Annotated in this window: 106 protein-coding genes, 1 tRNA gene, 1 rRNA gene and 5 pseudogenes (1 of these 113 running past the window's edge); 68 read left to right on the top strand and 45 right to left on the bottom strand. The window is 41.7% G+C overall.

Annotated elements, in window-relative coordinates:
* The 4 genes from rsmH to HQ49_RS11445 all read right to left on the bottom strand — a co-directional run.
* On the bottom strand, positions 1–281 hold the 5' portion of the coding sequence (rsmH, locus tag HQ49_RS08010) for a 16S rRNA (cytosine(1402)-N(4))-methyltransferase RsmH (RefSeq protein WP_039419403.1). Its footprint begins 655 nt before the window's first position; only the first 281 of its 936 coding nucleotides appear in the window; it begins with the start codon at positions 279–281; its stop codon lies off the left edge, out of view.
* Between the two features lie 377 nt (positions 282–658).
* Positions 659–1,048 (bottom strand): HIT family protein, encoded by a 390-nt coding sequence (locus HQ49_RS08005; RefSeq protein WP_018964986.1) that lies wholly within the window; start codon positions 1,046–1,048, stop codon positions 659–661.
* A gap of 18 nt (positions 1,049–1,066) precedes the next feature.
* Positions 1,067–1,537, bottom strand: a complete 471-nt coding sequence (gene greA / locus HQ49_RS08000; RefSeq protein WP_018964985.1) for a transcription elongation factor GreA — start codon at positions 1,535–1,537, stop codon at positions 1,067–1,069.
* A 323-nt stretch (positions 1,538–1,860) separates the two neighbouring features.
* Entirely contained in the window at positions 1,861–2,010 is a 150-nt protein-coding gene (locus HQ49_RS11445; protein WP_369684610.1) for a hypothetical protein, read from the bottom strand.
* Between HQ49_RS11445 and HQ49_RS12750 the strand changes: the two genes are divergently transcribed.
* The 16 genes and pseudogenes from HQ49_RS12750 (at position 1,940) to HQ49_RS07925 (ending at position 19,278) form a co-directional block, all read left to right on the top strand.
* On the top strand, positions 1,940–2,107 hold the full coding sequence (locus HQ49_RS12750; protein WP_235315070.1) for a DUF1661 domain-containing protein: 168 nt from the start codon (positions 1,940–1,942) through the stop codon (positions 2,105–2,107). The genes HQ49_RS11445 and HQ49_RS12750 overlap by 71 nt on opposite strands.
* Positions 2,108–2,333: 226 nt before the next feature.
* Positions 2,334–2,687 carry an FtsB family cell division protein gene (locus HQ49_RS07990; protein WP_039419400.1) on the top strand — a complete coding sequence of 118 codons (354 nt, stop codon included), beginning with the start codon at positions 2,334–2,336 and terminating at the stop codon, positions 2,685–2,687.
* Positions 2,688–2,705: 18 nt separating this feature from the next.
* Entirely contained in the window at positions 2,706–3,068 is a 363-nt protein-coding gene (locus tag HQ49_RS07985; RefSeq protein WP_018964982.1) for a hypothetical protein, read from the top strand.
* A gap of 19 nt (positions 3,069–3,087) precedes the next feature.
* A complete protein-coding gene (locus tag HQ49_RS07980) occupies positions 3,088–4,062 on the top strand; it encodes a pseudouridine synthase (protein ID WP_039419398.1) in 975 nt (324 codons plus the stop codon).
* Between the two features lie 35 nt (positions 4,063–4,097).
* A complete protein-coding gene (locus HQ49_RS07975) occupies positions 4,098–6,164 on the top strand; it encodes a protein-disulfide reductase DsbD family protein (RefSeq protein WP_052073466.1) in 2,067 nt (688 codons plus the stop codon).
* A gap of 17 nt (positions 6,165–6,181) precedes the next feature.
* Complete coding sequence (gene mazG / locus HQ49_RS07970) at positions 6,182–6,967, top strand: nucleoside triphosphate pyrophosphohydrolase (protein WP_039419397.1); 786 nt, start codon at positions 6,182–6,184, stop codon at positions 6,965–6,967.
* Between the two features lie 57 nt (positions 6,968–7,024).
* Complete coding sequence (gyrB, locus tag HQ49_RS07965) at positions 7,025–8,989, top strand: DNA topoisomerase (ATP-hydrolyzing) subunit B (protein ID WP_039419395.1); 1,965 nt, start codon at positions 7,025–7,027, stop codon at positions 8,987–8,989.
* Positions 8,982–10,790: a gamma-glutamyl-gamma-aminobutyrate hydrolase family protein gene (locus HQ49_RS07960; RefSeq protein WP_039419394.1), complete on the top strand. Its 1,809-nt coding sequence runs from the start codon at positions 8,982–8,984 to the stop codon at positions 10,788–10,790. The genes gyrB and HQ49_RS07960 overlap by 8 nt, the downstream gene beginning before the upstream one ends.
* 266 nt (positions 10,791–11,056) lie before the next feature.
* Positions 11,057–11,272: pseudogene (locus HQ49_RS10860) on the top strand (IS982 family transposase); the annotation flags it as partial.
* Positions 11,273–12,102: 830 nt separating this feature from the next.
* Positions 12,103–12,633, top strand: coding sequence for a dihydrofolate reductase family protein (locus HQ49_RS07955; RefSeq protein WP_039419393.1), 531 nt, complete (start codon positions 12,103–12,105; stop codon positions 12,631–12,633).
* A 192-nt stretch (positions 12,634–12,825) separates the two neighbouring features.
* The gene (abc-f, locus tag HQ49_RS07950) at positions 12,826–14,415 is read left to right on the top strand and encodes a ribosomal protection-like ABC-F family protein (protein WP_039419390.1); all 1,590 of its coding nucleotides are present in this window, start codon (positions 12,826–12,828) and stop codon (positions 14,413–14,415) included.
* Between the two features lie 199 nt (positions 14,416–14,614).
* Positions 14,615–15,460, top strand: coding sequence for an RteC domain-containing protein (locus HQ49_RS07945; protein WP_039419389.1), 846 nt, complete (start codon positions 14,615–14,617; stop codon positions 15,458–15,460).
* A gap of 73 nt (positions 15,461–15,533) precedes the next feature.
* The gene (locus HQ49_RS07940) at positions 15,534–16,343 is read left to right on the top strand and encodes a hypothetical protein (protein WP_045089082.1); all 810 of its coding nucleotides are present in this window, start codon (positions 15,534–15,536) and stop codon (positions 16,341–16,343) included.
* Between the two features lie 291 nt (positions 16,344–16,634).
* A complete protein-coding gene (locus HQ49_RS07935; RefSeq protein WP_039419388.1) occupies positions 16,635–16,994 on the top strand; it encodes a helix-turn-helix domain-containing protein in 360 nt (119 codons plus the stop codon).
* Complete coding sequence (locus tag HQ49_RS07930) at positions 16,957–18,987, top strand: bifunctional DNA primase/helicase (protein WP_039419385.1); 2,031 nt, start codon at positions 16,957–16,959, stop codon at positions 18,985–18,987. Before HQ49_RS07935 ends, HQ49_RS07930 begins: the two co-directional genes overlap by 38 nt.
* A 12-nt stretch (positions 18,988–18,999) precedes the next feature.
* Entirely contained in the window at positions 19,000–19,278 is a 279-nt protein-coding gene (locus HQ49_RS07925; protein ID WP_039417024.1) for a helix-turn-helix domain-containing protein, read from the top strand.
* Here the strand turns inward: HQ49_RS07925 and HQ49_RS07920 are convergent.
* The 3 genes from HQ49_RS07920 to HQ49_RS07910 all read right to left on the bottom strand — a co-directional run bounded on the left by HQ49_RS07920 (position 19,262) and on the right by HQ49_RS07910 (position 24,705).
* Positions 19,262–20,902: a DUF4209 domain-containing protein gene (locus HQ49_RS07920; RefSeq protein ID WP_039419383.1), complete on the bottom strand. Its 1,641-nt coding sequence runs from the start codon at positions 20,900–20,902 to the stop codon at positions 19,262–19,264. The two genes, HQ49_RS07925 and HQ49_RS07920, sit on opposite strands and share 17 nt — an antisense overlap.
* Positions 20,903–21,043: 141 nt before the next feature.
* Complete coding sequence (locus HQ49_RS07915) at positions 21,044–23,125, bottom strand: type IA DNA topoisomerase (protein ID WP_039419382.1); 2,082 nt, start codon at positions 23,123–23,125, stop codon at positions 21,044–21,046.
* 95 nt (positions 23,126–23,220) lie between these two features.
* Entirely contained in the window at positions 23,221–24,705 is a 1,485-nt protein-coding gene (locus HQ49_RS07910; protein ID WP_039419381.1) for a DUF3945 domain-containing protein, read from the bottom strand.
* A 246-nt stretch (positions 24,706–24,951) separates the two neighbouring features.
* Here HQ49_RS07910 and HQ49_RS07905 point away from each other — a divergent pair, with 246 nt between their 5' ends.
* The 4 genes from HQ49_RS07905 to HQ49_RS07890 are packed head-to-tail and all read left to right on the top strand — an operon-like array spanning position 24,952 to position 29,790.
* Positions 24,952–26,892, top strand: a complete 1,941-nt coding sequence (locus tag HQ49_RS07905; RefSeq protein WP_039419380.1) for an AAA family ATPase — start codon at positions 24,952–24,954, stop codon at positions 26,890–26,892.
* A complete protein-coding gene (locus HQ49_RS07900; protein WP_039419378.1) occupies positions 26,879–27,484 on the top strand; it encodes a hypothetical protein in 606 nt (201 codons plus the stop codon). The genes HQ49_RS07905 and HQ49_RS07900 overlap by 14 nt, the downstream gene beginning before the upstream one ends.
* Positions 27,477–28,541, top strand: a complete 1,065-nt coding sequence (locus HQ49_RS10395; protein WP_052073465.1) for a hypothetical protein — start codon at positions 27,477–27,479, stop codon at positions 28,539–28,541. Before HQ49_RS07900 ends, HQ49_RS10395 begins: the two co-directional genes overlap by 8 nt.
* Positions 28,531–29,790 (top strand): TRM11 family methyltransferase, encoded by a 1,260-nt coding sequence (locus HQ49_RS07890; protein WP_039419377.1) that lies wholly within the window; start codon positions 28,531–28,533, stop codon positions 29,788–29,790. Before HQ49_RS10395 ends, HQ49_RS07890 begins: the two co-directional genes overlap by 11 nt.
* Before the next feature lie 47 nt (positions 29,791–29,837).
* On the opposite strand, the gene mobC (HQ49_RS07885) is transcribed toward HQ49_RS07890, so the two are convergent.
* From mobC (HQ49_RS07885) to rrf, 4 genes are all read right to left on the bottom strand, one after another.
* Positions 29,838–31,844 (bottom strand): conjugal transfer protein MobC, encoded by a 2,007-nt coding sequence (gene mobC, locus HQ49_RS07885; RefSeq protein WP_039419376.1) that lies wholly within the window; start codon positions 31,842–31,844, stop codon positions 29,838–29,840.
* A gap of 24 nt (positions 31,845–31,868) precedes the next feature.
* Positions 31,869–33,131: a conjugal transfer protein MobB gene (mobB, locus tag HQ49_RS07880; protein WP_039419375.1), complete on the bottom strand. Its 1,263-nt coding sequence runs from the start codon at positions 33,129–33,131 to the stop codon at positions 31,869–31,871.
* A complete protein-coding gene (mobA, locus tag HQ49_RS07875; RefSeq protein WP_039419373.1) occupies positions 33,116–33,553 on the bottom strand; it encodes a conjugal transfer protein MobA in 438 nt (145 codons plus the stop codon). Before mobA ends, mobB (HQ49_RS07880) begins: the two co-directional genes overlap by 16 nt.
* 644 nt (positions 33,554–34,197) lie before the next feature.
* Positions 34,198–34,308 (bottom strand): 5S ribosomal RNA (gene rrf, locus HQ49_RS07870).
* 288 nt (positions 34,309–34,596) lie between these two features.
* Between rrf and HQ49_RS07865 the strand changes: the two genes are divergently transcribed.
* From HQ49_RS07865 to HQ49_RS07795, 15 genes are all read left to right on the top strand, one after another.
* Positions 34,597–35,361 carry a ParA family protein gene (locus HQ49_RS07865; RefSeq protein WP_039419371.1) on the top strand — a complete coding sequence of 255 codons (765 nt, stop codon included), beginning with the start codon at positions 34,597–34,599 and terminating at the stop codon, positions 35,359–35,361.
* A gap of 1 nt (position 35,362) precedes the next feature.
* Positions 35,363–35,815, top strand: coding sequence for a DUF3408 domain-containing protein (locus HQ49_RS07860; protein ID WP_039419370.1), 453 nt, complete (start codon positions 35,363–35,365; stop codon positions 35,813–35,815).
* Positions 35,812–36,429 (top strand): hypothetical protein, encoded by a 618-nt coding sequence (locus tag HQ49_RS07855; protein WP_235290096.1) that lies wholly within the window; start codon positions 35,812–35,814, stop codon positions 36,427–36,429. The genes HQ49_RS07860 and HQ49_RS07855 overlap by 4 nt, the downstream gene beginning before the upstream one ends.
* A 162-nt stretch (positions 36,430–36,591) precedes the next feature.
* Positions 36,592–36,888: a DUF4134 domain-containing protein gene (locus HQ49_RS07850; protein ID WP_025003727.1), complete on the top strand. Its 297-nt coding sequence runs from the start codon at positions 36,592–36,594 to the stop codon at positions 36,886–36,888.
* A gap of 11 nt (positions 36,889–36,899) precedes the next feature.
* A complete protein-coding gene (locus HQ49_RS07845) occupies positions 36,900–37,229 on the top strand; it encodes a DUF4133 domain-containing protein (protein WP_034542533.1) in 330 nt (109 codons plus the stop codon).
* The gene (locus HQ49_RS07840) at positions 37,226–39,727 is read left to right on the top strand and encodes a TraG family conjugative transposon ATPase (RefSeq protein WP_039419368.1); all 2,502 of its coding nucleotides are present in this window, start codon (positions 37,226–37,228) and stop codon (positions 39,725–39,727) included. Before HQ49_RS07845 ends, HQ49_RS07840 begins: the two co-directional genes overlap by 4 nt.
* Before the next feature lie 12 nt (positions 39,728–39,739).
* Positions 39,740–40,096 carry a DUF3876 domain-containing protein gene (locus tag HQ49_RS07835; protein ID WP_039419366.1) on the top strand — a complete coding sequence of 119 codons (357 nt, stop codon included), beginning with the start codon at positions 39,740–39,742 and terminating at the stop codon, positions 40,094–40,096.
* A gap of 4 nt (positions 40,097–40,100) precedes the next feature.
* Positions 40,101–40,730, top strand: coding sequence for a DUF4141 domain-containing protein (locus HQ49_RS07830; RefSeq protein WP_080745578.1), 630 nt, complete (start codon positions 40,101–40,103; stop codon positions 40,728–40,730).
* Positions 40,731–40,732: 2 nt separating this feature from the next.
* Complete coding sequence (gene traJ / locus HQ49_RS07825; RefSeq protein WP_039419362.1) at positions 40,733–41,743, top strand: conjugative transposon protein TraJ; 1,011 nt, start codon at positions 40,733–40,735, stop codon at positions 41,741–41,743.
* Between the two features lie 10 nt (positions 41,744–41,753).
* Positions 41,754–42,377: a conjugative transposon protein TraK gene (traK, locus tag HQ49_RS07820; RefSeq protein WP_039419361.1), complete on the top strand. Its 624-nt coding sequence runs from the start codon at positions 41,754–41,756 to the stop codon at positions 42,375–42,377.
* A gap of 4 nt (positions 42,378–42,381) precedes the next feature.
* Complete coding sequence (locus tag HQ49_RS07815; protein WP_039419359.1) at positions 42,382–42,684, top strand: TraL conjugative transposon family protein; 303 nt, start codon at positions 42,382–42,384, stop codon at positions 42,682–42,684.
* Positions 42,647–43,981, top strand: a complete 1,335-nt coding sequence (gene traM, locus HQ49_RS07810; protein ID WP_039419357.1) for a conjugative transposon protein TraM — start codon at positions 42,647–42,649, stop codon at positions 43,979–43,981. The genes HQ49_RS07815 and traM (HQ49_RS07810) overlap by 38 nt, the downstream gene beginning before the upstream one ends.
* 77 nt (positions 43,982–44,058) lie before the next feature.
* Positions 44,059–44,967, top strand: coding sequence for a conjugative transposon protein TraN (gene traN / locus HQ49_RS07805; RefSeq protein ID WP_039419356.1), 909 nt, complete (start codon positions 44,059–44,061; stop codon positions 44,965–44,967).
* Between the two features lies 1 nt (position 44,968).
* Positions 44,969–45,550 (top strand): conjugal transfer protein TraO, encoded by a 582-nt coding sequence (locus HQ49_RS07800; protein ID WP_039419355.1) that lies wholly within the window; start codon positions 44,969–44,971, stop codon positions 45,548–45,550.
* 6 nt (positions 45,551–45,556) lie between these two features.
* Positions 45,557–46,000, top strand: a complete 444-nt coding sequence (locus HQ49_RS07795; protein WP_039419353.1) for a DUF3872 domain-containing protein — start codon at positions 45,557–45,559, stop codon at positions 45,998–46,000.
* A gap of 45 nt (positions 46,001–46,045) precedes the next feature.
* On the opposite strand, the gene HQ49_RS07790 is transcribed toward HQ49_RS07795, so the two are convergent.
* Positions 46,046–46,696, bottom strand: a complete 651-nt coding sequence (locus tag HQ49_RS07790; RefSeq protein ID WP_039419351.1) for a hypothetical protein — start codon at positions 46,694–46,696, stop codon at positions 46,046–46,048.
* A 487-nt stretch (positions 46,697–47,183) separates the two neighbouring features.
* Between HQ49_RS07790 and HQ49_RS07785 the strand changes: the two genes are divergently transcribed.
* Entirely contained in the window at positions 47,184–48,002 is an 819-nt protein-coding gene (locus HQ49_RS07785; RefSeq protein WP_152569160.1) for a hypothetical protein, read from the top strand.
* Positions 48,003–48,156: 154 nt separating this feature from the next.
* On the opposite strand, the gene HQ49_RS07780 is transcribed toward HQ49_RS07785, so the two are convergent.
* From HQ49_RS07780 to HQ49_RS07770, 3 genes and pseudogenes are all read right to left on the bottom strand, one after another.
* Complete coding sequence (locus tag HQ49_RS07780; protein WP_039419349.1) at positions 48,157–48,336, bottom strand: DUF7336 domain-containing protein; 180 nt, start codon at positions 48,334–48,336, stop codon at positions 48,157–48,159.
* 187 nt (positions 48,337–48,523) lie between these two features.
* Positions 48,524–48,736, bottom strand: a pseudogene (locus HQ49_RS12220) (DUF3873 domain-containing protein); the annotation flags it as partial.
* A 256-nt stretch (positions 48,737–48,992) separates the two neighbouring features.
* Complete coding sequence (locus HQ49_RS07770; protein WP_039419347.1) at positions 48,993–49,526, bottom strand: antirestriction protein ArdA; 534 nt, start codon at positions 49,524–49,526, stop codon at positions 48,993–48,995.
* Between the two features lie 423 nt (positions 49,527–49,949).
* Between HQ49_RS07770 and HQ49_RS07765 the strand changes: the two genes are divergently transcribed.
* Entirely contained in the window at positions 49,950–50,618 is a 669-nt protein-coding gene (locus tag HQ49_RS07765) for a hypothetical protein (protein WP_052073464.1), read from the top strand.
* A gap of 56 nt (positions 50,619–50,674) precedes the next feature.
* On the opposite strand, the gene HQ49_RS07760 is transcribed toward HQ49_RS07765, so the two are convergent.
* Positions 50,675–51,187: an ORF6N domain-containing protein gene (locus HQ49_RS07760; protein WP_039419346.1), complete on the bottom strand. Its 513-nt coding sequence runs from the start codon at positions 51,185–51,187 to the stop codon at positions 50,675–50,677.
* A gap of 68 nt (positions 51,188–51,255) precedes the next feature.
* Complete coding sequence (locus HQ49_RS07755) at positions 51,256–52,485, bottom strand: site-specific integrase (RefSeq protein ID WP_039419345.1); 1,230 nt, start codon at positions 52,483–52,485, stop codon at positions 51,256–51,258.
* Between the two features lie 865 nt (positions 52,486–53,350).
* Between HQ49_RS07755 and HQ49_RS07750 the strand changes: the two genes are divergently transcribed.
* The 6 genes and pseudogenes from HQ49_RS07750 to HQ49_RS07730 all read left to right on the top strand — a co-directional run bounded on the left by HQ49_RS07750 (position 53,351) and on the right by HQ49_RS07730 (position 57,515).
* The gene (locus HQ49_RS07750; protein WP_036847064.1) at positions 53,351–53,683 is read left to right on the top strand and encodes a helix-turn-helix transcriptional regulator; all 333 of its coding nucleotides are present in this window, start codon (positions 53,351–53,353) and stop codon (positions 53,681–53,683) included.
* A gap of 4 nt (positions 53,684–53,687) precedes the next feature.
* Positions 53,688–54,065: a MerR family transcriptional regulator gene (locus HQ49_RS07745; protein ID WP_036793013.1), complete on the top strand. Its 378-nt coding sequence runs from the start codon at positions 53,688–53,690 to the stop codon at positions 54,063–54,065.
* A pseudogene (locus tag HQ49_RS12745) lies at positions 54,058–54,367 on the top strand (bifunctional DNA primase/helicase); the annotation flags it as partial. The gene HQ49_RS07745 and the pseudogene HQ49_RS12745, both read left to right, overlap by 8 nt.
* A gap of 86 nt (positions 54,368–54,453) precedes the next feature.
* Positions 54,454–56,112, top strand: a pseudogene (locus HQ49_RS07740) (AAA family ATPase); the annotation flags it as partial.
* Positions 56,100–56,396, top strand: a complete 297-nt coding sequence (locus HQ49_RS07735; RefSeq protein WP_036846840.1) for a helix-turn-helix domain-containing protein — start codon at positions 56,100–56,102, stop codon at positions 56,394–56,396. The pseudogene HQ49_RS07740 and the gene HQ49_RS07735, both read left to right, overlap by 13 nt.
* Before the next feature lie 216 nt (positions 56,397–56,612).
* The gene (locus HQ49_RS07730; RefSeq protein ID WP_036846845.1) at positions 56,613–57,515 is read left to right on the top strand and encodes an Abi family protein; all 903 of its coding nucleotides are present in this window, start codon (positions 56,613–56,615) and stop codon (positions 57,513–57,515) included.
* A gap of 128 nt (positions 57,516–57,643) precedes the next feature.
* On the opposite strand, the gene HQ49_RS07725 is transcribed toward HQ49_RS07730, so the two are convergent.
* From HQ49_RS07725 to HQ49_RS07710, 4 genes are all read right to left on the bottom strand, one after another.
* Positions 57,644–63,814, bottom strand: coding sequence for a helicase-related protein (locus tag HQ49_RS07725; protein WP_039419343.1), 6,171 nt, complete (start codon positions 63,812–63,814; stop codon positions 57,644–57,646).
* 92 nt (positions 63,815–63,906) lie between these two features.
* Entirely contained in the window at positions 63,907–65,982 is a 2,076-nt protein-coding gene (topB, locus tag HQ49_RS07720) for a type IA DNA topoisomerase (RefSeq protein ID WP_036846849.1), read from the bottom strand.
* Positions 65,983–66,007: 25 nt separating this feature from the next.
* Positions 66,008–67,402: a DUF4099 domain-containing protein gene (locus tag HQ49_RS07715; protein WP_039419341.1), complete on the bottom strand. Its 1,395-nt coding sequence runs from the start codon at positions 67,400–67,402 to the stop codon at positions 66,008–66,010.
* A 569-nt stretch (positions 67,403–67,971) separates the two neighbouring features.
* Positions 67,972–69,291, bottom strand: coding sequence for a radical SAM/SPASM domain-containing protein (locus HQ49_RS07710; RefSeq protein ID WP_160224193.1), 1,320 nt, complete (start codon positions 69,289–69,291; stop codon positions 67,972–67,974).
* A 390-nt stretch (positions 69,292–69,681) separates the two neighbouring features.
* Between HQ49_RS07710 and HQ49_RS07705 the strand changes: the two genes are divergently transcribed.
* From HQ49_RS07705 to HQ49_RS07665, 10 genes are all read left to right on the top strand, one after another.
* The gene (locus tag HQ49_RS07705; protein ID WP_036846864.1) at positions 69,682–70,290 is read left to right on the top strand and encodes a TetR/AcrR family transcriptional regulator; all 609 of its coding nucleotides are present in this window, start codon (positions 69,682–69,684) and stop codon (positions 70,288–70,290) included.
* A gap of 12 nt (positions 70,291–70,302) precedes the next feature.
* On the top strand, positions 70,303–71,454 hold the full coding sequence (locus tag HQ49_RS07700; RefSeq protein WP_036846869.1) for a beta-ketoacyl-ACP synthase III: 1,152 nt from the start codon (positions 70,303–70,305) through the stop codon (positions 71,452–71,454).
* 218 nt (positions 71,455–71,672) lie between these two features.
* The gene (locus tag HQ49_RS11430) at positions 71,673–71,858 is read left to right on the top strand and encodes a hypothetical protein (RefSeq protein ID WP_036846872.1); all 186 of its coding nucleotides are present in this window, start codon (positions 71,673–71,675) and stop codon (positions 71,856–71,858) included.
* A 131-nt stretch (positions 71,859–71,989) separates the two neighbouring features.
* Entirely contained in the window at positions 71,990–74,281 is a 2,292-nt protein-coding gene (locus HQ49_RS07695) for a TonB-dependent receptor (RefSeq protein ID WP_160224191.1), read from the top strand.
* The gene (locus HQ49_RS07690) at positions 74,278–75,129 is read left to right on the top strand and encodes a glycosyltransferase (protein WP_036846876.1); all 852 of its coding nucleotides are present in this window, start codon (positions 74,278–74,280) and stop codon (positions 75,127–75,129) included. Before HQ49_RS07695 ends, HQ49_RS07690 begins: the two co-directional genes overlap by 4 nt.
* Before the next feature lie 21 nt (positions 75,130–75,150).
* Positions 75,151–76,995, top strand: coding sequence for a YcaO-like family protein (locus HQ49_RS07685; RefSeq protein WP_036846884.1), 1,845 nt, complete (start codon positions 75,151–75,153; stop codon positions 76,993–76,995).
* 538 nt (positions 76,996–77,533) lie between these two features.
* Positions 77,534–78,340, top strand: a complete 807-nt coding sequence (locus tag HQ49_RS07680; RefSeq protein ID WP_152569159.1) for a hypothetical protein — start codon at positions 77,534–77,536, stop codon at positions 78,338–78,340.
* Complete coding sequence (locus HQ49_RS07675; protein ID WP_152569158.1) at positions 78,295–79,629, top strand: porin family protein; 1,335 nt, start codon at positions 78,295–78,297, stop codon at positions 79,627–79,629. The genes HQ49_RS07680 and HQ49_RS07675 overlap by 46 nt, the downstream gene beginning before the upstream one ends.
* Before the next feature lie 3 nt (positions 79,630–79,632).
* Complete coding sequence (locus tag HQ49_RS07670; protein WP_036846888.1) at positions 79,633–81,849, top strand: peptidase domain-containing ABC transporter; 2,217 nt, start codon at positions 79,633–79,635, stop codon at positions 81,847–81,849.
* A 1-nt stretch (position 81,850) separates the two neighbouring features.
* Entirely contained in the window at positions 81,851–82,336 is a 486-nt protein-coding gene (locus HQ49_RS07665; protein ID WP_036846890.1) for a hypothetical protein, read from the top strand.
* Between the two features lie 9 nt (positions 82,337–82,345).
* On the opposite strand, the gene mobC (HQ49_RS07660) is transcribed toward HQ49_RS07665, so the two are convergent.
* Genes mobC (HQ49_RS07660) through HQ49_RS07650 form a run of 3 tightly spaced genes read right to left on the bottom strand, consistent with a single transcriptional unit; the run spans position 82,346 to position 86,058 of the window.
* On the bottom strand, positions 82,346–84,346 hold the full coding sequence (gene mobC, locus HQ49_RS07660) for a conjugal transfer protein MobC (RefSeq protein ID WP_036846893.1): 2,001 nt from the start codon (positions 84,344–84,346) through the stop codon (positions 82,346–82,348).
* A 51-nt stretch (positions 84,347–84,397) separates the two neighbouring features.
* Positions 84,398–85,681, bottom strand: coding sequence for a conjugal transfer protein MobB (gene mobB / locus HQ49_RS07655; protein WP_036846896.1), 1,284 nt, complete (start codon positions 85,679–85,681; stop codon positions 84,398–84,400).
* Complete coding sequence (locus HQ49_RS07650) at positions 85,678–86,058, bottom strand: plasmid mobilization protein (protein WP_036846899.1); 381 nt, start codon at positions 86,056–86,058, stop codon at positions 85,678–85,680. Before HQ49_RS07650 ends, mobB (HQ49_RS07655) begins: the two co-directional genes overlap by 4 nt.
* Between HQ49_RS07650 and HQ49_RS07645 the strand changes: the two genes are divergently transcribed.
* The 4 genes from HQ49_RS07645 (at position 86,057) to HQ49_RS07630 (ending at position 88,583) form a co-directional block, all read left to right on the top strand.
* Complete coding sequence (locus HQ49_RS07645; protein WP_018964952.1) at positions 86,057–86,260, top strand: hypothetical protein; 204 nt, start codon at positions 86,057–86,059, stop codon at positions 86,258–86,260. The two genes, HQ49_RS07650 and HQ49_RS07645, sit on opposite strands and share 2 nt — an antisense overlap.
* Before the next feature lie 347 nt (positions 86,261–86,607).
* On the top strand, positions 86,608–87,393 hold the full coding sequence (locus HQ49_RS07640; protein ID WP_039419334.1) for a ParA family protein: 786 nt from the start codon (positions 86,608–86,610) through the stop codon (positions 87,391–87,393).
* A gap of 3 nt (positions 87,394–87,396) precedes the next feature.
* A complete protein-coding gene (locus HQ49_RS07635; RefSeq protein ID WP_036846904.1) occupies positions 87,397–87,858 on the top strand; it encodes a DUF3408 domain-containing protein in 462 nt (153 codons plus the stop codon).
* On the top strand, positions 87,858–88,583 hold the full coding sequence (locus HQ49_RS07630) for a hypothetical protein (protein WP_052073462.1): 726 nt from the start codon (positions 87,858–87,860) through the stop codon (positions 88,581–88,583). The genes HQ49_RS07635 and HQ49_RS07630 overlap by 1 nt, the downstream gene beginning before the upstream one ends.
* Here HQ49_RS07630 and HQ49_RS11700 read toward each other — a convergent pair.
* A complete protein-coding gene (locus HQ49_RS11700) occupies positions 88,566–88,706 on the bottom strand; it encodes a hypothetical protein (RefSeq protein ID WP_160224189.1) in 141 nt (46 codons plus the stop codon). The two genes, HQ49_RS07630 and HQ49_RS11700, sit on opposite strands and share 18 nt — an antisense overlap.
* A 25-nt stretch (positions 88,707–88,731) precedes the next feature.
* Here HQ49_RS11700 and HQ49_RS07625 point away from each other — a divergent pair, with 25 nt between their 5' ends.
* From HQ49_RS07625 to HQ49_RS07575, 11 genes are read left to right on the top strand one after another with little or no spacing between them, the layout of a single operon-like run.
* Entirely contained in the window at positions 88,732–89,034 is a 303-nt protein-coding gene (locus tag HQ49_RS07625; RefSeq protein ID WP_018964948.1) for a DUF4134 domain-containing protein, read from the top strand.
* Complete coding sequence (locus HQ49_RS07620; RefSeq protein WP_036846907.1) at positions 89,034–89,366, top strand: DUF4133 domain-containing protein; 333 nt, start codon at positions 89,034–89,036, stop codon at positions 89,364–89,366. Before HQ49_RS07625 ends, HQ49_RS07620 begins: the two co-directional genes overlap by 1 nt.
* Entirely contained in the window at positions 89,363–91,867 is a 2,505-nt protein-coding gene (locus tag HQ49_RS07615) for a TraG family conjugative transposon ATPase (protein ID WP_036846913.1), read from the top strand. The genes HQ49_RS07620 and HQ49_RS07615 overlap by 4 nt, the downstream gene beginning before the upstream one ends.
* Before the next feature lie 22 nt (positions 91,868–91,889).
* Positions 91,890–92,519: a DUF4141 domain-containing protein gene (locus HQ49_RS07610; protein WP_036844577.1), complete on the top strand. Its 630-nt coding sequence runs from the start codon at positions 91,890–91,892 to the stop codon at positions 92,517–92,519.
* A 3-nt stretch (positions 92,520–92,522) separates the two neighbouring features.
* Complete coding sequence (gene traJ / locus HQ49_RS07605; protein ID WP_036846915.1) at positions 92,523–93,566, top strand: conjugative transposon protein TraJ; 1,044 nt, start codon at positions 92,523–92,525, stop codon at positions 93,564–93,566.
* A gap of 24 nt (positions 93,567–93,590) precedes the next feature.
* Complete coding sequence (gene traK / locus HQ49_RS07600; protein WP_039419329.1) at positions 93,591–94,214, top strand: conjugative transposon protein TraK; 624 nt, start codon at positions 93,591–93,593, stop codon at positions 94,212–94,214.
* 4 nt (positions 94,215–94,218) lie between these two features.
* Positions 94,219–94,512 (top strand): hypothetical protein, encoded by a 294-nt coding sequence (locus HQ49_RS07595; RefSeq protein ID WP_036889389.1) that lies wholly within the window; start codon positions 94,219–94,221, stop codon positions 94,510–94,512.
* Positions 94,505–95,743 (top strand): conjugative transposon protein TraM, encoded by a 1,239-nt coding sequence (gene traM, locus HQ49_RS11870; protein WP_039419328.1) that lies wholly within the window; start codon positions 94,505–94,507, stop codon positions 95,741–95,743. Before HQ49_RS07595 ends, traM (HQ49_RS11870) begins: the two co-directional genes overlap by 8 nt.
* A 30-nt stretch (positions 95,744–95,773) precedes the next feature.
* Entirely contained in the window at positions 95,774–96,712 is a 939-nt protein-coding gene (traN, locus tag HQ49_RS11865; protein WP_036846923.1) for a conjugative transposon protein TraN, read from the top strand.
* Between the two features lie 5 nt (positions 96,713–96,717).
* Entirely contained in the window at positions 96,718–97,299 is a 582-nt protein-coding gene (locus HQ49_RS07580; RefSeq protein ID WP_036846925.1) for a conjugal transfer protein TraO, read from the top strand.
* Between the two features lie 16 nt (positions 97,300–97,315).
* Positions 97,316–97,759 (top strand): TraQ conjugal transfer family protein, encoded by a 444-nt coding sequence (locus HQ49_RS07575; RefSeq protein ID WP_036846929.1) that lies wholly within the window; start codon positions 97,316–97,318, stop codon positions 97,757–97,759.
* A 367-nt stretch (positions 97,760–98,126) separates the two neighbouring features.
* On the opposite strand, the gene HQ49_RS07570 is transcribed toward HQ49_RS07575, so the two are convergent.
* From HQ49_RS07570 to HQ49_RS07475, 20 genes and pseudogenes are all read right to left on the bottom strand, one after another.
* Positions 98,127–98,504, bottom strand: coding sequence for a BACON domain-containing protein (locus HQ49_RS07570; protein WP_039419326.1), 378 nt, complete (start codon positions 98,502–98,504; stop codon positions 98,127–98,129).
* Positions 98,505–98,518: 14 nt separating this feature from the next.
* Entirely contained in the window at positions 98,519–99,796 is a 1,278-nt protein-coding gene (locus tag HQ49_RS07565; protein ID WP_080745574.1) for a C10 family peptidase, read from the bottom strand.
* Between the two features lie 11 nt (positions 99,797–99,807).
* Positions 99,808–100,281: a hypothetical protein gene (locus tag HQ49_RS07560; RefSeq protein ID WP_125238623.1), complete on the bottom strand. Its 474-nt coding sequence runs from the start codon at positions 100,279–100,281 to the stop codon at positions 99,808–99,810.
* 97 nt (positions 100,282–100,378) lie between these two features.
* Positions 100,379–101,320: a DUF4249 domain-containing protein gene (locus HQ49_RS07555; protein ID WP_036846937.1), complete on the bottom strand. Its 942-nt coding sequence runs from the start codon at positions 101,318–101,320 to the stop codon at positions 100,379–100,381.
* Between the two features lies 1 nt (position 101,321).
* Positions 101,322–103,706 carry a TonB-dependent receptor gene (locus HQ49_RS07550; protein WP_036846938.1) on the bottom strand — a complete coding sequence of 795 codons (2,385 nt, stop codon included), beginning with the start codon at positions 103,704–103,706 and terminating at the stop codon, positions 101,322–101,324.
* Between the two features lie 63 nt (positions 103,707–103,769).
* Complete coding sequence (locus tag HQ49_RS07545) at positions 103,770–104,369, bottom strand: TetR/AcrR family transcriptional regulator (protein ID WP_235290095.1); 600 nt, start codon at positions 104,367–104,369, stop codon at positions 103,770–103,772.
* 385 nt (positions 104,370–104,754) lie between these two features.
* Entirely contained in the window at positions 104,755–106,617 is a 1,863-nt protein-coding gene (locus HQ49_RS07540; protein ID WP_052073461.1) for a S8 family peptidase, read from the bottom strand.
* Between the two features lies 1 nt (position 106,618).
* On the bottom strand, positions 106,619–107,419 hold the full coding sequence (locus HQ49_RS07535; protein ID WP_036846941.1) for a class I SAM-dependent methyltransferase: 801 nt from the start codon (positions 107,417–107,419) through the stop codon (positions 106,619–106,621).
* Positions 107,420–108,046: a tail fiber domain-containing protein gene (locus tag HQ49_RS07530; protein WP_036846942.1), complete on the bottom strand. Its 627-nt coding sequence runs from the start codon at positions 108,044–108,046 to the stop codon at positions 107,420–107,422.
* 479 nt (positions 108,047–108,525) lie between these two features.
* On the bottom strand, positions 108,526–108,972 hold the full coding sequence (locus tag HQ49_RS07525) for a PH domain-containing protein (RefSeq protein WP_036846947.1): 447 nt from the start codon (positions 108,970–108,972) through the stop codon (positions 108,526–108,528).
* 231 nt (positions 108,973–109,203) lie between these two features.
* Positions 109,204–110,469: a PcfJ domain-containing protein gene (locus HQ49_RS07520; protein ID WP_036847075.1), complete on the bottom strand. Its 1,266-nt coding sequence runs from the start codon at positions 110,467–110,469 to the stop codon at positions 109,204–109,206.
* Positions 110,470–110,473: 4 nt separating this feature from the next.
* The gene (locus tag HQ49_RS07515; RefSeq protein ID WP_039419323.1) at positions 110,474–110,896 is read right to left on the bottom strand and encodes a PcfK-like family protein; all 423 of its coding nucleotides are present in this window, start codon (positions 110,894–110,896) and stop codon (positions 110,474–110,476) included.
* 21 nt (positions 110,897–110,917) lie between these two features.
* On the bottom strand, positions 110,918–111,217 hold the full coding sequence (locus tag HQ49_RS07510) for a hypothetical protein (protein ID WP_036846954.1): 300 nt from the start codon (positions 111,215–111,217) through the stop codon (positions 110,918–110,920).
* Positions 111,218–111,224: 7 nt separating this feature from the next.
* Positions 111,225–111,515 (bottom strand): hypothetical protein, encoded by a 291-nt coding sequence (locus HQ49_RS07505; protein ID WP_036846957.1) that lies wholly within the window; start codon positions 111,513–111,515, stop codon positions 111,225–111,227.
* 8 nt (positions 111,516–111,523) lie between these two features.
* On the bottom strand, positions 111,524–111,955 hold the full coding sequence (locus HQ49_RS07500; RefSeq protein ID WP_036846960.1) for a hypothetical protein: 432 nt from the start codon (positions 111,953–111,955) through the stop codon (positions 111,524–111,526).
* 429 nt (positions 111,956–112,384) lie between these two features.
* Entirely contained in the window at positions 112,385–112,720 is a 336-nt protein-coding gene (locus HQ49_RS07495; protein ID WP_036846962.1) for a hypothetical protein, read from the bottom strand.
* A 134-nt stretch (positions 112,721–112,854) separates the two neighbouring features.
* Positions 112,855–113,325: a DUF1896 domain-containing protein gene (locus HQ49_RS07490; protein WP_039419321.1), complete on the bottom strand. Its 471-nt coding sequence runs from the start codon at positions 113,323–113,325 to the stop codon at positions 112,855–112,857.
* Between the two features lie 35 nt (positions 113,326–113,360).
* The gene (locus HQ49_RS07485; RefSeq protein ID WP_036846971.1) at positions 113,361–114,584 is read right to left on the bottom strand and encodes a site-specific integrase; all 1,224 of its coding nucleotides are present in this window, start codon (positions 114,582–114,584) and stop codon (positions 113,361–113,363) included.
* A gap of 308 nt (positions 114,585–114,892) precedes the next feature.
* A tRNA-Ser gene (locus HQ49_RS07480) sits at positions 114,893–114,980 on the bottom strand.
* 139 nt (positions 114,981–115,119) lie between these two features.
* A pseudogene (locus HQ49_RS07475) lies at positions 115,120–115,343 on the bottom strand (ISAs1 family transposase); the annotation flags it as partial.

Here is a 115,343-nt window from a genome sequence, read left to right as displayed (position 1 = left end):
TCCTCTCCGTAATAATCCATAAAGTTGGCGAGGTAGCGAAAGTTCGAAGGGACGAAGACGAAGCGCTCGTCTTGTAGGATATTCCGGCACGCATCGGCATCCTGATCGAATCCGTACAGCCGCCCTTTGGAACTCAATCGCTCCACGATGGCACGGGAATGTCCCCCTCCTCCGAATGTGACATCGACATAGCATCCGTCGGGATCGATTCGCAATCCTTCCAAACACTCATCAAGCATCACCGGAACATGATAAACAGTCTCTTTCTCAGGATTATGCATACTGGTTTGTCTCTCCTAAATCTTCGCTTGCGATCGTTTGCTATACCACGCTCCAAAGTTAGCCAATAACGTATAAACAAGAGGAAAAATCATGCAGATGAGACCAAAAACTTATCAACACCGAAGGGTATATATCGAGGAGGAAATGTTGAAAAACTTTGACGGAAAAATGTGTGCAAATACTGCCGTTTCTGCACCTCGACGGCTTTCTGCAGTTGTGCTCGTGCAGATTCAATCCCCAAATATCCATGACGGCTGCTATCGCACTTACAGAAATTTTTGATGGCTGACATGCAAATAAAGAGAATGCCCTGCGAGAGTACTGCTACTCTTACAGGGCATAGCCTTTGTTTTGCGCTGAGTGGTGTGTCGGTCGATCAGAATGCAGCACGGATCTTCTCTGCGGCTGCAGCCAGCTCTTCCTGCGAGGGCGTTAGCTTTTGGCGCCCGAAGTGCATATCTACCTCCGACTGCATCGGTACCAGGTGGATATGTGCATGAGGCACTTCGAGGCCTATCACCGTCATCCCCACTTTCCGGCAGGGGAAAGCGCGCTTGATGGCGGCAGCCACCCGTTTGGCGAAGATGGTCATCTCACTCAGATCAGCATCGTTCATGTCGAAGATGTAGTCCACCTCTTGTTTGGGTACGACCAAAGTATGCCCGTGGGCAAGGGGATTGATGTCGAGAAAAGCGAAGAACTTATCGCTCTCGGCAATCTTGTGGCAAGGAATTTCACCTGCGATGATACGGCTGAAAATAGTCATGGAACAAACTTTTTGTGTTTATAAACTAATGTCTATAATCTCGAATTCCACCAGTCCGCTCGGTACCTTGATCGAAACCGCATCGCCGATTTTCTTACCCATCAGACCTTGCGCGATAGGCGTATTCACGGAGATTTTGTTTTCTCTCAGGTTGGCTTCCGAGTCCGAGACGAGGGTATAGGCCATCACGGCACCCGTCTTCACGTTCTTGATCGTCACCTTGTTCAGTATCTGAACGCTTTCGGTACTTACTTGCGATTCGTCGATGATACGGGCGTTGGCGATCAGCCCTTTTAGCTGTGCAATCTTCGTCTCGAGGATCCCTTGAGCTTCCTTTGCTGCATCGTACTCGGCGTTTTCGGATAGATCGCCCTTGTCGCGTGCTTCTGCTATCTGCCGAGAGATCTCGGGACGCTGTACGCTTTCGAGTTCGGCCAGTTCGGCCAAAATCTTATCGTATCCTTCCTGTGTAATATAATTGTATGCCATACTTTCTTGTGCGTGGTGTTAGTTTAGAAAAACAATCCTTCATGCTGCTCTCGGCAGCCATTCTCACCCAAAGCTAAAAAAGAAGCCCGGAAGATACCCATATATATGGAATGTCTCCGGAACTCTCACTGTCCTTTGCTTTGGCTATTTGCGCAATTTCGCGTCCGCTGCAAAGATAGTAATCTTTCTTATATGAGCGACTTTAGCCCTCCGGTTGACCCCTGATCCGACTTCCTGCAAGTCTGCTTGGAGCCTCTGCTTCCTCCTCTCTTAATCGGGCAGTGGAGACGCTTCTACCGATTCGCGCAGACCCTTCTGATCGATCAAAGATCGAACTTCTTCTCCTTGTAGTTGTCTTTCGATAAAGGATGGGAAATGGGACGGTTAGCCCGAAAGATGAAAATGATTTTTTCGAGCCAAAAACGGTCGACTTGCGGCACGTGTTTTCGCGAAAACTCGCGCGAGAAAAAAATCGTTTTGGCGCGAGAATTTTTTACTTCCCGAACCAAAACAAAAATTTTTACGCGCCACGTTTTTTCGGCGCACGAATCGAAAAAATCTCGCTCGTAAATGTCCAAAGGGGTACGGAGGCTCGGGGAACTTCGGATTCCTGTCGAAGTGTGGGGATTTTTGTCTTTTGTCGGGCGTAAGTCTCCGTACTCTCGATCTTTTCTACGTCCGAACGAACTGTGCCTTGCGCTAGTGCTCGAAATTTTAAGCTGCCGAGCTCCTTGCCTGAAATGGAATTTGGGAAAAGTGGTATATTTGCAAGTCTCATCCAAAAGTATGCGGCATCATGGGTATTCGTGACAAAAGAGCAAGTCTCAACAATAAGAAGCAGCGCATCTTAGCCTGGTGGAGTCGTCATTGGTACGTCAAGTACCTGGTGGTAATCGGCTTCTTCTTTTTGGTGACGTTTGTTTTCGGCGATGCCAATATCAGTAAGCAGATTCGCTACAAAAGCCGTATCAACAACCTAAGGAAAGAACTACGAGAGGTAAAGGAACGCTATCATCAGGACAGTGTGCGTCTGGAAGAAATCCGAGCCAACAAACAAGGAATCGAGCATACGGCCCGAGAGTTGTATCTGATGAAGCGTCCCGAGGAAATCATTTTCCTGATCAGGGACAGCGTCCGCAATCAATATTAATGAAATAGGCAGATAGGGATGAATCCGCAGCAAATTCGCGAAATAAGCTACCGCGTCGGCAGCCTCTTTTTGATATTCGGGGCAGCATGCAGGCTGGTGCGCTTTGCGCCCGGAGATTATCTCTATGCTTTGGGCGCAGTGCTCTACTTGCTGTCCTATGCTCTGTCCCCTGTCGCGGATTTGGATACTCGCACGCGAAGACTCTATAGGATGAATGTCCTTTCCGGAGCATTCTTTGTTGTTTCTGCCGTATTGGTATTTATAAGAGAGGATTCGCTTTGGCTCCTGTTTTTTTCCATCGGCGTCGTCTATATGATTTATGCCTCCTTGCTTTTGCTTTTTAAGAAAGGACAAGGGGAGCAAGATAAAAAGAAGAAATAAGACTCTTCACTAACGAAATATGCAACCCTCCAAAAGTCGGTCGCCGCGCCTGAGGCGTCAGTCGGACAAGGTCTTCGAGGTCAGAGAAGAAGACACCCTTTTGCCATTTCTCATTGGCATACTGAAGGATAATAGTCGCACAGCCGTCAAGCAGATCTTGACGGGGCGGCGTGTTTCCGTCAATGGCATACCTACCACACGACACGATGCGGAACTGAAAGTCGGCGACAAGGTTGTCGTACATCGGACACAGGTACCGGAAGAGCTTCGCCACCCTTTGGTGCGCATCATCTGGCAGGACGATTATTTCGTTCTGATCGAGAAGAAAGCCGGTGTGTCCACCGTAGCCAGTGGTGTCAATAAGGATAGGACTGCTCTGCGTATTGTTAGCGATCATCTCAAGCAATACGACCCCGAGCTGAAGATCTTTATGCTGAACAGGCTGGACAAAGACTCTGCCGGAATGGTGCTTTTTGCCAAGAGCAAAAAAGTGCAGGCCTTCGTGGTGGACAAGTGGCAGAAGGTGGTATTGGAGCAGCGTTTCGTGATAGCCATCGAAGGGGATATGCCCGATGCCGAAGGTACACTGGATGCTCCTCGACATCAAATGCCGACCAAGGGCAAGCAGTCTCGCATCGTGCCCGAAGCACCCTCCGGCGATTCGGCCGGAACGGCTCGTTACAAAGTCATTCGTCGGGGACCGGTATGCTCGCTCGTGGAGGTAACACTACTGAGTGGTCGGAACAATCAGCTCCGTCGGCAGATGGGGCAGCTGGGGATCCCGATCGCAGGCGATTGGCGGCAGGGTAGTTCTTTCCGCCATCTGGATTGCCTGGCTCTGCAGGGGACGCGCTTCGTATTCCGCCATCCGGAAACCGGTGAGACGCAGGAATACAAGCTGCCTTTGTCCAAGCTCTTTCGCAGGCTGATGCATATCGAAGAGGGTTCTGCAGCAATCGAAACAATATCGAAGAAGAAAACGCGTTCCAAATAGGTACCTGACTAATTTTAATAATCCAACATATAATAATGACAAACATGAACCTCAGAAACAGCAAATGGACGGTAGCTTTAACCCTCCTGTTTCTCTCTATGTTGCCCATTGGGGCATCTGCCCAGATTATCAAGGACGTAGTCGTTTGGAAGACCTCTTTGCAGGACAGCGATACGCCCGAGAAAACATTGGTGTTTACGGCGACGATCAAATCCGGATGGCACCTTTATGACCAGAACCTTCCCGAGGATGGCCCTACATCTACGGAGTTTCTGTTCGATAAGATGACAGGAGCCAAACTGGTCGGTAAGGCTACTCCCGACAAAACTCCCATCGACCAATACGACAAGCAGTTCGAAATGAATCTGAGGTGGTATGAGAAGACTGTCTCTTTCCGCCAGAAAATTCAGGTGACGGATCCTGCCAAGTTCTCTATCAAGGGTGGTGTCCGCTTCATGGCTTGTAATGATGAAAACTGTCTGCCTCCCGAAACGAGCGACTTCTCTTTCGATGCTTCGATGATCAAGAGCAAGGCGGCAGCTCCTATTACCGAAGCAGAGGCCGCAGAAGCTGATATGGCTGCCGAAGCGGTTGCTGCTGAGGTTGCAGCGGATACCGCATCGCAGGCCGATGCTGCCGATGCTCTTTCGTCCAAAGCAGACCTGTGGACGCCGGTTGTGAGCGAACTGCGTGCATACGGCGATGATACGCTCAAACAGGCGGAGAGTGCTCCCTGGAAGATTTTCCTCTACGGTTTCCTCTATGGTTTTGTCGCTTTGCTTACTCCTTGCGTGTGGCCGATGATCCCGATGACGGTGAGCTTCTTCCTCAAGCGTAACAAGGACAAGAAGAAAGCCGTGAGAGATGCCTTCACCTATGGAGCTTCCATCATCGTTATCTATGTAGTGCTCGGCTTGCTCATTACGGGTATTTTCGGTGTCAATTCTCTGAACAGTTTGGCCACGAATGCGGTCTTCAACATCATATTCTTCCTACTGCTGGTAGTCTTCGCCATCTCTTTCTTTGGAGCATTCGAGCTGGTGTTGCCGTCATCTTGGACTAACAAACTGGACAGCAAGGCAGACTCTACAACCGGTTTGCTCAGTATTTTCTTCATGGCCTTTACGCTGGCTTTGGTGTCTTTCTCATGTACCGGTCCTATTATCGGTACACTTTTGGTACAGGCCGCTACGGCCGGCTCCAAACTGGCTCCGGCCATGGGTATGCTTGGCTTTGCCACTTCATTGGCTTTGCCCTTTACCCTTTTTGCCGTCTTCCCCAGCTGGTTGCAGGGCATGCCTAAGAGCGGAGGATGGTTGAATATGGTGAAGGTGGTACTCGGCTTCCTCGAATTGGCGCTTGCTCTCAAGTTCCTTTCCGTGGCGGACTTGGCCTACGGCTGGCATATTCTCGACCGTGAGACCTTCCTCGCTCTCTGGATTGTCATTTTCGCTCTGCTCGGTTGCTATCTCTTGGGATGGATTCGTTTCAGTCATGATAGCGAATGGCCGTATCTCTCTGTGCCGCGTTTTATGATGGCTACCGTTTCTTTGGCCTTTGCCGTGTATATGATCCCCGGCTTGTGGGGTGCTCCGCTCAAGGCCGTGAGTGCCTTTGCACCACCGCTCCACACGCAGGACTTCAATCTTTATAGTGGCGAAGTTCATGCTCACTTTACGGATTATGAGGCCGGTATGGCTTTTGCTCGTCAGGAGAACAAGCCTGTGCTCCTCGACTTCTCCGGCCATGGCTGCGTGAACTGTAGAAAGATGGAGAACGCCGTATGGATCGATCCTACGGTAAAGAGCATGTTGGAAAAGGACTATGTGCTCATTACCCTGATGGTGGATGAGAAGAAGCCTCTGGCCGAACCCCTGACCATCGTTTTCGATGGTAAAGAGAAGACTCTCCGCACCGTAGGCGACAAGTGGAGTTACCTCCAGAGCCACAAGTTCGGAGCCAATGCTCAGCCTTTCTATGTGGCTATTGATCATGAGGGCAAGCCTCTGAGCGCATCCTACTCATATAATGAAGATGTACCTCTGTACGTAGACTTCCTGAAAGGTGGTTTGCAAGAATTCAAAAAGCGCAAAAACAAGTAATCGTTTTTCATCAGGCGATGCATACACGCGCTGAGAAGTTGGAGGCTTTCGGCCGTCTGCTGGATGTCTTGGATACGTTGCGAGAGCAGTGTCCGTGGGATCGGAAACAGACGAACGAAAGCCTTCGAACAAATACAATAGAAGAAGTCTATGAGCTGAGCGAAGCTCTCTTGGGCGAGTGTCCGGACGAGATTCGCAAGGAGCTTGGCGACGTCCTGCTGCACGTAGCTTTCTATGCCAAAATCGGAGAGGAGAAAGGCCAGTTCGATATTGCTTCGGTCTGCCATGCCCTCTGCGACAAGCTGATCTATCGGCATCCGCATATTTACGGCGATGTGCAGGTGGAAAATGCTGCCGAAGTGGTACGCAACTGGGAGCAACTCAAACTCCGAGAAAAGGATGGGAACAAGTCCGTTCTCGCCGGTGTGCCGAAGTCTCTTCCCGCTTTGGTGAAGAGCTATCGCATGCAGGAGAAAGCTGCCGGCGTAGGCTTCGACTGGGAGCAGCGAGAGCACGTATGGCCGAAGGTGGACGAGGAGCTGAACGAAGTCCGAGGAGCTATTGCCTCTGAAGATACCGATGCCATGGAGGCAGAATTCGGGGACTTGCTCTTTGCCGTGGTGAATGCTGCCCGTCTTTATGGTATCAATCCGGATAATGCTCTCGAACGTACCAATAGAAAATTCGACAGCCGTTTCTCCTATGTGGAGATGCGAGCCGGACAGCAGGGCAAAGCCCTCAAAGACATGACTCTTTCTGAGATGGATGCGCTGTGGAATGAGGCAAAGCAGAAAGGATTCTAACCTCGTTCCAAGGGGAAAAAGCTATCTTTGTAAGCACGATTTAGCATTATTACTATAATGAACGAAGACATTAAAAAGAATACCTCGGCATCGGAATATTCGGCCAGCAATATCCAAGTATTGGAAGGCTTGGAAGCTGTCCGCAAGCGACCGGCCATGTATATAGGTGACATCAGCGAAAAGGGATTGCACCATTTGGTCTATGAGGTGGTAGACAACTCGATAGACGAAGCTTTGGCCGGATACTGCGACAATGTAGAGGTAATCATAGAAGAAGATAACTCCATTACGGTTCGTGACAATGGTCGCGGTATTCCGGTGGACTATCACGAGAAAGAAGGTAAGAGTGCTCTCGAAGTGGTTTTGACCGTACTGCATGCCGGAGGTAAGTTTGACAAGGGTTCATACAAGGTCTCCGGAGGTTTGCACGGAGTGGGTGTTTCCTGTGTGAATGCGCTTTCCACGTATTTGCGTGCTGAGGTGCATCGTGACGGGAAGATCCATATGCAGGAATTCAGCTGCGGCAAACCGTTGCACGATGTGGAGGTGATAGGCTCCACGGATCGTACGGGGACAACTATTCAGTTCAAGCCGGACAGCTCTATTTTCTCTGTTACGGAATACCAATATTCGATACTGGCCAAACGCCTTCGTGAGCTTTCCTATCTGAATGCGGGGATCACTCTTTCGCTGACGGATAAGCGAATACTCAAGGAAGACGGTAGCGGTTATAAGCAAGATGTATTCTATTCGGAAGAAGGATTGAAGGAGTTTGTCCGTCACCTCGACCGCATGAAGGAACCACTGGTGGACAACGTTATCCACATCGTTACCGAGAAGCAAGGGATCCCCGTGGAGGTAGCCATGACGTACAATACTTCCTATCTGGAGAATGTATATAGCTACGTCAATGACATCAATACGATCGAAGGCGGTACGCACTTGGCCGGATTCCGTCGTGGACTTACTCGAACTTTGAAGAAGTATGCCACGGACTCCAAGCTTTTGGATAAGGTGAAGGTGGAGATCACCGGCGACGACTTCCGCGAGGGGCTGACTGCCGTGATCAGTATCAAGGTAGCCGAACCGCAGTTCGAAGGTCAGACCAAGACCAAGCTCGGCAATAATGAAGTGACCGGTGCAGTCGATATGGCTGTAAGCGAAGCTCTCGAATACTATCTGGAGGAGCATCCGAAAGAAGCTAAGTTGATCGTGGATAAAGTCGTATTGGCAGCAACCGCTCGTCAAGCAGCCCGTAAGGCTCGCGAAATGGTGCAGCGCAAATCGCCCTTGTCCGGTGGAGGACTGCCGGGTAAGCTGGCCGACTGCTCTTCCAAAGATCCGGAGCAGTGCGAACTCTTCCTCGTCGAGGGTGATTCGGCCGGTGGAACCGCCAAGCAAGGACGCGACCGTGAGTTTCAGGCTATCTTGCCGCTGAGAGGAAAGATCCTCAATGTGGAGAAAGCCATGCAGCACAAGGTATTCGAAAGCGAAGAAATCCGCAACATATATACTGCTTTGGGGGTGACGATCGGAACGGAAGAGGACAGTAAAGCCCTCAATCTCTCCAAACTTCGCTATCATAAGGTGGTGATCATGACCGATGCTGATGTGGACGGTAGTCATATCGCTACGCTCATCCTTACGTTCTTCTTCAGGAATATGCGTACGCTTATAGAAAACGGCTATGTCTTCATCGCTACTCCTCCTCTCTACCTTTGCAAGAAGGGGAAAGAACAGGAGTATTGCTGGACGGAGCAGCAGCGGCAAGCGTTTATCGACCGTTATGCCGATGGTAATGAAAGCCGTGTGCATGTACAGCGTTACAAGGGTCTTGGTGAGATGAACGAGGAACAGCTTTGGGAGACGACGATGGATCCGGAGAAGAGGACGCTTCGTAAGGTGACGATCGAGAATGCTGCTGAAGCAGACGCCATATTCTCCATGCTGATGGGAGATGAGGTGGGTCCGCGCAGGGAGTTTATAGAAGAAAATGCTACTTATGCAAGAATAGATGCTTAGTCCTAAGAACTATCAGTACTATCCTGCGGCGCTCCGACAGCTCTATGAAGAGCTTGACGGTGCGCCGCAAGCTTTTGAGGGAGGAGAGTCTCCTTCTCGGCCTGTTATCGGCTTGACGGCCAATTACAATGCCTCCGGCTCGTGTATCGCCAGAGCCTATACCGAGTCCGTGATCCGTGCCGGCGGTTTGCCTCTACTTATTCCTCTGACTGCGGATATGAGGACTATACGCCATTATGCTACGCTCATCGATGGACTGATTCTTTCCGGTGGAGACGATTTGCTCCCTTCCTATCTGGGAGAAGACCCGATCCCCACACTGGGCGAAGTCAATCCTGAGCGAGATCGGAGCGAACTGCTATTGGTGGCCGAAGCCTCACGCCGCAATGTGCCGATCCTCGGTATCTGTCGGGGGCATCAGCTCCTTGCGACAGCTTTCGGTGGAGGGATGTATCAGGACATATATGCCCGGTTGGAAAATCCGCTGGGGCATAATCCGAAAATCCCCATATCGTTTGCGGCACACCAAGTCCGCTTGCAAGGCGATTCCGTATTGGCTCGGGTACTTGGCCTAAGCGATGGCAAATCAATACAAGTCAACAGCCTGCATCATCAGGCAGTCAGCAGAGCACCGAAACCTTTCCGCGTGACAGCCCTTTCGTCCGATGGCATTATCGAAGCCATGGAGGCCTATCCGGAGAAGCCTATCCTCTCGGTACAGTGGCATCCGGAGCAAATGGCCTATGCCGGTGATACCCGTCAGCAGAAGCTGTTCGATCATTTGGTCGCCGAGGCATCTCTCTTTGCCAGAGCCAAAGCGGTGCACCGCTCTGTAATTGTGCTGGATTCGCATGTGGATACGCCCATGCATTTTACTCCGGATTTCGATTTTATGAAGAGAGGAAATACGCTGGTCGATGGCCCCAAGATGTGCGAAGGACTTGTCGATGCCTGTGTCATGGTTGCCTATCTTCCGCAGGGCGAGCGCGATGATGCCTCACTGAAACAGGCTACGGACTACGCTACGGAGAAACTGGAGGCTATTCGTTCCCAAGTGCTCTTGCATCCCGAAAGTCTGATGCTGGCGACCAATCCCGAAGAGGTGCGAGAGGCTAAACGTAGAGGTTTGCGTGCCATTATCCCCGGCATAGAAAACGGCTATGCCATAGGCAAAGAGTTGGCTAATATCGAGCGGTTTCGTGACATGGGCGTCTGCTATATCACGCTCTGCCATAATGGCGACAACGATATATGCGACTCTGCGCGTAAGAGCAAGCATGAGCATAACGGCCTGAGTGACTTTGGTCGGGAGGTCGTTCGGGAAATGAATCGGTTGGGGATTATGGTGGATGTATCCCATACGGCTCCTACCACCGTTCGTGATGTCCTTCAAATCAGTACTGCCCCGATCGTGGCCAGTCACTCTTCGGCTCGCGCCCTATGTGATCATGCACGCAATCTGACAGACGAAGAAGCCCTCGCCATAGCCCGCAATGGAGGAGTGGTACAGGTTTGCCTCTATGCCGGATTCATCTTCGAGCAGGAGGAAGAGGCTTCTGTGCGGCATGCTGCAGACCATATCGACTACCTCGTCAGGTTGTTGGGCATCGAGCACGTAGGTATCGGTTCTGATTTCGATGGAGATGGGGAGTTAGTCGGCTGTAGGGGAGCCAATGACCTGATCAATCTGACTGTCGAACTTCTACGTCGCGGCTATACTTCGGATCAACTCAAGCTACTTTGGGGCGAAAATTTTCTTCGAGTAATGCACGATGTGCAAGAAAGATCAAAGTGTCACTAGATGTAGTCTTTCGGCGCGTTTTAGCTGCCAAAGATTCGATTTTGGTGTACAATTATTTGCAAATGTGAAAATAACCTCTATCTTTGCATCGTGGTTTTTTCATAATAGTATTAGATTTTAAGGTTAACAAGAAGATCGAAGGCTGTCGGGAGACATTCTTTAGATTGCGAGATCCCGACCTGTGCTTATTGCGCAGGGCGGGTTTTTGTTTTTAAGGCGATCTTTTTTTGTTACTCGTTACCCTTGTCCGAAAGGATCTCAAAAAGAGCAAAAAGCGGAGGAACAGAAAGTTTAAGATGTCGGACAGTGAGGTCATGACTGTCCTGGTCCCGTTTCATCTGTCAAAATACCGAGATTTGAAAGCTTTTTATCTTCATACCACCCACTCTTGTCGATCCGAGTTTCCACTTCTTCTCTCTTATAATCGCTTTGTAGAGCTGCAAAGCAGGGTGGGCTTCAAGTTGATAGCATTTCTCAATATGTAGTCGTCCCTTAAAGAACATTTTTAAGGGACGACTATATAATAGGGCTGTATTGTTAGTTCTGAGGAAGATTGATTAGCCCTAAACAAACATCTCCACCCCAGTTGCGGTCTTGGGTGGAGTTTTTTTACTCGTAAGTTTTTGGGTGTAGAAAAGGGCGTAAATCTCATAACTTGCTGATTTACACCCTTGTTTGCGGAGAGAGAGGTCGGTGAACCTTTCCTCTTATATGCTTAAAAGTCAATGCTTTTATTTTTCCAAACTTGTTATCGGTAACGATTTAGGCACAAAATTTAACACCTAATTGTCCACCTTTGACCTATGCTTGTCTGCATATATCTTGGGTTCAAAGATACAACATATTTCTTAATAAACAATCATTCTGAATAAGAATAACTTAGCTCAGGTGCAAGGTGCAAGTCTATCTATATATAGATACTTGCACCTTGCACTTGTTTCTGACTTGTTTTGAAAAAATGCAGTATTTTATGTCATTAATGTAATCTCTTGCTATTAATAAGTTTAAAACTCATACTCCTTGCTTACTCGTATTCTGAACGAAATCACTATCTTTGCATCAGGTAAATAGATTTTTTACGGATTCGTCCGTTTTATATAACATAACGTTCGCTGAACGTCTCACCACGAAAACTGGCACTTTTCATACAGACGAGACAACAGTCGCAATGTTCATACTATACGAAAGTATGGCGTGGGCTTGCCTGTTTCGTCTGTGGGTATGCCAGTACCTCGTGGTGGAATAGTGTGAGTTCCACGCTTTTTCTTTTGAGGTACAGCGAGCAACAGTATAAACACTAAAATCAAGAAACATGGGAAAGATTAAAGTTTACATTGCCGCTTCACTCGATGGATACATCGCTCGACCTGACGGAGATTTAGATTGGCTAACCGAATTTCCAAACCCCACAAAAGAAGACTATGGGTATAATGAAATGCTAACTTCTGTAGATACTGTTATCATGGGAGGAAGAACTTATCATGAATTATCATGCATGGATATTTTATGGCCATACAAGGATAAGAAAACTTTTGTGGTATCTCATAAAGCGATAGATACAAAAGAAAACATAGAGTTTATAACAGATAATATTATCGAACGAATATCTGATCTCAAAAATAGAAGCAGTCAGGATATTTGGCTAGCTGGTGGTGGAGAATTAATCACCATGTGCATAAATGCAGGCTTGGTTGATGAGATGCAAATCTGCTACATCCCCGTAATTTTAGGTTCAGGCATTCCATTGTTTCCCAGCAACCCCAAAGAATCTAATTGGGAATTGAGAGAAAATATTGCCTACGCTTCCGGCATTATAAAATTGAGTTATAGACTATTGAGATAATCACGTATGTAGCATTTTGAAGAAATGGTTAGGTTTATTCGACTATTATTCATACATTTGCAATCGAATTTAAAAATACTCTGATGAAAATAAACAATTAATAGTTGGTTTTAATTAAACCGACACCATAGAGTTCTACATACCTTCGGTTTAATCCGATTCCTCTTTGGAATCACTATTAATTGTTGCAAAATGAGTATTATCGTCAGTGATGTTTCTTATCACTATTTCAATCAACATACACTATTCGAGTCTGTAAGTTTTTCTGTTTCACGTGGCGGGAAAGTATCTCTTATTGGCAATAACGGAGTAGGAAAATCAACCCTACTAAAGTTGTTGGCAGGAGAACTTATGCCTTCTTTCGGTAATATCCGAACAGAATCCAAGCCTTACTATGTTCCCCAGCAGATAAACATCAAAGAGCAGACTATTGCCGAAGCTCTCGGAGTATCAGAAAAACTAAATGCTCTCAACGCAATTTTTGGAGGAGCTTCTGAACAGGTTTACTATGACACTCTAAACGATGATTGGGAGGTAGAAAACAGATGTCGTCAAGCTTTAAAATACTGGGGATTAGAAGGCATCGAACTTGATTCATCTATCTCATTATTAAGCGGAGGAGAAAAAACGAAAGTTCTATTGGCGGGATTGGCTCTGCATAAGCCGGAGATTGTTTTACTCGATGAACCAACCAACCATCTTGACCTGTCTGCTCGGAAAATATTATATGAATACATCCAGAACACAAAAACTACAGTTGTAGTTGTCAGTCATGATGTTAGCCTGTTAAATCTTTTAGATACAACATACGAGTTGTCTCCAAAAGGAATTAGGCTATATGGAGGGAATTATGATTTTTACAGAGAACAAAAAGAGATAGAAGATCGGTCTTTAGAACAGCAAATTGATGCAGAACAAACTGCCCTTCGGGTAGCTCGAAAAAAAGCACAGGAAGTTCGAGAACGACAAGAAAAACGTACCTCGCAAGGTGAACGAAGCAAACAAAAAGGTGGTATTGCTCGAATCGTTATGAATGCTCGTGGTAATTTAGCAGAAAACAGTTCTGCCAAATTGAGAGAAAAGCATTCAAATATTATTGACAATACCAGACAACGCCTATCTGCATTACGGGATCGCCAGCTACAAAACACAGAATTGAAAATAGATTTTGAGGACACGAAACTACATAACGGGAAAATTCTAATCTCTGCCCACGAACTCAATTTCGGATATGTGAAAGATAAATTTCTTTGGCAATCTCCTATCGATATTGAAATAAGGAGTGGTGATCGAATTCACATTCGAGGGAATAACGGCTGTGGTAAAACAACTTTTCTGAAATTATTGCTTGGAGAATTATCTCCAATACAAGGCAAAGTTATCAGATCTGATTTTTCGTATGTCTATCTCGATCAAGAATATGAGCAGGTAAACCAACCTCTCACTGTATTGGAATTAGCAGAGCAGTATAATAAAGACAATTTGGCAGACTATGAAATTAAAATCCGATTAAACCGAGCTTTATTTCCACTGGAATCGTGGAATAAAAATTGTCAAACGTTAAGCGGAGGCGAACGTATGCGGCTTTATCTCTGTTGTTTAATGATATCAAATCACATTCCTGACATTTTTGTTTTAGATGAGCCTACAAATAATCTTGATTTATCAAGCTTGTCGATTTTGATGGAAACAATCAAGAATTATCGGGGAACAGTCTTGATTATTTCACACGATGAATATTTCATCAACGAAATAGGAGTAACAAATAGTATTCAACTATAATTAAATTGAAAGGATCATGGGTATAAACGTAGATTTAGATTCGATTATCTATCACTAATTACTTTTAAGATAGAGATTTACAGGGTGTGTTTGACAAGGGTTTATCATTCTTGTTCTAAATACTCTATGCCTTTTTTAAGTTATTAGTCTGTAAAATCAACAATTTACAGAGATAGTCTTATCATTAAAAACTACTGAAATGATTAGAAAAATAGAAAATATATCAAAACAGATAGAAGATCAGATACAAATAAAGGAACTGGAAGTATCCAATATAATACGTGATGTACCTCCTATAATTCTGATATTAGAGAGAGGATTCGTGGAAATGAAGTCTTTAGTTTTAAGTGAAAACTTCAAAACTAATTCTGATGAAATCCATTTTTTCAAAGAAACAAAACCAAAGTTATTCTCCAAATTAATTTACTACAAAAAGATACACAATATCGAATTAAACAAGCCTGTATGTGGTTTTGATACAATCAAAGAATATTTGGAAAAGGAACAAGAGAACATTAACTTCTTTTACCACAAAAACAATGATTTTATTCAATACTACCGACTTGGGAAAACAATTTTGGATGAATATTACTTTGTAAGGAATCGGCGGGAAATGGGTTTAAATTTGGAATCTTTTTATTTTGAAAGAGATCCCAATTTTTCCACTAATTACGATTTCAAAGTCGCTAAACTTCTTGCGAATGATATGTTGGCAGCCTATCTGGAATCAGAGTTGACAAGATTGAAACAAAGAGAAGAACTCTTTGACAAAAATTCGCTTACTAACACCAAACATACTTGGACAGACACAAAATCTGCTCTGGTTGAATTAATTTATGCTGTTCATGCCGAACAGAGTGTCAATTCCGGGAATATTGACTTGAAAGTTTTAGCCTTAGTATTTGAAAAAATATTCAATATTGAATTAGGCGATATTTACCGGATATTTCTGGAGATTAGAGGACGAAAAGGAGAAAGAACGACTTATTTAAACCGTTTGGTAGTTGCTCTTAATAAACGAATGAATGATGCAGATAGCAGGTGATTTCAAGTTGAGTGAATTAAATAAAATAAGAAACACGCAGAATATATAATTTCTGCTTATTAATAATCTGAATATGAAACAATTATATTTAATTAACGAATTTAAGAAAAAATCTATTGAGGACTGTACTATTTCTGCTGTCTTAATGTATGGTTCTTTTATAAAAGGAGAAGGCGATAAGTTTTCGGATATTGAATTTTATATTTTTCTTCGAGATGATTGCCATATAGATAAATACAAGTGGATATCTTCTGTTAATCCAATAGCGTTGATGTTTGTAAATGAATTTGGTACAGATGTAGTTATATTTGATAATCTCATTAGAGGAGAATTTCATTTTTTGCCATTAAAAGAGATTTCAATAATCAAAAGTTGGCAAGGACACACTTCATTTGAGTTTAAAGAGAAGATGAATTTAGTAGATAAGGACGGTTTACTTACAGATGTATTAAATGACATTGAGCCTCCTTATGAACCAATTCGTAATACTCCAGCTCAAATTGAGTGGCTTGCTGATTCATTAATAAACAATTTACTTTTTGCATCCAATCTTTTCCAAAGGGGAGAATATGCACATCTACATAATATCTTTCAATATATTCAAAAACACACATTGTGGTTGATAAGGATATATGAACAATCAGAAAAACATTGGGAGAGTCCAACAAAAAAACTGGAAGTCGATATTTCTTCTTATTGGTACAATAAATATCAGACCATTGTTCCTATAATCACAAGAAAAAGTCTAAACAAAGCTCTCTTAAATGCTTTTGTCCTATCTAAAGATATATTCAAGAAAACAAATGTGTCATCCTCTAAATTAGAACTTATTTACAGAATAGAAAACACGTTTGAAATAAACCACAGAAATGAAGAAACCTAATAATTGACAATTATTGATATTTCATCCTGCTGATAAATAGTAGCAGAGATAAAACAGATAAACCCAAGTTGTACCCAGCTTGGGTTTATCTGTTAAACTACGCTCAGAACATCGTTCCAATTTTCATCAAAATTAGACCTTTTATAGCTTGTAAAACACCCCATAAACACATTTCATTCATAACCAACAACATATAGGCTATTTAAAAAAAACTCACCCAACTTGGGTTTATCTTGTGAAATCAGCATTTTATTCTTTCTGACCTTTGCAACAAATCAATAAGTTACAATTATGGATGTCATAACAGTTGAATCAAAAGCCTTTAAGGAATTGGAGGCTAAGATTAATGCTATTGCAGATTATGTTCTTAATAAGCAAGAAGCGGATAATATAAATGAAGATGAAATCTGGGTGGATAGTTATGAGGTCTGTACATTCTTAAAAATCAGCGACAAAACATTGCAAAGACTTCGGGTATCAGGAACAATTGCTTATTCTAATATTCGAGGACGCTATTTTTATAAAATCGGCGAGATAAAACGAATGCTGGAAGAAAGGCTGATTAAAAGTAATTCGGAATGTCTAAATGACTTGGTAACAAATCACAGGCTATATGTTAAGGAAAGAAGAAATCTTAGAAAGAACAAATAACGGGTTGAATGTTTTCAAGCATTATATCACCTGTCAATGGCGTGTCGGGCGTAATTTCTTTAATCCTTTATATGAAGACAAAAAGGCTTCATGTAATATATATTTCGACCGGAAAAACGGAGTATACAACCTGAAAGATTTCGGAAATGATGAGTACAGCGGGGATTGTTTCTACTTTGTCGGTAAACTGAAAGGATTAAACTGCAACAATACCATTGATTTTGTAGAAATCCTGAAAAGCATAAATCGTGATTTATCGCTGGGGCTATCGGAAGATACAGAAATACCAATCCAATCAATCCCGAAGCCAACTATACCCATCCTTCCCGAAAAGAAAACCAAGCCATACAGTTTCCAGGAACAAAGATTCACCCAAAATGAATTAGAGTATTGGGAAAAATATGGGATAAACTCGGAGCTATTGGAACAATATAAAGTTTGTTCTGTTCGGGAGTTCAAAAGTGAAAATTCCGATAACAAGCCGTACTCCATTGCTTCTTCTTCGGCAGAACCGATATTTGGCTATAAGTCCAAACGCTATATAAAGCTATACCGTCCGTCTTCCAAAATACGATTCCTGTATGGCGGAGATATCGGCGATAATTATTGTTTCGGACTTGAACAACTGCCCGCCAAAGGCGATACGGTCTTTATTACCGGCGGGGAAAAGGATGTCCTTTCCCTGGTAGCTAAGGGTTTCCATGCAATCTGTTTTAACAGTGAAACCGTAAACATTCCGGCAACAATCATTCATAAACTGTCATTCCGGTTCAAACATATCATTCTACTTTATGATGTAGATAAAACCGGGCTTGAGAGTTCTTCCAAACATAAAAAACAGTTGGCAGAATACGGCGTAAAACGCCTTCTATTACCACTTTCAGGAACAAAAGAAGAGAAAGATATATCCGATTATTTCAGGCTTGGGAATAACCGTGAATCGTTTCTGAAACTCTTCCTTGATTTTTTAGATACTCTATACAGCGATACTATGACTATGCTGAAATCGTGCGAAATAGACTTTAATAATCCTCCGGCAAAAGCACAGGAAATCATATCTGCCGGGGATGTACCACTGGGTACACAAGGAAATATCCTTTGTATCACAGGCGGTGAAGGAACTGGGAAAAGCAACTATGTGGCAGCACTGGTGGCTGGGTCGATAAAACCGGAAAATGTTCGTATAGATACGTTGGGAATCCATGTATACGAAAACAGTCAAAATAAAGCTGTTCTGCTGTATGATACAGAACAGTCCGAAGTACAGCTGTTTAAGAATGTTTCCAACCTATTAAAGAGGGCAAAACAAGCAGAAAAGCCGGAAGAGTTGAAAGCCTTCTGTCTTACCGGGATGTCCCGCAAAGAACGTTTACAGGCTATTGTACAAAGCATGGATAAGTTTCATTATCAATATGGCGGTATCCAGTTGGTTGTAATAGATGGTATTGCCGATTTGGTACATTCCGCCAATGATGAAGCCGAAAGTTTGCGGGTTGTCGATGAACTCTACCGATTGGCTGGAATATATCAGACCTGTATTGTTTGTGTATTGCACTATGTTCCGAACGGATTAAAGCTTCGTGGGCACTTGGGGTCGGAACTGCAACGTAAAGCGGCTGCGATTCTTTCCATTGAGTTGGATAATGATCCGACTATATCAGTCGTGAAGGCTCTGAAAGTTCGTGAAGGCAGTCCTTTGGATGTTCCGTTAATGCAGTTCACTTGGAACAAAGAAGTCGGAATGCACCTGTATCTTGGAGAAAAGCCCCGTGAAGAGAAAGAGAAACGGAAAGAAAAGGAACTGGTAAGCGTTACCCGTGAAGTTTTCGACCAACAAACATTTATCACTTATATAGATTTGTGCGAACAGATACAGCAAATTATGGATGTAAAGGAACGCACGGCGAAAAGCTATATCCGTTTTATGCGGGAGAAGGAAATTATCATCAAAGATCCTTCAAATCAGAGTTATTTTATCAAAGGTCATTTTTAATCGGTTATTGTCATGAATATAGATAGAGAAACATTCATCGCCTGGATGGAACGTATAATGGACAGGTTCGAAATGGCGGATAAGAAAATCGAACGATTGACAACCCAACGTAATTGCTTGGATGGTGAACAACTTTTAGATAATCAGGATTTGATGTTTCTCTTGAAAGTCAGCCTTCGCACACTTCAACGCTATCGAGCAAAGGGTATTCTACCTTACATCAAATTAGATGATGGAAGATGTTACTATAAGGCTTCGGATGTGCACAAACTGATTAGGGAACGATTTTAATTATACTCTTTCCTTCAAAATACAGTTTTAAGCATATCCACCACAAATAGATTCCATATTTCTCAATTTCAAAATGAGTTAGAAGTCCATGAGACAAATTATTCCTGAAATTGACATCTATCCCATTTTGTAGAAAGGATTCTATTTCATATAGTATTTCTTCGTCAATCACGCCTTGAAGCATCGGGAAAATTACACCTAAAGAAGGAGCCTCTTGACGTTTTTTCTCTAAAGTAGTTATGTTTCCCTTTGTGATTTCAGCAATATTATGCAAAGCATGCTCTAAATATGGCATTAGGATATGAGATGCACTTATAAAGTCTTTATTTAAGCCTGCGGCAATTCCTTTAGTCCAAAATATCAAGTTTTCTTCTTCTATATATACTGGTTTTTCCTTTTGCAAATAGAAATAGATAAAATCCTCTTCCGATTTTATATTTGACCATTGATGAAGATTGATATATGTCCATATTGCGTACAGCCTTTTTTGTCGAAAATAAATATGAGCTTCTGTTTTTAATGACTTCTCTGACTCTGCTACGCCTACGACATTTCCCTTTTTATCTAACTGATTGTGTCCAAACATAGAAGACACAGGGCTTGCCTTTCTCACTGCTGCTTCATAGGAACTGACTCCTTCCGAAGTCATGAAAGGAATTGAAAGCATCAGGTTAATTGTGTCAATAAAATTACCTATAGTGATTTTTGAAACGGATTTTTCTACACTTTTAATGAAATCATCAGAAAGTTCTATTTGAGTTTTAATACCGCAGAGAGAAAGCATATCCATAAAATCAGACTTTTCTTGTAGCAACTTACCTTTTATCCTTTCAAACTCTTCTGGTGCTTGATTTTTAATTTGAAAAATTTCATTATATGCATTTTGGTAAATATCAACTAAATTCGGATAAAAAGTATTCGGCTCTTTATTATTCACAGTGGCATCTGCTTCATTTTCAAAACATAAAGCCATTTCTTTATGAAACATCTGCTTACTTATTACTTTAAGTGAGCATTGGGCTTTTATATACTCTCTTTTTTCGGAATAATTACCGTCAATCAAGCTGTTTTTTTGACATTCAATATAATTGCATAATTTTTCAAGTTTTTCTACAGGGTATGATTTTTTTATAGAATCAACAACTCTCTGAATCCAAAATGGATGACTAAATTTATCGTTAATTGCAGATAAGATATCTTTCAAAAAATCATCAGTATTAAGAATCTTGATATCACGAACTGTAATTGAGCGGATTAAAAATTCAATCTCACCAAATAACTGATAAGCGACAAGATAATTATTTGATATTATTACTTTTATGAAACGTTTATCTTTCTCAAATCTACAAAGAACATCACTACAGCGTGATTTCACTTCTGCGTTTTCAGAATTGTTCCATTCGTGAAATAAAACAAGCTTCCGTTCTTCCTCTGTTAGGATTAAATCTTTAATTTGATTTGACTTGTGGAAATCCGTCAGATTTGTCATGCAAATTTTATGTAATAATTCAACAGCTTGTTTTTTATCCTCAGTCTCAAATCTATTAGGATGAAGAAAGCATAGCAATTTAGAACCATGCAAGTCTTTCGGAACTATAATTTTGTTTTTTACATCTGTACTCATTGTCTATTATTCTACATAAATAGCTTTTACGAAAAGCACCCGGCGTCCCCACCGGGTGCTAACCACAAAAATCCTCAATTACGGATAGCATAAAATCTATTCATAATGGAATTTTCTGTGGTAAAGATACGGAATTTCAGATTATTTCCTTGATTTCCCTTTCTTTTCAGGGAAAACGAATACAACATTGAACTGGTCGTCAAAAGCCAGTGAAGCATCGAAAGACTTCCTGGCTTTACTCTTGAAGCCTTTTATTAATCCGGTTTTCTTGGCTGTTACCAGTTCCATAACCTGTTTGTCGGATAGCTGCTTATCGCTTTTATTCCTGAAAACGATTAGCCCACAATCGGTATTATCACATTTGGCAACTTTCGGATACAGCATAATTTTACCTGTTTCGCATTTCGGACAGATTAAATCCAGCTGCGTTTTTAAGGTGAGCTGCATTCCTAACAGTTCGCTGGTTATTTGTGAAGCATAAACTTCGGTACTTTTATGGAAAGTATCGGGATTCATTTCCCCGCTTTCTATTTTGGAAAGGGCATTTTCCCACATCCCTGTCATTTCCACGTCTGCGATTTTCTTGTCCCGGACTATATCGTAAACCGCCAGTCCCTTTTCAGTCGGCACAAGGGCTTTCTTCTCCCTGACAATATATTGACGAGTAAAGAGAGTTTCGATAATCGCTGCCCGTGTCGCTGGCGTACCGATACCGGAATCCTTCATGCTGGCTTTCAGTTCGACATCTTCCAGTTCTTTCCCTGCGTTCTCCATAGCCGATAGCAACAAACTTTCCGTATGCAACGGTTTGGGCTTAGTCTGCTTTTCCAGCAACTCAATATCGGAGAGAGCTAAATTATCACCTTCTTTTAATGCTGGCAAAACGGTATTTTTTTCGCCTTCTTCTTGGGTGTTGAAAACAGCCCGCCATCCGGCAGACTTTATTACTGTTCCTTTCACTGCAAAAATACTGTCGCCACTGGTGAGAGAAATTGAAGTAACTTCCTTGACACACTTTTGCGAAAAAGCTTCCAGCATCCTTCCGGCAACCAGTTCGTATATTGCTTGTTCATCCGCCTGTAAACTGCCCGGCTTATTCTCGGTTATAATCAATGCGTGATGGTCTGTAACTTTTTTATCATCCACTGTTCGACGGTTCAGATTACTACCTTTCATTGATCTTGCGTAGCCGGCAAACCGGTCGTAAGTATCCAGCAGGGAAATACGTTCCGGTATTTCATAGAAAACGTCCTGTGATATATAACGGCTTCCGGTTCGGGGGTATGAAATCAGCTTGCCTTCATACAGTTTTTGTGCAATAGACAGCGTTTTATCTGCGGAGAAATTAAGTTTTGTATTTGCCTCCTTTTGCAAGGTGGTAAGGTCATACAAAAGCGGTGGTTCCTGGTTCACTTCCTTACATTCCACCGATTCAACCTGCACCTGACCGCTATGCTTTATCATTTGCAGCTTGCCGATGGCAGGTTGCTGGCTATCGAATTTTTCTTCTGAAAGGGCTGAAAACTTGATGCTGTCTTTCCCGGTTTGTAATTTCAGTTGCCAATACTTCTGTTGAACGAAGTTCTTGTTCTCAAGATAACGGGAACATATCATCGCCAGCGTGGGTGTCTGTACCCGTCCCAAAGAATATGTCCCCCTTCCGGCAGCTATACTTAACGCTTGGGAAGCATTAATACCGATAAGCCAATCTGCTTCGCTTCTTGCCTTTGCCGACCGGAAAAGGTTATCGTACATTGTCCCGTCCTTGAGATTCTGCAATCCTTTCCGGATGGCTTTATCCGTCAGGCTACTTATCCATAAGCGGACGAAAGGTTTCCGGCAATCAAGATATTGGTAAATGTACCTGAATATTAGTTCACCTTCTCTTCCGGCATCAGTCGCAACGATAATCTTATCGCACTGGTCGAATACTTCTTTGATAATCTTGAGTTGCTTAACCGTTCCGCTATCAGGCTTATATCCTTTATCGGTTTTTACCTGACGGGGAATAAGCTGGAACGACTGCGGTAGTATAGGTAGATTTTCCCGCCTGAAGTTTTCGATTCCGTAGGCATCAGGCATGGCAAGTCCTACCAAATGACCGAACGCCCAGGTAACGGTGTATCCGTTACCTGAAATGTTCCCGTCATTCTTTTGTGTTGCACCCAGTACGGTGGCTATATCCCTTGCCACACTGGGTTTTTCTGCTATTACTGCTATCATTATATAATTGGATTTTTAGATAAATCCGGCTACACTCGGCATAGCTCAAACAAGTTTGGCTCTGCGCTCGTTTGCACGGCTTTTGTGGTTAATAATTATTTCATTTTGCGACCTTGCGACTTTTTAGGTTTGTCGTTTTTTTGCTCTTCATTCTTTTCTTCCTGCTTTTTCTTCTGTTCCCCGGTAGGTGTAGCTTGTCCGGGCTTCAAAGGTTCTTTCGTATGCTTGGTCGCTTCGTTGGTTTTGCCTTCGGAATTGACCGCTACCTGTGTTTTATATTCGTTGGCAGGGGCTATTTCTTTGGCTTTTTCTTTCGCTTTATCAGGATTGAATTTGTAGAAATCCAGCTTCCCTTTTTCATGGTTTACCTTTACATAGGCATTATATTCCTGACCTTCTTTATCTTTCAGCCCTTTTACATAGATGGTTTTATCCGCCCGCAAATCAGCCTGCTGTTTGTCGGATAATTCCACTCCTGCAAGGGATTTGGGAATACGCACCCCTTCGGGCTGGTCGTTTCTTTGCTGTTGTCCCTGCTGCTGGGTTTGCTTTTGCTCTTTTTCGGGAAAGATAAATTCAAGGCTGCGTTTTTCCGCATTGACCTGAACGAAGGCAGAAAACGGTTTATTCTTGGCGGAAATCATATTTTCAAGGAATACCGCTTTACCTTCCATCAGGGCAGCTTTTTGTTTTTCATCCAGCTTAACGCCTTTTATTTCATCAGGGAGTTTGAGGGACGAAGCCTTCATGGATACAAGTTCATTGGTCTGTTTGTCGATACTGATAAAAGAAGGTACAAGTTCACCTGTACGGTAGTTTTTTACATCAACAATCCTACCCATGTTTCCGGTTTCCCGGAGATTCTTTTTGTCTTCATCGGTAAACTGGTGTCCAAAGAACGGACGGTCAAGTTCCGGTTCTTTACGGATACCATGAATAGCCAATACCACATTCCCTTCACTGTCTGGACGAAACGAAAGACGGGCATCCGTTTTCATTACCATTGACCCGAAGTTGGCTTCAATCGGAAAGGTTGAAGGCGACTTATATCCCCGCAACATAGGTTCTAAAGCCTTTGATTTTTCAAACTGTTCTTTGGTGATACCCAGATTTTTCAGGTCGTCCCAGTTGATTTTGTTAGGGTCGATGAAATACTTATTCGTATCGGGCTTCTGTTCCTGTATTGTGGATTCTTTCGGATTTTCCACTTTCAGGTCTTTAGGCTCAATACGGATTTTATCAAGCATTTCATCCGCAGCAGGTGTCGAGTTCTTGATATTCTCCTGAATGATTTTTACTGTCCGTTCGGTGTCTTCGGGTGCTACTTTGAAGAAACTGAAACGGGTCGGGTCTTTTAGCTGGTTGAAAAAATTCTTCAAGAAATTTTCAAGTGCGTTACCCTGCTTATCCACTTTCAGGAAATCGTTGTTATGTTCCTGCTTCGGCGGAACGGTTTGCAGTTCCCCGTTTTCATCAATACCTTTTACGGCATTAATCGTTTTCTTTTCCTTGTCAAAGACAAGAAGAATGTCCATCATCTGTTCATCAGAACCGGACTTGTTGTTTGAATCTACATCCATAACTTTAATTTTTAATGGTGAATAAAAAACTTATCGAATTAAAAGTAAGGATGAAATAGTTTACATATAGGAACGTGGCGTTAGGTGTCGCAGGTTGGCTTCATTTGACCTATGTTTCTAGTATACAGATTAGTTGGCATGCAACAATATCGCCAAGAAACGATGCATATCTAAATGCTTTTTGTATCTTTGCTATCTCGTTACTCACGACATTTTTATTGTAATAAAGCATAAAATATTGATACTATGGTACTACCAAAAATACAAGAGATTGTAATTAATGAGTTCTCATTATACAAACTCAAATCTGAAATCGTTCTTGATATGAACGATGGTGTATTTTGCTTAGCAGGAGCTAATGGGCTTGGTAAATCTACATTCATCAATATTCTATCTTATGCTTTGACAGGAATTGTTGTCGATCCCAAAAAGAATTTTTCTTCGGTAAATTCCATTCCAAAATTCTTTAAGAATAATGAGAAATTTGCTTCGTCTTATTTTAATGGAAGGATTGATGAATCTAAAAGGGATTTAGCTGACGTATCAGTCAAGTTTAGTATTTCTAATTTTATCTATCAGATAAAGCGTAATTTTTTTGATGCTTCTGGTTTAATTGAATTTTCAAGAGTAGATATGGAAACGGGAGAAGAAACAATAGACCAGTCTTTAACTTCCTATGGCTTTTTATCTCAATATAAAGATTTTTTTGCTAAAGATATTGGAGTGACCACCTTTGAGCAATATGTTTTTTTACAAAATTTTGTCCTCACTTTTGATGAAAGTAAAAAACTTATTTTTTGGGATGATTCGATAATGAATCGTGTTCTTTATCTATTCTTCGGAATTGATGCTCAAAAAGCGGATGTAGCAGATGACTTGAGAAAAAAAATAGCCAAGCACGAATCTAATATGCGAAATCTACAATGGAGCATAACTCAAAATTCAAGACTTTTAAAAGAATTAATGTCTACAGCCACAGTTAATTCCGAAAATTCAGAAATAATTGAAGCAACAATTACTCAATTAGGAGAGAAAGAAGAAGAGTTAATCCATTTACATGAAGCAATAGAAATAAATCAATCACAGACAAAAAGTTGCGAACTCAATATCAGCAATCTATCGTTAAAAGTATCGAATCTAAAAAAGCAATATGATGAGGCTTTTAACAATATGTATAATGTAGATATTCCTATTGAAAAAGACCAACATATAGTAAATATGCTACGTCATATTTCAAAAAGAATCTTAAACAATGAAGATGTCACACAGGACTTTGAGGAACTTAAATACCGAATAAAATCTGTAAGTGAGAGTCTTCGGTCAAATGTAAAAAACAACAATATTGAGTTATTAAAATCTATTGATTCAGAAATTCAGAAACTACAAAATGAATTAAATGAGTTAATGCTAAAAAAAGACCGTTTAGCAAAAGAATTTATTGAAACAAATACTCAACTAGTGGAATCCACTAATTTTATTGAAAAATTCAAAACAGAAAATGAAAAAATCATTATCCAAGCACTAAAGCTAAAAGATGACGACATAAACAAACGAATCGAAGCTTTAAAAAGTATTATTAGCAAAGACGAATTAAAAAAAGAAGAAGATACTAAAATAAGAGACCAAAGCAAAATTGACCTTAGTGTTATAGAAAAAGAAATTCGAAAAAATTATCATAATGCGGAAGAACGTTTTTTGCCCATTTTTAAAGGATATGCTAACAGTTTTATTGGACTAGATATTGATGTAGAGCTAAAATCTTCCAGCAAGGGGATTGGCTTGGTGTTAAAAGTAAACAATACAGAACGAACCGAACGCTTTCAATTATCTGAAAGTCAGCAATACTTTATCGATATCGCATTACGATTTGCGTTGATTGAGTTTACATCATCACCTAATGCGTTCATGTTGATCGATACTCCGGAGGGGTCTTTGGATATTGCGTATGAAAGTAGGGCGGGGAAAATGTTCGCTGATTTTGTCTTAAAAGGATATGATGTTGTTATGACTGCTAATATAAACTCGTCTCAACTTCTATTGCAAATGGCAAAAAAATGCAAGCGAGAAAAAATGAAAATTGAACGAATGACTAATTGGACTATATTATCGACTGTACAACAAGAGGAACAAGATGTTATAGAAACCGCATTTAATAATATAGAGACTGCATTAGATGGAAACAATTAACCCTTTTGCAATATACGACACCTTATTTGTTGGAAATAAATTGCAACGATATATTGGAGATTTTAATTCTTCAGAAGTACAATTGTTTTGTTACTTCTCCTGCTTATTATCTCTGTATGAGGGTAATCCAACTTCTTTTTGGGGTTACAAATTTATAAAGAATGATTTAGGAGTTCCTCTTTCAACTGAAGTGTATACTGCACTTGATTGCTTACTTGTAAATAATGAATTAGAAAAGGCAGATAATTACTACAAAATCACTAGTGAAGGGAAATCAAAATGTGAAGTATTATCCGAGTTTGGCAGGTTTGAAAATAGGAATAAATATTTGGAAGCTTCATGTGAAAGTTTATTAGCTCTACCTATAGGCTACATTAGAAATTCTATAAATAGTGAACCTATTGTAAGAGCAGCAAATAATTCAACTGTAAGAACTTTAGTTGATGAAGAAAATGGAGCTATTGCGCTATTATATGAACAATTTGAGTTGTTAAAAGAAGCCATCGACACTAACGATTCGGATTTATTTGTACCAGCTGTTACATGGCTAAAATATCTTCAACTACCAAAAGACGTGAATCAGGATGCTTAATAAAGAACGAGACATTAAGGCAATCAGAGAATTCTTGTCATCGGATTATACATCTTGTATACTCGATGATTATGGAAGTGCTGGAATAAATAATTTGAAGGTGATATTAGAAATTATACCAACTATTTTTAAATTTGTCCATCTCCGAAATTTCTCATCAGTTACAATTTTTAAATCTGATAGTTTTAACCTGTCAGAACGATTTTCTAACTGCTCAAATATTCAAAATTTTTCACATTTAGGAAGTTTTAATAGTGACAATTTAGTGATACAAGTTAGGAGTCTTGATGAAGTATTAGTTTCTACTTCTGAAATAACAGTAACGGATATCGTACCTACGGACTTTGTTTATCAATACACACCCTTGAAAGAACAATTTTACACAAAAACAACAACTTGTGAGTTACCTCAGGTTCCAGGAACAGATAGTTGTTTTGCTATTTCCACTTTCAAATCCTTAGAAGAAGCTTTATATCATTATAAGACAACAGTTGTTAAATGTGCTGATTGTCTCCATATAAAAACCGCATTGCATTCTGATGAACGTATATTCTTTAAACCTCATCCGGAATATTTGTTAAGAGATTCTATGGTTTACTTCTTAAAAGCTAGATTAAGAGGAGAAGGATTAGAAGTAAGACCAGAACAAGCAGTAGATACATCGCATCCTGTGGATGTGAAAGTAACATGGGGATTTACAAACCATATTGCTCTTATCGAAATTAAATGGTTAGGTAAATCTTTGAATAGTGATACTCAAACTTTCACATCGAATTATACTGATAGCCGAGCTAGGGATGGTGCAAAACAGTTAGCTGAATATTTAGATGCAAATGCCATACAAGTACCAAATCATAATACAATGGGATATTTAGTGGTGTTTGACTTAAGGCGTAAGTCGACTAAAGAAGATACAACTCAAATAGATATAGCAAATGGTCATTGGTATGAAAACAAAGAAATAACATATAATCCTAAATATCATGATGTTAGAAAAGATTTTGCTCCTCCAACAAGAATGTTCATAACCCCTCAATGTATACCTAATGAAAATTAACGAGGAGTTTTTACTCAGAGACAAAAATGTTTCAACTGCCGGTGACACAATTAATATGTCTAGGCATAGATGGTATTATTATAAAGAAGGTTTTTCTCCATCCTTAGTAGAGAGTGCTATTGAAACCCTAGGACTAACGTCTTCTGATGTTATAATTGACCCCTTTAATGGGAGTGGAACCGTGACACTTACCGCAGCGATGAAAGGGATAAAATCCTTTGGCTTTGAAGTAAACCCTTTTACTGCTTTTATAGCAAAAACAAAAGTTGAAAGTGCTAATATAGGAACATTTGACAATGTATGCCAAGACGTTTTGGCAGGAGTAAATAAACAAAAGAAATCACCTCTTCTTGCATTTTCCACTTTTTCAGAATATTCGAATAAGTCAAAATGGCTGTTTAATGCTGATATTTTGAATTCTTTTGAAGGAGGAATAACAAGGTTGAACAAAGTAGATGATGATAATATAAAAGATATATTGAAATTATCTTTAATAGGTTCAACAATGGACAACTCTAATGCACGAAGAGATGGTAAGTGTTTAAGGTATAAGAATCATTGGGAAGAATTAAATTTCGACAAAACCTCTTTTATCAAATCTTTGGAAAAACGGTTGCTTGCAATTCGTGAAGATTTAATAAATGAAGAAAAGTTGACAGATCCCAAAATAGTTTGTGGAGACTCAAGAACTATTATAGAGCAAGAACTTACAGAAAAATTTTCTCTTTGCATAACCTCTCCTCCATATTTGAATACATTTGATTATACAGATATTTATAGGCCAGAGCTATTTTTAGGACAATTTATAAATTCAATGAGTGAGTTATATGATTTGCGTTTAACAACTGTACGTTCACATGTTCAAGCGAAATGGAATAAACCCAATCAAAGTAATTTTGGAACTCTTTATGATGTTGCTTTAAGAGAAATTGTGCAGAGACGAGAGAATTTGATGCATAAGGATATACCCATTATGATTCAAGCTTATTTTGAGGATATGCAAAACATATTATCTACCCTTAGAAAAAATGCTAAAAATAATGCAGAACTATGGCTTGTCGTTTCTACCTCTGCTTATGCTGGGATTGAAATTCCCGTAGATATGATTATCGGGGAAATCGGGAACAAAGTTGGGTGGTATCTAAAAGATATAGGCGTATTAAGATATTTAAAAAAGAGAAAAAGCAAATACAGTAACGAAATCAATCAATTGCGGGAAAGTGTTGTGATTTTTACTGCTTCAAAATAACTAAAACCCTGTGTTATTATTGCAAAGTAACACAGGGTATTTAATTTTTATTCCTCCTTCACCAAATGCCGTAACTCCGGGTCGCTTTTGATGCGCTCCATTTCATCAATGACAATCTGTTTTACATCCTGCTTTATCCGATCATAATTGAGTTGGATTTGCTCTTTCATCAAGTCGTTGCCATCTGCATCCCGGAAGTCGATAATCTCCGGTATCTTTTCATAGCGGGCAGTTTCACGTTTTACCTTCTCGTTATCCACTACAATTTCAGCGTGGAAAATCTTTTGGTCTATCCGTTCATCGAAATTATCACTGACCGCACCCACAAACATCCCTTGCGTAAGATTGGATATTTTACTAGCAGGTATCAAGCTATCCATCTGTGTACTGATTGATGTTGATTTATCCTGACGGTTGATTGTCATAGACTGGCGTTTCTGTAATATCTTCCCGAAACGGTCTGATAATGTTTTCGCCGTTTCACCGACTACCTGACCGGAAAAGATGTTTCCAACTGTATTTTGAATTACCTTACTTTCCTTATCGCCATAATCCCTTGTTAGCTGGCTGTAATCCTGAAAACCCAAACAGACCGCCACTTTATTGGAACGGGCGGTAGCTATCAGATTATCTAATCCCCGGAAATAAATGGTTGGCAACTCGTCAATGATAACCGAACTTTTAAGCTGTCCCTTCTTGTTAATCAACTTCACAATACGGCTGTTATACAATCCCAGCGCTGCCGAATAGATATTTTGACGGTCGGGATTATTGCCGACACAAAGTATCTTCGGTTCGTCCGGGTTGTTTATATCCAGTGTAAAATCATCACCTGTCATTACCCAGTACAATGCCGGGCTTATCATCCTTGACAATGGAATTTTTGCCGATGCGATTTGCCCCTGTAACTGGTCTTGGGCTTGTGATTCCCACGCATCCATGAAGGGACTTAAATAATTCTCAAGTTCCGGGTAGGAAGTCAGGATAACGAATGTATCTGCATACTTCCGGTTCAAGAACTCTATGGCGTGCGGGAACGTGCAATACTTTCCGTCCTTATATATCTTGAGAAACCAAATAATCGCAGCCAGTAAGATAATCGGGGATTCCACAAAAAAGTCGCCCTGCTTCTGAATCCAGCTTCGGTTCAGGTTCAGCATAATGGTGTATGCCGATTCGTAAGCATCCGATATGTCTGTCATAAATGCCGGATTGATAGGGTTACATCTGTGGCTTCTGCGTGGGTCGTCAAAATTGATAACATAGAAGGTGGGCTTTACCTTATAAGCATCCGAATGGTTCATCAGGTGATTGTATGCGATTTCCGATAAGTCAGGGAACTTATAATCATAACAATAGAGTGCAAAACCCTTCTCTATCTGTTGTTTAATGTAATTATTTACTACTGCGTAGGATTTACCACTACCGGGAGTTCCCAGCACAATAGTAGCCCGGAACGGGTTTACCACGTTTATCCATCCCTTATGTTGTTTCTTCTTATACCAAAAACGTGATGGAAGATTCACTGAATATTCATTCTCCATCAAGCGGGTTTCCTGCATGAAGCTTTCGTTCTCCAAATTGAAAACATCGTCCATCATATTGTTTTTGAGTAGCCGAGACATCCATACCCCAGCGACCAATAAACATAAGTATCCGCCAGCCATTGACAGGATATAAAATGTAGCGTTCGCCGAAAGTGGTAATGGTAGATACAATAACCACCAGTTCAGGAAAAACAGGATAAAACCAATAACAAGGAAAACATAAATCTTTGTCCATGTTACTTTTTCTTCCTTCACTCCTTTTGTCCCCAAACAACTCAAAGCAAGGAATATCACTGCGAATACCTTTGTTATCAGGATATGGCTGAATAATCCTGCGGTTCGCTGGAAGTTTAATAGTATCTTATCGAGTACGCCGATATTGATACCCCAGTTTACTATCGACTGGTAACAAAACCAGTAAATGTTGATTACCACAAATAAAATACTGATTGCCCGCATAAAGTCCATGACTTTGGCAAGTCCTCTTAAATCATCTTCATTCTGCATAATTGATTATTTTTTAGATTATTATTACATCTGCCGTCCGTAACGGCGTTTTTTCTTTTTCTTGGGAGTTGGCGGGGTTTTATCATTTCCTGCCGAAGAATCGCTGCCACCGGGCAGGATACTGAAAAGGCTTCCGATTGTAGATTCCCCGTTTTCAGATTGCTGTTCTGACGGCACGAACGGTTCTGCCGAAGGTGTGAACGGTTCTTTCGGAACAGCTTGTTTTGTGTGTCCCTCGTTTACATGGGATTCTCTAAACAGGTCATTAAATACATTGGCTGAAAATTCCTTTCCTAAACGAGAGCCGTTCAGGACGGCTTTGTTTTCGTGGTCGATAAAGGTTGCACCATATATGCGCCCTTCCGGGTTTTGCCGGAATACGACTTCAATTCCTTTATCTTTCAGGTTCTTTTCAAATTGTTCCTTTGAGCCGGAAGCTTTCAACGCTTCGCTTACCCGACCTTTGACATTGGCTTTCAGTTTACCGTCTTTCCATTTGGTGGCTGCTTGTTCTATCCTGCGTTCCAATGCTTCATAACCGACCGACTTACCCAGCCGGGAAGACTTTATGGGATTACCCAGCTTTTCGCCTTTATCATCGGTTGCAGAATAGACAATACCATTATACGCCTTGCCCCAGACTTCGCCTTTGACTTCTTCCGCCCGTACATTATACAATGATAACAGGGTATTCAGTTCCCCGATGCTTTGGAACTGGTAAGTATTTACCACACCTTTAACCGTATTGGAAAGCTGGTGCTTTACATCACCCGCAGCATAATCGACCTTTCGGAACTGGTAGTGTTCCTGCTGTTGTTTCTTTTCGGCAGGATGCAGACCATATTTTGCTTCCAGTTCCCGTGTAATATCCTTGCTCCGGCGGTGTTCAAACTTATCATTCAATTTTTTGCCGTTCTCGTCCACCCGCAGGGATACGATGTGCAGGTGGTGGCGGTCGATGTCTTCATGCTTGTAAACCATGTAGGGCTGATTGCCATAGCCCAGCTTCTCCATATATTCCTGTGCAATCTCCGATAGCTGTTCATCCGAAAGTTTATCGTCCGGGTGCGGATTCAGGGATATATGGATTATGGGTTTTTCAGTTTTGATGTCTTGGGGCAGGTGCATTTCAAAACTTTCCATGCAACGCTGGATGTTGAAATTACCATCTTCACTTTCAAACATCCGGTTGCTGAAAAGTACCTTGCCTTGTTCTTCATCAACCTTATTCTGATTGTAAGCCAGCGCACCGAAAAGCGAACTACCCACATTTATTTTTGCAACCATTTGTCTTCAAATTCCTGTGTGAGTTCGATAATTTTCCGGTTTAATATCACCAGTTCTTCGGTCGCTTTTTCCAATTTATAGAGAAAAGAAAGAGCTTTCTTTTCGGTAAAATTGGTATTCAGAGCCTTCACAATCTGATTATAGTTTACGCCGATTGCCCGGAATTGAGCGTAAAAAGTTGTCAGGCGTGTGTAATAATCGACTGCTGCCTTATCAATTTTTATCACTTTGAATGAACCGCCAAAGATTCTTTCTGTGATAAAATGTGCTTTCGTCCGCATACCGGACTGTTCAAAGAGAGCCAAAAAACGGGCATGGTCGGTCGCATTGAAGCTGACCGAATACCGGAAAACTGCCGGGTCTATCTTTGGCTTTCGTCCTTTGCCACCGGATTGTGGCACATTCGTTTTTTCTTTTCCCATACCATTATTCTTTAAAGGGTTTACGACTTCGGAGTACAACCCATCCCGGCTTGTCCGGGCAAGGGGTTCTAAGCTGCTGAAAGAATTTCAAGCTGCTGAGGACACACCTTGCTATTTGCACGGCGCAAATAAAATCCGTCATGGGACGGATTAGCAGTTAGCAATAAGATGAATGAACTCCGGGAAGCTATTGAACGGATACCTTTTTATCGGTTCAGATAAGATTCCGGTGCAAAGTAACAGGGATTAATTATGCTGTGCCATAGTACATTATAGGACAAGCAAAGCCATCTAAAGCCATACGAAGCCACTTTCAAAAACGAACGGTTTTTCTCCATTTATTTGCGGTCAGAATCAGCATTAAAATAGATAAGTAAAGCGGTAAATACCGATTGAAATACCGGAATGAATAAAGACTGTTTTACTGATTTCAAGAAAGCAAGAAATACTGAAATCAATATTTCTAACTATCAATAAATCAATACGTCTGCAAGTCAATAAAGACGGATTGAATTACAGATAACAATATGAAAATCAATACTGCCTGAAATAAAGTAGTTAATCAATAATGAAGTAAAACAATAAGTATGAATGAAGTAAAAGAGAAAGCCCTACTTCCTGAAAAAGAAAGAGGGCTTAAAGAAAGATGGCAACGACCTACTCTCCCACAATCATGCAGTACCATCGGCGCAGTAAGGCTTAACTTCTCTGTTCGGAATGGGAAGAGGTGGAACCCTTACGCTATAATCACCTTAATAAATCCAGCCAGGTGGAACACCTGTATAGTGTCCTCAGGAGGGGATTTTTCAACCCCATTCCCCTTAGTATACAAAGTATACCAACCATTTAATGGTCACGAGCGGTTGAGCATTAAGCCAACGCTATTACTAGAATAGTAAGCCACTTAACAATAGTAGCTATGTCTAGAGTTATCGATACATCTATGTTCATCTTGTGTATTTTTTTAATGGGTTTATAAAAAATACACCTGACTGAATCGCGACAAAGATAAGTAAATTATTAATTCTCTTAAAATCAAAGAAATGAAGAAAGAAACATTATTCGTAGCCTTCTCCACCCAAAAAGGCGGGGTCGGCAAAACCACTTTCACGGTATTGGTGGCAAGCTATCTCTATTACCTGAAAGGCTACAATGTAGCGGTTGTCGATTGCGACTACCCGCAGCACAGTATCAGTGCCATGCGTAAACGGGACGGTGAGCAGGTAAACAACGATGCCAATTACAAGGTGCTTGCCTTTAACCAGTTCAAAGCATTGGGAAAGAAAGCCTATCCGGTCTTGTGCAGCACTCCCGAAGCTGCCATCAGTACAGCCGAAGAGTTCCTGAAAACAGAACCGATGGAAATGGATGTGGTCTTTTTCGACCTGCCGGGAACGGTGAACAGCGAAGGTATTATCAGTTCGCTGGCTTCTATGGACTACATTTTTACGCCGATTACCGCCGACCGGGTGGTACTGGAAAGCAGCCTTTCATTCGCTATGACGGTAAACAACCTGCTGGTACAGAATGAAGCTTACCGGATACAAGGCTTGCACCTGTTTTGGAATCAGGTCGATGGCAGGGAGAAAACCGACTTGTATGGAATTTATGAAAATACTATCGGTGAACTGAAATTACCCCTTATGAAAACCTTTATCCCGGATACCAAACGCTACAAAAAGGAACTGTCCGGTGATAAGACTTCTGTCTTCCGTTCCACACTGTTCCCTGCGGATAAACGAATGATAAAAGGCAGTAACCTTGAAGAGTTGGTGGCTGAAATAGGATACATTATAAAACTATACTAATATGGCAAAACTGGAAAAAGTACTGGTGGACGAAGATTTTATGAAAGAAATCATTTCACAGGGTTTACCCATGAAACAGGAAATTTCACCTAAAGCAGTAAGTAAAGAACCGGATACGCCGGAAGTTTACACAGAACCGGAAGTAAGACAAGAAACTGTGGTAGAACCTATCCGGCAACCGGAAGCAAAAACCATCCGGGAAGCTACCCGCCGGAAGAAAAGTAGCCCTGCCGATTACCGGGAAACCTATTTTCAGAAAATGGAACTTCCCGACCGCCAGTCGATATATGTAAGCCGTTCCACCCATGAAAAATTAATGAAAATAGTAATGGTTATCGGTGAACGCAAAGCGACTGTAAGCAGCTATGTGGAAACAATTATCCTGAACCACTTCGACCAGTATCAGGATGAAATCAACGAACTGTATAAGAAAACTTTTGAAAGCCCGATATGATACTAAAATTAATGATAGCTGGGGTTGTCCTTTACTATCTCGTCCTGTTTTGTCGGTTCAGGAAGAAAACGAACAGTTCCCCTTCCGAAAGTCCCGGCAATCATAAGACCGAAAGGGCTGTCGTTGGAAAAACAACCTTCCGGTTAAGACAAGTAACGCCATCCGAAGACACTGAAAGCCAGTTTTCTAAAGAGGTTGATAATGCTTCTATATTTGCCCCGGCTGACATGGAAGATACCCAGCAGCCGATGGATGTTGAATTTGAAATGAAGTATGAAGATGAAGTACCGGAAGATGAACTGGAAACGGAAGAAATCGCATTTATCACAGGCGTTGAAGGTCAGTCGGCACGGGGTATCTCCTTTGAAGAAATGGCACAGGCGGTACAGGTCGTCAGGCAGCAGGAAGCCTCGGAAGAAGAGGAACGGAAAGCTTTGCAAACACTGTCGGTTATGCAACAAACCAGCTTGTATAATACAATGATGGAACAGATAAACGGGGGCATGGTACGGGTGGCGGAAATGCTGGGTAAATACGATGCAGTATTTATCGCCCCGCCAAACGAAACTAGCCCCGAAGATTTACAGGCGTTCGATATGAGCGACTATATGTAGAACCTTTAAAAACAAATCAGGTATGAAAGAAAAAGATTACGGTTAGCTGGACTTAATCATTCCAAAAGGTAGAAAGACCAACCACAAAAATTCTCAATTATTAATCCCGCCGGAATAGCGGACTATCCACCCGCTTTCCGGCATCATAAAATCAAGTTTATAATGAAAAAGAAAATATTTCTTTCCGCAGCCATCGTCTTGGCTGCAACTTCCGCATTTGCACAGGGCAATGGCGTAGGTGGTATCACAGAAGCTACCAACATGGTTACCAGCTATTTCGACCCGGCGACAAAATTGGTGTATGCCATCGGTGCTGTCGTTGGTTTGATTGGGGGTGTAAAGGTGTATAACAAGTTCAGTTCAGGCGACCCGGATACAAGCAAAACCGCAGCAAGCTGGTTCGGGGCTTGTATCTTCCTGATTGTGGCTGCTACCATCCTTCGTTCATTCTTCCTATAATCATAGGTGTTATGATTAGCTATTCAATTAACAGGGGGATTGGAAAACCTGCGGAGTTCAAAGGGCTTCGCAGCCAATACCTGTTCATTTTTGCAGGCGGGCTACTTGCCGTCTTCGTATTGTTCATCATTCTGTATATGATAGGTATAAACCAGTGGGTCTGCATTGGGTTCGGGGTCGTAGCGGCTTCGGCTCTTGTGTACTTCACTTTTATGCTGAATGACAAATACGGCACACACGGTCTTATGAAAGTAACCGCCCGCAGAAGCCATCCCCGGTATATTATCAACCGCCGGGCTATCCCCCGATTATTCACCTATAAAAGACAGAAGAACGCATGAGGAATATATTAAAAGCAGCCACATTGGAAAGCAAATTTCCTCTGCTGGCAGCCGAACACGATTGTATCATCAGTAAGGATGCCGATGTTACGGTAGCGTTCCGGGTTGAACTACCCGAACTGTTCACTGTTACCGGGGTTGAATACGAAGCGATACATTCTGCTTGGCATAAGGCAATCAAGGTATTGCCCGATTACAGCATCGTGCATAAACAGGACTGGTTTATCAAAGAAAACTATACCCCTGAAATCCAAAAGGATGGGTTAAGTTTCCTGTCCCGCAGTTTTGAACGGCATTTCAATGAAAGACCATTCCTAAATCATACCTGTTACCTGTTCCTGACAAAAACCACAAAGGAAAGAAGCCGTACCCAAAGTAATTTCAATACGCTTTGCCGGGGCTTCATCATTCCGAAGGAAATTCAGGATAAGGAAACGGTAACGAAGTTTTTAGAATCGGTCGGGCAATTTGAACGGATTATGAACGATTCGGGATTTATTACCCTTACCCGTTTGACTTCGGACGAGATTACCGGAACGCCGGAAAAGGCTGGGATTATCGAAAAATACTTTTCCCTGTCGCAAAGCGATACGACTACCTTACTGGATATGCAACTGAATCCCGAAGATATGCGTATCGGCGACAATACCTTGTGTTTGCATACACTTTCGGATGTGGAAGACCTGCCGGGTACGGTTACTACTGATTCACGTTACGAAAAGCTGTCCACCGACCGTAGCGACTGCCGTTTGTCGTTCGCTTCGCCTGTGGGCGTATTGCTTTCCTGTAACCATATCTATAACCAGTATATCTTTATAGACGACCATGCGGAGAACCTGAAACGCTTTGAGAAGCAAGCCCGTAATATGCACTCGTTGTCTAAATACAGCCGTTCCAATCAGGTGAACAAAGAGTGGATAGAAGAATACCTGAATGAAGCGCACAGTCAAGGTTTGACCTCTGTTCGCTGCCATTGTAACGTGATGTCATGGGCGGATGATAAGGAAGAATTAAAGCATATCAAGAATGATGTAGGAAGCCAGCTTGCCTTGATGGAATGCAAGCCACGCCACAATACAACGGATACGCCAACCCTTTACTGGGCGGGTATCCCCGGCAATGAAGCCGATTTTCCGGCGGAAGAATCTTTCTTTACCTTCATTGAACAGGCTTTGTGCTTCTTTACGGAAGAAACGAACTACCAATCATCATCCAGTCCTTTTGGGATTAAGATGGTGGACAGGCTTACTGGAAAACCGCTTCACATTGATATATCAGACCTTCCGATGAAGAAAGGGATTATCACGAACCGCAATAAGTTCATCTTAGGGCCTTCGGGTTCGGGAAAATCCTTTTTCACCAATCACATGGTACGCCAATATTACGAACAGGGTACACACGTCCTGTTAGTGGATACCGGAAATTCCTATCAGGGATTATGCGAATTAATCCACCGGAAGACTGGCGGGAAAGATGGCGTGTATTTTACATATACCGAAGATAACCCGATTTCATTTAATCCATTTTATACCGAAGATAATGTCTTCGATATTGAGAAGCGGGAATCCATCAAAACGCTTATCCTGACCTTGTGGAAGCAGGAACACGAAAAGCCCACCGGGGCGGAAAGCGTTGCCTTGTCCAATGCTGTAAGCGACTTTATCAGCCTGATTACACAGGATAAATCCATTGCACCCAGTTTCAATTCCTTTTACGAATTTATCAAAAATGAATACCGGAATAACCTGAACGAACAGAACGTCCGGGAAAAGGATTTCGATATTGATAATTTCCTGTTCGTGTTGCAACCATTCTATAAAGGTGGCGAATACGATTACCTATTGAACTCGGATAAGGAACTGGATTTGCTGAACAAACGCTTCATTGTTTTTGAGGTCGATGCCATCAAAGATAACCCCGTGCTTTTTCCTGTGGTTACAATCATTTTGATGGAAGTTTTCATCAACAAAATGAGGCGGTTAAAGGGTATCCGTAAGATGTTGCTTTTGGAAGAAGCGTGGAAGGCTATCGCCAAAGACAGCATGGCACATTACCTGAAATACCTGTTCAAAACGGTGCGTAAATACTTTGGTGAAGCGGTGGTGGTAACACAGGAAGTGGACGATATTGTTCATTCTCCCATTGTGAAAGAATCCATCATTACGAACTCCGATTGTAAAATCCTGCTCGACCAGCGCAAATACATGAACAAGTTTGACAGCATACAAGCGATGCTGGGTTTGACAGATAAAGAAAAGGCGCAAATACTCTCCATCAACATGGCGAACCATCCGGGACGGAAATACAAGGAAGTATGGATAGGGCTGGGTGGCGTACAATCGGCTGTGTATGCCACAGAAGTAAGTTTGGAAGAGTATTACACATTTACAACGGAAGAAACTGAAAAACTCGAACTGTTTAAGCTTGCCGAAAGATTGGACGGCGACCTTGAACTGGCTATTAAACAACTTGCCGAAAGCAAGCGTAATCCTAATTAAAATCAAATCAATATGAAACAAATAAGATTCATCTTCCCGGTGCTTCTGTGTGCTGTCCTGCTGGCTTTGTCTTCCTGTAAGGAAACGAACGCCGACCGATTGAAAGCCATGTGCGGGCATTGGGAAAGCGTTACGAACCGACCATCATTCACTGTCTTTGAAAGTGCGGATGGCTATAAAGTAACCATGCAACGAAGAACCCGCAGGGGCGAAACCCGTGCGGAAACCTATCAAATCATAGAAAAAGACGGATACCTGTTTATCGAAACTGGATTTTCGATACTGGTAAGCTATGATAGTGAAACCGACCGGATTTTGCTATCCTCCGGCGGTGAGTATGTAAGAAGTAAGAAACAATCAAAAAATTAAAGCGATGAAAACAAAAATAATGATGTTAGTAGTGGCACTGTACCTGTTCACAGGTAATGCCAGCGCACAATGGGCGGTAATCGACCCGACAAATTTGGCTCAAGGTATTGTCAATACTACCAAAGAAATTGCACAGACTTCAAAGACTGTCAGTAATACACTGGATACTTTCAAGGAAACCAAAAAGTTGTACGACCAAGGCAAGCAATATTATGATGCCTTAAAATCAGTAAACAATTTGGTGAAAGATGCCCGGAAAGTACAAAAAACCGTGCTCCTGCTCGGTGAGATTACGGATATATATGTTACCAACTTTCAGCTAATGTTATCGGATAAGAACTTCCGACCGGAAGAACTCAACGCCATTGCCTTCGGGTATTCCAAACTGCTGGAAGAAAGTTCGGATGTATTGACCGAACTTAAAAATGTTGTGAATATCAACGGGCTGTCCATGACCGATGCCGAACGTATGGAACGGATAGATAAAGCATATAGTTCAGTGATGAATTACCGGAATTTGGTTTCCTATTATACCCGCAAAAATATATCCGTGTCTTACCTGCGGGCAAAGAAAATCAGCGATACCGACCGTGTGATTGCCCTGTATGGAACTGCTAACGATAGATACTGGTAATTATGACGTTGTTAGCCGTTGATTGGGGAAACCTGCATGAGATTCTGAAAAATCTCTATGTGGATATGATGCCCCTGTGCAGTATTATGACTGGGGTAGCCAAAGGTGTGGCTGGACTGGGTGCATTATTCTATGTGGCAGCGAAGGTATGGCAAGCCTTATCGAGAGCTGAACCGATAGACGTGTACCCGCTTTTGCGACCGTTCGCCATTGGTCTGTGCATTATGTTCTTTCCGACTATCGTACTGGGAACGATAAACAGTGTATTATCCCCGGTAGTAAAAGGAACGAATCAAATACTGGAAGGACAGACCTTTGATATGAATAAATACCGGGAACTGAAAGATAAAAAGGAGTATGAAGCCATGCTTCGGAATCCTGAAACCGCTTATCTCGTTTCCGATGAAGAGTTCGACAAACAACTGGATGAACTTGGATGGTCGCCTTCGGATTTGATTACGACAATGGGGATGTATATGGAACGGGCTTCTTACAATATAAAGAAAGCCGTCCGGGACTGGTTTCGGGAATTGTTGGAAATACTCTTTCAAGCTGCTGCCCTTGTCATTGATACGATACGGACTTTCTATTTGATTGTATTAGCCATACTTGGCCCGATTGCATTTGCAATATCGGTCTATGATGGCTTCCAATCAACCTTAACGCAATGGATAACACGCTATATCAGCGTGTACCTGTGGCTTCCCGTATCGGATTTATTCAGTTCCATTCTTGCCCGGATTCAGGTCTTGATGCTCGAACGTGATTTGCAATTACTGGACGACCCGAACTTCATTCCCGACAGTTCAAATACGGTTTACATCATATTTATGATTATCGGTATTGTGGGATATTTCACCATCCCGACTGTATCTAACTGGATTATTCAGGCTGGCGGACTGGGCGGTATGAACCGTAATCTTAGCAAAACTGCTGGTGCTGGTGGAAACCTTGCGGGTGCAGCAGCAGGGGCAGCGACCGGAAACATTTCAGGAAAACTAATTAAAAAATAAACAGTAAAACATGGAATTTAAGTCATTAAAGAATATAGAAACCAGCTTCAAACAAATACGCCTGTTCGGGATAGTGTTTGTTTGTATGTGTGCCGGAATTGTGGGCTATGCCCTCTGGAACTCGTACAGCTTTGCAGAAAAACAGCGTGAAAAGATTTACGTCCTTGATGGGGGAAAATCCCTTATACTGGCACTCTCGCAGGACTTATCGCAGAACCGTCCGGTAGAAGCAAGGGAACACGTAAAGCGTTTCCATGAACTCTTCTTCACTCTTTCGCCGGATAAGAACGCCATTGAATCGAACATACAACGTTCGCTTTTCTTGGCGGACAAAAGTGCTTTCAACTACTATAAGGACTTATCCGAAAAAGGATACTATAACCGAATCATTTCCGGGAACATCAACCAGTCGGTACAGGTGGACAGTGTAATATGCAACTTCGACCACTATCCCTATCAGGTGGCGACTTATGCCCGGCAAATGATTATTCGGGAAAGCAGTGTTACCGAAAGAAGCCTTATTACCCGATGCCGGTTGCTGAACTCCGTAAGGAGTGATAACAACCCGCATGGATTCAGCATTGAAGCTTTTGAGATTACAGAAAATAAGGATTTACAAGTATTAAAACGGTAAGGCTATGGTAAAGAAATCATTAACAAACCTGCGGGACTGGGTGGATGATAAGCTGCGTTACGCTTGCGGAGGCCTGTCGAAAGATGCCCGGATAATCATTATCATAACCTTTATTCTCGGCGGTAGTATCCTATCTATTTACTGGACGGTTTCTTCCATATATAATATAGGAAAGAAGAGTGCGGAAAAAGAATTTTTGGAGATAAATCATATTGAACGCTTGGAACTGAAACGGAAAGACAGTATAAACCATTATCAATTACAAAAATATGGAACAGAATCAGAATTTGAATCAGGAAACGAGTAACAAAGAAGGGAAAGAGAAAAAGCAACTTTCCCCGCAGGAATTACAAAAACGGAAGAAACTAATCATCTTCCCTTTGATGTTCCTTGCCTTTGCCGGATGTATGTGGCTGATATTTGCCCCGTCCTCAAAAGACGAAGTAAAGCCGGACGAAATCGGCGGTTTTAATGCCGATATACCATTACCTAAAGAAGACGGGATATATAGCGATAAAAAGACGGCTTACGAACAGGAATCCATGAAAGCGAAACAGGAAGACCGGATGCGTTCTTTGCAAAACTTTGGGTTTACATTGGGAGAAGAAAATAAAGTTACGGATAATTTGAGCCTGACCGCCGACCTGCCGGAAGAAAAACCAGTGAATAATACCCGGAGTTATTACGGCGGTTCTTCATCCCGCAGTGGTTCTTACGTGCAATCATCGGCGTATGCTTATCAGGATATAAACCGCCAGTTGGGAAGTTTCTACGAAACGCCCGGAAAAGACCCCGAAAAAGAAGAGCTGGCAAAGAAAATCGAAGAGTTGGAAGCCCGGCTATATGAAAGGGAGAATACCCAAAATACGGCGGAAGAACAACTGGCACTACTTGAGAAATCCTACGAACTGGCTGCCAAGTATATGAACGGCGGGCAGGAACAAGCGGTAAAACAGGTAACACCCACCGCACCCATACAGGGAAAAGTTCAGGCGTTGCCCGTGAAAGCCATTACGGAAACTACTGTGTCAGGATTACAAACGCCTATGAGTGATGCCGAATTTATTGCAGCGTACAGTCAGCCACGAAACTTCGGATTTAACACGGCAGTGGGAACAGGGGCTTCGATGGGAAAGAATACTATCCTTGCCTGTATCCACGAAGACCAGTCGGTGATGGACGGGCAGAATGTCCGGCTTCGGCTATTAGAGCCGTTACAAGCGGGAAACATTATTGTACCAAAGAACACTTTATTGTCAGGAACGGCACGGGTTCAGGGCGAACGTATGGATATTTCCATTTCATCAATGGAATACAATGGGAATATCATTCCGGTGGAACTAGCTGTCTATGATTCGGACGGACAGAAAGGCTTGTCCGTTCCGTCTTCACTGGAAATGCAAGCCCTGAACGAAGGTATGGCGAACATTGGGGCTGGACTGGGTTCAAGCTTTACGGTCAATCAAAATGCGGGGGCTGCCATCGTGTCGGATTTGACACGAGGCGTACTGCAAGGCGGTTCGCAATACCTGTCGAAAAAGTTCCGAACGGTAAAAGTAAACCTCAAGGCAAACTATCAAGTGATGCTATATACAAAGCAATAACCACAAAATTTCTCAATTATTAATCCGCCGGGAAGCGGACTATCCACCCGCTAACGGCAACAAAAAATCAATTCGTAATGAAAAAGTTAATCATCATTTTCGCACTGGTTATCAATGCGGTAACAGTCAAAGCACAAAGCAACGACTTGTTTCAGGGAATTACCCAAAAGTTTCCCTACGGGCAAATGGTTACGCCTTATGGCGTTCAGGTAACGTTTGCCAAAACGGTACATATTATATTCCCTTCCACTGTAAAATATGTGGATTTAGGTTCTAACCACATTATCGCCGGAAAAGCGGACGGGGCAGAAAATGTTATCCGTGTTAAAGCTGCTACCGAAGGTTTTCCGGGTGAAACCAACTTTTCGGTTATCTGTGAGGACGGCAGTTTCTATTCCTTCAATGCAAAATATTCAAATGAACCGGAAATGCTGAACATCGAAATGAAAGATTTCCTTGAGAACGAAAGCATAACCGATTATTCCCATACCCGGATGAATATTTATTTCCGTGAACTGGGTAATGAATCGCCGTTGCTGGTGAAACTAATAATGCAGTCCATCTACAAAAATAACGATAGAGAAATACGCCACTTGGGATGCAAGCGTTTCGGGATACAATTTTTAATCAAGGGAATTTACGTGCATAACGGAATGTTCTATTTCCATACACAGGTGAAGAACTCTTCCAATGTTCCGTTTGATACGGACTTCATTAAATTTAAGGTTGTCGATAAGAAGGTGGCAAAGCGCACTGCCATTCAGGAATCGGTACTTTATCCCGTCCGCAGTTTTAACGAAGTGATTACCATAGGCGGAAAATCCACTGTCCGCACGGTCTATACCTTACCAAAGTTCACCATCCCGGACGATAAGATACTGGTGGTAGAGCTGGTCGAAAAGAACGGTGGCCGTCACCAAAATATCCGTATCGAAAGTTCGGATATTGTGAACGCCAGAGTGATTAACGAACTTAAAATCAAGTAAGATGAAGAAATTAATCTGTGTTATAGCGGTGTTGTGTTTGTGCCAGACTTTTAACCTGGCACACGCACAACGTTACCTGCCCGGACAAAAAGGAATCCAGCTTACAGGCGGGATGGCGGACGGCTTTAAGAAACCCGGCAAACCGGAATCTGCATATTATTTCGGTGCTGCACTTGCCACTTATACCAAAAACGGAAACCGTTGGGTGGTCGGTGCGGAATACTTCAATAAAGAGTACGAATATAAGGACGTAACCGTACCTGTAAGCCAGTTTACAGGTGAAGGCGGGTATTATATCAAAATCCTTTCCGACCGCCGGAAAACCTTCTTTTTGTCCTTCGGGTTGTCGGCTCTTGCCGGATACGAAACAAGCAACTGGGGAGATAAAGAACTATATGATGGTTCTACACTCACAAACAAAGATGCCTTTGTTTATGGTGGGGCTGCTACGCTGGAACTGGAAACTTACCTGACGGACAGGGTGGTTTTCCTTATTAATGCCCGTGAACGTGCGCTGTTTGGCTCTTCCATCGGAAAGTTCCACACACAGTTCGGAATAGGATTCAAGTTTATAATAAATTAGTGAGATATGAAAAAGATAATCAGAAACATATTAACGGGGGTGTACTTGCTGGGAGCAATGCTGCTGGTGTTTTCTTGTGATGATAAGCTGGATGTTCAGCAGGTTTACCCATTCACAGTAACAACGATGCCTGTTCAAAAACGAATTAAGATGGGTGAAACGGCAGAAATACGTTTTCAACTTCAAAGGGAAGGCTATTACGAAGAAACAAAGTATTTCATCAGGTATTTCCAACCGGATGGTAAAGGTACTCTGCGGATGGCAGACGGAGCAGCTTTTCTTCCAAATGATTTGTACCCGCTTCCGGGCGAAACATTCCGCCTATACTATACTTCCGCTTCCACCGACCAGCAACAAATTGACGTATATATTGAAGACAGTTTCGGGCAGGTGGTACAGCTAACGTTTGCTTTCAATAATGAGAATGAGAAAGAAGAGCAGAAGGAATAGCAGCCCTTAGACAACCTATTGAAAAACACCTGATAAGTAATTTTGTCAGGTGTTTTTTATTTCTTCATTCCAGCAAGTTAAGCATACCCAAGTTTCAGTGGTATCATCATCTTCAAGCAAATATTTTACATTCCCTTTACAATCTGTTTTCTCACAATCTTCTCGTATAACTCCAAAATCTGTTCCACAAACGATGCAACTCATATTTGTTGAATCTGGTTTATTGGGATTTAAAAACGCCCACTTGCTGTCAGGGTATTTTAGCCCATCTTCTGTAATCATTTCAGCCTTTTCTATACAAAAAGGGCATAAATATTCTCTGGCTGTAATATCTGTTGAAAAATGTTTTTTCAATTCCTTTTTCCCAATGAAGAGATTCAGATATTCCATTCTGTTATAATGTATCATATCTTCCCATTCAATATCTGAATCTTCATATCTAAATCCCGGATGGCTATAAAATTTACTTGATACAGCATCCCAAAAGCTGTCTTTTCCTAATAAATATGTAAAAGAATTTAAGATTAAAATTAAGATATATTCCGGTGTAAGTTTCTCTGTTCCTATTCCATGAACTATTTTATTTCGTTTAATCCTTATTTCCTCATAATGACTTAAAAAATCAGTATTTATCTTTTTAGTATTAACACAAGCAAAAAATGTTCTTAATAAATCATCCCCACCAATCGTATTCATTTCAGAAAATGATTCATCTGCACTATCAGGTAAAGTCTTTCAATCACTTCGCTTTCTATCAATCAGCAATAAAGGTGTTTTCTTGCATATTTCAGATTTCATTAAGCCTTCTAATCCTTGATGAATAAGGACTATTGCAGTTCTTAGGACAATTTGGTTGTATTCCCATATTTCTTCACGAGGTGTTTAATTATTTAATGTATTATCAACATTATAGATATTGTTGTATGCTTGAATTAAACACTCGATAGCAGCATCTTTGTATTCATCAGAATTTGGTATATCCTTAATCATTGAATCTTATATTATAATTGACTGTAAAGATAGCAATTAGCTGGCACTTCACTAGCGTTTGGTCATCGTAAAAGTATTTCGGTCGAACGATTCAGACCCATTTAGATGAATACATTAGGAAACACCTAATAAATACTAATCAAGTCTTTTTTTATGAGTATTTTTGCATAATAAACTTCATATTATAAGAGATATGGCGAAAATCACGAAGAAGGTACTTGAAATAAAAAAATATAGAGAAACAAGAAATCCTAAAAATGAAGATGATTTTATGCTGACTATTACATCAAATCTATTGAATAATTTAGGAGATAGAAATAATTTCATCCACAAAGAACTTGATTATTATAAAGAAAACAAGAAGAAACTTGACACGAACTTGAAGATAGCAACGGGGCTATATATATGTTCGTTAATCACTTGTTGGGAAACTTTTTTTAGAGATTTATTTATTTTCTTATGTGATACAGACCCAATCATTAAATCAGAATTGAATAATGAACAGAAAGAGGAAAGACCTCTTGATTTGACAATAGGTGAATTTACAGCAAGAAAATATAATTTTCAAAATCTTACACAGACTAAGGAAGCTTTTGACTTTATTCTTCATAGAGAAAGCCAAACATTAACAGATTATTTTACAACAGATGTTTTCAATGGAGTAATACATAAAGATTATTCATTAATATTTATGTGGATTCATGACGGCTCATTTAAAGAAAAGGTGGATTTTATTTTAGAAAAAGGTTTTGAAATTAGGCATAAAGTCACTCACGATGCTAATTATTTAATTGATTTCGACAGTAAGCTGCTATCGGAAATTGAATGTGTTTTTCAGATAATCCCACAGTTTTTTATAGCAAGTTTTGCTGAGAAATATTCTCAAAAAAGGTTAGTGTTTAATTTGAAAGAACGTTATATACGAATTACAGACACACCAACGAAAGACGAAAAAAATTACGCATTCAATGTAAAAGATTTCATGGCTGACGATTACGAAATAGTAGAATAATAGATAGCTTTTATCTACATGAAAAAATCCACCGGGTTAGCGGTGGATCCTTTCATCAATAAAAATCAAAAGTTTGGAAAGCGGTTTCTTTGCTACTTTCTTTTTCAGCACACTTCACGAAAGAAAGTAGCGGACGGGGTTTCCGCCCGTTGGTTTATAATTCTTCAAATTTATCTACATCACATTCGATGATTACGACTTCCGACAGGTAACTATATAAGTCGTTTTCTTTTGCTGCTGCGATGGCTTTTTCTTCCGTAGAAAAAACGCCAAAGCAAACACGGCTCGACTTTGTTTTGTGTACGTCCGTTTGAAATAAAATATATACTTTCATGCTACTGTTGCTTAATGTGTGAATGATAGATTTCTGTTTTCTCTTCAAATGTTTTAATATCCCAAAACAGGCTACAGGCATCAATAAACCGTGTATCTTCTTCGTTATTACCGTCCCTGTCTTGTTCTATACCTGTAATGTCTTCCAATTCATCAAAATTGAGCATTCTCCACCATTCATTGTAGGTTAATAGGGCATTTTTCCGGCTTAACCATTCATCTCGCCTTTTCCGGCATTCTTCCAGCGTTTTCGCTACCGTAGAGAAAAGTTCTCCATCCGTATGGCGATAATCATACTGAAAATATTCTGTTCCCCTGAATGCTCCCGCAATGAACGTTACATATTTTTCCTGTCCCGGCTCTTGGGTCGTGGACACTCCATTTTTGTTTAGTGATTCCATATATTTACATTAAAAAAGTGAATAATAAGGCAATGAAAACCGCAGCTATCAAAAGGCTATACAATACAGATACAAATAACCGCAGGATAAAGCGGATAACGAAAAACGCAATTATCAATACCGCCCATATACCCGCCGAAGTGGACAGAAAATAAATTACTGAAGCCAGTAACCCCACCCGGAACAACAATCTGAATAAACCGCTTGTTTTCATTGTAATTTGTTTTGTGGGCGGGTATCCCCGCCCTGTGAATAATCAGGAAGCCCGGAAGACAAAACCATCTTCAAACCAGTAATCACCTATAAATAGGTCGCGGGCAAACTTTTCATAATCGAAATATGTTTTTGCGAACTCCGGCAATTCGTATAACTCTTCTACAATTTCATAGGCGTAATCTTCTTCATCGTTGTATTTGCCCTGAAAATCGTCCCTGAAAGAAGAAATAAGGTCGTTTGCATCTTCGGCTGAAAGGTCGTGCGAACCGTGATTACACCACACTAAAAATGCTTCCTGCTCGTCTTCGCTTAAATCGTCCATTGCATCCCGGATGTCGAAAAAATTGTCTGATAACCAACTTTCGCCGATTAATTCATCCGGTATATTTTCCCAGTCCTGAAACATATATTCCGGGTCTGCTTCGTCTGCGTGTAACTCCTTACAAGCTTCGTAAAACTCGTCTTTGTCCGAAAAGTCGGAAAGGTCAAACCACTTGCCCTCGATTGAGCCATCGTTGTACTTTGCATATGTACCTACATAAATCCTTGCTTCGCTTAAACTTGTTGCTTCCATAACTTCTGATTTTTTAGATATATGCGGATTCTTGAGGTGAGGGAGTTGAGTTTCATAACCTTTTTTTCCTGCTTCTCGTAAATCCGACTTTTTTTATATGCGTCTTTCCGTTGGGTCGGTCGTTTTCGTTTCATATATGCCGGAAAGTGTAGGCTTTAGTCTTTGCAAGTTTTTGTGGAAAAATACTCTCTGGGCGAAGCACAGCAGGAAGATTTTTGCATCAAACCCTTTAGGGCTTGAACTTTCAAAGACGTTAAGAAGTCGTAAATACTTTTGCATATAGAAATGGAAAGGAATAACCGCCCCGATGGAATGACTGCCTATGGGAGTGGTTTACGGTTAAAGAAGCTGGAAAAAAAGCATTATATTACATCATTATATGCTTAAAAATGATATATTTGCAGAAATATCATAGAGTATAAAATGGCAAATCCATCTAAGAAAATTAGAGAACAGAGAGACGATTTATCCCCTTTCTTATTTCATTATACAAAAGGAAGAGAAGCGTTTGAAATTCTTTTATCAATAATTGATGAGAAAAAATTGAAATCAGAAAAAGGATATATCTGTTTTACAGAAGCCCCCTTAGCTACCTCATTACGGATGTTTGATTATATGAATCAATATCCAGACCCTATGTATGCCCCTTATGGTATTGGATTTAATAGAGATTTCCTTTTTAATATTGGTGCAAGACCTGTTATTTATGGGACAGAAGAAGAGAATGAAAAAATCCCACAGGAGTTAAAATGGAGATGTTTAAATCTACAACCGGAATCATATGATTTTAGCTGGCTAAGGGAATGGCGTATAGAAGGTAATGAGTTTGACTTCAAAGATTATCACAACGATATTATTATTGTTGCTCCGACTAATGAAGAGTTAGAAAAACTCACCACAGATTATGATTTTGATGTTGATTTCGCTTATGAACATGAAGTTCGCATGTCTTTTCCCTATCTAATTCATATTCCCAAAAGAGGATTTCGAGGTATTTCATTAGAAAAAATTAGGGATGATAGTTATATTTCAGATAGAGAAGTATCAAATGAAGTGGAAAGTCAAACGCTTAATGAACTTTTAGATGATTAAAAAAATGGCGAACTAACAAAGCTCGCCATCATTAGATTATCACAATTTGTGATAAGTTATTCTTCTTCATCAGGTATTCTGTATCCTATGGGTTTTCTTGGTTTGGGGTCAGGTTTACTTAATAACTGGGTTAAAGCTTGGTATATTTCACTGAATTGAGCATCTGTACTTTCTTCCAGTTCCTCGATACGTTTAAGAAGTTCATCATATCCGATAACCATTTGTCGCATCAGGACAAATGCCCGCATAATAGAGATATTAACATCTATCGCTGTTTGACTTCTCAATACCGTAGAAAGCATTGCTACACCCTGTTCCGTGAAAACCATTGGGCTGACAGAACTATGTTTTAGGCTTTCGGGGAACTGGTCACAATTTGTGACCAGTTGGTGAAATTCCTCTTTATCCAGTTCAAACATAAAGTCAGAAGGGAATCGCTGAATATTACGTTTAACAGCCTGTTTGAGAACCTTTGTCTTTACATTATATAACTCTGCTAAATCGAAGTCCAGCATTACCCTGTATCCCCGGACTTCAAAGATTTTGTTTTGAATGATTTGTAGTTCCATATATTTTTGTATTTGAATGTTTTAGAGTGAAAATCGTTACCCATTTATTACCATTTCTCAATAGGTAACTATTCGGCAACCTTTTTGTAGATTTTTTCAATACCCGTAAATTGTTCGGAAAGCCCTTTCATATCGCTACTAATCTTGTTATTAGTAATGCGGGCGTAGATTTGGGTCGTTTCAATATTGGTATGTCCCAGCATTTTAGAAACGGTTTCAATAGGAACTCCTTTACCCAGTGTCGTTGTGGTGGCGAAGGTATGGCGGGCAAGGTGAAACGTAAGATTCTTCTTGATTCCGGCAAGGTCGGCAATCTCCTTCAAATAAGAATTAAGTTTTTGATTACTGATTACAGGAAGTATTTTGCCGTTAGGTAGTTTGTCTTTATACTTATCCAAAATCATTTTTGGAATGTCCAGTAACGGTACATTTACATTTATTCCGGTTTTCACTCGCTTAGTCATAATCCATAGGTTGCCGTCAAACGACTTGCGGATATGCTCTTTTCTAAGCCCTGCTACATCTATGTAAGCCAAACCGCAAAAACAGGAAAAGAGAAATAAATCCCGAACGTGTTCCAGCCTTTCGGAAACAAGGTTGAGTTCAAGGATTTTCTTGATTTCATCTTCTGTAAGGTATCCTCTATCAACTCTTTGTAAGCGTATTTTATAGTTAGCAAAAGGGTCGCCGACAATCAACCCATTATTGCGGGCAATCAAAACAATACGCTTGAAGAATTGCATAAACTTGGCAGTAGTGTTATGGTTACATCTGCCAACTGTCATAAGATAGACTTCAAAATCATTGATAAACATATTGTTTATAGACTTCAAAGCTATATCGGAAAGGTTGTACTTAGCTTGGATGAAACTCGCAAGATGCTTGCGGGTTACTTCATACTTTTGATAGGTAGATGCAGATTTAGAAAGACCTATAAGCTGCTTCACATCATCATTGTGCTTCTGAAATAAATTCAGCAACGTTTCGTGGTTCTCCGTATGCCCTAAAAATTCATTCTTGATTTGCTCGGCAGTAACGTAGTTTTCACGCCGTTGCTGTTCATGGTAGATTTGATGTAATGAAGCTTTTATATCTTCCAGCAACTTATTAAGCTGCGCACAAGATTTCCCGGTCGCTTTACCAGCTTTCACACTCCAATTATCAGGATGGATGCTTTGTTTTGTACTAAACTGGCAAATTTTTCCATCAACGGTAATTCTTGCCATAATTATTACCTCTCCATTACGTTTTTCCGACCCTTTTTTTAGGTAGAAAAGGACTTTGAATGTACTCTTCATAATCTCACTTTTTAATGTTACAAAACTACATTTAATGTATTAATTGTGAGATATATACAGACTGTACAAATTGAGACAGCGAGAGGTCATTTTTGGACAAATCGTTACCGTTTTTGTCCGGTATGGAATCGGTAACGATTTAGGCACAGATTTGTGTCTTTTGGGGTCTTTTTAGTGTCTTTTATGCTGGACAAAAAACAAATAAAAAAGCCTACAAATCATTGACTTGTAGGCTTTTGTCCAGTTACTGTCCGGCGTGGTCTGCCGGTTTCAGCGGAGAGAGAGGTTTGTGAACAAACACCTCTCAAATCGTTGTATATCAATTATCTACCAAGACATTAAATTTCTTATGTAGCATTCTTGTAGCAGTTATTTGACTGCTGGTTGACTAGCGCCCTGACAACCTAATGACCCTTTTTGAGCATCATTTTTCTGGGTGCGAAGTTATAGAAAAACGTACACACTTCCAAATCGTTGTTCCTTAAACAGTTAGATTTTTTATTGCTACATTGCCCAGTGCACGGTGCAAGTCCCTATATATAAGGGGACTTGCACCGTGCACTGGAGTTCTTGGCAAAACCTCATATTTCTGATTTTAATCCTGATAAAACTATAACTTTATCCTTGGTGAAGGTCTTTTATGTATTCTGTTTACATCAAACCCAAGGAGAAAGGATTAGAACAGAGTTGCAAATAACCACTTTACAATCCAATCAACACACAAGATAATACGGTATTTTGGATATGCCCCGGTGCATACGCTACTAATATCAATTTGCATCTGATGCAAGACGATTTGCATTGGGTGCAAGAACTTGTATGTAGCGAGTTGTTCTTGCCAAGATGTCAGAATAACTTTAAGGATATGAAAAAGTTAGTAGATTTTCTTCGAGAAGCAAGACTAGAAAAGAACTACAAACAGGACTATGTCGCTGAAAAGTTGGGTGTTACAGGTAGTACTATTTCTCGTTGGGAGAGTGGTGAAACAGAGTTAACACTACAGCAAGTATCAGACTATGCTCAAGTTTTGAACATTAAGATCAAAGACCTGTTTGCATTCCTTGCAAATGAAGGGAACAAAGCCCCCATTGCAGAAGTTCATCTCATGGTTTTCACGAATGAATCCTATGAAGCTATTATGCGAGCTATAAGCGAACTGGGAACGGATGTCTCTATTACAAGTAAAGTAAACATTTGAACAAATGGATCTGATTGCCATAGAAAGTCAAGCCTTTCAGGACTTGGTAGACAAACTCAATAGAATTGAGCAGTATGTTGAAAGAACAAGTCATTTATTACAAGATATTGATGATGAGTTGGAGATGTCAACCAAGGATCTTGTCGAAACATTAATGATTTCCGAGTCGACCTTATATCGGTGGCGCAAGAAGCAACTCATACGCTACCGATATACTGAGAGCGGAGATGTTAGATATTTTTTTAAGTCTATTCTTATTGCTGTAAAGAGTAATCGATTACGTGTCTCGGGGATGCGTAATGAAGACCTGATAGGGCGTCTAAATCGCTTCAAAGACAATCTTATTAGAAACTCATGCTTAAACCGTAAGAATGATGATTGATAAAAACGAGATTCTCGCCCTAACACAGGGAGGTCTAAATGTGTTTGCTCATTATCTGGGCTTCGAGATAAATCTGCATCGTAACTTTCGTAGTCCTTTTTATGAAGATAAGCGTGCCTCTTGTCATATTTATTACGATAAGAAGAACTGCTCTTACAAGTTTTACGATCATGGTGATCCAACCTATTCGGGGGATTGCTTCTGGTTTGTGGCTACTCTATTGGGATTGAATCTTAAAAGTGATTTCCCAGAAGTAATTGATACCATCGTAAAAGGACTGGGTCTACACTCCTTGTACAAGTATGAGACTAGTAATACTTTTTCTATTCCCTGTAAGATGAAGACAGAACCTCAAAGCCGTGAAGTAGCATTTCAGCTGAAAACACATCCCTATGACTTTGAGATACAAGCTTTCGATGATGCTTTGCTCAACTTCTGGGCACATTACGGTATCTATGAAGATACGCTTCGGCGTTTTCGAGTCAGAAACCTGAAGCGTTATGAGAGTATCTCGTCCGAAGGTAGAAGATTTGAACTTCACAGTTCCCCGACAGAGCCAATGTTCGCCTATATCGGGAATGGCTATGTAAAAATCTATCGACCTCATAGTGCAAAGATTAAGTTTCTGTATGGAGGACGAATACCAAGCACTTATTGTTTTGGTATGGAGCAACTCCCCTCAAAAGGAGATATGATCTTTATTACAGGCGGAGAGAAGGATGTTTTGGCATTGTCAGCTCACGGATTTTATGCCATCTGCTTCAACAGTGAGACGGCTCAAATTCCCGAAAGTGTGATAGAAAGCTTGAGCCTTAGGTTTCGTCATATTATTCTGTTATATGATGCCGACGAAACGGGTCTCCGTGAAGCTAAACGACAAGTTGAACAATTATCCAAGTATAAAGTCATTCAACTTAGTCTGCCACTTAGTGGAACAAAAACAGAGAAGGATATATCTGACTATTTCGCTTTAGGAAATGGAAGTGATGACTTTCGAGAACTGCTCTCCAAAATGTTTTCGGATATATATAGCCAAACAATAATGATGCTACGTTCCTGTGAAATAGATTATGAGAACCCGCCAGACGTTTCTAAATCTGTGGTTTCTGTTAATGGAGTACCTCTTGGCTCTCAAGACAATCTTTTTTGTATTACAGGAGGAGAGGGCACCGGTAAGAGTAATTATATCTCAGCAATTCTATCGGGCACACTTGGAGTAGAACGTCTAGAAGCTGAAAAAACCTTGGGGCTGGAGGTTACTCCCAATCCTAAGAGATTAGCTGTGTTACATTATGACACAGAGCAATCAGAAGCTCAACTGCATAAGAATTTAGGCAAGACCTTACGTAGAGCCTCTTTAGCTACAGTCCCCGAATTTTATCATTCATTGTACCTTGCCTCGCTCTCTCGTAAAGACCGTCTTAAATTAATCCGTGAGAGTATGGACCTATTCCATCATAAACATGCAGGGATTCATCTTGTCGTAATTGATGGAATTGCCGATCTGATACGCTCAGCCAATGATGAAAGCGAAAGTATTGCTATTATCGATGAACTCTACCGTTTAGCGGGGATTTATAACACCTGCATCATCTGTGTACTTCACTTTGTACCTAATGGGATTAAGCTTCGTGGACATATCGGTTCAGAACTGCAACGTAAAGCAGCCGGAATTCTGTCTATCGAAAGGGACGAAAATCCCGAATATTCAGTAGTGAAGGCGTTGAAAGTACGAGATGGAAGCCCATTGGATGTGCCAATGATGCTTTTTGGCTGGAGTAAGGAGTTGAATATGCACGTTTATCGAGGAGAGAAATCCAGGGAAGACAAGGAAAAACGTAAAACAGATGAACTTATTGCTGTCATACGAGAAGCCTTTAAATGTAGCCACCAGCTTTCATATCAAGAGCTTTGTGAGGTGTTGATGCAAGACATGGAAATAAAGGAACGTACCGCTAAGAAATACATCGCCTATATGAAGGAACAGGAAATCTTGACCCAAAAAACAAGTGGATATTATCAAAAAGGAGAGCGATGTCGAATTTAGAGAATCAAACTGAGGAACTCTGGCAAAAACGCTTGTTTGAGCGCATTTTGTCTATAGAAGAAAAAGTAGATCATCTACTAGTTTTACAAGAGCAAATGATTGACACAACGGTTCATCCTCCTCTCAAACCCGAGTACCTTGACATTATCGATGTCTCTAAGCTACTTAAAGTGGAACAGAAAACCATCTATAACTGGGTTTGGTCTGGTAAAATACCCTATATTAAAGCTAATGGGCGACTACTCTTCAAACGAGAAGAGGTTGATAGGATGCTTCAAAAATAGGAACGGTTGTAAAATCAAGAAATAGGAGTGTAAATGCCTGACGATATCATGGCTCATCCTTTGCTTTTTGTTCGTTATTAGGTATTTTTGCGACAACATAACCTCTTGCCTACTACCACGAAGTGGACGTAGAGAAGTCTTCGATAATAGATTGTATTGGTATTAATAAGGTAGAGGAACTAAGTATGTTGTATTAACACAAACACAGGAAAATCGATGGGAAATAAAGCTCTTACAATATCTGAGCAGATAGCATTGCTTAAAGAGAGGGGAATGCTGATTGGAGACCTTTCCAAGACAGAGGAAGTCTTATTGGATGTTGGCTATTACCGATTGGGATTTTATTGGTTCCCTTTCGAAAAGTCATATCCATGTAAGGAAGGACGATTGCATCAATTTGATGAGGGTACGAGCTTTGACAACATTGTGAAACTTTATTATTTTGATTTCAACCTTCGAAATCTACTTATGAAGTTTCTCAATAGAATCGAGATTAACTTTAGAACCTTTTTAACTTACTCTATGTCAAACGAGCACCATGATTCTCCTACGTGGTTTGTTGATCCGAACATAGTCTCTGCTGAATATATCCAAAAATTTGAAAAAGAGGTATATAACAATAAAGTGAAGCAGAATCCTATATTACAACGTCACCACAAAGTACACATTAACGACAAATATGCACCTGCGTGGAAAACTATAGAATTTATGACTTTAGGAGAGGTGATACATCTATACCAGTCCATAAAGTCTATTAATTCACAGCTTGTTATATCAAAACATTTCGGGTTAAATAATACGAAAACTTTTCTTAGTTACCTCTCTGTTATACGAATTGTTCGTAATCATTGTGCTCACGGCAATATTCTATATGACATTGCCTTATTTCAATCTATCAGACGTGGACCTGCAGGCATTGTGCATCCAAAGGATTATCAAAGACTAGCTGGTGTTATTAGAGTTATCTATTATATGATTGGATGTGTATCCAGAAATAGACAGGCAGACTTTAAGAATGAATTGATAGACTTATTTTCCAAGTACGATAATGTCCCAGAGGTAAGTTCTATTATAAAAACTGCAACTGGAATAGAAAATATTGATGAGGCTCTTGTATAGAATAGAAGAAAAGCTTAACTTTGCAGTGGAAAAGTGCCGATAGATACTCTCATCGTACTATTAGCACTATAAAATGGAAAAGATGGGGCTGTGTACTTTACTACACAGTCCCTTTTGTATTTTTTATTCTATATCTTCCACTTCGGCTTAGAAATCACCACACGGCTCATCACGCCTTGGTCTTCCGGTCCACTCTTCGGAGTGGACACCGTAGACTGGGGCGTTGTCATATATTGAGTAGAAGAGGAAATCTCCTTTTGCTTTGTATCTCTTATAGCTGAGCCTTGATCTTGTTCCTGCTTAGCTTTCTCCTCTTCTTTCTCTGCCTCAGGAGGGGCTAACTCTAATGCAATCTTACGGTCGAGTTCGGCAGCTTGTCCTTTGAGCAAACGCAGTTCGTTCTCCTTCTTCCACGATCCATTGGCAATTGTCGTGTACACCCCAATATCTGCCGTCGCTTTGGCGAGCTCCTTCTCATGTGTCTCAATGACCTTAGGGATGCGTTCGAGGGCATTGACGAAGTTAGCACAGGCGAGTTTTGGGTCGCTGGCGAGCTTGCCATTGTTATAGGTATAGTATATTCCCTCCTGCCCTTTTACGAAGAAACGATTGACAGATAGGGTAAACAGGTCTTTGCTGGAGCTTTCGGTCTTGACCGTTATCGAGAAGCCATAAATCTCCCCAATCTTGTGATGCTCGCCATTGGTGCGGGCTTTCTCCTCAATCTCCTGAAGGCGTGCTGCCATCACCTTGATGTCTGCACCCTCGTCTACGCCTTTCAGAATAAGCTTATTGATGGGATTGCTCTCAGCATCTCGCTCTACTCGGCTCTCAAAGGTTGATAGGTCTGCTTTGGCTTCCTGCACTCTTCCCGTATGGTACTCGATAGAGTGCTGTATCTCTGCCAATTTACCACTCGCAGCATCACGTTCTTTGAGGAAGGTCTTGCGTTCCGACTCAAGGGCGGTAATCTTCTTGTCTAGTTTGGCTTTTTCGAGAAGGTCGGTATTACCTGAAAGCACGGCAACATACTCCGAGAAATTCATACCGCTATCCTCGTCCATTGAGCCCTCATCAATCGTACGAGAACCCAGTGTATTGGTCTTGAGTTGATTGATGAAGAGCTGCTTGTTGTGTAGCAGATTGAACTTATAGCTATCTAGAGAACGCTCCACGGCATAGATAATAACATCTACCTTGTTGTCCGCAAACTCCTTGGCTATAAGGTTGCCCTTACGCACAGCTCGTCCGTTGCGTTGCTCAAGGTCTGATGGTCGCCAGGGCGTATCCAAATGATGGATAGCCACAGCACGCTGTTGGGCATTAACACCGGTGCCAAGCATCGAGGTTGAACCGAAGATGATACGAATATTGCCTCGGTTCATAGCATCGACCATCGCCTTCTTGGCTTTCTCGTTCTTACACTCCTGAATGAAGCGAATTTCAGATGAGGGAATGTGGTAGTCCTCTACGAGTTTGCGTTTGATTTCACTGTAGACATTGAAGTCATCTCCTGGCTTGTAAGTGCCCAGGTCGGAAAATACAAACTGTGTACCCTTCTGTGCGTTGTACTTTTGGTAGTAGTCATTGAGCATTTTAGCACAGTGCGAAGCCTTGTTGTCCACGTGGTCTTCGTATGCCGGGTCAATCATCCTCAGATCTAAGCTCATCTTGCGCGCGTAGTCTGTTGCGATAAGCATCTTTGCCTTTTCTTCCTTCTCATTTAGTGGTTCACGGCCAAGAAGAGTGGCATTACCTGTCTTAGCAAACTCCATCAGACGATTGATAAACTCCTCCTGTTCGGGCGTCGGCGGTATATTGTGCAGTATCTCATTCTTCTCAGGTCGGTCTATACCGATGTCCTTTGCCGTACGGAAATCGCAGATTTCCGCATAGAACGAGGCGAGTTCCGGCACCTTAATGAAGGTGCGGAAGCGTTCTTTCTGAATGATTTCATTCGTGACTGAAAACTCGTAGTCTGTGGACTTCTTGGCAAAGACCGCTGCCCAAGCATCAAAGCTGTTGATGCCTTGCTTCTCGAGGGCTTGCGGACGCAAGTATTTGAAGAGCAGATATAGCTCCGTGAGTGAGTTACTAATGGTTGTTCCCGAAAGAAAAGTCGCCCCCAAGTCCTTACCTGACCGCTCCTGAATGGTTCGGATGGCAAAGAGCATATTGAGGGCACGCTGTGAGCCGTCGGGGTTGCCCAAGCCCGATACACGGTCGTGACGGGTGTTGAACATCAAGTTTTTGAATTGATGGCTCTCGTCTACAAAGAGGTGGTCAATACCCATCATCTTAAAGTCTACGGCATCGTCCTTGCGTTCGGCAATGCTGTCTTGAAGGTCACGGAGTTTTGCCTCAAGCGTTTGCTTGCGTTTCTCTAAGCCCTTGAGCATCCCTCGGGAGATGTCTCTGCCTTGTTTGCGTAATACCTCAAGGTTCTCTTCTACTGAGTCCATCTCCTTTTGCAGGATAGCCTGCTGTATTTCGAGGGCTTGGGGTATCATACCGAACTGCTCGTGGGTAAGGATAATACAATCCCAGTCGTTGTTCTTGATGTCGTTGAAGATACGCTGGCGATTTTGCTTGGTGAAGTCGTCTTTACCGGGATAGAGGATTTTCGCATTGGGATAAGCCTTGCGGAAGGTATCAGCAATATCAAAGACATTCGCCTTGAGTCCGATAATCATCGGCTTGTTCGCCAACCCCAACCGTTTCATCTCATAGGCTGCCGTACACATGATAAGTGTTTTGCCCGCTCCCACTTCATGGTCACAAATACCACCACCATTGGTTTTAAGCATCCATACAGCATCTTTCTGACTCTTGTACAGGTCGGGAATACCCAGACACTTGAGATCAAGATTTGGAAAAGACTGGTGCGAGCCATCAAAATTGGGACGTACGAAACAGTTGAAGAGTTCATTATAGCGATCAGCAAGTTGCTCCTTAAAGCTCTCGGGACTTCTTCCCAGCCAATCGACAAATCCTTGTCGGATTTCTTCAATTTTGGCATTGGCTTGCTGTATCTTCTCTCCATCCCTGACTTTGATGTTTTTTGTTTCACCCGTGGTCTTATCTACCACCTCCTTGCTCTTATTGATGTCGGGGATGGTATTATGTAAGGCATGCTTGAGGAGATGTAAACCGTCATAGCGACGAAACTCCCCTTGCACCGCATACTTGTGCCAGATACTGGCATTCTTCCTATCACAGCTAATCGTGTACTCATCCATGTTGGAATGGTAACTGATACGAATGTCCGTTTCAAAGAACTCGGAGGCAAACTTCTCATATACACTACTCGGAATCCAACGCTCTCCGAAGTTAAAATCAAGGTCGCTAAAAGGAATTGGCGTTGGGCGCGCTGCCATGAGTGCTGCCAAGCTCTGCTTACCTTCCTCATGGTCGGGGTGGTCAAGCAACCAAGAGGCAAGCCTATCGGCTTTCTCAATCACATTGCCTGATACGAACTTGTCGGCAACCTCGTAACCATCTATCTCGGGATTGAAATAGATGTGTCCTTCCAAGGCAGAGAGGATATCCGACTCTTCCATCTCAGGAAGCAGAGAGCTCATATAGTCAAGTTCTACCGTTCCGTACTTATTGAGCGAAGCACTGAGTGCTTCCAAGGGGTCAGCAGCAATGGTGAGTTCGGATGTGGAGAATGCCGTTGGATGGTCAAAGATATCGGCCTTGACAAATTGACCATTTTCTGACCTTTCGAGGAAGAGCATCTCCACCCCTGTGGCATCCATCTTGATGATATCGATATTGCTCTTCTGATTGAAATGTCCCCAGCGAGCGACATAACTGTCATATAGTCGATTGAGTTTGCTACGCTCCTCTCTTTCTTCGGAGTGGTTGATTGCTTCGTAGTCATATAGGCGGTGATAGCTCTCACGTACCTCAATGTAGGCTTTCAGTCTTGACAGCTGCGCATAAGGCAAATCCATCGGATTGAAAGTCGGATGCCTTTTCAAATCGGAGATAAACCCCACTTGACCATTCTGCAATACGATAGAACCATCCCTTAAATGCGAATCGGGAGCAGAGAGAAAAGGGCGAGGAGAAGCGTCAAAGATTTTCTTAGTCTCGGTAGTGGATGGAGCCGAATAAGACTCGTTTTCATTTGCGAAATCGAAGAGGCTACGTTCGTAGCCACTTGCCGCTCCTCCTTTTTTGCCGGCTCTATGACGACGCGGTGTGGTTAAATGACCTGGCTTTGTTGTGGAAGTTGTGTCCGACTTCTGCTTGGGCGCAGGGATGGGTTCTTTAATACTTTCGTTGAACAGTGCCACCTCTTGTGTCCATAGCGTATACTCCTCAGGAGCAAAAAGAAAAGTCTCAGACCAATCAGGATTCTCCATTATGGGGTGGTGGTCATCGTCAAAGTAAACCGTTTGACCATTCATCTCTCGGGGAGGTTCTACATCTGTTCGTATTTCGGGTACCTCCTTCTGGTATTGATGGTGTAGCGTCAACGTAGGAACACCTTCGGGAGCGGACTCCTCTTGAGAGGGGAGATTAACCGTAGGCTCTTGTCTTTCTTCTGTATGCCCTACCTCAGTTTCTCCCTCTTTTGTCTTTTTTTTCTTCTCTTCAACCACAGATTCCATTCGGGGAGTGGCTTCCTTGGTATATCGTCCTCTGACAAGTTCCTCAAGTTCTGCGATTTCGTGAAGTTTCTTAGGTTTGAAGTATAGATCTCGCTCTATGCCTAAGCCATGTATGTTGACTTCCGCCATCTCATCGAGGGAGATAATACCGAGTTCCCATTCATACCCCATGGTTACCGCACCGAAGCCGATACGCTCTTTGGGGTCATATTCGAGCAAATAGGCTGTGTAAGCGCCCATTGGAAAGAAGTAGCGGGCATAGGCGACTTTATCTCCGATCAGTTCTCCTTCAGTGCTGTAGAGTTTAGGTAGCTGTTTCTCGATGCTCTTAGGCAGGAGCGTGTAGGCATCGTTAATCTTGTCATCCAACTCTGCACCTTTGCCTTTTTCCTCTTTGGACTCAGACAACCCTGCTGTTACACCCAATTGACGGAGCTTCTTTTCGGCTTCAGCTTGTCGCTCTTCCTCTGTCATAGCAATGCCTGTCTCATACAATTTTCTGTCAAAACGCTTCTTTATATCCTCTGAGAGCTGAAAGCGTAGACTTTGAGCCATCTCTTCGATACCGCCATCGAACTCATAGACCCACGTGGGCTTGCCATAAGGGTCTGTACCCATTGAACGACTTGTGGCGATGGTGTGCTTCATCACTTCCTGCCACTCGCCCTCAAAAAGAGAACTGTGATTAAAGGCAATAGAGAAGCCATCACCCTTGGGAACCGGGAAATTTCTGACAAAAGCTTGCTCCAAGCCCTCGCCAATATCCTTGCCCGACTGTTTTTGCAGGACAATGAGGTCGCTTCCGACTTCTGTGCCGGCATTCTCACTGAACATACCCGAGGGTAGGCGAATAGCCGAGATGAGCCGACTGTTTTGCATCAGGTAGCGACGGATAGGCTCGTTACGGGGAGCATCGAGGACACCTTGTGAAGTGATGAAAGCAAGTAGCCCACCCTCTTTGAGCGTATCCAGCCCTTTAACGAAGAAATAATTATGAATGGCTCTGGTAGATTCGCTCTTGAGTACATCTTTACCCTTGGTGTAACTACGGTCGTAGACCATAAAGTCTCCAAAGGGGATATTACTTGTCACAAGGTCGTATCTATCCTTGTCCTCCACTGCTCCAATGGCTTCAAAGGGTTGGTTCTGCACGAAGATATTCCCCTCACCATAGGGGTGCAGGGCTTGTGAAATACGAGCCGTCAGGAGGTCTTTCTCCATGGTATCGACAAGACCTGCCTGCTTGGCAAAGGTCTCGGCAAAAGCCCCTATGCCTGCGGAAGGATCCAAACATCGCTTGATGGTAACCCCTGCTGTTGCAATGGAGTCGGCAATAGCTGAGACAATATGTGTATCCGTATAGAAGGAAGTGAGCACACTTGCCTTGATGCTATCCCAATAGCGTTTGGCGGTATGGGCATCTATCGCTTCTCGATAAATGAGTTGCTTGAGTTGTTGCGTGGGAGCAAATAGGTTTTGCTCTGAAGCAGACCAGTGTCGGATGTCCTCGGCTTGGTCACATCTGTTGAGGACACACTTGAGTCCTCCAAAGCCCTGATATCCTCTTAATATAGTTTTTTCAGCCTCGGTTGCCTCTCGACGTTCTTTCTCTAAGCGGAGTACGACACGAATAGCTTCGGTATTAGCCTCTAAAACAACTTTCTTATTGTATGCCATGGTTGTAAATCAGATAAGGTTACACAGTCGATAGTGAAGAGTGCATCTTACACTACCGACTGTCGTTTTTTTGCGGTGAAAGAAAAAAGTTTTTATTTCTTCTTTTTCTTGCCCTCAAACTCAAAGGTTGTAGTATTGTCGTTTTGGAGAACAAGTCGAGCATTGAACTTTTTACCGGCCTTGCTCACCAAGCCTTTGAGAATGGGTGTGCGTTTGGTATTGATCAGGTCTCGGAGATTATCCTCAGAGAGGAACGTGCCACAAACTTCTCGGAAGATGACGAAGCCACAACCCTCATGTCTACACTTGGCAATCTTTGCATAGATACCGACACTTTTGTTCCCACACTTGGGACAGCAATAGCTGGGATAGCTCTTTTGTGGAGGCGATAGCTTCAAAAGCTCTCGACAGATTTGCTCGGTGTACTCTGCAATACGCAGACTAAACTGTTCGACAGATGCCGAACCGGACTCAATCGCAGAAAGAGCAACCTCCCATGTTCCTGTCATCTCGGCATTGGCGATACGCTCGTCTTTGACAATCTCATAGACCGAAAGTCCTTTTTCTGTGGGTACGATGCTTTTCTTTTCCCGTCGGATGTACTCTCTCAAAATCAGAGTCTCGATGATGTTTGCTCGTGTGGCAGGTGTTCCGATGCCACATTCTGCCATCGCTTGACGGCTTTCTGCTTCTTCGACCTCTTTGCCGGCATGTTCCATAGCCGAGAGCAAAGTCGCCTCAGTATAGAGGGGCTTAGGTTTCGTTTTGTGTGTTGTGATTCTGGCAGAGCTGGCCTGAAGAGTTTCACCTTCTGTAAGGTTGGGAAGAGATGCCAACTGCTCTTCTTCATTTTCTGTCTCCTCTCCTTTGTTCTTCTCTTTATTCTCTTGGGCAACGGCTTTCCAGCCGGAAGATAAAATATGACACGCCCTCCAAATATAGGAATGGGTGCCATCCGTGAAGATGACCTGCATACGCTCCTCTTCTGAGTTCGGAGAGAAGGCTTCGATAAAGCGTGTACAAATCATCTGATAGATGGTGTTTTCACCTGCACTGAGCCCCAATGCCCTTTCTCCGGTTGGGATAATGGCATGATGGTCTGTGACCTTACCATTATCCACGCTATGACGGTTGAGAGGAGCTGTCAAGCCTTCTCCAAGCATACTGAGAATAACAGAAACTTCCTCGAAGACATCTTCACTGATGTAACGACTGCCTGTGCGGGGATAGGTTACGACTTTCTTCTCATAGAGAGATTGAGCTATTGAGAGTGTCTTGTCTGCCGAGAAGCCATACTTCCGATTTGCCTCCTTCTGAAGTGTGGTAAGATCATACAAGAGTGGTGGAGGAGTAGTTCCTACCTTTCTTGTGAGCGATGATACGGCCAATCGGCCCTGACTGTGGAGGGCACTGAGAGCAGTCTGTGCCGAGACCTCATTATCGAAGCTGTTTGTGCTAATGGCTTTGAGGAGGATGCCCTCCTTCTCCACTAAGGCATTCACTCTCCAATAAGGGACAGAAGAGAAGTTCTTGTTTTCAAGGTAACGACGGCATACCATCGCAAGCGTTGGTGTCTGTACACGTCCCAAAGAGTAACCTCCCTTACGAGCAATCGACAAGGCCCGACTGGCATTGATACCTACAAGCCAATCGGCTTCACTTCGGGCTTTAGCGGAATAGTAAAGGTTATCATACTCTCTCCCTGCTCTCACCTGAGCTAAGCCCTCACAGATAGCTTTATCTGTAAGTGAACTAATCCAGAGTCTGTCGAATGGCTTGTGGCAATCTAGGTATTGATAAATCATGCGAAATATCAACTCTCCCTCTCTTCCAGCATCGGTTGCTACGATGATGTGCTCAGCCAAATCAAAGCAATGACGAATGGCTTTCAGTTGTTTTACAGCAACAGGATCATCACATAGTTCTTTATCCTTGCGGACTTGGCGAACGATGAGTCGGAAGGGCTCGGGACGAATGGGCAGGTCTTCGGCTTTATAGGTAGAGTAGCCATAAACTTCGGGCATGGCCAGCGTAATGAGATGACCCATCGCCCAAGTCACGAGGTAGCCACCTCCTTCGAGGTATCCCTCCTGTTTCGTATTTGCCCCTACAATACGGGCAATATCACGAGCCACCGAGGGCTTCTCAGCAATAATACATGTTATCATGGTCGGTTAATCTTATGTTATTGGGTTACATCTTGCGTCCACGACGCTGTTGTGTCTTTCTCTCTTGCTTCTCTTTTTGCTCTGCCGAGGGCTGTGTTTGGCCGGATTTGAGTGGTTCTTTTAAGTGCTTAGTGGCTTCGTTGGTCTTGCCTTGGTTATTGACTGCTACCTGCGTCTTGTGTTCTTCAGCCACGGCTTCAACTTTGCCATTCCCCTGTTTCTTATCAGGATTGTATTTGAAGAAGCGTGGGCGGTTCTGCTCCTTATCCATACGTACATAGGCATTAAAGCTTTTACCTTCCTTATCTACCATGTTTTTGAGATAGAGTGTGCTACCACTGTTCAATGCTTCACGCTGTTTTTCGGTTAGCTCCAAGCCACAGAGTTTATGAGGCACTCCTCCTTGCTTCTGCTGTTGACCCTGGCGCTCTTGGAGACTTTTGCTTTCACCAAAGATAAATTCGATACCTTTTTTCTCGGCATTTACCTGCAAGGTTGCATCAAAGGATTTGCCATTCTTCGAGGTCATGCCTTCTACTTTCACCGCCTTACCTTCTACAAGGTCTTTGTACTGGATATCAGAGAGTGTAACCCCTTTGATTTCTTTGGGAATAGAGACACGGTCGGCACGCAGTGCAATAACCTCGTTGGTCTGTGGATCAATAGACACATAGGCGGCAAAAGACTCGCCATTCTTCGGAGTTACTTCAATGGTTTTTCCAAGGTTGCCTGTTTTGAGAAGCTGTTCCTTCTCCTCCGGTGTAAACTGGTGTCCCATATAGGGGAAATCCAACTGTGGTTCTTTACGCATAGCATGCACAGCAAGACCAATGTTACCATTATCATCGGTTCGGAAGGCGAGGCGTGCCTCCGTATAAATAGAGCTGTTGCCATAGGGTACAGCAATGCCCACAAGGTCGCTCTTTTGCCAGTTGAGCATCTTCTCTAAAGCCCCACTCGCTTCAAGTTTTTCTCGGCTCAACCCGAGATCTTCGAGCATACGCCAATCAATCTTTTCCGGATCAATAGCTGTAGCATTTTTCTGCATGGGTAGAAAGTCCTCAAAGTGTACTTGACTCTCTTGGAGCTGCGCCTTTACTTCGGAACTTTGTCTGTTTTGAAGAGCTGTGCGGAGATGTTCTACACCTTGTTCCACATTATTAGCTACCACCTTATACAGTCCGAAACGAGAAGGGTCATTGAACTGCTTGAGGAAGTTGGTCATAAAGTTCTTAAGAAGTCCATCCTTGCTGTTAAACTTCAAGAAGGAAGCTTGATTGGCTTCCCGTGCTTCTGAGGTCTTGAGTTGACCACTTTCGTCAATACCTGAAACGACAGAAAGCGTACCGACCTCTTGGGTGTTTTTCACGGCTGTGCGGTCTTCTAAGACCAATACGTAATCATTGTTGTTCGATTCCATAATACTTTGTTATTAGGTGAGTAATTCATCATCGAACAGCAAATATATAAGCAAAAACTTTTGACTCTAAGGGATAAGGATTTTGAAGGAAAAGTAGGGATAAATAAAAAATAGAGAATCTTTTTTGAGAAGGCTAAAGATTGGCGTAGTTTTAATCTTAAATCGTAATTATCTAATATGCAGCGTGTTGTGTATTCTCTTTAGATTGAATTGATGTTTGGTTATGAGGCTTTTATAATCAAGAGTGGCAGCAGTAAGAAATTATCAGCGTTATATGTGTCAAGTTCTACTCAGAAGTTTAAGCAAGATAGAAAACTTGAATTGCCAGCTGTAAGCCTTATTGCTGCCACACTTTCCCAGAATTTGTAATCTCTATCTATTTTGCATTACAGCTATGACTTGCGCACATTGTAATTTTTCGATTTTTTGAGATACCTACAACAAAAGACCTTTGCTCACTTCTAACTTTTTCAGAATTAGTCAACTGTGACTTTTCTGGCTTTTGAACTTCTAGAGTTCTTTCTTTGACTAGTGTTTTCATAAAAAATGATAATTTGTTAAATGGTGGGTTATAATCCAAGTTTTTGACGGATACGAGCGGTGCGACAACTAATACAAGACTTGCCAACTATTTTTTTGTTTTCTAGCCATGAATACGCTGGACAAGGTAAGCAATAGTCTAGACTAGGACAGTTATTACAATCAGAAATCTGTTTGATTTTAGTTGTTCTTAGTTTATTTAACACTTCGGAGTTATTCCATATATTAGATAATGAATCTTTTTTTAAGTTACCACACTCAAGTTTGAAAGTATTACATGGATAAACCTTTCCATCTGCAGAAATTGCAATGCTTGAAAAAACAACATTACAAGCAACACTCTCTAATTTGTTGTCAAGTGAAATTCTATCGTCTTCCATTTCAACATTGATATCTTTGTCTAGTAAAATTGTCTCAAACTGATCATCATTTAAGCATAATTCAAGAGGAGACATATCCCCATCATCTTTTGGAGTCATGGTTGGTGTAATAACTAACTCACAATTCTTTTCTTTAGAGAAAGAAACTAAATCCTTATAACCATCAAAATTATATTTCGTCAAAGGGGCATTTATTCTGACTGGTATACCTGTTTCACGAAGCTTTAGAATATTGCCTAGGGTTTTAATCTGAAGTCCTATTCTGTTTGCTATTTTATCGTGCTTTTGGGGATCCAAACTGAATAGAGTAATACATAATTTTGAAATACCTATTTTTTTGAGTTCGAAAATATCTGAATCTTTAATAATGGAAGCATTTGAATATAAAACTATCGAAAAATTTAGTTCTTTGGCTATTCTTAGAATGTCAAAAATATCTTTTCTCGCAAAGGGTTCTCCTCCAGTAATATTCAATATGAAACAACCATTTTTTTTCAGATCGATTAATATTCTTCTAATCGACTCAATATCTAAGTCTTGCATATTTTTCGTAAAGTCACAGTCCTCATAGCAATGAATACATGTCTGATTACATTTATAGGTAATTTCCCAAGTAACTGTTATTGGATAATAGCGACCTGTATGCTTATTAACAAACTTCCACAATTCCATTGACTCTACATTGTTATTGATAGGGATATTCTCAGTCGAGTATTGCCCTTCTATCAAATTATTTGCTATCAGGAAGTTTATTAAGTCTTTAACCTCGTCCTCTGATATGCCAATTTTAAGGCACTTTATTTCCTTCAATAAGGCAGTGTAATTTATGTTTTTGTCAATTAATTGCCATATTGCATTCGCATTCTCATTAAGACAAAACATATCTTGACTAATCTCATTGAAAAGAAATAATTTATTGCTTAATGTTCTGGAAATTATTTCTGGTTTTTTTTTAATCGTTTGATTCATAATGACTATCTCTTTCATTAATAAGGCTAACCGATTCATTTCAAAAATTTTCTAGCCCAATTAGATTGGCTTTGATTTTCATGTGTAATGTGAGTATTTATACTCTGATTGTGTATCACAAAGATAAAAAAAATATAACTCATCCAAGTTTTTTTGTTACAACATCTGAATATATTATAGTCATATGCTTTTCAGTGTCTCAGCTTCGCAATGTCGTGGTGTGATTTTCAATATGTTTTATATCAGATGATTAAATGATCGTTTAGTATACTACTTATGGTAGGTATATTTCTTGCCTAAAAAACATTTCAAAATTTGGCGAATCCAATATTCTTTTATAATATTGCATTCAGAAATAGAGAATGAACGTTCTGTTTTAATTCTAAAGTAATGGCACGAACAAATAACAAAGAAATCATATTGAAGGAAGCTTTCAGGCTATTCTTGTCTAGAGGGTATGATGCGGTTAGCTTTGCAGATTTGGTAAAAGCAACGAATATTTCACGAGGAGGGATGTTCCATCACTTCAAAGGAAAAGAAGATATCTTCAATCAGGTGGCTGATCGTTTTGTATTTAATTTTTTTCGAGAAGGAGAGAGTTTCATTGAATCTCCTAAGTCTCCAACTCCTTTGAAAGATTTTTTAGCTCATTGTACCAAGATAATTGGTGAACGAATGCTCCATTTTTCAGAGACTCTGGGAGCTTCGGTTACAGCAGCCAGTTTTATGAGTTTTATTCTGTATCTCAAGGAGCATTATGCATCATGGCAAGAAAAGATACAGGAGTATGAAGAGCAGGAGGTTAAAACATGGAATGAAGTTATAGAATTGGCAAAAAAGAAAAGAGAGATTAGGGAGGACATTGATAATGGTCAAATTATTACGGTATTTCGGACTCTTTATTTAGGACTGTCCTACAAAGGAGCTCTAGTTGACCGCCTCTCTATTGAAGAGTTACAGAGGTTATGGGAATTTATCTACCAAGAGTATAAATTATAAAAACATTGAGCGATGGAAAAGAAGGTGTACATTAATCGGATTGCTTCTTATTTACCCAATAAGCCAATATCCAACGATGAAATGGAAGATTATATAGGGATGATTGGGGGAAAACCCTCAAGAGTTCGCTCTATTGTACTAAGACAGAATGGAATTAAAACTCGGTATTATGGCTTGGATAAGGAGCATAAGATAACTCACTCCAATGCACAGCTTGCAAAAGAAGCTGTGGTGGATTTATTTGCAGATAGAGTTGTACCAACCGATGTTACCCTTTTAGCCTGTGGTACGAGTACTCCCGATCAACTTCTGCCCTCCCATGCCTCTATGGTGCATGGAGAGCTAGGAAACTTCCCGATGGAGATATTTTCCTCAGCAGGTGTATGTCTCACTTCCCTACAAGCACTGAAGATTTGTTACAGTAATATTCTTGCAGGATTGCATCAAAAGGCTGTATGCGTTGCTTCGGAATTAACCTCACCGGCATTGGTTGCAAAATTCTATGACCCCGAATATGAAGCAACACATGCGAATCCGGATAAAGACCCCTATATGGCTTTTGAAAAGGATTTTATGAGGTTTATGTTGTCTGATGGTGCCGGGGCTGTATTAGTAGAAGATACTCCTAAAGGAGACCCCTCTCTCGAAATCGAATGGATTGAGATGACCTCATACGCTAATGAACTACCAACGTGTATGTTCATGGCTTCGGAATTACAATCCGATGGACGTTTGAAGAGTTGGAAAGAATATACTCCCGAGGAAATTAAAGAGCGTGGAGTTCTTGTGGGTAAACAAGATATTCGCCAGTTGAAAGTTCACATTATCAAGTATTGGGTAGATCACATAGAGACAGTACTTGCTATGCACAATATAAAGCCAGAAGAGATAGACTATGTAATACCTCATGTCTCTTCAATGTTCTTTTATGAGAAACTTAATGATGAACTTTCCAATCGAGGAATTGCTCTAACGAAAGAAAAGTGGTTTACAAACCTAACTTCAGTTGGAAATATAGGTTCAGCAGCTATCTATGTGGCATTAGACGAATTAATCAAAACAAAAGAAATAAATCGAGGAGAAAAAATACTTCTCCTTGTTCCAGAGAGTGGCAGATTCTCATATGGATCTGCATTATTGAAATATATTGGTATCAATGTGTAACATCTACAGAGCTCGTAGGTAGAGGATAGTACACCTCGAAAAAGTGAGACGTGTCTCACCTAATTGCAAAAGTTCTTGTTAGCTCGTACATCTAACATTTGCTATCGCAACATAGCTCCCTACTATGGTACTAAAAAGGGATCTGACCAAACAGAGTACAAAGGTACAAATAGCTCCTGAGTATGAACGGAGTGTAACTAACAAAAGTATTTTTTAGTATGAAAACTCTATCTGAAAGACTACAATTTCGAAGTGTTGAAGTCGAGGAAGTTTCAGTGGAAGCCATCAAGGCTGGTAGATCGACTGCTATTGATATTAGCAAATCCGAAGATACGTATGATGGTGGCACATTGAATGAAGTCGTTGTAACACCAGATAGGACTAGAGGTCACGGATTGATTTAAGAGAATCTTATTTGATATTCTTCGTGATAACTCTACGTTCTGAGTGAACTTATTTGAATTTTGAGGGCAGGGCTTGCCCTGCCCTCTCTTAATCCTTCTTTTCCACAATTATGTTTTTAAATAGATTGGTATTGATTATAGCATTACTATTATCTATAACAGATATGTGTTTTGCTCAGAATAATGATATAGAAGGCTTGGTTTTAGATCATTCTGGAAGTCCTATCTCAGGTGTTGATGTAAGTATATATAATTGTACTGATACACTTCAGAGACTTAAAACGGTCGTGACTAGTAGATCTGGGCGTTTTGTTATCGAATCAACTAAAGAATTCAGTGATTGTTTAAGTGCTTCTCTGAGCCACTTAGGATATAAATCTGTAGTTTTACAAAAAATTAAACGAGGGCAGATAAATTACTTTATTCTAGAGGATAAAGTTAAAGTATTAGATGAGTTGGTCATTGTATCCGAGCGACCAATGGTAAAGATTGAAGAAGGGGCATTAGTCTATTCTAATCATTCTTTGGGAAAGATTGCCAAGAGTGTTACGAGTGCATATGACATGCTGAGCAAACTTCCTGGAGTAAGCATAGAAAAAGGGATGCTCTCTCTGATTGGTATGCCCTCTACAACACTTGTAATCAATGGTAGAAAGACACTTATGCCATATGATCAAATCGTTACTAAACTAAAGGCTATTTCTCCAGAGATGGTAGAGCAAATTGACATTAGGTATGATGCCGCCCCAGAATTGGGAAGTACACATTCTTCTATCAATGTCGTCCTAAAAAAAACACCTCGTGGCAAATATTTTCAGACAGATTTTAATGTAGGAGGTGCCGTTTCAAGGCGAACTACTACATATGGAAATTTTACAATCAATGCGAATATAAAGTCCCTTTCCGTACAAGCTCATTACTCTTATACCAATGAGAATTATCTTACCAACCAGTCTATATGGGGAAAGTCAGAGAAGGTCGCAGATTTTTCTGAGTTATCAGAAAATAACACGCAAGGGAATTTTCATAGGGCTTACCTTAGTTTTGTCTATCCTATTTCCTCTGATAGCAAGCAACAACTAGGATTTGTTTACAATGTCAACCATTCATCTTCTGATGGCAATATTTCGGGAAATACGAATTTAGGAGATGGCAAAAAAAATGTTAAATCTAAGATTGAGAACAATACAAACGCATCTAATCACATAATAGATCTTTCGTATACCTCCCCAAGGTTAACAATGTCACTTCAAGGGATGAGTTTCCACACAGAGAAAATAAGTCTCCCAAGTCTTACCGAACATCTTGTTCCTCAATTCCTCAATCAACAAGTCTACCGAGGAGGACTTACAATTGATTACAATCAACCTATCAAAAATATAAGGGGTTTAAGAATCATAGCAGGAGAGTATCTGAGAACAAGTACAGTAAACAATGAGATACAGCAAAAGGCTACATCCTCGCACGGAGTGAAATCTAGAGACATAGAGTTTTATAATAAAACTTATTTTGGAGCTGATTATACTATAACTAAATGGCTAGTAGTAAAGGGTAATCTTATTTACGATCTGCATATAGACCGTTGGATTCATGACGAAGAAGAAAATCGGAAAGTTTCAAGACTATATCCAACGGCAAGTCTTACATTGCGTTTACCTAAACGAAATACGCTGATGCTCTCATACTCGTCAGAGTTGAGAGACCCTGCTTATTGGCAGTTGACTCCAGGTCTTTCGTATATATCAGAGCTAACTAGAGTACAGGGAAATCCTTCGCTGGTTCCCAGCCAAATGAATTCTTTGCGACTAACATGGATAAATAAAGGAAAATATATCACACAATTTTTTCTTCAAAATACTAAAAATCATATTACCCAACAACTTTATATAGATCCCCAAAAACATACTGCTACATATCATTCTATAAATATGGAAATGAACAGACAGTGGGGACTGATGACCATAATACCTCTAAATCTTTCCAATAATTTTGATTTGAGATTAACGGGCACTCTCTTCTATCTTATGGACAGAGGACAGCTACAAAATATTGTATTTGATCGTACTAAACTTACTGGTAGAGTTGCTGTTAATATGAATTATTCACCAATAAAAAATATTTCGTGCTATTTAGATGGATATTATGTGACACCTATGATACAAGGCATTTATGATGTTTCTTCTCTCCATAATTTGGATCTTGGAGTGCGTTGGTTCATACGAAAAAATTTGTCTTTGTCATTAGATGTGCAGGATTTACTACGAGGAAGGATTCCTACAACGAGGGCAAACTTAGGAAATCAGAATTACAAATTCACACTGGACAATGACACTCGCGTTTTAAAGTTAGCCTTGCAATGGACATTGGGAGAGATGTTCAAGAAAAGTAAGGTCGATATTAAAAAGGATAGGATTGGTATATGAAGAAGGCTTTAACAATCATAATTACTTTTAGCAATGAGGCGGATTTGCTCAGGATGACAGTTGAGAATATCTTTTCTACGATGGATTCACATCTCACAGAGATTCTTTTAATTGACGATGCATCAACCGATAATTATGACTATCAGAGTCTCGCAGTAGAGTTCGGTGCCAAATATTATCGGAATCGCACCAAGAAGGGCATTGCACGCAGTAGGGAAATAGGAATAGCACTCTGCAAATCAGAGTTTTTCTTGCTGTTGGATGGGCATATGAAAGCATTATCGGAGTATTGGGATAGGAAACTGTTAGATTATGGAATGAGCGTAGAGAATCAACTTTATTGCTGTCAAACGGCATCTATAGATAAACATGGTCGTTTAATAAAAGAAAGGCAGCAATCTTTTGGAGCTTATATAGATCCTTCTGATTTGCTTGTTAATTGGAATTATAAAGAGTACATTCCCACTAGTTCTGTAGAACTAGTTCCATGTGTGTTGGGTGGTGCTTATTTTTGCTCTTGTACTTTTTGGCAAAACTTTGGGGGGCTATCTGGGCTTGACGGATACGGATTTGATGAGCAAGTTATGAGCATGAGAGTTTGGAAAAATGGAGGTAAGTGTGCCTTAATAAAAGACATCTGTTTTGGGCATTATTATCGTAATATATCCGACACTCCGTATGAAATTGATAGAACCAATTATACTAAAAATAAAGTTTTTGCTAGCCGGATTTTTGATAATATTCTAGACCTTTATGAGTTGATGGAGATAAATAATTCGAGAGATTATCTTCTCTCTATAAAAGAGTTTTATTCTCTCAATCGATCTTTCATGAATGACAATGTTTAATTATTTAATATATGAGTGGATATGAAAAAGAAATATAAAGCTACGACTCCTGTAAGTACAATAACTCGTATCAAGGCAATTCTAGGAAGATTGGGACTCCTCACAAGTGAGAGTTATGTAGAGTCTTCTAAGTTTTATTCATGTCGTATCACGATTGGGAATGATAAGATTAGAGACCTTAATATTGGCACAAATGGGAAAGGTTCCTCATTTGAGTATTCTTTGGCCAGTGGGTATGCGGAATTTATGGAACGTCTACAAAATAATATGCTTCTTTTTGCGAGAAGATTTGCTACAGAGGAGTTCCTGAACTCTGGAAAAGCTGATCAATCCTATAAACAATATTTGCAACAAAAGGATTTGGTGTTTGATTTCTACTATGATCCACGAGAGAAATACTTATCAGGAGAAGAAGTCTTAGCAAGATTTGGGAAGGAGCTATGTGCATTATTCAATTATGACAATATAGAAGAATTTTCACATGATTTGGTTGAGAAATATGGAGATGAATGCTTCCTGTGTGTCCCATTTTACGATTGTCAAAATCAAAAAGAACTTTTAGTTCCAATTGAGTTATGTTTATCGGCAACAGGTTCCAATGGGATGGCTTCAGGTAATATTCCATCAGAGTCTCTTTTACAAGGATTGTGCGAAATATTCGAACGATATGCCATTACGCAGATATACACATATGGTATTGTTCCTCCAACAATTCCTCATAGTTACTTCACCAATTCAACAGTAAAGAATAAACTTGATTACTTGAATTCGATTAAGGGTTATGAATTAATAATAAAAGACTGTTCTCTTGGCAAGGGACTTCCTGTGATTGGTTTGATAATTATTGATAAGAAAAATAAGAGATATAACTTTAAACTCGCTTCAGACTTCATAGAAGATATAGCTCTTGATCGTTGCTTGAATGAATTATACCAAGGTCTCAAATCTTTCAAAAGTATTTCATTCGACTTTTATAATGAGGATGACTTGAATAAGCTTCGTGGTAAGGATTCTTCCCATGTTAATTTAGAGAGAATATTCGTTAACGGAAGCGGTCACTGGCCCTTAACTATTTTCTCTAATTCTTTTTCATATAATCACACTCCATTTCCAAATGCCTATGGGTTATCTAATGACTCAGATTTAAAAATAGCACTTAATATTATCAATAATTTGGGTTTTAATCTTTTTGTTAGAAATAATTCATATTTGGGATTTCCTGCATTCTATATTCTTATTCCAGGCATGAGTCAAATTGTTGCGGATAGAAAAAGTCTTATTCCAACATACACAAATCCAGACTTGAGCGATCTTGTCAATCTTGGTAACCGTGACAAAGAGACTATCAAAAATATAATTGATCAATTGGAAAAAGGGGAAGATCTTATAAAACAAAGAGAAAGATCATATGCTAAAAATTATCCGTACTGGATAGATAAAGATATAACTGATATAGAAATAAGTCATTTACTTGCTATGCTACACTATTATATCGGAAATTATGATAAAGCATACGAGAATATGTGTCGATTTCTAGAAAACAAGAATCCTATAGTTTATGAATACTTTTTCGGTGTAAAAGACTTCATGTATCTCTACAGGATCAAATCATTGCAGTCCGATGATGTTATAAATTTGTTGGGGTTAAAATACACTCCAGAGATCGCTCATGAAATTTATCAAGATATGAGTGATAATTTAAAAGTGCTAGATTATCATAGTTTTCCTGCAGGGTTTAGTCTTCTTAAGTCTGATTTTCAGAACAATTCTGCCTTGTTTGAAATTCTTAGCATCGAAAAGAAAATGCATGATGAGAATTTACAGCATCCGATTAAACAGGATGAGATGAAACATTTATTTGTGTAGTCTGACAAGCTTTCTTTTTTCGGACAAAAGCGGAAAATGTAAGCCTGCTTTATGAGCAGTTGGATCAAATGGACTGTGGCGTGCCTGTTTGGCTATGATCGTTGGACACTATGAGGAACAAATCTATCGAGATTGGCTGAAACAGTGGAGTGCTTCAAAAGCTCTCAAAAGATTTGCTCTGTATACTCTGCAATACGCTGACTAAACTCTTTGGCTGATGCTGAACCTGCTTCGATCGTAGAAAGAACAACTTCCCATGTTCCTGTTATTTCAGCGTTTGAGATATGCTGCTCTTTGACAATAGTATAGACCGAAGGGTTTCAATCGAACGATAATATTCTGAGATATTATTGTAATTCATTTTTTTGAAAATGAAAAGAGTAGAAGTTGAGAAATATTTCCTAATTTGTAGAGGAAATTGCGTCCAAAAATGTATTGAATGTAGTAGGTTAAATTGCCAAAAAGAAGATTTGATACGAGGTATTGACTCGATAATTTTAGGCAAAATCAAGAGAACTATTGCAAAACAATAACGCATATGAAAACAAAACTTCTTTTTACCTTATTGACTAGCATAATACCTTTTTCGATGCTGGCTCAAGAAACTGATTCGCTAAAAACAAAGCAGTTGGAAGAGGTCATAGTTAAGGCTAAATTACAGAGAACTTCACCTCAGTCATCAGTCGTTATACCGACTGTGAGACAAAAAAACTCTGCACAAAATGCCGTAGATCTTCTGCGGAAGATTGCAATGCCACAGATAAGCATTAATCTGATGAATAATGCAATCACGACTCAAACAGGCGATGGTGTAGTCCTATTTATCAATTTTATTCCGGTCTCAAAGGAGGATGTTGAAGGTTTGTTAACTACAGATGTCAGGAGGGTAGAATATTTCGATTTCCCCTCCGATCCTCGATTTCAAGGTCATGAACATGTGGTTAATTTCATCGTTCATAGGTATGAATATGGAGGTTATACAAAACTAAGTATCAAAGAAGATTTCCTCACTGGACTTTCCAGTAATATTTCATTCTATTCCAAATTTGCTTACAGAAAGATGATTTACGACCTCTATGTCGGTGCATCAAATCATAATCTTCACAATATTGGGGCTTCTACAATAGGTAGGTATTCTCTTCTTGACAGTAATGGAGACAGAGTATCCATTACAAGAAAAGAACTATTTGACAAAGGACATTATAAACAAAATACGTATCCGATTACGCTTAGGGCGATATATGGCTCCAACAATATTCAATTAGCCAATACAGTAGGTTTTTCTTATGGAGAAAGCCAGTGGCAAAGACTTCTGGCACCCTTTCTTACGAACCCGATAAAATAGACTCCTATTCATTTGCAAAAGACAATCCCACAAATCAACGATTTATCACATGGAAAGGTTATTACTTTTTTGCTTTGGCGAATGCTCTACAACTGAGCGTAAGTCCCTATGCAAGTTATAGCCGCATTAATGATAATATTCTGTACTCTAGTACGAATCCTAACACAACTCCTATTGAAAATAATGCAGAAGAAAATCAGTACAGATATGGTATAAATACAACTGTCTCTAAAAACATAGCACAGCGACAAAGATTCTTTTTGCGTGGCTATTATGGAGAAAGTCAAAATGATGTGAAATACACAGGTTCCTCTCCTTATGACAATAAGTTTATATCTCGTTTTGCTGGCAGCACTATAGGATATAATTTTTCCAATGATAGGTGGAATCTAAGTACAGATATCTCCCTACAGTGGGAGGAGAATAAGATTAACGCCAAATCAATTAAAAAGTTCTACCCTCTTTTTAATTTTTCTGCAGGGTTTTCACCATCTTCTATGCACTCTTTCAGGACTTACTTCCACTATGGATCTAATTATCCAGGAGCTAGTATAAAAAGCCCAAATGTTCTAAAGGACAACGAGTTAATGTATGTTACAGGAAATCCCAACATAGGTTTATCACGCCAATTCTCCTATAATCTCTCATACAATTGGATACCAAGCAATAAGTTCTCTACATCCCTCTATTGTCAGTATTATGGGGAGCTAGATTTATATGTACCTGTCTTTGAACATTACAATAATGGTCAAGCTTTGTTGAGACGCTATGATACGGATGCACAGTATCATCGCACACAGATAGGAGCTTCATTTAATTACAAATTACTTGATGGGAAGTTACAACTTGCAGCTTCCCCTTCGGTAACATTTTTCAGAGTTCTGGGTTGTTATGATATGACTAAGACACCATTCTATTTCAATGCATCTGCTATATACCATCTCAATGATTTTTATTTCCAGACTGCATATCAAACTAGATTTCGCACGATACAAGGGAATAGGGCAGTCTATTATGAAGACAGAGACTTTTGGCAACTGCAAGTTGGATGGAGTAAGAATAACTTTAATATTCGTTTGAGCGCTAATAATCTATTCCGAAGTGACTGGTTGACTTCCACAGAAACACTCAATAGTTCTCTATACTCAGAGACGAGACATTTAGAGGGAAATAATTTTCACCGTCGTCTCAATCTGTCTTTTACTTATACCTTTGGGTATGGAAAAAAAATACGACAAAATAATGAGATTGGACAGCAGTATGGAGCTCCATCCGCAATCTTGAAGTAAAGAATGAAACTTAAATTTGTAAAGCAAAAAGATGCTATGGATTGTGGACCGGCGTGCTTGGCTATGATAGTCAAGTACTATGGTCGCAATCCAGACCATGAGAAAATCCGTGAGTATTGTGCTCTAGGCAAAGAGGGTGTTTCTCTATTAGGCATCAGCAAGGCTGCTGAGAGGCAGGGACTACATTCGTTAGGGGGGCGAATAACTTTTGAGACACTTACTAATCAAGCGCCTCTTCCTTGTATTACTCACTGGAATCAGAACCATTTTGTTGTTGTTTATGAAATTAAGAAAAAAAGAAAAGGAAGGTATGCTATCCATGTTGCAGATCCAGCGAAAGGCCTTGTAATTTACTCTAAAGAAGAATTTTGTGGACATTGGGCTAGTACAAAGGTCAATAATGAAGAAAAAGGTATAGCCCTTCTTCTTGAGCCCACAGAATCTTTTTACTCTCAAAAATATACAGATACAGTACCAACCCCAAATAGATTAAAATTTCTCTGGAGTTACCTCAAAAAACACAAGCGATTCTTTACACAATTAGTTCTTGGACTACTACTTGGTTCGCTCTTACAGCTCATTTTCCCCTTCCTCACCCAAGCTATTGTAGATACAGGTATCGGAGGAAAAGATATAGGCTTCGTGTGGCTCGTCCTTTTCGCGGAGATGATGCTTCTTTTCAGTCGCACTATGATTGACTTTATACGCTCCAAGATACTTCTGCACATTTCTACACGCATCAATATCTCGCTTATATCGGATTTCTTCATCAAGCTGATGAAGCTACCGATGAAGTTCTTTGATACTAAACTGATGGGCGACCTCCTGCAGCGCATTGAAGACCATCGTCGTGTGGAGCAATTCCTCACATCAAGTAGTCTAAGTCTGCTATTCTCCTTCTTCACATTCCTCGTGTTCGGCATCGTCCTTGCAGTTTATAATCTTGGCATCTTCCTAGTCTTTCTTCTGGGGACATTGCTTTATGCTGGATGGATTATCCTCTTCCTCAAAAAGCGCAAACAGTTGGACTATAAATACTTCGAGCAGGCTGGGCGCAATCGTAATGTCACCTACCAGCTCATTGGGGGTATGCAGGAAATCAAGTTACAAGGCTGCGAACAGCGCAAACGTTGGGAATGGGAAGATGTGCAAGCTGATCTTTTCAAGGTCAATTTGCAATCCCTAAATCTGCAACAGGTACAGCAGGTAGGAAGTATTACCATCAACGAAGTAAAGAATATCCTCATTACCGTTCTCGCCGCCACAGCTGTGATACATGGCAATATGACCCTCGGTATGATGTTGGCGGTGCAATACATCATAGGACAACTTAATAGTCCTGTAGAGCAACTTATTCAATTCATCTATTCTTGGCAGGACGTGAGTATCAGCCTTGACCGTATGAATGAAATACATACCGAAACCAACGAGGAAAACACGGAACGGACAAAAAACAACTATACTGAAGAGGCTGTAGATGGGCGTTCGCTTGCCATAAAAGCCCTTTCTTTCAAATATGACATACACAGTTCTCGAAACATTCTTTCTGACATAAACCTCCTGCTCCCTAATGGTAAGGTTACTGCTATTGTTGGTGCCAGTGGAAGTGGAAAAACCACTCTCATAAAACTCCTATTAGGGTTTTATGAACCATTAAACGGAAGCATTTGGGTAGGCAATGCTAATCTGAACGAATACAATCTCGGGTGGTGGAGAAGTCAATGTGGAGCCGTGATGCAGGAGGGCTATCTCTTTTCCGATACCATTGCAAGGAACATAGCCATATCGGACGACGAGCCCGACATCGAACGTATCCGCTATGCAGCTCGTGTAGCAAATATTGCAGACTACATTGAAGCTCTTCCTTTAGCCTATAATACCATGATAGGACAGGATGGACAAGGCATCAGTCAAGGGCAACGGCAACGTATCTTGATTGCAAGAGTTGTCTATAAGAACCCGATGTTTGTATTCTTGGACGAAGCTACCAATGCCCTTGATGCGAACAACGAGCGCGCCATTACAGAACACCTTTCAGATTTCTATAAAGGGAAAACCGTAGTCGTGGTGGCACACCGCCTTTCCACTGTCCGTAATGCCGACCAAATTGTAGTTTTGGATGAAGGTAAAATAGTAGAGGTAGGTACACACGAGGAACTGACCACCAAACGTGGCAAATACTTTGCCTTAGTAAAGAATCAATTAGAACTTGGCAACTGATATGGAAGAGAAAAAGAAACAAGAGCGAAGTTTTGAACTTCGTAGCGAGAAAGTTCGCAGTATCATAGGACAGATTCCTTCCTCTCTTTTGCGCTATGGTATTACGACCATTGGAGTAGTGTTGCTTTGCCTTTTTGTTATAGCTTATTCATTGCCTTACAAACAAGTTTATTCTGGAACAGCGACCATCCACAAGATTCCCTTATCATCAGGTGATAGTACAGAGATAAGTATTTTGCTCAAATTCGAAAATAAAAGACCAAACGACATAAACGGGCAAGCTTTATTTCTTCAAACAGCTCAAAAGACAATACAGGGAGAAATACTTGAGTTTTCTCCCGTACGGGATACTTTGGAACGACAGAAGACCATATGTCGTTTTCGTATCGCAGCGATAAAACCACTGGAAAATCAGACTGTGGATTTTCGAGTAGTCAAATCGTCAGGGAATCTATTTCAAAAATTACTCTGGGATGTCAGTATGTAGTTACGTCTATTATTTGATTAGATGTACAAGTGTAGGATCTGCTTTGATTCGTTCAAATTCACCATTCACAAGGGTTAGGACCTCTTGTTTGACTCGCTTATAGTTGGTTTCGATAGTCTCGCTGAGATTATCGGAGCCATCTTTGTTTGTGAACTCAGCAATGACGGGGATAGGCTCGTAGGCTTTGGTTTCGGCAGATACCTTGGCGACATCAACGACAATCTCAGCATGAAAGATTTTCTGCTCGATGCGTTCATCGAAGTTATCGGAGACCGCTCCGACAAACATACCCTGCGTGAGGTTAGAAATCTTGCTGGCAGGGATTAGGCTATCCATCTGTGTGGAGATAGAGGTGGACTTGTCATTGCGGTTGATGGTCATCGACTGGCGTTGCTGAAGCACCTTGCCGAAGCGTTCGCTGAGGGTCTTCGCCGTTTCGCCTACTACTTGACCGCTGAACACATTGCCCACAGTGTTCTGTATTACCTTGCTCTCCTTGTCGCCATAGTCACGAGTGAGCTGTGAGAAGTCTTGAAAACCGAGACATACCGCGACCTTGTTGCTTCGAGCCGTGGCAATGAGGTTGTCCAGCCCACGAAAGTAGATGGTGGGTAGCTCGTCAATAATGACGGAGGACTTGAGCTGCTTCTTCTTATTGATGAGTTTGACGATACGGCTGTTGTACAGACCGAGAGCAGCTGAGTAAATGTTTTGGCGGTCGGGGTTGTTACCTACGACTAAGACTTTCGGCTCTTTGGGGTTGTTGATGTCGAGCGAGAAGTCATCTCCTGTCATGACCCAGTAGAGTGCCGGCGAAATCATGCGAGAGAGCGGTATCTTAGCTGAAGCAATCTGTCCCTGTAACTGATCTTGAGCACCGCCTTCCCATGCGTCCATAAAGGGAGAAAGATAGTTGGCCAGTTCATCATAGGAGGTCAGGATGGGAAATATTTGAGCATAAGGGCGATTCAGGAACTCAATAGCGTGCGGGAAGGTGCAGTACTTGCCTCCGTCATAAATCTTGAGATACCAGATGATGGCCGCCAAGAGTATGATGGGCGACTCCACGAAGAAATCTCCTTGCTTCTGTATCCACGTGCGGTTAAGGTTCAGCATAATGGTGTAGGCTGACTCATAGGCGTCTGAGATGTCGGTCATAAATGCCGGGTTGATGGGATTACAGCGATGGCTCTTGCGTGGGTCATCAAAGTTGATGACATAGAACTGTGGCTTCACCTCGTAGGCATCGAGATGATGACGGAGATGGTTGTAGGCTATCTCCGAGAGGTCTGGAAACTTATAGTCGTAGATGTACATGGCAAAGCCCTTTTCAATCTGCTGCTTGATATAGTTGTTCACAATGGCGAAGGACTTACCCGAGCCAGGCGTGCCGAGCACCATTGAGGCACGAAAGGGATTGACGATGTTAATCCAGCCCTTGTTCCATCGCTTTTTGTAGTAAAAGCGTGTCGGCAGATTGACCGAGTATTCGTTGGTCATTAGCCGTGTCTCCTGCATAAAGCTCTCGTTCTCGACATTGAAAACATCGTCCATCAAGTTGTTCTTGAGTAGGCGACTCATCCACACACCACCCATCAGGAGGCAGATGTAGCCGACTGAAAGTGTAAAAACGTAGAGTGAGGCTGCTCCCACTTTACCAATCGGTAGAGCAAGTAACCACCAGTTGAGAAAGAAAAGGACAAAACCAAAAGAGAGTACAGCCCAAATCTTTGACCAAGTGATTTTCTCCTCCTTGACGCCCTTGGTGCCGAGACAAGAGAGGGCGAGGAAAACTACACAGAAGAGTTTCGTCCAAAGGATGGAGGAGAACAGTCCTGTCGTTCGCTGAAAGTTCATCAGGATTTTGTCTACAATACCCAGCGTAAAGCCCCACGCATGAAAGGCTTCATAGCAGAACCAATAACAATTGATAAGGAAGAATATCACGGATAGTCCTCGCATAAAGTCCATAATCTTGCCGAGTGCTCTCAAATCATCTTCTTGTGCCATAGTTGTAATATCATTTGAATGGTGTTAGAATCATGTTATAATGCTGTTCGTTTACCGCTTTCTTCGCTTTAGTCTGATCTTGTTTTGTCTGCGAAGTTTGCGTTGCCAAGCCGCCTCTTTCCAATCGTCGTTGCCAATTGGTAGAGATGTGTCGCCTACCAACTCTTCAAGAACCTCATCAATGAGATTATCGCCCGCTTTTTCTTGTATTAGCAGGTTCTGTGTAAGTTGCTTGTTGACTTGTTCTGAGGGAGCTGTTTGGGCATAAAGCTCTTCGTTTAAGAAGTGGTTATGCGTCAAGTCAGAGAAATAGGCCTCAAATTGATTGGCTCCATAGCCCTTTCCTAATCGAGAGCCATTGAGAGCCGCACCTGACTTATCGTCAATGAAAGTGATACCGTAGATACGACCATTATTGTTCTTCCTGATAACTGCTCGTAGCCCTTCATCCTCCAGTCTACGATGTAGCTCCTCCTCTGTTCGGGGAGAAGTTCTCATCACCTGTAAGACCCTTTGTCGTATGTTCGCCATAAGCGGTTTAATGTTCTGTTTGGATTGCTGTATCTTGTGTTGAACAGCAGAATAGCCTACCCCTCGTCCAATTTCTGAGGCATGGATAGGTGTACCGATCTTATTCCCCTTACCATCTGTCGGGACATAGACCAGTCCGTTGTATCTCTTTCCTCTATACTCCGTTTTCACCTCCTCTACGGCAAGCTTATACTTGGTAAGAATTGCATTGAATTCTCCCAAAGAGCAGAAATGGTAGTGAGAAATGACGGAGCGGGCAACAGAGGCGATCTGTTCCCTTATATTTCCTTTCCCCTGTTTCACACCTTGAATCGTTGCTATCTGGTCTTTTCTTTGAGTTGTACTCGGAATCAAGCCATACTTGTGCTCCAAAGCATCGGTTATCTTCTTACTTCGTCTCTTCTCAAATTGGTCATTCAGTTTGCGCCCCTTTCCATCTATGCGTAGTGATACGATATGAATATGTTCGCGTGCAATGTCGTTATGCTTAAAGATGATATAGGGCTGCTTGCCATAGCCGAGTGCCTGCATGTACTCTTGGGCTATCCGAGCAAGAATATCATCCGATAGTTTCTCATCGGGATGTGGATTGAGAGAGCAGTGAAAGACCACATTCTTCGTCCTGCATTTTTTGGGGATAAGTGCTTGCATATCGGCAAGAACTTCACTCATTGTGTACTTATCGTTGGTGTTCTGATACAACCCCTGAGCCAAGAGTATTGTCGCCTCCTTAGCCTCCACTTTTTTGAAGTTGTAGCCGAGTGCTCCTCCGAGGTTTGCTGTGCCGGAAATCTTCGCAATCATCGCTTGCGGTAGTCTATAGTAAGGGCTATTGCCTGCTCTTGTAGGGCAATAATCTGTGAAGCATATTGCTCTAACTTTTGTAGCAAAAGTTGAGCTGTTTTCACCGAGTGGTAGCTGTTGATTGCCTTCACAACTTGATTGTAGAGGATGCCGATTTTATGAACTTGTGCCGTGAGTTCGGAGAGTTTACGATAGTATTCCACGGCTGATTTGTCTACGGTAATGACCTTAAAACTCTCTCCCAAAAGACGGGCACGCACGAAGTCTGACTTTGTTTCTGCTCCCGATTTGAGGAAGAGGGCAATGACCTTTTGTTGGTCTTTGGGATTGGGTAGGCGAGTATCCCACCTATCCCAACGTTCTATCTTTTCATTCATGGCTGTATTGTTGGTTAATGACGACTTTGGAGTCATTTTCTCCTCGCACCGAGGCAAGGGAGCTTTGTCGGCAGAAACGGAGTTTGTCGGACAAAGACACACCTTGCCGGTATCAAGAGATGATGCTGATGAAGCATCCACCCTCTTCGGGGGCTACTTCGATGGAGATAGTTCTCCATTTTCTATTCCTCTGCAAAGTTAGAGGCTTGTTGTAACAGTTTCATCATAAGGGATATTCCGAGAATATCCTGCTATTTCCCGATGCTTCCCGAGGGGTTGAAAGCGACTGATTTACCAACTTATTTTGCAGTGGATTTAGGTCAGAACCGACTGACCGACCTAACTCAGAATAGACCAACCGACCTCCGTTTGTAAGTCGGTTCAAAAGTAGGAAAGTCACGATGTAGAGCAGTTATTGAATCCGTCAGTTAATCAAGATTTCAGTCGCTTAGTTTAGACTGAGTTATCTATTCACTAACGAATCAACCTCAGAGCATCGGTCGGTCACTAAATCCAAGAATCAGTCATTTCCGTAAACAGTTATCTGACATGAAAACACTCCCTATGCAAGCTCCCATTTATTTGGGCTTCGCCTCACAAAAAGGCGGTGTCGGCAAGAGCTCTCTTGCCGAAATCCTTGCCTCCATACTTTACTATGAGAAGCATCTCCCTCTCGTAGTGGTCGATTGTGACGGTACGCAGGAATCGTTCTATAAACTTCGAGAGCGAGAACGCAATCTCATTCAAGCTTCCAAGGAGCTGAGCGAACAGCTCAAAGTCCATTTTACCAAGTTTGGGCATCCGGCTTATCCCATTTTACGTTCCACCCCTGATGCGGCATTGAAAGATATCCAAAAGTATCTGGAAAGCTCGGAACGAAAGGAACGGTTGGTCATCTTTGACTTTCCGGGGCATGCCGGTACAGAAGCCCTTTTACAGCTCTCCATAGAGATGGATTATATTATCTCCCCCATAGAAGCCGATCCTCAGTCCCTGGTATCCGGTTTTGCCTATGCTCAAACCGTTCGGGACTTGGGTCTCAGTTTTGAAGACGCACGCATTCGAGACCTCCTGCTTCTTTGGAATAAAATCAATCGCAGTGCCAGTCCTGTGGTTGTCGACCACTATACGAAATATGCCCAAGAGGAGGAGATCAACCTCTTTGATACCCGTATCTACCATTCGGTGAAGTTTTCTCGAGAATTAGGTCAGGGAGGCGTCAAAGGCGTTTTTCGCAGTTCTTATTTACCACCCGTACCTGCACTTCGTCCATCCACGGGGGTAGATGAATGGGTAGAGGAGGTTCTCCAACGTTTTCACCTTATCCGTGAATAAATCATGCCTTCCATCCAAGAAAAACGACAAAAGATATTGAGTGCCAAACTCCAAGAGATGGGCGATATCGGGGTTACGAAGCGTAGTGCAGAGGAGTCTCCCTTTTTTGACCAACCTGTGGAGTTAGAGTCACAAGGAGCTCCGATACCGACAGAGGAAACATCGGAGGATGCTATACCTACGATGACAAGATCTAAGGGCAACAAGGAGAGCGGATGCTCTTTTCAAGAATACCAAAAACGCTTCTTTGCCCCCTCTCGTGATGGTATAGGGAAATCTGGTTTCACCATCCATGGGGAGATTCTTCAGACTCTCCGAGATATTCTTCGTGATGTCCGCTCCAAAGCGACACTTACAGCTTATATAGAGAACATCCTCTTGGAGCATCTCAAAGAACATCAGGCGATGCTTAATAAAACAGCGGCACAGTACAAACGCAATCCAACCATCAATTTAGACTTGTAATGATGCAAACGATACTATTGAATGTCCTGCTTCTCTTGGTTATCATTTGGGTGCTACTCCTCATTCTCTATACTTACTGCTCCAAATTCTCTCGAATGGGTAAGCAGGAGCAAGAGCAAGCAGCTCCTAAGCAGGAGCAGAACAGGGAGGAGAAACTTCACGTTCTGGTGGGGAAAAGCAAGGGGCTTAGTCCCTCGGATTTCCCTAAAGTTCCCAAAACTTCCTCCTCCGAAAAAGCACTTGAAAATGCCAATAACTTTGCGGAGTCCGAGGTGTCGGAGCAGCAAGAGAAAACTGAAGAAGTGCCCACGATTAGTGAGGCAGAGAACGAACTCCATGTCGCTTATACCATGGAAACCGTCGATGAGGATGAGGTCTTGAGAGAGGAACTGCTACTCACTCCCGATCCGACTCCGGATGTCTCTCCATCGGCAATTCTTGCCCGTGACCTTGTACGCATGGGACGCTGGAGCAAACATGACGACACCCTTGATGAAGAGGATGAAGCAGAAGTTCAGGCAACCCTCAGTAAAGTGCAAGGCACTGACTTGATTGAGAAGTACAAAGAAAACCTCAAGGCACAAGAATCAAAGCATACCAAGTTCTTGGAAGCCATGCATCGTGCAGAGGAAGCTCAAATACAAAGTGATGTAGTAAAAACTGAACACCTCCCAAGACAAGAGCCTCAAGGAGACAACGAAAGAACCTTAGACTATTACCTCTAAAACACAAGCGGAGTAATGGATGGGGTAGCACATGAAGGCTACACGCAAGTAGTACCATGAAAACGAACTACAGAGGTGCTCCCCATCCTGACCTCCCCACACAACAGAGAATAACCTATTCATAATCAATAACAATAAATCCAATAACATGAACAGAAAGAAAATCGCATTGATGTTGCTCCTCATCGCCACAGCAACTGCAGGAGCTTATGCACAGGGGAACGGTATGGCCGGTATCAACGAAGCCACTAAAATGGTGACAAGCTATTTCGATCCTGGTACCAAATTGATTTATGCCGTTGGAGCCGTGGTCGGCTTGATTGGGGGAATCAAAGTATACAATAAGTTCAGCTCGGGAGACCCTGATACAAGCAAGACAGCAGCCTCTTGGTTTGGGGCATGTATCTTCCTTATCGTGGCTGCCACCATCCTTAGAAGTTTCTTCCTCTAATGGCATCTTGGGAAATCAATAAAGGTGTAGGACGCACAGTGGAGTTCAAGGGCTTGAAAGCTCAGTACCTCTTTCTCTTTGCGGGAGGGCTTCTGGGAACTTTCATTGTCGTGGTCGTGCTGTATCTCTTGGGCATTAGTCAGCTCGTTTGCCTTGGCATAGGCGTATTGGGTGCCACGCTGGTGGTGTGGCAAACATTCGCTATGAACCGCAAGTATGGTGAGCACGGGCTGATGAAACTCGGAGCAGTACGCTCGCACCCACGGTATCTGTCGAACCGCCGTACCGTCTACCACCTGTTTCGTAACCTCAAATCACAAACGACCAGATGAGAAACAGCAGTAAGATGAGCACTCTGGAAGCGAAGTTTCCCCTACTATCGATTGAGCAGGGGTGCATCGTAAGCAAGGAAGCCGACATCACCGTTGCTTTTCGGGTAGAACTGCCCGAACTCTTCACGGTGACTTCTGCCGAATACGAGGCGATGCACTCAGCTTGGCACAAGGCGATAAAAGTGCTACCTAACTTTAGCATTGTGCATAAGCAGGATTGGTTCATCACAGAGGAATACCGGGGCAAGCTCGCAGAGAGTGGATTGAGCTTCCTCGCCCGCTTCTCGGAGCGACACTTTAATGAGCGTCCTTATCTGCACCACTCAGTCTATCTCTTCCTTACCAAAAGCAATAAGAAGCGTATGGCTCAGCAGAGCAATTTCTCTGCCCTCTGTCGTGGTCATCTTGTGCCGAAGGAGATAGAGGACAAAGAAGCCGTCATCAAGTTCATGGAGGCGGTAGACCAGTTCGAGCGTATCATCAACGACACGATGCTCATTCGTTTAGAGCGTATGACGGAAGAGGAGCTTGTGGGGACAAAGGAGAAAAGCGGTTTACTTGACCGTTATTTCTCTCTTTCCGATGAGCATCATGCTTCGCTGGAGGACATCCGATTGGGTGCCGACCTTGTACGTGTGGGCGACAATAGGCTTTGCTTGCACACTCTCAGCGACACGGACGACCTGCCAACGACTGTCAGCACGGATAGCCGTTACGAACGACTATCCACCGACCGCAGTGACTGCCGCCTCTCCTTTGCTTCGCCCGTAGGGCTGATGCTTCCATGTAATCACATCTACAACCAATACCTCTTCATTGAGGATAGCGATGCCAACCTGCAACGCTTCGAGAAGCAGGCAAGGAATATGCACTCCTTGGCTCGCTACAGCCGTAGCAACCAGATTAACGAGGAGTGGCTGCAAGAGTACCTCAATGTCGCCCATTCTCAAGGTCTTTGCTCCATCCGTGCCCACTTCAATGTACTGGCATGGAGTAGTGACAGCGAGGAACTGCGACAGATCAAGAACGATGTGGGGAGTGCCTTGGCTCTTATGGAGTGCAAGCCCCGACACAACACCATTGATGTGGCTACGCTCTACTGGGCAGGCATTCCCGGCAATGCTGCCGACTTCCCCTCGGAAGAGAGTTTCTATACTTTCATCGAGCCTGCGCTCTGCTTCTTCACAGCCGAGACAAACTACAAGAACTCACTTTCTCCCTTTGGCATCAAGATGGCAGACCGCCTATCGGGTAAGCCCATACACTTGGACATTTCTGATCTGCCGATGAAAAAAGGTATCATCACCAACCGCAATAAGTTCATTCTTGGTCCGTCGGGGAGTGGCAAAAGTTTCTTTACAAATCACATGGTACGCCAGTACTACGAGCAGGGAGCACACGTCCTGCTTGTCGATACGGGTAACTCCTATCAAGGTTTGTGCGAACTTATCCATGGTAAGACGAAGGGCGAAGATGGGGTCTACTTCACCTATACGGATGAGAATCCCATCTCTTTCAATCCCTTCTATACAGATGATTACCTCTTTGATGTAGAGAAACGAGAGAGTATCTGCACCCTGCTTTTGACTCTTTGGAAGAGTGCGGAGGAACAGATTACCAAGACCGAGGCGGGGGAGCTTGGTTCGGCTGTCAATGCCTATATCGAACTCATTCGTTCGAATAGAAGCATTACTCCCTGCTTCAATACCTTCTACGAGTATCTGCGTGATGTGTACCGAGAGGATATGGGTAAGCGAGAGATTGAGGTTACCCTCTCCGACTTCAACATCAACAACCTCTTAACGACCCTCAAGCAGTACTACCGAGGCGGTCGCTACGCCTTTTTGCTGAACTCGGATAAGAACATCGACCTCCTAAGTAAACGCTTCATCGTCTTTGAGATTGATGCGGTGAAGGATAATAAAGACCTCTTTCCTGTGGTGACCATCATCATTATGGAGGCTTTCATCAACAAGATGCGTCGATTGAAAGGCATTCGCAAGATGATCCTCATTGAGGAGGCATGGAAAGCGATTGCTTCGGCCAATATGGCGGACTACATCAAGTATTTGTATAAGACCGTCCGAAAGTTCTTTGGTGAGGCGATTGTCGTCACGCAGGAGGTGGACGACATCATTCAGTCGCCCATCGTCAAGGAGAGTATCATCAACAATTCCGACTGCAAGATCCTGCTCGACCAGCGCAAGTATATGACCAAGTTCGACGGCATACAGGCGATGCTCGGCTTATCGGAGAAGGAGAAGAACCAAATCCTCTCCATCAATCAGAACAACGACCCGAATCGCCTCTATAAGGAAGTATGGATAGGCTTGGGCGGTATGCAGAGTGCGGTTTATGCGACAGAGGTGTCGCTTGAAGAGTACCTCACCTACACGACCGAAGAGACCGAAAAGCTCGAAGTGATGCGCCTCTCGGAAGAGTTAGGCGGAGACATCGAAACAGCTATCCGTCGCTTGGCTATGGAGAAACGACAGAAGTAAAACCCTTAAACAACAGTAACCCATGAAAAAGTACATCCTTATGGCTCTCCTTGGATTGAGCCTCTTTACTACGCAAGCCCATGCTCAGTGGGTCGTAAGTGATCCTATGAACTTTGCGGGCAACATTGCCAATACGGTCAAAGAGATTGCCACAGCCTCCAAGACCGTCAAGAACACCTTGAACGGTTTCAAGGAGGTAGAAAAACTCTACAACGACACCAAGAAATATTACGATGCTCTCAAAAAGGTGAATAACCTCATCGGCGATGCCTACAAAGTGAAGGAGACCATCCTAATGGTGGGAGACATTTCAGAGATTTATGTCTCCTCCTATAAAAAGATGCTCAGTGATACGAATTTTCGTCCTACCGAGCTGGCTGCCATGGCTTCGGGCTACAGCAAACTTCTGGAACTGAGCGGAGAGAGTCTGAAGGAGTTGAAATCCGTTGCTAAGAGCAATGTCTTCTCCATGAACGACAGCGAGCGGATGCAAATGATAGACCGCATCTATAACACCGTTCGAGAGTATCGCTCTTTGGTATCGTACTACACTCGAAAGAATATCTCCGTAAGCTATGTGAGAGCACGACAAAAGGGAGAGCTTGAGCAGGTACGATCCCTATATGGAAGTTCAGACATACGTTACTGGTAAGCCATGGATTTTTCAAGTTTACACGAACTGCTTCGTTCCACCTATCAGGAGATGATGCCCTTGGCCTCGGAGATGACAGGTATTGCCAAGGGGATAGCGGGCTTGGGAGCTCTGTTTTACATTGCCATACGTGTTTGGTCGTCACTGGCAAGAGCCGAGCCGATAGATGTCTATCCTTTGCTTCGCCCCTTTGTTTTGGGCTTCTGTATCATGTTTTTCCCTACGGTGGTACTTGGTACGATGAATGCAGTTCTCTCTCCCGTGGTGAAAGGCACAGAACAGATGATACACAAGCAGGAGGGAACACTTGACAAACTGACTGCAGAACGTAACAAACTGCAGGAGGAGGCCTACCTGCGTAATCCCGAAACCGCTTATCTCGTCTCGAATGAGAAGTTCGACCAAAAGATAGAAGAGATGGGGATTATCGGCCCCGAAGATGCCGTAACTATTGCAGGAATGTATGCAGAACGTGCTGCCTACCAAACCAAGCGATGGTTCATGAAAAAGGTGCAAGACCTTTTGGAGCTTATCTTTCATGCTGCCGGTCTTGTCATCGACACACTCCGCACTTTCATCTTGATTGTTCTCTCCATCCTCGGTCCGGTTGTTTTCGGCATTGCCGTGTGGGATGGTCTTTCGGGGTCACTGACTGCATGGTTTTCACGCTACATCTCAGTCTATCTCTGGCTACCTGTCAGCTCCATCTTGACAGCCCTTCTGACAAAGATTCAAATCTTGATGATTCAGAAAGACATCGCCCTGTTAAGTGACCCCAACTACATTCCTGAAGTGGGCAGTTGGTACTATATGGTCTTTTTCCTTATCGGTATCATCGGCTACTTCTCTGTTCCGACCGTTTCGGGATGGATCATCGAAGCAGGAGGAGGTATCGGTTCTTATGGACGTAATGTGAATCAGACGGCTCAACGAGGAGCTCAGGGAGCTTATCTCGGAGGAAAAGCCGCTGCTGCAGGGGCAGGTGCTTCTATCGGTAACATCGGAGGTCGTATCAAAGGAGCTCTACTGAGAGGAAAAGGAAACTAATAAAGAAGAACAAACAGCATTTTTATGGAATTCAAATCACTCACCAATATCGAAACCTCATTCAAGCAGATACGGCTTTATGCCCTGCTTTTTGTACTGCTCTGCGTAGCAGTCTGCAGTTATGCGCTCCATGCCTCCTACTCTTTTGCCTCTCAACAGAGGGAGAAGATCTATGTTTTGGATGAAGGCAAGTCGCTCATCCTGGCACTCAGTCAGGATGCCGCAATGAATCGCCCCGTTGAGGCACGTGAGCACGTCAGACGCTTTCACGAACTCTTCTTTACGATTGCACCCGACAAGGCCGCTATCGAAGGGAATATGGAGCGAGCCTTTCTGCTCTGTGACAAGTCCGCATTCAACTATTACAAAGACTTGGCAGAAAAGGGCTACTACAACCGAGCCATATCGGGCAATGTCAATCAGCGGATAGAGATCGACTCGATACATTGCAACTTTGAGAGCTACCCCTATGAGGTAACAACCTATGCTCGCCAGCTCATCCTGCGTCAGAGTAACGTTACGGAGCGTAGTCTCATTACAACTTGCACGCTTCAGAACTCCGTCCGATCGGATAACAATCCACAGGGCTTCTTAATGGAGCATTTTCTTGTGCGTGAAAACCGAGATCTACAAACCTATAAACGCTAAGCCTATGTCCACTCGCTTTTCATTCTACCGCCACTACTTACGTCTGCACTACCGGTTGAGGGAGCAGTGCGATAGGCTCAGTCCAAAGGCTCGCAAACGTTTGGTCTATGGCATTAGTGCCGCCTACCTATTTTGTTCGCTGGCGATGATAGTACAGTTCTTCCTCCCTCATCGGGAAGAGGCACTGCCCATCCCCACGAATCAATACATCGATGCTCCGATACCTACAAACTCTGTAGATAGCATCGGAAGTCGTCTGACTAAAATCTCTCAACAAATGATTGAACATTATGGATAAAAAACAGAAAGAACAACTGAAAAAAGGCTTGGTCTTCGGTGGGCTTGGACTCCTTTGTGCCCTCTCGATGTGGTTCATCTTTGCTCCTTCGGACAAGGATAAGACCAAAGAACAGGAGGGACTTAACAAAGATATTCCCCAAGCCACGGTCGAACAACTTACAGATAACAAACTCAAAGCCTATGAACTGGGCGATCAGTCTGCCCAAGAAGAGCAAACTCAAGCTGAGATAGGAAAACTATCCGACTATTTCGCCGAAGCAGCTACTTTGTCTGAGGATGAAGTTCAGCGACAGACATCTTCCACGAAGATCGAGGGCTCGCTCCAACGTTACGAGGAGAACAACCGACTGGTAAGTTCCTTTTACGATCACGATCCATACCAAGAGGAACGTGAAGCCTTGCATGCGGAGATTGAAGCCCTCAAAGAGGAGTTGGCTCAGCGAGATGAGGGGGAAAAAGACGAGGAGGAGAAACAGCTTGCTCTTATGGAGAAGAGCTATCAGATGGCATCGAAGTATCTTCCCAAGGGAACGGCTCCCCTCGGCAATGCCAATGCCGGAGCGACAGAGCGACCTGTTGCTGAAGCTCATATGACAACGACTTCTCCGGAGCCCGTGATGACGGTCTTGACTGAGCGTAAGCCAATTGTCTCCTCTCTCAGTCAGCCTATGAGCGACTCCGCCTTTATACAAGAGTACGGCACGAAGGAGCGACACCTTGGCTTTCATTCGATTAACAAGGGAGCAACCGCTCTACAGCGTAACACCCTGCGTGTCGTCGTCGACCGCACAACGACGCTGCAAGAGGGCGAGTATGTCGCTCTTCGTCTGCTGGAAATGGCACGCATCAAAGACTTGCGTATCCCTCGAGGGGGTAAACTCATCGCCCAAGCGAAGATTGAGGGCAACCGTATGCAGCTGCTCATTAAGAGCATTGAGGTGGGCGGACAGATTACCCCCGTCAAGCTCTCTGCCTACGACACAGACGGACAGGAGGGGATTTACATCCCTGGCTCTGAGAACGTGTCCGCCCTCAAAGAGATGGGAGCAAACATCGGTGGCTCAATGGGAACATCCTTCACCTTTGCTAGCTCTGCCAAAGACCAAATCATCTCCGAGGCAGCTCGTGGCGTGATGCAGGGAGCAAGCCAGCTCCTACAAAAGAAGCTCCGCACCATTAAGGTAACCCTCAAAGGAGGGTATCGCCTATTCTTAGTACAGACCAAGTAGCAATTACAAACAGAATAAACCAATAAGACAATGAAAAGAATGTTTCTATCTGCCCTTATGCTTGTGGCAGGCATCACAACAACCTTTGCCCAAAACAATGAAGGGTATCGCCCTCTCAATTCGGGTGACCTCTATCAAGGAATGACCAAAGCGATCCCCTCGGGGCGTGTCGTCCTACCTTATGGGCTTGAGGTTACTTTCGAGAAGACCTCACACCTTATCTTCCCTGCACCGATTCGCTACGTAGACCTCGGGAGCAACAACCTCATTGCTGGTAAGGCGGAAGATGCCGAGAACGTTTTGCGTGTCAAGGCTGCCGTGCGTGACTTTGAGACCGAAACCAATATGAGTGTCATCTGTGAGGACGGATCTTACTATGCCTTCAATGTGAAGTATGCCGACGAACCCGAAAAACTCAGCATAGAGATGAAGGATTTTTTGTCCGCTACAGACGGGCGACTTCCGAGCAATCGTGCCGACATCTACTTTAAGGAGCTGGGCAACGAGTCGCCTATCCTTGTCAAACTGATAATGAAGACTATTCATCAGAACAACAAGCGAACGATTAAGCACATCGGGGTGCAGCTGTTCGGCATTAAGTTCCTGCTTCGTGGGCTATACGCACACAATGGGCTACTTTACCTGCATACTCGTATCGACAATGAAACAAATATGCCATACTCCGTAGACTTCATCACCTTTAAGGTTGTAGATAAGAAGGTAGCGAAGCGTACTGCCATTCAAGAGCGAGTATTGCAGCCCTTGCGTGCCTACCATCAGGTGATGCAGGTGCGTGCCGAGGACAGCGAACGTACTGTCTTTGCCCTTGAGCAGTTAGCTCTCTCTGAAGACAAGCAGCTCGAAGTGACCCTCTACGAACGCAATGGCGGTCGCACCCTCTCTTTCTACCTTGAGCAGGAAGACCTCTTGCTTGCCCGAAAGATTGATAATCTCAAACTCAAATGGTAAGCCCTATGAAAAAGAACCTATTTCTGTCAGTCTGTGTAGCGTTGGCAATGGCTTTTGCCTTGCCTTTGCAGGCACAGCGCCTTATCCCGAAGCAAAAGGGAATTGAGGTGCTGGCATCTGTGCCACTCATCAAGAGCGAGAAGCTCTTTAGTAAAGGGCAGTTTGGGGTGGGTGTATCCCTCACGAAGTATCTCAAGCGAGAGAACTATGCCTTTCTCTCGGCAGAGTACGAGGAGCAGAGCCTGCCATATCGTACCTATCAAATACCGATGCGTGATATGCTGCTGCAAGTGGGCTATATGCAACCTATCCTCTCCGATAGAGGTAAGAATATCTTTGCCTACCTCGGTATCTCTGCCCTCGGGGGCTACGAGGAACTTAACGAAGGGCAATCGCTCCTGCCCGATGGGGCAACGCTTCTTGACCGCTCTCGATTCGTTTATGGTGGGGCGATGCATCTATCATTCGAACTATTCCTAACGGACAACGTCCTCCTCCTTTTCAAAGGACAAGGGCGTGTGCTCTCTGGCTCGGATCTTTCCCTTTTTCGTCCAGCTCTATCTGCAGGTCTCAGGTTTAATCTCTAAATGAATAAAGATAACAATGAAAACGACGATTTTAAGTGCAATCAGAATGTTCGGTGTACTATCTCTGAGTATGATTCTTCTGTCTTCTTGCAACAGAGACTTGGATGTTCAGAACGTTTTCCCTTTTGAGGTTCACACAATGCCCTTTCCTATGAGCCTGGAGGAGGGGGAAACAATCGAAGTGCGTACAACGCTCAAACCTTTCAGACAATTTGATCAGACAACGTATACACTTCGCTATTTCCAATATGAAGGAAAGGGTTTTCTCCGTATTGGAAGAGGCGGAAAGGCTTTAGTTCCCAATGACAGATACCCCATTAAAGAAGGAGATTTCAGACTTTACTACACTTCTCAAGGAGCTGAAAGACACCAACTGGAACTGGTCTTTGAAGATAACCATGGTCAAAGTAGAACGATCAAACTAAACTTTAACCATAAGGAGAAAAAGAGTGACCGATGAAATGATAAGCAAAGATATTGTGAAAAATGTCAGCCCAGTTTAAGGTGGGTACACAATGCCTTCGATTAGAGGATTTTATTTTTTGATATGGCGGGTAATGTGCTATGACTAAAGGTGCTTTTTATTTGCCTTCGATGTCCAATAGAAAAAAGAGTCTTCAACAAATCCTCGATAAATACAGTACAGACAAATTGGCCTGCGGTTGTTTATGTATATCCTCGAGTGTTTTTACTCAATGAAAAGAAAGAAATATACTTCTGTCTCAAGAGGCACCTCCCCATCATCAAGCATAAATAAATTAGAGGTTGCGGTATGGGCAAACCTTACCACAACCTCTGATAAAGTCATCAAAGCAGTCTGCTATTAGTTACTGCTCTTTTCGATACCGAACGGTTATCGTACGCATTCCTGAATTACCGATTATTTTTAAGGTAATTTGTTCTCTGTTTGTTGGCTTTTCAGTGTCCGCAAGTTGCAGGGTTACTTCTTTTGAGGAATTCCCCCTAAATGGAGAGACCAAAACCCAGCCAAAAGTCGCAGCATTCCCTCCAATTAGGAGCTCTCTATTTTCTCCATCTATTTCCCAGGCTTCATTTGACTCCACCTTAAAACTTTGATTAGACGAAGAGGAGGTTAAAATAACTTCAGATACATCGACTTTTAGGAATCCGATCTCTGTCTTTTTGCAAGAAACAATAGAAATAGCCATTAGACAAAATAAAATTACCAGTCCATTTTTATTCATGTATAGATGACAGATTATTGATGTAGATTGTAGAACATTATTCGAGAATTGCCGAAATGAGGCCATGATTCTTGATCGATCCACCCATTACCACTTCCGTTCCAACCCCAATTCATATACAACATATCGGAGTACTCATACCATGTATCAACAACCCACCAAAGGAACTTTTTGGTGACTTTCCAGCGTTGTTCCCAGTAGCCATCAGAGATCCAAATATGTCCTCCTCTTGAATCAAACCCGGCAAGTAACACTGGGTGACTTCTCTTAATTTGGTCATATGCCCTATCAAAGTCATAACTCGCATATGTCGCATTAGAGAAACCGAGAGCTCTTAGACCCGTAAGGATATTAGGTGCTGTTGCTCCACTGACATTTACTCCCCATTTATAGTTAGGTATATGATCCGCAATATCGCGGAGCATTCTTGATACTGGGTTTGAAGATGCCGTTTCCACTTTAATTGGCATTTCTGAGTATGGGTACTTATTGGGGAAGTGGATTGTGCGACATAATATTCCAATAGCTACAGCAGGACATCCTGCTAAAGCATTGGGTACTTTGGCATCAGCATTATATCCCTGTCCTTGTCCCCAAACACAATCACTTATAAAGGAATAAACACCAATGTAAGGTAGCCCTTTGGAGTCTTTATGGGTTCCTCTCAGCCCTTCCGAGTTAACTCTAAATTCGTCTTCTCCTACAAACTCAATATCAATTTCAGTATCTTTCTCAGCATTACGTCCTAAAGCATTCCAAAACTCAAGAGAGCGTTTAGATATTGGGATTGGTTGTTGAAGTCTCTCATAAGTTTCTTGACTCTTTTGATCAAGCCAGAGCTTAAATGGATTATTTTCATTTAATTGCTGAAGATTATCGATACTTCCAGTATCACTAAATGCTAGCATCGCCCATTTCGTTGCTTTATCAGCCGAAATTACCATGTATCCATTGGATACTCCAAAGTTAACGATGTAAATCACATTTGTACCATTTTTTGAAATAGGGAGAACACTCGCCACCGTTGCTTCTGCCATCGGAGCAAAGACCTCACTGGAGCTATTCAAATCCTTTTTTCCTGGACGTTTTGATTGTTTAATTGCATTGTACACTTTTTGTGCAAAATCTGACGCTTGATCTTGAGTAATGGAGCGAAGCGTGGAAGTAGCACTCTCACTTGTTTGATGCTCTTGAGTTTCGGGTTGAATTGGGATTAAATCCTCATGCTTATTACATGCAACAAAAGCAAAAGTTGCCATTAAAACTAATAGCAGATTAGATAATTTTTTCATAACTGATCAAATTAATATTTTAATAAATTACCATTTTCAAGTAATACCAAAGAGACAGGTTCTTGAATACTGTCTGATACTCTCCAAATTGTAACAGAATTGTTTAATTTAACCTCCTTTCTTAGAAACAATTGTTCTCCGTTATTCTCAGAGGGGATTACTTTGTTATTTCTTGTAGAATTAAATATCATTGTCATTTTATTTTTTCTTCCGCCATTAATACTTATGAAAATATCCGAACTTTGAAATTCTTGTTTTCTTGTCTTCTTAGGTAAAGGGAAAAAAACTCTTAGGGAGTTGTCACTCTCAAATGATATATAGCCTCGGGGTGCAGATGAGGTACTAGAGTGATGAATCTTAACATACCTTCCCCACCTTTTTTTTTGAAATAAATCCACTTCTAAGTTTTGTAAGGGCACGACCTTATTTCCCTTTACAAAGTAGATATCTATATGATTTTCAAAGTAAAAATTACAATTATCCATATTTTTTATCTGCTTATTTGACGGGATCATTATACAACTTTCTATTAAGACCAATATTAATAGCATTGATGTCCTTAAAATTCTCATACGATATAAATTATTGGGGTAAGTTGACTTCAATCTCTTTCTTTATAGGCGAAAATATCCCCAAAATACCGTATCCGTCAACTATATTTGAGTACACTTTTACAGGCTCAGAGAATGCATCATTATTACGATTAAGTAATAGGGAATGCATATATAGGTAGAGAGACTTAGACAATGCTTGTAGCTCTACCTGAGCTTCATACTTTGTTCCAGGAACGTACATCGGAGACCCCTTGTACTTCTCATAACAGTCATCCTCATAAGCGAAATGGAGTTCATATTGTTGCCCGTCTATCAATTCATCTGAAAAAATAACATAAGGCGGATATCCAGTGCCTTTCAATAAATCGCCTTGTATGGACAAAACGGGATCCGAGCCAATGAGAATATCTCGAACTGAAAAAACTTCCTCAGGCTGGTGAGGAAATTGTAACTTAGTTCTGACTATTATTCTATAAAAATTCTTCTCCCTCTCTGAGTCTCTTATTGTTAGTCGGACATCAACTTGATCTTTTCCCTCTCCTTTATTGAGTTTCCATAGCCCCCTTACAGACACAATAGTAGGAAGACTAGGAATAATCTCCTCTGCTTGAACTTGAGGGTATCCATCGGAAGAACAAAAAAGAACAATTTTATCTCCTGAGTTTAAAGGGTTCATTTCTCCCACATATTGAAATTCCTCCCCCCTAGAGGAGGACATCGCTCGCTTTTGGAGTGGTATATTATGTCCAGATTTATTTATCCTTAAATCTGGTGCGATGTGAAAAGGTTGTTCATTGAGAGCAAATAGACTGGAAGATACTTCAATACAAAATTTTGTAGAGTCACTATTTATAATAGAATTGACAACCAACTTGGGTGATGGAAAGACTCCTTTAAAGTCTCCTTCCCTCCTACAGCCTGTGAGCCCCCAAAGGAGAAAAATAGGAATAATAAAAGCCAATCGTCTCATATTAGAATTCAATTTTGAAGTTCAGAGAAGGGATAATAGGGTACATGGTCATTATTTTAAATTTTTGTCGAAGTTTGTCGCCAGAGACCTCTTCTTGTTCTAAAAAGACTCTATATACATTCATCCTATTATAAGCATTGTATATAGAAAGACTTACTAGACCTTTTCCCCAATGACTTATACCAAAAGAGTATGTAGCACTTAAATCTAGTCTATGATAAGCAGGAAGCCTATAGTTATTACGATGAGGAATTTGTACATATTCCTCTCCTACAGGCCTAATCAAATCTGGTAGGATTGCACTTTTTACTATCTCCAAGGGAACCGTTTGCAAGCCTCCAGTTCGATATGTCCAAGATGCGGCAAAGGAAAAATGCTTATTAAATTGATAAGATGAGTTTACATAGAAATTATGTGTGTAGTCGAAATTCGCAGGAAACCAATTTCCCTCATTAACATCCTGAAAAATTCTCTCGCTTTTAGCTAGAGTATAGCTTGTTGTCGTTGTTATAGCTCCAATACTTCCATTAACCCCTAATTCTATTCCATAAGCACGCCCTTTTCCAATTGCCAATTTATCTTCTAATCTATTCAGGTTTTTGAGAAAGGAAACTCCTTCTTTATAATCTAAAAGATTACTCATGGTCTTCCAATAGGGAGAAACACTTATCTCCCATTTGTCAACGGGTCTCCAAACGACTTCTCCGGCTACTTGATGAGAGTTTATGGGTTTGTATCTTTTATTGGCTATAATCCATACATCAGATTGTAAAAAGACAGAGTTGTTATTTACTTGTTGGATATATTGACGAGTGTTAGCATAGTCTAAACGAAGAGAAAGTTTATGGTCAAAAAGGTCCAGATTAGCAGAAATTCTTGGAGATAGAGAATTATATGTCCCCTTATCGAAGAAGTAGAGATTTCCTCTAATCCCAATATTCGTAGATAAATATTCTCCCAAACGAAATTCATTCTCTAAAAAAAACGTCCAGTTATCACTTTTTTGAACTGTACTGTACTCTTTTTTATCATCCTTTTCAAGGCTACAATTCTTTATATTCACATTTTGCTTTAGAAATTCACTCCCTATTCGAAGAGTATAGTTGTTTAGTGGATAGTAGGTAAGTAATAAATTTGCTATGTAGTCATTCACAGATAGTGTCGAAGATAGACCCATCTGCTGCCAACCGGCCTTAGAGTTGAAGCCCTGGATAGTATGATCCTTTTTATTGTAATTAATATTTGATAGCAAAAAACGAAGAAAGACTTTATCATTCAATGTATAATCCGTTCTAAATTGGATGCCTTGATTTCTCCAACTCCAACGATATTCGGATTCTGAGCTAGATTTCACTTGACTTTTTAGTTTATTTTCTAGGCGATCAAAGCTATAATACCACAAAGCTGAGAAAGATAGCCTTTCATTCACTCTATGATTAAACTTGGCATTAAGATCATGAAAGGAGAATGTCGTCTTCTCCTCCTCCTTAGCGAAGAATAAAGGCAAAAACAAGTCTAGAAAAGATCGTCGAAGAGAAAACGCTAAAGAAGTTTTTGATTTTACAATTGGTATTTCAATATTAGCTCTTGCAGACATATTTCCAATACCAATGTTCCCTCTTACTTTTTCTTTATTTCCGTCTTTTGTTTGTATGTCAATTATAGCCGCTGCTCGTCCACCAAAACGAGCTGGTTGATTTGATTTATAAAGAGTTACATTTTTTATGGATTCAGGATTTATGGTAGATAATAAGCCGAAAACATGGTTGCTATTATACATAGGCATCCCATCTATTAGGATAAGATTTTGATCTGAGTTACTTCCTCTGATACTTATATCGCTTTTCCCTTCTGATACTGCTGTTACTCCAGGCAAATACTGCAAGCTTTTTAAAATATCAGCCTCCCCAAACAATGGAGGGATATCTCTTAGCTTATATAATGGAACTGTTATAATTCCTTTCTTGCGTTGTTGCTTCCAAAATGAGTTTGATGTGACAATAACCTCACTAAGGGAATGAGTGGATGGAGAGAGATAAATAGATAATGTAGTGTCCTGCGTGAGATGAATCTCTTTTTCTAAAGAATCATATCCTATGCAGGAAAATAATAATCTTAATGATGGGTCTTTAACGATGAAAGAGAAAGCTCCAGTTTCATCGGTAACTCTTTCTTCAGACGTTTTATTGCTATTTCTGATACTTGCAGCAACCAAAGTTTCTTTGGTTTCTGCATCGTAGACTTTGCCCGAGATTCTATATCGCTTATCGTTTTTTTCTTGTGCAAAAAGAAGGTTATTGGATGTCATAACAAGTAAGAACATCCCCAGAGCTACAAGACTTTGCCTCAAACAATCATCTTTTCTAAAAGTTACCTGTACTTGCATACTTGTGTTGTTTTTTTAAGTAAAAGCCACCTCTTATTTATCTTATAGCTAAGATGTTTTTATTTACGTAGTGTGTTTTAAGTAGATATAGTCCCATAACTCCTCTAGTTGAGCTATTGATAGCTTATCAATTAGAGCTCCTTGATAAGATAATCCTAAATACAAGTTGTGGAAGGTCAAAGCTAGTCGCTCTATGTCGGAATCTTCTTTGATTTCCTGTCTCTTTTTTGCTAAGCAGATCACTTTCTCCCATAGTTGCAACTTATGTTTCTCATATGTGTCTATACGTTCACTCCAATCATCATAATGGTCTTTCAGATATAAAATGAAAGCCATAAAAGAGGCAGGAGTTATACAATTATCGACTTCTCTATAGAAGTATTCCATCCTCCTTTTGATAATATGGAGACGATTTGATATAAAGCCTTTTAGCGGCATTGCACCCCCTAAATAGGGGTTATTTTCTCCTTCATCTTCGAGAAACGAAAAAACAAATCTCTCTGCAACTTGCTTGAATAAATCTTCTTTGCTGTGAAAATGATGAAATATAGCCCCTCTCGTCACTTTGGCATGACGTTCAATATCTGTTAAACTGATTGCATCATACCCCTTGGATAAGAAGAGCTTATAGCTTTCTTTGAGGATTAAATCTTTTTTTGACATCTGTTCCATCTTTTTGCTAACATACAAACTGGTCGGTATGTTTTGTTTGCAATATTACTCATAAATATAAAACTGACCAAATTATTCATTATACTTTTGATGTTCAAAAAATGCTATGTTTCAATAATGCCTATAAATGTTTTTTGATAATTCCAGCTTTTGGAACTCTGCTCTTGTGAGAGTTTTGATTTATCATCGACCCGTGAAAGATGCTAGGTAATATGGGGGATTGAATATGCCTCTTTTAATCTTTCCGCCTCAGAGTTTTTATAAAGAGTGGGATATATGAAAACGATGTCCAATGAAAGCTCATTAATTAGGGCTTTCATTGGACACTACCAATCAGTAGGAATTGTCTTTCTGTTTACCGTTACTGCCTATCTGTTTAGAATCTCATTTCAAACTGGCTTCCTCTTTCAATTTCAAAAGGTGGAGTCAGCACAATTTTCTGTTGAGCAGCAAAAAGAAGTTTTGCACTGTTTCTTACGAGAACATTTCGTGAAAGAATTATATTTCCATATATCTCTCTATTGAAAGAAACCACCTGGTCGTTAAAGTAAACGATATCGGCACTCATGACACTCTGGAGAGCTGCATTTGCATTTACAAGACCATAGCCAACTTCATTATTCCATAAACCGTATTCTTTTTGTTCTCGAAAGGTGTAAATCGGTAGTTTTCTAGCACTTCTAAGTATTGCCCTGCACACCTCCTGTTGAGTAAGTTCAGGTTTTACGGATAAAATTAATGCTGCAACAGCTGCAACGTGTGGACAAGCAGAAGATGTGCCACCAAATAAATTATAATAGTCCCCTGATGAATATCCAGGACGGCCAACCCAATCAGTCGTAGGTATTTTTACTCCAGGGGCAACAATATCCAATGTTGAGCCATAATTGCTACCCCACCTTCCGTCCCCATCGCAAGAGGAGCGGCTTTTGCGCTCTCCACATGGACTCATTGCTCCAACTGCCAATATGTCCGGATTTGAAGAAGCAGGGTAGAGCACGCTAGGGGAGTCCCCATTCCCAGAAGAGAAAGCAACAACACAACCCTTTCCTCTTCTTCCATAACGCAATGCCGCCTCTATTGCATCATCCAATATTGAGGAGGGAGCTAATCCTCCCCAGGAATTGGAAATAACGGATGCTCCATTTCTCCATGCAAAGTTGAATCCGTCTGCAAGTTTTTCGGAGATATTAGGGCTAAATCGTAAGTTATTACTAATCGACATAAGAGGAGACAGAGGGGCAATCCCTGCCACACCAGTGCCATTATTTGTTTTTGCTCCAATTATTCCAGCACATGCTGTCCCATGGGGACCTCGAATTACACTAGGAGAGGTTGCAGTTTCTGTATCATAGCTTATTGGGTGAATATTCAAATCTGTATGGCTTAAATCTATTCCATGATCTATTACTGCAACAACTACACTTGAACTACCTTGTGTTATTTCGTAAGCTTCATTGAAAGCAATATCAAATCCCCTAATACCGCCTCCCTGTCCAGTATTTTTCAATCCCCATTGGAGAGGAAACAAGGGGTCATTAGGGTCTGCACATATCAATTCGTCATCAACTACAATATCAGGTTGTGCTATCTCAAATTCTCCTGTTTCATGAAAAAGATTAGCCAACTCTATAGAGGATAATTCTGTTTTTATACAGGCTAAAGTGTACCATTGAGGCATGTATTCATTCTGCGAAACAATCCATAAACCATATTTGTCTGCATATTTCTTCAGCTTCTCAAAGTCTTTTTCGGCTTTGAGTTTAACATAAAACAGATGAGAAAGGCCTACTGATTTCCCATTTTCGTCAGTGAAAAAATCACCCCGATATAAGATCTCGTTTTTTGTAGACATGGATGCTTCTTTAGGAATGATTGCCCATTTCAAAGCATCATTTGCTATCGAGGAATTTAGGGGTGTATGTATCAAGCGAGTCTGTTTGGAAATTTCACCAATCTTCAAGCCGGAGGTCGAACTTTTTATGTTTTGAAATAATTTGTCTTCATCAGAGGCTTTGTAAAGGATATATTCTTTCTGGGCATCGGGATACAATAGAACCTTCTTGCCTTTGTACCAATAAAATTTTGCGTTTGTCATGGTACTCCGTAGAGAAGAACTATTTTCCTCTAGGTTGTCTTTTTTGTTGCTTTCACCTATATCCTTCATCATACTATCTTGACAAGAACTTAATGCTATCGTTAAGATAACAGAAAGCAAAAGAGGATATCTTTTTTTCATACTATTCTTTTTTTAATGGAGCTATAATGTAGAAGCATGAAGTAGAGAGATAATTTCTTAGATAATATAAATACGTAAACACACGATTTAACTTAATTGATGGGAGATTAAATTTTACCTCATAATGAGGATTAATAAACCATAACGTTCTATCTAATACTTTGTACCCAAGTCTTCTACACAAAGTCTCAAATTTTTCTATTGTCATTCTAGATCGCTTTATGCTAAGTAGCTCTTCGATACAAGAGTTACTTTCATTAAAGACGGACAGGTATTTTTTGTACAACACTGTAGGGAGTAAGTGCGTAAACGGAACTTTTGAACAAATTGAACTTCTACAAATTTGTTGGTGTCCTCCGAAAGGCATATGCCATGCCGGGAAGCGGAAAAAGATGATTCCTTCCTCTTTCAAGAATAATTTTATTCGAGAAATGAAGTCTTTTTTCAAGTGAGGTTCGATATGTTCTATCACATCGTGCACCAAAATAATATCAAATAGTTCCGTGCTTGAGGGTAAAGGCATCTTAAGAAAATCTACACAGCGGAATGTCCCCTCTGTTCCAGAATTCTGGAAGAAAGCCTCTGCTTGTTTTATCCTTTCTCCAGACATGTCAACCCCTAAAACAGAGGCTTTTAACTCTGCAAATGGCAATAAATTTCCTCCTTCTCCACAACCAATTTCTAAAATTCGAATAGTTTCATCTATTGGTTTGTGTTTCTTTACATAGCCAATATAGTATTTTCTAGAAGTCTCTACTAATTCTTGAAAATACCTTTCCCTGTCAGTGTGTCTGCTCTGCATTTATTTTCGTTTTTTTAATACTTCCACTTCTTGTTGAAGACTCTTTACAGCATCAACAAGGATAGGAATTAGTGCTGTATAATCTATGAGTTTCCTGCCCTCTTTATCTGTATAGACTAAATTGGGAAGTATTGCTTCTACTTCTTGAGCCAATAGTCCAATCTCGGCATTATTTTTTGTATACTCGTTAAATTTTGTGGGTTGCATTTTTGATTCATCCCCAATAAAATTGTACGAAACAGGTCTTAATCTTTTGACAATATCCATCCCACGATTGAGAGTTGTTATCCCAGATTTCGCTCTTGCATCAGAATAATTGTAAACTCGATGTACTTGTATACTGTTAAAAGTACTAGTTTGGGTATTGTAAAATACGACCTGATTACCATGACCCGCTAAACGAGGTGATGCCGGTGTGACATCAATCTGGAAGAAATTGTTATAACTTCCATTGAATTTAAAATATGCACCAGTCCCTGAAATAGTATAGTGATAGAAAGCAAAAGGATCCGTATTGCCAATGGTCATCTTCCCATTAGACATATACTTCACTTGAGCATTAGCATGAGTAGTTGAATAGAGTGAGGCAAAAAGTACTGCAATTGTTAGAATAATAATACGTTTCATAGTCGTAGATGTTTGTGTTTAGTAAATCATAGTTCTGTTTGATTTTCTAAATTGCGCAAAATGAAAATCTTATGAGCAAAGCTACATCATACAAAAAAAGAAGTCAATCCCTACAGATAGGTATTTTTTACATTAATAAGGATAAATTAATTTGTGGGGTTGGCCATGATAATGTTTCCAAAGAACTATTAGTGTTTATAGCCTCATTTGCTAACTTAGGTATCTGTATAAATGCGTTATCGAGAAATAAGTAGTACGCATATATTTGATTTTCAAGAAAATTTTGTTTACTAATTGGAAATTAGCTTTAATGCTCAGTTGTCAAAAAACAACACAAAATGCCTATCTCCATCTCGAATAGCTTTAACCCAATTGGAGATATTCGCAACATAGTTATGAGTATTGCCGGCAAAAAAAACTAACGTGTTAGTAATTCTGTTTCAGAAGAATTGTATGTATCTGCTCATAAGTACTTTACATTACTGCTGGTTCACGGCATCACTTATGACCTTTCTAAATCTTAAAGCGTCGGCTACATAAGGATAGGTATTCTTAGCTCCTCCCGTAGTAACTATTATTGTACCGAACTTTAAGAGTCGCCCCCAAAAAGTTTCGGTAAAACCAATAGCTTCTGTTTTACTTAATTGAAGTTCTACAACACTTCGTTTAATCCATCCTGTTTTGAGGATGACTCTCTTATTCGTCACTGCAAATTCGGATGTCATTCGCTCTATGTGACGGTTGATAATCCCAATTATACCTGCTCCGAGAAGGATATAAGACAAAACATTCAAAAACGTCCCAGCATCATGAAGTAACCATCCAATAAAAATAAATAGGGTCGGAGACATATAAGTCCACCAATGTATTTTAGCTGAGTGCTGTATATACTCTCCTGACAACAAGCTATTTTGTATGTAACTCATAATTTGTTTTTATCTTCTTGTTTATTGTAGTGCACAAATTTATTGATTTCAGTTGAAAAGAGCGAAGCCTCTCTCCAAAAAGTTCACGGTTTTAACAATATTGAAATATCTTATTTTTGCGACTTTCTTTTGCTTCTTTTCTTTTGGTCGCCTGCTTGTTCAAAGACAAAGAAAAGAAGCTCCCGAAATGATTTGTTTAATCGCTTCGGGGGCTTTTACTTTATAGGGGGCTTAGGCTACACGGCTCTGTATCTGCTTGATGTTCCGGTGTACAAGGTCAATGATGCGGTCGTGGTACTCCGTGTTCTTGTTCAGCAAGCCACGGCATTGAATGACCTTCATTGTTTCAAGCGACACTTCTATCGTTTCTATCCGTTTGCCATTTATACAAGCTGAAAGGATAAGTGAATCCTCTTTGAGATAGTAGGCATTATCGAACACGCAATGGTGTAAGGCTTTACTCTCCTCCATATACTCCTGCACACTCTCCAACACACGTACCTCAATCGTGCCGTCTGTGAAGGCGATACCAAAGAATGGAGCTTTGAGGGCTTGAAAACGCACCTCATTCTCCAATGCCTTTTGTCGCTTTCGTGCTTCGACTTCTCGCTCTCGCTGTGTCTGCAACTTTCGCTGCACTCTGTCGTGGGCTTCTTGTAAGCTATTAGGACAAATAAAGTGAGCGTTGTATATATCCTTGCCCAACCTCTTGAGCATATCCACATAGTCGCACCAAAGGGCTATGTCTGTGATGTCGTACTCCCTACGCAGTGTGATTTTGTAGGCTTGCCAATACGCGTCGATGTTCCTTGCTCGGCTGAGGAAGTATCGTAGATGCTCGATGCGTCCTGCCTTCATAAGTGTTTCGGCTCGGCTGTCTGTGAGTAGGGCTGTGATAAGTACAGAGGGGGCAATGTCGTGGCACTCGCCCGCAAAGCCATTCCTGCGGAGGGTGTCTATCGCCCTGACTTTCGGATATAAGGGACAATGAGCAATAAAGCGATAGGCATCATTATCACTGCGGATAGCCATAGGCGAATAGTGGGCAAAGCTATCCACATAATGCCCCATAATTCGCTGTATGGCAACAATCGTCTGTCGTCCGCTCTCATTCCACCAATACTGCCCAATCTCAATGACTGAGGAAACGGCTTGCTTGCCTTTCTTCATACCCACAATAAGTAGACACATACGCAAGACTTGATACCCTCCCGAAGTGGTTAGTATGGTAAAGTACTGCTTCTGTTGCAATTTCCTTTGATAGGTTTCTTTGACCTGCAAGCCTGCCCCACACTGGGGACAGGTGCAATGCTCGCTTGGTATATCCATCTTCCACGAATGCCCACAATCCATACAAGTGGTGTTACCCTTGGGTAGGCGGTAGGCAAAGTGGTCAATACACTCCCTAAATGCCCATTGCTTTTGTATCTTGGTTATCGGGTGGAGGTGCTTACTCTGAGCGAAGACGGCTTTCTCAAACTTATTTCGTGGTTTCATAGGCTTATAAATCAAATAGAGAAGGTTGGGGTACTTGCTCGCTGTTGGTGCTTACCTTGGCTTTCACTCGCTTCGGTTCTTGCAACTTGCGTAGCTCCTCGGCTTGGTACTGCTGTATCGCCTGCTTTCGTGCTTCGGCTTTCTCTTCTTCGGTGAGGACTATAGTGTGATTGACTACCACATTGCAGGCTACACGGCTACCCACTTCTAAATCGTCCTCGTCATAGTAGTGTACCGCCATAGCGTAGATTTCATCGTCCTCAAAGCCATTGCACCCGCTCTGTCGCACCTGCTGTAAGATATAGGTGATGCAGTCCTCGATGTTCTTGTAGGGCTTTGCCAAGTTAGGAGCAAACAGAGGGTCTGTCATTGCTCTTTGATTAAGATACTCGGTTATGGTGCGTGTGAATTGTTCTGCTCCTTTCATTGTCTTGTTCTCTTTGGTGGTTTATTTCCCGATTGTCCATTCTCCATTTCGATAGACAGAGAGACAGGCATACTCGTTACATAGTTCGTGGGATAGGCAACGCATATAGAGAGTGCCGTCGTGACTTAGGCTCTTGCCCAAGTCCTCAAATAGGCTTTTAGGGAAGTCCCAACGGCTGTATAGCTCGGCTTCAATCTGGAAGTCATCGCTTTGCTCATGCCAATCATTGGGGAAATGTTCCTCTATAAATGCTCTAATTGCGTCTATCGTTTCTGCCTTCTCGCTTGATGCGTAGAATAGGTTGGTGCATATATTTGCCATAGTCGTATTATCGTTTTGTTGGATTTGCGTTGTCTGTAATACTCTCTCCACTTGTTCCAAAGACTTCTATTGTGGCTCGTCCGTGGTTATCCTCGGGGGATAGGGCTTCGGTTGTTTCATAGAGAGTCTCCCCCTCTGTGATGATGACCTTTTCTTCGTCCTCCCACAGAGCCACATCTTCGCCATTCCACGACTTAACCATTGCGAGGGCTTCTTCGTAAGTGTCTGCTTGCACCTCAAAGTGTGTGCGTTCCCAACAGGTAACCTTGCGGTCTTGATAGAATGTGTAGTATGCCATAGTCGTCCTTAGTATTTAGGGATTTCTACTATCTGATTGATGCGCCCACATAGGTGTTTGCGTAGGCTGGTGCGGTCGGGGGCATAGTACTCAGCCCAATGTCCGTATTGATTGACCAAGTACTTTCTCAGCACATCAAAGAAGTCAAATCGGTAGCCCATCACGGGGATGGCGGTACGGAAGTAAGTATTGCTATTCACGGCTTCACATAGCCAATCCTTTTCCTCACGGCTTATCGCTTCGCCACGATTGAGTTTCACACGCAAGAGGTAAGCTTTACAATCACGGAGGGTTTCCAAAGGTTGTACCTCCCACAGCACGAACTTAGTCGCCACTGCACGCTCACGCTCCCCAATCCCCGAACTTATGCGGTAATGAGAGGAGGAGCTATATCCTTTTCTGCTCATCGAAGATGTTGTATTTATTTTCTGCTTATCCATAGTGACATTTTTTTTATGCGTCCAAAGATCGGAGTATGCTGATTCCTTTTTTCGAGCAAAACAGAGGTAGTGGGGCGAAAGCGAACACAAGGTTTGGGTGGAAAATACGACCTGAAGAGAAGCACAGCGAAGCGCAAGTGTGGAGATTTTCCAGACCAACCATAGGCTTGACCTTGAGGTAGCATAAGCCCCATACTACCTTTGCGAAGAAAAAGAAACAGCATCCATCTGTCACGCATAGGGTGGAACGTTCTGGATAGCTGAGAGCAGAAGCGAACTTGTTCGAGTTCTGCCGAAGCGGACAAACGAAGATAAAATCAGCGAATGGCAAAAGAAACAGAAGTGCAAAGCCGACAACCACGAAAACAAAAAAGGTGACTACCTCCCAAAGAGATAGTCACCCATAAAGATTATTGTCAATCGTCTACTCTAGAAGACGAAGAGTAAAATTGCTGCTAAGACAGCCAACCAAAAGAGGATGCTAAGCAGTGTAAGTGTAACTCTTAGTATCGTACGTACAATGAAGCGTAGCACCAAGAAACCCACGAAGATGCCGATGACGGTTACGACTTGAGGCGTAACGAGCTTCGAGATGAAGTAAATTGCACCGGCAACAACTGAGAGTAGGAGCACTAGTTCAATGATACGTCTCCAGTCGATAGAGCGAGAATTCTTCGTTGGCTCTGCCTTAGGCTTATCGTTGGTAGTCTTAGCCCTAATGAAAATAGGGCTGTGAACATCGTGATTCATTAGTTGAGTATTCATATTCGGGAGCATTTTAGAGTTTCAAGAGCTCCACAAGATGCACCGAAACACAAAGACAAGGGCTTGCCTCTTGGTGTGTGGGGCGGAGTGTATATCTTGGCTCTTGATGCTCCAATGCTCTCGATAGGATTAAGTTACTTCGATGATTCAGCCTTCTTCATCGTAGGCAAGTTGTTATTCTCGATAAGCTGAACAATCATTCCTGTGAGTTCGGTGTAGAGAGCCTCGTACTCAGTGCTTCCGTCAAAGTCGTCTGTGAGGTCATACTTCGCGAAGACTGCTTGAATGAATTGGTTACCAAGTAGAATGGGAGCAAGCTTTTCTGGTAATGGTTCGGGCAATTCTTCGCTGAACTCATTCTCTAAAATAGACACAAGGGTATTGTGCTTAGAGAAGTGAAGACCTTGGTAGAGAACTTCGCTCGACATCGCCTCAGCTTCGAGGTGGGAGAAGCCCTGCGATATGGCATCGCAGTAAGCGGTGAGTGCTGCATCGACACGAGATGAAATAAAGGCTGCGTCTGTCATTAACTCGGAGTGATAATCATTGAGGTAAGTTTCCAACTTCAGGCGGAAGTAAGAAAGCTCTTTCTTAGTCTGATTCATAATATCATTCTGATTTTAGATGAAACAAGTCTTTGTTAGATGCCCATAGCAGTATTGAATTTATCAAGTTTTTCGGCGAGTTGCTCCATATCATGCTCGACTTTCTTATTTGTGATACGGGCGTAAATTTGGGTAGTTCTGATATTGGTGTGCCCAAGCATCTTTGATACACTCTCCATGGGTACACCTTTACTAAGCGACATCGTTGCAAAGGTGTGGCGAGCCACATGAAAAGTCAGATTCTTCTCGATGCCACAGAGATCGGCTATCTCCTTGAGATAGGCATTGGTCTTCTGGTTAGAGAGTATTGGAAGGAGTTTTCCCTCTCGATAAGTCTGATTACCGTATTTGGCAATGATACTTTTAGGAATATCTAATAAGAGAATATTCGATGATATACCACTTTTCTGACGCTGAGTCATAATCCATAGCTTATTATCCATAGTAACGATATGAGCAGGTGTGAGATTGGCTACATCAATGTACGCCAAACCTGTAAAGCAGGAAAAGATAAAAATGTCACGAACTAATTCCAAACGTTGGAGTTCTAAATCCTTGTTGGCAATTTTAAGGATTTCTTCATCAGTAAGAAAATCTCGATTGACTGGCTTTAAATGGAAGCCATAGTCAAGGAAGGGATCATGTAGCAAAATGCCACGTTTTTGGGCATAAATCGTTATGGTTTTTAGTGATTTCATCTTCTTGACTGTGGTGTTGTGCGAGCAACCGGCCACGGTGCTAAGGTACAACTCAAAGTCTTGAATCACAGAAGGCGAGAGTTCTGTCAGTCCAATATCCTTACGAGAATACTTGTGTATAAGAAACTCATAGAAGTGTCTCCTAACGACGCTATACTTCTGTAAGCTGTCTTTGCTAATTGTTCGTCCCACACGCTGTTTAACACCTTCAATAAACGAGTCAAAGACAGGGAGAAAATTTACATATTCCTTAGTCTTACCACAAAAAATGCTACGAATCTTATCCATCGAAAGAGTCTCATCGTCCTCAAACTTACGATAGATAGCATTCAGTGTATAGGAGATTCCATCCAATGCAGCATTGGCAGTTAGTGCATCTGCTGTGCGTCCTTTCAGTCTGCTGGTAGTGTTACTCCACAATGACTTGTCAACAAAGATCTTGGTAGACCCAAAATTTGCCATTTCTCCATTAAGGAATACACGGAGCATTACAGGCGACTTTCCCTCTTTGTTCTCGTAATTTGAGCGTAGGTAGAAGGATACCTTGAAATTCTGCTTCATACGCATCTTTGTTTTCTTGTAGTATTTCTGCTACAAAGTTCTACATAATGTATTGATATAGAAAAGACTGATGCCGTCAAAGAAGCCTTCATTTTCCTGTCACTGCTACATTTTTTACTGCTACAAAATTTGTGTAGCAGTATATGTAGCAGTATATGACCGAAAGATGACTATTAAAACATAGGGTTAAGCCGTCAGATTGTAGGGGGTATACAAAGAAAAATCGCTGTAAAACCTTGATTTTACAACGATTATCTATATTTTGAAGGCTGTTTTGAATGGGGTTGTGAAACCCTTTCGAAACCTTCTGGCGGAGAGAGAGGGATTCGAACCCCCGGTACCTCTCGGTACGGCGGTTTTCAAGACCGCTGTAATCGACCACTCTACCATCTCTCCTAATCAAGAAATAAATGACGTATCTCTCAATTGCGGTGCAAATATAAAGGTATTTTCTAAACGGGCAATCTTTTTGCCTGCTTTTTTGTTTTTGTACAGAACCGGTTAGAACAGTAACGCTTTGGCCAGGGGTGACGCATTAAAACTGTATTGTGATTAGTTGTTGTGGCTTCATTCGAGCCAATTTCTTTTGGATACGAGGGATTGAAGACTTCATATTCGTCTTCAGTCGCTCTATAATGAGTAAATTGATCTTTTGAATGAGATCCATAATCTGCGCCACATTCCTCGTTCTCTTGTGCGAGGCATCGTGTCCGAAATAGACATCCAAACAGTGATGCAACTTGTTCTCTATTGCCCAAT

Origin of the sequence: Porphyromonas gulae, from assembly GCF_000765945.1 — a bacterium.
GTDB classification, from domain to species: Bacteria; Bacteroidota; Bacteroidia; order Bacteroidales; family Porphyromonadaceae; genus Porphyromonas; species Porphyromonas gulae.
This window is presented reverse-complemented; position numbering and strand designations above follow the sequence as displayed.

Bases quoted from the DNA above. Each gene is read 5' to 3' on its own strand.
- HQ49_RS08005 (WP_018964986.1), bottom strand. From the start codon at position 1,048: ATGACTATTTTCAGCCGTATCATCGCAGGTGAAATTCCTTGCCACAAG.
- greA (WP_018964985.1), bottom strand. From the start codon at position 1,537: ATGGCATACAATTATATTACACAGGAAGGATACGATAAGATTTTGGCC.
- HQ49_RS12750 (WP_235315070.1), top strand. From the start codon at position 1,940: ATGATTTTTTCGAGCCAAAAACGGTCGACTTGCGGCACGTGTTTTCGC.
- HQ49_RS07990 (WP_039419400.1), top strand. From the start codon at position 2,334: ATGGGTATTCGTGACAAAAGAGCAAGTCTCAACAATAAGAAGCAGCGC.
- HQ49_RS07985 (WP_018964982.1), top strand. From the start codon at position 2,706: ATGAATCCGCAGCAAATTCGCGAAATAAGCTACCGCGTCGGCAGCCTC.
- HQ49_RS07980 (WP_039419398.1), top strand. From the start codon at position 3,088: ATGCAACCCTCCAAAAGTCGGTCGCCGCGCCTGAGGCGTCAGTCGGAC.
- HQ49_RS07975 (WP_052073466.1), top strand. From the start codon at position 4,098: ATGACAAACATGAACCTCAGAAACAGCAAATGGACGGTAGCTTTAACC.
- mazG (WP_039419397.1), top strand. From the start codon at position 6,182: ATGCATACACGCGCTGAGAAGTTGGAGGCTTTCGGCCGTCTGCTGGAT.
- gyrB (WP_039419395.1), top strand. From the start codon at position 7,025: ATGAACGAAGACATTAAAAAGAATACCTCGGCATCGGAATATTCGGCC.
- HQ49_RS07960 (WP_039419394.1), top strand. From the start codon at position 8,982: ATGCTTAGTCCTAAGAACTATCAGTACTATCCTGCGGCGCTCCGACAG.
- HQ49_RS07955 (WP_039419393.1), top strand. From the start codon at position 12,103: ATGGGAAAGATTAAAGTTTACATTGCCGCTTCACTCGATGGATACATC.
- abc-f (WP_039419390.1), top strand. From the start codon at position 12,826: ATGAGTATTATCGTCAGTGATGTTTCTTATCACTATTTCAATCAACAT.
- HQ49_RS07945 (WP_039419389.1), top strand. From the start codon at position 14,615: ATGATTAGAAAAATAGAAAATATATCAAAACAGATAGAAGATCAGATA.
- HQ49_RS07940 (WP_045089082.1), top strand. From the start codon at position 15,534: ATGAAACAATTATATTTAATTAACGAATTTAAGAAAAAATCTATTGAG.
- HQ49_RS07935 (WP_039419388.1), top strand. From the start codon at position 16,635: ATGGATGTCATAACAGTTGAATCAAAAGCCTTTAAGGAATTGGAGGCT.
- HQ49_RS07930 (WP_039419385.1), top strand. From the start codon at position 16,957: ATGTTAAGGAAAGAAGAAATCTTAGAAAGAACAAATAACGGGTTGAAT.
- HQ49_RS07925 (WP_039417024.1), top strand. From the start codon at position 19,000: ATGAATATAGATAGAGAAACATTCATCGCCTGGATGGAACGTATAATG.
- HQ49_RS07920 (WP_039419383.1), bottom strand. From the start codon at position 20,902: ATGAGTACAGATGTAAAAAACAAAATTATAGTTCCGAAAGACTTGCAT.
- HQ49_RS07915 (WP_039419382.1), bottom strand. From the start codon at position 23,125: ATGATAGCAGTAATAGCAGAAAAACCCAGTGTGGCAAGGGATATAGCC.
- HQ49_RS07910 (WP_039419381.1), bottom strand. From the start codon at position 24,705: ATGGATGTAGATTCAAACAACAAGTCCGGTTCTGATGAACAGATGATG.
- HQ49_RS07905 (WP_039419380.1), top strand. From the start codon at position 24,952: ATGGTACTACCAAAAATACAAGAGATTGTAATTAATGAGTTCTCATTA.
- HQ49_RS07900 (WP_039419378.1), top strand. From the start codon at position 26,879: ATGGAAACAATTAACCCTTTTGCAATATACGACACCTTATTTGTTGGA.
- HQ49_RS10395 (WP_052073465.1), top strand. From the start codon at position 27,477: ATGCTTAATAAAGAACGAGACATTAAGGCAATCAGAGAATTCTTGTCA.
- HQ49_RS07890 (WP_039419377.1), top strand. From the start codon at position 28,531: ATGAAAATTAACGAGGAGTTTTTACTCAGAGACAAAAATGTTTCAACT.
- mobC (WP_039419376.1), bottom strand. From the start codon at position 31,844: ATGCAGAATGAAGATGATTTAAGAGGACTTGCCAAAGTCATGGACTTT.
- mobB (WP_039419375.1), bottom strand. From the start codon at position 33,131: ATGGTTGCAAAAATAAATGTGGGTAGTTCGCTTTTCGGTGCGCTGGCT.
- mobA (WP_039419373.1), bottom strand. From the start codon at position 33,553: ATGGGAAAAGAAAAAACGAATGTGCCACAATCCGGTGGCAAAGGACGA.
- HQ49_RS07865 (WP_039419371.1), top strand. From the start codon at position 34,597: ATGAAGAAAGAAACATTATTCGTAGCCTTCTCCACCCAAAAAGGCGGG.
- HQ49_RS07860 (WP_039419370.1), top strand. From the start codon at position 35,363: ATGGCAAAACTGGAAAAAGTACTGGTGGACGAAGATTTTATGAAAGAA.
- HQ49_RS07855 (WP_235290096.1), top strand. From the start codon at position 35,812: ATGATACTAAAATTAATGATAGCTGGGGTTGTCCTTTACTATCTCGTC.
- HQ49_RS07850 (WP_025003727.1), top strand. From the start codon at position 36,592: ATGAAAAAGAAAATATTTCTTTCCGCAGCCATCGTCTTGGCTGCAACT.
- HQ49_RS07845 (WP_034542533.1), top strand. From the start codon at position 36,900: ATGATTAGCTATTCAATTAACAGGGGGATTGGAAAACCTGCGGAGTTC.
- HQ49_RS07840 (WP_039419368.1), top strand. From the start codon at position 37,226: ATGAGGAATATATTAAAAGCAGCCACATTGGAAAGCAAATTTCCTCTG.
- HQ49_RS07835 (WP_039419366.1), top strand. From the start codon at position 39,740: ATGAAACAAATAAGATTCATCTTCCCGGTGCTTCTGTGTGCTGTCCTG.
- HQ49_RS07830 (WP_080745578.1), top strand. From the start codon at position 40,101: ATGAAAACAAAAATAATGATGTTAGTAGTGGCACTGTACCTGTTCACA.
- traJ (WP_039419362.1), top strand. From the start codon at position 40,733: ATGACGTTGTTAGCCGTTGATTGGGGAAACCTGCATGAGATTCTGAAA.
- traK (WP_039419361.1), top strand. From the start codon at position 41,754: ATGGAATTTAAGTCATTAAAGAATATAGAAACCAGCTTCAAACAAATA.
- HQ49_RS07815 (WP_039419359.1), top strand. From the start codon at position 42,382: ATGGTAAAGAAATCATTAACAAACCTGCGGGACTGGGTGGATGATAAG.
- traM (WP_039419357.1), top strand. From the start codon at position 42,647: ATGGAACAGAATCAGAATTTGAATCAGGAAACGAGTAACAAAGAAGGG.
- traN (WP_039419356.1), top strand. From the start codon at position 44,059: ATGAAAAAGTTAATCATCATTTTCGCACTGGTTATCAATGCGGTAACA.
- HQ49_RS07800 (WP_039419355.1), top strand. From the start codon at position 44,969: ATGAAGAAATTAATCTGTGTTATAGCGGTGTTGTGTTTGTGCCAGACT.
- HQ49_RS07795 (WP_039419353.1), top strand. From the start codon at position 45,557: ATGAAAAAGATAATCAGAAACATATTAACGGGGGTGTACTTGCTGGGA.
- HQ49_RS07790 (WP_039419351.1), bottom strand. From the start codon at position 46,696: ATGAATACGATTGGTGGGGATGATTTATTAAGAACATTTTTTGCTTGT.
- HQ49_RS07785 (WP_152569160.1), top strand. From the start codon at position 47,184: ATGGCGAAAATCACGAAGAAGGTACTTGAAATAAAAAAATATAGAGAA.
- HQ49_RS07780 (WP_039419349.1), bottom strand. From the start codon at position 48,336: ATGAAAGTATATATTTTATTTCAAACGGACGTACACAAAACAAAGTCG.
- HQ49_RS07770 (WP_039419347.1), bottom strand. From the start codon at position 49,526: ATGGAAGCAACAAGTTTAAGCGAAGCAAGGATTTATGTAGGTACATAT.
- HQ49_RS07765 (WP_052073464.1), top strand. From the start codon at position 49,950: ATGGCAAATCCATCTAAGAAAATTAGAGAACAGAGAGACGATTTATCC.
- HQ49_RS07760 (WP_039419346.1), bottom strand. From the start codon at position 51,187: ATGGAACTACAAATCATTCAAAACAAAATCTTTGAAGTCCGGGGATAC.
- HQ49_RS07755 (WP_039419345.1), bottom strand. From the start codon at position 52,485: ATGAAGAGTACATTCAAAGTCCTTTTCTACCTAAAAAAAGGGTCGGAA.
- HQ49_RS07750 (WP_036847064.1), top strand. From the start codon at position 53,351: ATGAAAAAGTTAGTAGATTTTCTTCGAGAAGCAAGACTAGAAAAGAAC.
- HQ49_RS07745 (WP_036793013.1), top strand. From the start codon at position 53,688: ATGGATCTGATTGCCATAGAAAGTCAAGCCTTTCAGGACTTGGTAGAC.
- HQ49_RS07735 (WP_036846840.1), top strand. From the start codon at position 56,100: ATGTCGAATTTAGAGAATCAAACTGAGGAACTCTGGCAAAAACGCTTG.
- HQ49_RS07730 (WP_036846845.1), top strand. From the start codon at position 56,613: ATGGGAAATAAAGCTCTTACAATATCTGAGCAGATAGCATTGCTTAAA.
- HQ49_RS07725 (WP_039419343.1), bottom strand. From the start codon at position 63,814: ATGGCATACAATAAGAAAGTTGTTTTAGAGGCTAATACCGAAGCTATT.
- topB (WP_036846849.1), bottom strand. From the start codon at position 65,982: ATGATAACATGTATTATTGCTGAGAAGCCCTCGGTGGCTCGTGATATT.
- HQ49_RS07715 (WP_039419341.1), bottom strand. From the start codon at position 67,402: ATGGAATCGAACAACAATGATTACGTATTGGTCTTAGAAGACCGCACA.
- HQ49_RS07710 (WP_160224193.1), bottom strand. From the start codon at position 69,291: ATGAATCAAACGATTAAAAAAAAACCAGAAATAATTTCCAGAACATTA.
- HQ49_RS07705 (WP_036846864.1), top strand. From the start codon at position 69,682: ATGGCACGAACAAATAACAAAGAAATCATATTGAAGGAAGCTTTCAGG.
- HQ49_RS07700 (WP_036846869.1), top strand. From the start codon at position 70,303: ATGGAAAAGAAGGTGTACATTAATCGGATTGCTTCTTATTTACCCAAT.
- HQ49_RS11430 (WP_036846872.1), top strand. From the start codon at position 71,673: ATGAAAACTCTATCTGAAAGACTACAATTTCGAAGTGTTGAAGTCGAG.
- HQ49_RS07690 (WP_036846876.1), top strand. From the start codon at position 74,278: ATGAAGAAGGCTTTAACAATCATAATTACTTTTAGCAATGAGGCGGAT.
- HQ49_RS07685 (WP_036846884.1), top strand. From the start codon at position 75,151: ATGAAAAAGAAATATAAAGCTACGACTCCTGTAAGTACAATAACTCGT.
- HQ49_RS07680 (WP_152569159.1), top strand. From the start codon at position 77,534: ATGAAAACAAAACTTCTTTTTACCTTATTGACTAGCATAATACCTTTT.
- HQ49_RS07670 (WP_036846888.1), top strand. From the start codon at position 79,633: ATGAAACTTAAATTTGTAAAGCAAAAAGATGCTATGGATTGTGGACCG.
- HQ49_RS07665 (WP_036846890.1), top strand. From the start codon at position 81,851: ATGGAAGAGAAAAAGAAACAAGAGCGAAGTTTTGAACTTCGTAGCGAG.
- mobC (WP_036846893.1), bottom strand. From the start codon at position 84,346: ATGGCACAAGAAGATGATTTGAGAGCACTCGGCAAGATTATGGACTTT.
- mobB (WP_036846896.1), bottom strand. From the start codon at position 85,681: ATGATTGCGAAGATTTCCGGCACAGCAAACCTCGGAGGAGCACTCGGC.
- HQ49_RS07645 (WP_018964952.1), top strand. From the start codon at position 86,057: ATGGCTGTATTGTTGGTTAATGACGACTTTGGAGTCATTTTCTCCTCG.
- HQ49_RS07650 (WP_036846899.1), bottom strand. From the start codon at position 86,058: ATGAATGAAAAGATAGAACGTTGGGATAGGTGGGATACTCGCCTACCC.
- HQ49_RS07640 (WP_039419334.1), top strand. From the start codon at position 86,608: ATGAAAACACTCCCTATGCAAGCTCCCATTTATTTGGGCTTCGCCTCA.
- HQ49_RS07635 (WP_036846904.1), top strand. From the start codon at position 87,397: ATGCCTTCCATCCAAGAAAAACGACAAAAGATATTGAGTGCCAAACTC.
- HQ49_RS07630 (WP_052073462.1), top strand. From the start codon at position 87,858: ATGATGCAAACGATACTATTGAATGTCCTGCTTCTCTTGGTTATCATT.
- HQ49_RS11700 (WP_160224189.1), bottom strand. From the start codon at position 88,706: ATGAATAGGTTATTCTCTGTTGTGTGGGGAGGTCAGGATGGGGAGCAC.
- HQ49_RS07625 (WP_018964948.1), top strand. From the start codon at position 88,732: ATGAACAGAAAGAAAATCGCATTGATGTTGCTCCTCATCGCCACAGCA.
- HQ49_RS07620 (WP_036846907.1), top strand. From the start codon at position 89,034: ATGGCATCTTGGGAAATCAATAAAGGTGTAGGACGCACAGTGGAGTTC.
- HQ49_RS07615 (WP_036846913.1), top strand. From the start codon at position 89,363: ATGAGAAACAGCAGTAAGATGAGCACTCTGGAAGCGAAGTTTCCCCTA.
- HQ49_RS07610 (WP_036844577.1), top strand. From the start codon at position 91,890: ATGAAAAAGTACATCCTTATGGCTCTCCTTGGATTGAGCCTCTTTACT.
- traJ (WP_036846915.1), top strand. From the start codon at position 92,523: ATGGATTTTTCAAGTTTACACGAACTGCTTCGTTCCACCTATCAGGAG.
- traK (WP_039419329.1), top strand. From the start codon at position 93,591: ATGGAATTCAAATCACTCACCAATATCGAAACCTCATTCAAGCAGATA.
- HQ49_RS07595 (WP_036889389.1), top strand. From the start codon at position 94,219: ATGTCCACTCGCTTTTCATTCTACCGCCACTACTTACGTCTGCACTAC.
- traM (WP_039419328.1), top strand. From the start codon at position 94,505: ATGGATAAAAAACAGAAAGAACAACTGAAAAAAGGCTTGGTCTTCGGT.
- traN (WP_036846923.1), top strand. From the start codon at position 95,774: ATGAAAAGAATGTTTCTATCTGCCCTTATGCTTGTGGCAGGCATCACA.
- HQ49_RS07580 (WP_036846925.1), top strand. From the start codon at position 96,718: ATGAAAAAGAACCTATTTCTGTCAGTCTGTGTAGCGTTGGCAATGGCT.
- HQ49_RS07575 (WP_036846929.1), top strand. From the start codon at position 97,316: ATGAAAACGACGATTTTAAGTGCAATCAGAATGTTCGGTGTACTATCT.
- HQ49_RS07570 (WP_039419326.1), bottom strand. From the start codon at position 98,504: ATGAATAAAAATGGACTGGTAATTTTATTTTGTCTAATGGCTATTTCT.
- HQ49_RS07565 (WP_080745574.1), bottom strand. From the start codon at position 99,796: ATGAAAAAATTATCTAATCTGCTATTAGTTTTAATGGCAACTTTTGCT.
- HQ49_RS07560 (WP_125238623.1), bottom strand. From the start codon at position 100,281: ATGGATAATTGTAATTTTTACTTTGAAAATCATATAGATATCTACTTT.
- HQ49_RS07555 (WP_036846937.1), bottom strand. From the start codon at position 101,320: ATGAGACGATTGGCTTTTATTATTCCTATTTTTCTCCTTTGGGGGCTC.
- HQ49_RS07550 (WP_036846938.1), bottom strand. From the start codon at position 103,706: ATGCAAGTACAGGTAACTTTTAGAAAAGATGATTGTTTGAGGCAAAGT.
- HQ49_RS07545 (WP_235290095.1), bottom strand. From the start codon at position 104,369: ATGTCAAAAAAAGATTTAATCCTCAAAGAAAGCTATAAGCTCTTCTTA.
- HQ49_RS07540 (WP_052073461.1), bottom strand. From the start codon at position 106,617: ATGAAAAAAAGATATCCTCTTTTGCTTTCTGTTATCTTAACGATAGCA.
- HQ49_RS07535 (WP_036846941.1), bottom strand. From the start codon at position 107,419: ATGCAGAGCAGACACACTGACAGGGAAAGGTATTTTCAAGAATTAGTA.
- HQ49_RS07530 (WP_036846942.1), bottom strand. From the start codon at position 108,046: ATGAAACGTATTATTATTCTAACAATTGCAGTACTTTTTGCCTCACTC.
- HQ49_RS07525 (WP_036846947.1), bottom strand. From the start codon at position 108,972: ATGAGTTACATACAAAATAGCTTGTTGTCAGGAGAGTATATACAGCAC.
- HQ49_RS07520 (WP_036847075.1), bottom strand. From the start codon at position 110,469: ATGAAACCACGAAATAAGTTTGAGAAAGCCGTCTTCGCTCAGAGTAAG.
- HQ49_RS07515 (WP_039419323.1), bottom strand. From the start codon at position 110,896: ATGAAAGGAGCAGAACAATTCACACGCACCATAACCGAGTATCTTAAT.
- HQ49_RS07510 (WP_036846954.1), bottom strand. From the start codon at position 111,217: ATGGCAAATATATGCACCAACCTATTCTACGCATCAAGCGAGAAGGCA.
- HQ49_RS07505 (WP_036846957.1), bottom strand. From the start codon at position 111,515: ATGGCATACTACACATTCTATCAAGACCGCAAGGTTACCTGTTGGGAA.
- HQ49_RS07500 (WP_036846960.1), bottom strand. From the start codon at position 111,955: ATGGATAAGCAGAAAATAAATACAACATCTTCGATGAGCAGAAAAGGA.
- HQ49_RS07495 (WP_036846962.1), bottom strand. From the start codon at position 112,720: ATGAATACTCAACTAATGAATCACGATGTTCACAGCCCTATTTTCATT.
- HQ49_RS07490 (WP_039419321.1), bottom strand. From the start codon at position 113,325: ATGAATCAGACTAAGAAAGAGCTTTCTTACTTCCGCCTGAAGTTGGAA.
- HQ49_RS07485 (WP_036846971.1), bottom strand. From the start codon at position 114,584: ATGAAGCAGAATTTCAAGGTATCCTTCTACCTACGCTCAAATTACGAG.